We start from the raw sequence: 112,401 nt of genomic DNA, 5'->3' as shown, positions 1-112,401 counted from the left end.
GCCCACGGCACGCGCACGTCGCGGATCTCGACCGACCCGGACTCGGTGAGTCGCTGGCCGAGGTTGTCCCAGTCATCCGCGAAGACGATGCCCTCCTGTGCCGTCGGTACGATCGCGAAGATGTGGGTCTCGGTGCCCTCCAGCACGCCTTCCAAGACGGTCAGGTCGGAGATCCGGCCACCGGTCGAGAAGGACTTGCGTCCCGAGAACACGAGGTCGTCTCCCTCCTCACGGATGGTGAGGTCGGAATCCCGCGGATTGACGGCTCCGCCGAACACGAAGTTGTTCGTCGTGTACAGCTCTTCGACCGCCGAAATCTGCTCCTCCGTCGCCACCAGTCGCGCCGCCCACGCCCAGAGGTAGTGGTATCCGAGCACCTGCCCGATCGATCCGTCGCCGCGGGCGACGGTGCGGATGACCTTGTAGGCCGTCTCCCAGGTCTCGCCGGCGCCGCCGTGCTCGACGGGGCCGAGAAGGGTGATCAGCCCGGAATCCTTGAGCAGCTGCACCTCGGCATGCGGCGTCGCGTTCGCACGATCGCGTTCGACCGCATCCACTGCGAGGATGTCGGCCACCTCCTGTGCACGGTCGAGCCATCCGCGGCTGTCTCTTGGGAGTGGTACGTCGCTCCAGCGGTTGCCGAGTGCCGTCGTCACTGATTCCGTGATGCTCATGTTCTTCACCTTCCGGTCGGGGGTCGTGTGCGGCAACCATAGGAGCCTCCGCGCGATGCGCTCCGGCGGATTACCCGGGGTGAGCGACTGTTACCGGGAGTGTCCCGATGCGTCGCCGCGGTGCACCCCGGACGGCCGTCGGAGCGCCGGAGGCGGCCAACTAGAATCGAAGGGCTATGGCTACCCCTCACCCCCTCACCACGACTGCACGTGGTGCCGACGTCCGCGTCCGCTTCTGTCCCTCGCCGACCGGGCTGCCGCACGTCGGTCTCGTGCGCACGGCCCTCTTCAACTGGGCCTACGCCCGCCACAATGGCGGCAAGATGGTCTTCCGCATCGAAGACACGGATGCCGCGCGCGATAGCGAAGAGAGCTACCGACAGCTGCTGGATGCGCTCACCTGGCTCAAGATCGACTGGGACGAGGGCGTCGAGGTCGGCGGGCCCCACGCGCCATACCGGCAGTCGGAGCGCCACGACATCTACCGCGAGGTCATCGAGAAGCTCCTCGCTTCGGGTGCCCTGTACGAGAGCTTCTCGAACGCCGAGGAGATCGATGCGCGCAACGAGGCGAACGGCCGCGCCAAGCAGCTCGGCTACGACAACTTCGACCGCGACCTGACCGACGCGCAGAAGGAGGTGTTCCGCGCCGAGGGTCGCCAGCCCGCCCTGCGCCTTCGCGTTCCGGACGAGGACCTCACGTATGTCGACCTCATCCGCGGCGAGGTCACCTTCCCGGCGGGGTCCTTCCCGGACTTCGTGGTGGTGCGGCCCAACGGCATCCCGCTGTACACGTTCGTGAACCCGGTCGACGATGCGCTGATGGGGATCACCCACGTGCTGCGCGGCGAAGACCTGATGCCGTCGACGGCGCGTCAGCTCTCGCTCTACGCCGCGCTGATCGACGCGGGGGTCACGACCTTCGTGCCGCGGTTCGCGCACATGCCGCTCGTGCTGGGGGAGACCGGCAACAAGAAGCTCTCCAAGCGCGACCCGCAGGCGGATCTCTTCCTCCACCGCGACCGCGGGTTCATCCCGGAGGGTCTGCTCAACTACCTGGCGCTGCTCGGCTGGGGGATCGGACCCGATCGCGACGTCTTCTCGCTCGACGAGTTCACGGCCGCGTTCGACATCGAGAACGTGAACCCCAACCCGGCGCGTTTCGATCAGAAGAAGGCCGAGTCGATCAACGGCGACCACATCCGGATGCTGGCGGAGAAGGACTTCGCCGAGCGCACGGTGCCGTACCTCGCTGCCGCCGGTCTCTTCGACGAGCCGACCCGCGAGCAGCTCGTGACCGCCTTCCGTGTCGCGCCCCTTGTGCAGGAGCGGGTGCAGCTGCTGGGCGAGGTGCCGGGCATGGTCGGGTTCCTCTTCACGGACGAGGTCTCCTACGAGGCCGACGCGCTGAAGGGCCTGCCGGCGAACGCCGCCGAGGTGCTCGAGGCGTGCGTCACCGCCCTCGAGCCCGTCGACGAGTTCACACCGGAGAAGATCCAGGATGCCCTCGCCCATGCGCTCGTCGAGACGCTGGAGCTCAAGCCGCGCATCGCCTACGGACCGCCTCGTGTGGCCATCAGCGGTCGTCGCGTCTCTCCGCCGCTGTTCGAGTCGATGGAACTGCTCGGCAAGGAGGAGTCACTGCGTCGTCTGCGGGGCCTCGCGGAGTTCCTCGAGCGTTGAGTCGGCCGACACCGGCAGTCCGACGCGCCCGGCGGCGCGGGTGGGCCGGGCGTTTTGGCGTTCGGTGCCTGCTCGGGTAAGCTTGACTCTCGGTGCGAGGCTCCGGTTTCGCCCTTGGGGTATGGTGTAATTGGCAACACGGCGGTTTCTGGTTCCGTTGTTCTTGGTTCGAGTCCAGGTACCCCAGCAAGACGAAAACCCTCGCGTGAGCGGGGGTTTTGTCGTTGAATGGACAGATGACTGCGAAGCGGATCCTGTTCATCGGCGGCACCGGCATCATCAGCTCGGAGAGCGTCTCGCGGGCACTCGACGCGGGCCACGACGTCAGCGTCCTGAATCGCGGGACGACCGGCATCCGCTCTCTTCCCGACGGCGCGCGATCGATCGTGGCCGACATCACGGACCCCGATGCGACGCGCTCCGCGCTCGACGCCGCGGGCGGAGATTTCGACGTCGTGGCCGACTTTCTGTCGTTCACGCCTGAGCATGTCCAGGCGAACGTCGACCGGTTCGACGGCCGCGTCGGCCAGTACGTGTTCATCAGTTCGGCCTCGGCGTATCAGAAACCGCCCGCGCGCCTCCCTGTCATCGAGTCCACGCCGCTGCGCAATCCGCACTGGCAGTACTCGCGCGACAAGATCGCCTGCGAGGACCTGCTGGTGGCCGCCTACCGGGAGCGCGAGTTTCCCGCCACGATCGTGCGTCCCTCACACACCTACGACAGGACGCTGCTGCCCACGCTCGGTCAGTGGACCGACGTCGCCCGGATGCGAGCGGGCAAGCCGGTCGTGGTGCACGGCGACGGGACGACCCAGTGGACGCTCACGCACTCACGCGACTTCGCCGTCGCGTTCGTCGGCCTGCTCGGTCATCCCGCGGCTGTCGGGGACGTCTTCCACATCACCGGAGATCACGCGCCGACGTGGGACCAGATCTATCGCTGGATCGGCGCGGCCGCGGGCGTCGAGCCGGAGCTCGTGCACGTGGCATCCGACACGATCGCCGCCGTGGAGCCCTCGTGGGCCGGGGGACTCCTGGGCGACCGGACGCACTCGATGGTCTTCGACAACAGCAAGGTGAAGGCGCTGGTGCCGGAGTTCCGGACGACGGTGACGTTCGACCGCGGCGCGGAGGAGATCATCGACTGGTACGACGCGCACCCCGAGCGACAGATCGTCGACGAGGAGGCGGATGCCGTCTTCGAACGCCTCCTCGCGCTCCCGAGAAGCTGAGGGCGGCTACTCGCACTCTCCGAGGAAGCCGAGGTAGCAGACGGCCTCGTGCGTCACGGCATCCTGCTGATCGTTGTTGGAGACCTCGCGGGTGTCGATCTCCGCCGTGCGGGAGAGACTGCCGTAGTCGCCTAGTGTCGCCACGTACGATCCGGGCTCGTCGAGCGCTCTCATCTCGTCGATCGCGGAGAGGTAGTCCGCGCACAGCGACGTCGCGGATTCGGTCAGCTCCACGCCGGCGCAGTTGGCGTCGTACTGGGCCTGCATCGCGTTGATGCAGTCGGTCCAGTCCTGGTCGACGACGCACGGATTGACCGTGTCCATCGCGACGTCGAACCGGCCGGTCTCGAACTCCTCGCTGTGGAAGGTCTCGGGCTTCTCCGGCACATCGACCTTGGTCCAGTGGCGCGCCGTCGAGAACGCGAACACGACGACGATGGCGGCGATGAGGAGCAGCGCGCCCAGGATCGAGAGCGAGACCCACAGGCCGACGTTCTTCTTCTTCGGGGTCTCGGCGGCGGATGTCGGCGGCAGCGCGGAGGGATACGGCGATGCTGCGGCGTACGCGACGGGAGCTGCGGGCATGATCCGCGTCAGGTCGTGGTCGCCGGCGGGAGCCGTCGGCACGGGCGGCACCTGCGGGGCGGCCGGGACCGCCGCCGCAGCGGCCGGTGTCGAGAGCCAGTACGCGTACCAGCTCTGAGCTGATGCCGGATCGGCGTGCACCTGCTGGGCCTCGGCATCCGTCAGCTGGATGCCGAGGCGTCCACGTCCGTCCGCGCTGACGAGGGATGCACGGAACTCTTCGAATGACAGGGCCATGATCAGGATCATGGCAGAACCGGCGGGAACCCGATACATCGGAATACCGTCGCCCGCCCCACCGCCGTGTACCCGACGTCGGAGGCATCCGGAATACTGTTCGGGTGACCGGCATGAAGACCTTCTGGAACGCCCTCCCGACGGAAGGGCGGTGGCTGCTGTCGACGGTGGCCATCCAGACACTGGGGCGGGGGATGACCCTCCCGTTCACGATCATCTACCTGCACGAGGTGCGCGGATTCGACCTCGGCGTCTCGGGCGCCCTCATGAGCCTCATCGCCATCACCGGTCTCATCGTCACGGGGCCGGGCGGAACGCTCATCGATCGCTTCGGGGCGCACCGCGTGCTGATCGTCGGTCTGCTGTCGATGATCGCGGGCTGCGCGCTGCTCGCCTTCGCCACCGATGCCGCGGTCGCGGCGGTCGCCGTGATCCTGATCGGCATCAACTTCGGTGTCTCCTGGCCGGGGTTCAACGCGCTCATCGCGAGCGTGGTCGACGGCGAGGTGCGCCAGCAGTACTTCGGCGTCAATTTCGCCCTCGTGAACCTCGGCATCGGTGTCGGTGGAGTGATCGGTGGATTCTTCGTCGACGTGCACGATCCCTCGACCTTCACGACGATCTTCCTGATCGACGCGGCCACCAGCCTGATCCCACTCGCGCTCCTGCTCGGTCCTCTGCGCGGGGTGCGCATGCACTCGGAGACGGACGACGCCGAGGACCAGACGGCCGGCGGGTACCGCGAGATTCTCCGTCGCCCGGCGGTGCTGTGGCTGACGCTTCTCACGTTCATCTCGGTCTTCATCGGCTACGGCCAGCTGGAGGCGGGTTTCCCCGCGTTCGCACGCCAGGTCGCCGAGGTGTCGACGCAGGTCGTCGGCCTCTCCTTCGCCGTGAACACCGCGGTCATCGTCCTGCTGCAGTTCACGGTGCTCCGCCTCATCTCCGGCAAGAGGCGCACCCGGGTCATGCAGGTCATGGCGCTCATCTGGGCGCTCTCCTGGGTGCTGCTGGGGGCCACAGGTTTCCTGCCCGGAACTCTCACCGCCGCGGTCGGGGTCATCGCCTTCATGGGCGTCTTCGCGTTCGGCGAGACGATGCTGCAGCCGACCGTTCCCGGGATCTACAACGATCTGGCTTCCGACCGCTCCCGTGGCCGGTACAATGCGATCAACTCGGCAGCCTTCCAAGGCGGTGCGATTCTCGGGCCGCTCGTCGCGGGTGTGATGCTCGGCGAAGGGCTCGAGGTCTGGTTCATCGGCCTCATGATCGCCGGCGCCCTCGCCGTCGGCGGACTCGCGCTCGTGCTGGAGCGTGTCGTCGCCCCGGCCGCGAACGGCGTGCGAGATATCACGCCGGAGCGTCCCACGCCACTCCCTTCTCCTGGCGGGGAGACATCGGCATCTTTGTGACGGAGCCGCCGGTGCATCAGCCGCGGCTCGCGACATGAGGAGGCACCACGGATGGCGGCATTGACTCGGGTGGTTCCCGGCGAGGACCCCGGTTTCCGGCGCGTACGGTCAGGATCCGGGTTCCGCTACGTCGACCACGCGAACACGCCGGCGCCGGACGCCGACCGGGAGCGCATCCGCGACCTGGTGATCCCGCCCGCCTGGACGGACGTCTGGATCTCGGCCGACCCACTGGCCCACATCCAAGCCGTCGGCGTCGATGAGGCGGGGCGCAAGCAGTATCTTTACCACCCGCTATGGCGCGTCTCCCGTGATCGGCGCAAGTTCGTCCGTGCACTCGACCTCGCCGCAGCGCTGCCGGGAGCGCGCGCGCAGGTCACACGTGCACTTCGCGACGAGGGCCAGACCAAGGAGAAGGCGCTCGCTGTGGCGTTCCGCCTACTCGACGATGCCGCGCTGCGCATCGGATCCGAGCGGTACCTCGTGCGCCACGGCAGTCGCGGCCTGACGACGCTGCGCCGGCGAGACGTGCGAGTGGAGGGCAGCTCGGTCGCGCTGTCGTTCCCGGCCAAGAGCGGGCAGACCGCATCGATCGAGATCACCGACGACTCGCTGGCGGAAGCCCTCACCGAGTTCGCCGCCGGTTCACCCAGGGAGTTTCTGCTCGCCTACCGCAGAGGACGCAAGCGGGTGCGCATCACTCCGGCCGAGGTGAACAACTACGTCCGCGAGATCACCGGCGCGTCGTTCTCGGCGAAGGACTTCCGCACGCTGCACGGCACGATCACCGCGGCAGACGCATTGGCGCGGATCGGGCCGCTCGACACCCGCGGAGACCGAGGAAAGGCCGAGCGTCTCGCCGTGCAGGCGACGGCCGCCGCCCTCGGAAACACGACGGCCGTGGCGCGAGGAAGCTACATCGACCCGCGCGTCTTCCGTCTCTACGCCCGAGGGCAGACGCTCGATCTCACCGTCACGCCCGAGACGGCCATCCGGCGCCTGCTCGGCGGACCGAAGAAGCAGCGCAAGGCCAGCCGACGGGATGCTGCCGGTCGCCGGCGGTGAGGCCGGTCGACCCGTCTGGCGGCGAACCGCCCGAATGACAGGATGGATGCATGGACACCGCCAACCTCAGCCGTGAGGAGACCGCCGCGCGATCCGCGGCCATCACTCTGCGCAGCATCCGCGTCGAACTCGATCTGACCGGGGCGCCCGAGCGCGCCCGAGCGGGGTTCCCGACGACGACGACCTTGGAATTCGACGCGACGACCGACACGACGTGGCTCGATTTCATCGGTGAAGAGGTGCGCCGTGTCGAGGTGAACGGTGTCGAGCAGCAGGTCGTCCATGACGGGGCGCGGATCGCACTTTCCGGGCTCGCCGCCTCGAACGTGGTGCGGGTCGAGGCCATCGGCGCGTACAGCCGCTCCGGTGAAGGCCTGCACCGATTCCACGACCCGGTGGATGAGGCGACCTATCTGTACACCCAGTACGAGCCGGCCGACTCGCGCCGGGTCATGGCCTGCTTCGAACAGCCCGACATGAAGGCCGCGTACACGTTCGTCGTCGATGCGCCGTCGGGCTGGGAGGTGCTCTCCAACCAGGCGCCGGCCCGCACGGATCGCGGGGTCGGGGTGCAGCGAGTCGAGTTCGCTCCGACGCTGCCGATCTCGAGCTACATCACCGCGGTGGCAGCCGGACCCTACGCACGGGTCGACGGCGCCTGGGAGCGCGGGGAGCAGCACATCCCGCTCGGCGTCTTCATCCGCCGTTCGCTCGCCGAGCACCTGGAATCCGACGAGATCCTCGAGGTCACGCGCCAAGGACTCGACTTCTTCACCGATGCCTTCGCCTACCCGTATCCGTGGGGGAAATACGACCAGATCTTCGTTCCGGAATACAACCTCGGCGCGATGGAGAACCCCGGTCTCGTGACGTTCACCGAGGCGTACATCTCGCGAGGAGCGGCGACAGACGCGCAGCGCGCCGCCCGCGCGAACACGATCCTGCACGAGATGGCGCACATGTGGTTCGGCGATCTCGTCACGATGAAGTGGTGGGACGATCTCTGGCTCAAGGAGTCGTTCGCGGACTACATGGGCTCGCACGCCTCCGCGGTCGCGACCCGATTCCACGACGCCTGGGTGAGCTTCGCCGGCAAGCGCAAGGCATGGGCCTACCAGCAGGACCAGCTGCCGACGACGCATCCGATCGTCGCCGACATCACCGACCTCGAGGCAGCGAAGCTGAACTTCGACGGCATCACCTACGCCAAGGGCGCCTCGGTGCTCAAGCAGCTCGTCGCATTCGTCGGGGACGACGCCTTCTTCGAGGGCGCGCGCCGGTACTTCGCCGCGAACGCCTTCGGCAACACCACGCTGCACGATTTCCTCGTGGAGTTGAGTGCCGTCTCGGGCCGCGACATGACCGACTGGTCTCGCGCGTGGCTGCAGACCTCCGGCGTCTCCGCGCTGTGGATCGAGACGGATGCCGAGGGGCGTCGCGCCCTGCACCAGACAGACCCGCGACCTCATCGGCTGCGCATCGGCCTCTACGACCGGATCGACGATCGCATCGTGCGGCGCGATCAGGTGGAGCTCGACGTCGTGGACGAGCGCACCGAACTCGACCTCCCCGATGCCGACCTCGTCGTCCTCAACGACGACGACCTCACGTACGCGAAGGCGCGACTCGACGAACACTCTCTGCGCACGGTGGAGGAGTCGCTCTCCGCGATCGAGGACCCTCTGACGAGGGCTCTGATCTGGTCGTCGCTCTGGAACGCCACGCGCGACGGCGAGCTCGACGCGGCGCGCTACCTCGCGATCGTGCGCACGCACGCCCCGTCGGAGGCGAACATCGGACTGCTCTCGGGCGTCCTGCTCAACGCGGCATACACGCTGCGCCACTTCGTCGATGACGAGCGGCTTCCTGCTGAGCGGCGCGAGTGGACCGAAACCACCTGGCGTGCCCTGCAGGCGGCGGATGCCGGCACCGACGCACAGCTCTCCTGGGCGCGCGGACTCGCGGCGGCATCGGCATCCGATGATGCACGGCACGCCGAGGTGCGGGAGATGCTCGACGGCCGGGTGCCCGACGGCCTCGTCGTCGACCCCGACCTGCGGTGGCAGCTGCTCACCTCGCTGGTCGCGACCGGCCATGCCGGTGCGGACGACATCGCCGCCGAGCTGGCGCGCGACGACACCGGCAGCGGTCGTACGGCTGCCCGTCGTGCGCTCGCCTCGCGACCCGACGCCGCCGTCCGCCGCGCCGCGTGGGACGCGGCGTGGAACGACCTCTCGCTGAGCAACGATCACCTGGATGCCGAGATCGCGGGGTTCCGCGCCGGCGGTCGTCGTGACCTGATCGCGGAGTTCGACTCCGACTACTTCGGGCGGATCGGGCACGCGTGGAGCACGCGCAGCATCGAGTTGGCGCAGCGTCTCGTCGTCGGACTGTTCCCGCAGAGCGAGTCTTCGGACCTCGTCGACGCCTGGCTGGGGGAGAACGAGGCGGCACCGGCGGCACTCCGGCGTCTGGTGATCGAGCAGCGTGACCACCTCGAGCGATCTCTGCGGATTCGGGCGCTCAGTCGGAGCTAGCGGGGGAGACCTGCATTCCCATCACCGTGCGAACGATCCACGGATGCGCGTGATCGTCGTCGATGTGGGTCATGCCGACCTTCTCGGCGACCCCGCGCGAAGCCGCGTTCTCCGGGTGGATGATCGCGGTCAGCAGTGTCGGTGCGAACTCCTGAGCGACGAGCTCCACGCAGGCGCGCGCGGCTTCGGTCGCGAACCCGTGCCCCCTGCATCCCACCACGGACGTGGTAGCCGATTTCCAGGACGGTAACATCGTTGACCGACTGCCAGGTGATGCCGCAATCTCCTACGAACGCACCGTCATGGGTCTCGATGATCCAAAGGCCGTGCCCGTACGTTTCGTAGCGGCTGCGCATTCGCGCGATCCACTCGGCACTCTCGGCCCGTGTCTTCGGCGCCGGGTAGTAGGCCATGACCTCGGGATCGCCGAGCATCGCCGCCATGTCGTCGAGGTCGCTCGTCGTCATCTCGCGGAAGCGCAGCCGTGAGGTCGTCGCTGGCAAGAGCCGGCGAACGGGGTCGGTCACAGGTCGAGCGACTCGCCGGGCTCGAGTGCGAAGAACTCGCCGCCGCCCTGCTCGGTCGCCCACTGCAGGCGCTGGCGGTGCATGTTCTTGCCGATCACTGACAGCGTCATGTCGTGGGTGCCGAAGGACCGGCGGGGCTTCACTGCGAGCACGTGGTCCATCGCCTCGCCGATCTTGAGCCAGGGCGCACCCAGCGGAGCGGCGAGCGTCTCGACGTCGACGCCCTCGGGAACCACATACGAGTCACCGGGGTAGTAGAGCTTCTCGTTCACGAGGACCCCGACATTCTCGACGCTCGGAAGCGACGAGTGGATGACCTCATGTGTGCCGCCGAAGAAGCGCAGCGTGAAGCCGCCGATCTCGACCGTCTCCCCGGGGGCGACGACGGTGATCGCGTAGCCCTCGGCGGCACGCGCCACGCCGGACGGGGCGAAGATCGGGGTCGCCGGCGCGTCGCGCAGGATGCGATCGAGGTGATCGGAGGTCCAGTGGTCGGGGTGCTCGTGCGTGATCACCACGCCGACGAGTGTGCCGAGGTCGACCAGCGGAGTCGTGAAGGACCCCGGATCGATCAGCAGAGTCTCATTGTTCTGGTCGATGCGGAGAGTGGCATGTTCGAACTTCGTGACGCGCATGAGTCGAGTCAACTCCTTCGAACGCTCCGCGGCAAACGCATTCTCGGCCCGCCACGCCCGAGCGCACGGCGACGTCGGCTCGATTTTGCGGAGCGAGAATCGTCATGGCATACTTGAACGGTTGTCGCGGGACGGAAACGTCCGGCAAGACGGCCCCATCGTATAGCGGCCTAGTACGCTGCCCTCTCACGGCGGTAACGCGGGTTCGAATCCCGCTGGGGTCACACGACACAGAAAGCCCCCGGTTCTCCGGGGGCTTTCTTCGTTCTCGACAGGGCTCAGTCGCGAACCTCTGCGGCTGCCTCCTGCCGCAGCGACATCTCCCGGAATGTGCGGTTGCGCAGCGGCACGGTCATCACGGCCATCATCGCGGCGCCGAAGAGCACGAAGGGCACCCAGACGCCCGCGGCCGATGCCAGAGCGCCGAAACCGGCCATGGCCAGAGGCATCAGACAGTCGTCGCCGAGGCGCGTGATCGATCCCATGCGCCCGAGATACGCGGTGTCGACCGTCGCCGAGAAGGTGGCGCTCAGCAGCACCGACACGTAGCCGGCGGTGGCGCCGACGATGAACGCTGCGGCGGCCACGGTCCAGACCGGGCCGAATCCGAGCGCGACGATTGAGGCGCCCTGCACGACGAGCGCCCAGAATCCCGCCAGCGCTTCGCGCCTCGGCCGCCACTTCGCGACGGAGACGGCGCCGATCGCTGCTCCGAGCCCGAGCAGGGCCTCGAACAGTCCGACGGATGGAGCGCCCCAGCCCTGGTCGTGCGCCCGCAGCGCGAGTCCGATGCCGACCGCCGGTCCGACCGCCAGATTCAGACCGGAGAGCGCCAGGACGAGCGTGCGGGTTGTCGGATGGGCCGACAGGTGCCGGAAGCCCTGAGCGATCCCTCGCAGCGCGGACTCCTTCTCGGCGCGGGCGAGGAGGAAACGGGGGCGCAGCCAGACAGCGATGAATGCGACGACCACGGTGAAGGTGACCGCATTGGCGGCCGCGCTTCCGGCGAGGCCCGCGTACGCGACGATGACGCCGCCGATGGCCGCGCCGCCCATCGTTCCCAGACGCGAGGCCGTCTGAGACACCGCGCCGTAGGCGGGCAGATCCGACGTGCGGACGAGCTGGCGCGCGATCGTCCCCGCTGAGGGCTCGTAGAACGCATCGCAGACGCCGAACGCGATCGCGGCGAAGAGCAGAACGGCCACGGTCGGCGGGGTCGCGAGGACCCAGATCGTCGCCGCGACGAGAACGCCGACGCGCACGACGTTGCAGACGATCATGACGCGGCGCGCGTCAGAGCGGTCAGCGATCACACCACCGAAGAGCAGGACCGCGGCCCGCGGCACGGTGCCCGCGGCGACGATCAGGCCGGCGACGGCAGGAGTGGTGGTCTGCACCGCCGTCCACGCGAGGGCGATCGTCCACAGCGCGTCGCCGGCGTCGGACAGCGCCTTGACCCCGATCCACGCATGGACGAGACGGTCGCGGCGGAAGGGCGGCGGAGAGCTGAGCTGCACGGGCTCGGTGCCGGCGGTCGCGGCGACAGGACCGTTCACGGAACCGTGGGGAAGACGTGAGCGAAGAAGAAGACCGGAGTGCGCTTCGTGCCGTCCTCGAGGTCGATCGACTCCTGCCATTCGCGCATGGTCTCGACCAGGCGAGCGCCGAGATCCTGCAGCTCCTCCGGTGACGCCCACGCCGTGCTGTCGGTGCTGTAGCCGTCGTACTCCGCGTAGGCCGGATCGTTGCGGCTCCGATGCCAGCGCTGCAGCCGTTCGAACTGCAGGCGGATGCCCTGCCGCTGCGCCTCGCGGGCGAGGAGCGCGTCGGCGGGGGAGTAGGCGTAATCGTCGGTGGACCACGAAAGTCCGCGTCGCGCCACCGCCCACCAGCTCGTGCGCTTGTCTCCCGTCGGATCGGGTGCGCGCTCGACGACGCCGGCCCGCTCCAGCATCCGCAGATGATGACTGATACTGCCGACCTGGCTGTCGAGAGCGCGCGACAGCGCGGTCACCTGCGAGGTGCCGTACAGCAGCAGGTAGTCGTATATGCGACGGCGCAGGGGATGGTGCACGGCGGTGATCACGGAGATGTCTTCCACGGACAGAACGCTATGACCGCACCCTCGATCTCACAAGACTTCTTGTATACCCCGGGAAATCACCTGTCAGAAGGGACTTCGCGCCGTGCGCGACGCGCGCGGCGGATCAGCCAGACGATCAGCACGATTATTCCCGCGACGGCGAGCCAGGGGAGGAGGAAGCCGACGGCGATCACGAGCGCGTTGAGCGAGACGACGAGCCCGTTCCAGCCCGCGAGCAGTCCGTCGCCGAACCCGGCGGGATCTGCCGTGGTGGGCGCGGCCGTGCGCGTCAACTCCACCTGGAGCGTCGACATCGCGACCTGGTCCTCGATCGCCGCGAGCTGCTGCTCATACGACTCGAGCTGCGCCTGACGGTCGGTCAGAGCGACCTCGGCCTCGATGAGCTCCGACACGGTGCCCGACTGCGCCATGAGCTCTGTGAGACGCGTCACCGAGGCCTTCGTCGCATCGACGCGAGCGCGCAGGTCGATCGCCACCGACGTCACATCCTGCTTCGAGGTCGACGAGGAGAGCACCTCGCCGGAGTCGTGCAGCTTCGAGATCACGTCCGACAACTCGGCCGTGGGCACCCGGATGCTGATCCATCCGTATCCGGAGTCGGTCGGCTCGCGCTCCGTCATCTCGTCGACGACTGTCGCCCTGCCGATCTCGGTGCTCTCGACGAAGCCGCCGCGCTCCTCGGCCAGTGCCGTGATCCCGGCGGCGGCATCGGCGATGTCCTCCACCTGGAGCGTGGCGTGGGCGGTGGCGATGATCTCACGCTCGGCAACAGCGACATCAGCACCGACCAGCTCGGAGGAGTCGACCGCTCCCTCGTCGACAGCGCCGGGCGCGACCTCAGCGATGCGATCGGGCGACGACGGGCCGGATTCAGCCACGCTGCCGCCAGACGACTCCGCAGTCGTCATCGCGCCCCCGCCGACCGAACTGAGGATCGGAGGAGTCACGAGGACGCCGACGACGAAGGCGGCGGCGATGCCGGCACCGGTCAGCCAGCGTCGGCGTCGCGGCCGGGATCGGACGTCGTTCGCCTCCACCCGCGGGCGCTCGGCCGCTATCTCGGAGAACACCGAGTTCTCGATACGGGCGATGGTCTCGTCGGACAGCTCGGGAAGCTCCCCGGCGGCGGTCTGGTCGTTCATGCGTCTCTCGCTTCCTTCACGGCGCCGCGCAGCTGGGTGCGCACTCGGGAGAGACGGTTCCGGACGACGGCATGGCTCACGCCGAGTTCTTCGGCTGCCGCCTGGTAGGCGTAGCCCTCGGATGCGCACAGCCGGAAGATCTCGCGGTCCAGCTCGCTCAGGGTGCCGACAGCCGCGGCGATCCGTGCGGCCAGATCCGCCGTGATGACCTGCTCTTCGACGCTCACCGTGTCCGGCAGATCCTCGTCGAGGGCTGCCGCGGTATGCGCCTGATCGCGGCGGCGCTGACGGAGCCGATTCGCCGCCTGGAAGCGGCAGATCGTCGCCAGCCACGGCAGAATCGAATCGCCTTGCAGTTCGAGCCCTGGAAGCTTGCGCCACGCGACCACGAAGGTCTCCTGGGTCACATCCTCGGCGTCGACAGGCGACGCGAGGATGCCGTTCGCGATCCAGTAGACCGGCCGCACATGAGCTCGATACAGCTCGCGGAAGGCGCTCTCGTCGCCTGCCGCGGCCCGCGCGGCCCACTTCTGATCACTCGTCTGCACGGGCATCCGTTTCCGTTCGGTGTCTCTCACCAGGAAAGTGTCGGCGGATGCTCCATCGTCTCAGATCCAGTGTGAGAACGAGACGCTCCGGCTGACGTTCTCCAGGGCACTGTTGCTCCGGTAGCATTGCACCCGCGAGAGGGAGTATCCCGGATCCGCGCGTAACGTCATCACGAGCATCGACATCGCTGCTCCGGGCGCGCGACGCACGTCATGTGCGGGGGAGAGACTTTCGGCCTCTTCCTGACCCTCCCGAAAGGTGCCGTGCGCCCTTGGTAATTCCTCTCTGGTTCGAGATCACGTCGATGGTGGTCCTCACGATCATCCTGATCGGCGACCTCCTGCTCATCAAGCTGCGCCCGCACATCCCTTCCACGAAGGAGTCCACGCTCTGGGTGGTCTTCTACGTCGCACTCGCGCTGCTCTTCGCCGTGCTCCTCGGCAACGTGGGCGGGTGGAACAACGCCGGGGACTTCATCACCGGCTGGGCGCTGGAGTACAGCCTCTCGATCGACAACCTCTTCGTGTTCGTGCTGATCATGGCCCAGTTCGCGGTGCCGAGGCGCCTGCAGCAGCAGGTGCTGATGATCGGCATCATCATCGCCCTGGTCCTGCGCGGCGCGTTCATCCTGGTCGGCGTCGCGATCGTCGAGAACTTCTCGCCGATCTTCTACGTCTTCGGTGCGTTCCTCATCTGGACCGCGATCCGCCAGGCGATGCCCGACGGCGATCACGAAGGCGAGGTGCAGCGCGAGAACTTCGTGGTCCGCATGCTGCGTCGACGCATCGACATCAGCGACCACTACGACGGCTCGAAGCTGCGCACCACCGTCGACGGCAAGCGGATGTTCACTCCGATGGTCATCGTGCTCATCACGATCGGCGTCACCGACCTGATCTTCGCCGTCGACTCGATCCCCGCGATCTTCGAGATCACGACCAACGGCTTCCTGGTCTTCGCGGCGAACATCTTCGCCCTGATGGGGCTGCGTCAGCTCTACTTCCTGCTCGGCGACCTGCTCGACCGCCTGCGGTACCTGCACTACGGCATCGCGGTGATCCTCGGATTCATCGGCATCAAGCTGATCCTGCACGCGCTGCACGTGAACGAGCTCCCGTTCATCAACGGCGGCGAGAACGTCGAGTGGGTGCCGGACATCGACAACATGGTGTCCCTCGGCGTGATCATCGCCTCGATGACGATCGCCACGATCGCCAGCCTGATCGCCTCCGGACGCGACAAGCGTGCGGAGAGGAAGGCCTCGCTCACCGAGTGAAGTCAGTCCGCTGACCAGAGAAGCTCGGCCTCCAGCGTGAGATCGATGATCTGGCGGAGAAGCCCGCCGACCGTGGTCGACTGCAGCAGGGTGTACTTGTCGTACTCACCGAGCGGAGCGATCGCGGCCAGCTGCCACGCTGCGGCGAGCGGGTCATCGGCAAGTTCGGTGTCGGCATCCCACCGCGGATCGGGAGCGCGCGAAAGAGTGCGCCGCACGATGGCCTCGGCTTCGGTGCGCAGCGGGCTGAGCGCGTCGTTCCACGTGAGTTCGGGCAGCGACGTCACTTCGGCGAGCGGATAGGGCTCGTCGTCCAGCCATCGTCCGACCGTGAAGCGGTCGGTGCCGATCGCCATGGCGGTGAGCACGTCGGCGCCCGCCGACACGCTGACCAGGCGGGCCATCGTGCCGATGCTGCTGCGCCGGTCGCCGCCACCGACCTCATGGCCGCGCTCGATGAGCACGACCCCGAACCGCGGGTCATCCTCGTCGAGAAGCCGGCCGATCATCGTCAGGTATCGCGGCTCGAACACACGCAGCGGCAACGGGGTCGACGGGAACAGCACCGAACCGAGCGGAAACATTGGAATCGCGGTCATGACACCAGTCAACACTGCGCGACGTACAGTGAACAGATGCGCCGACCCGAACCCGTTCCCCCCGCTCCCGGTCAGGAATCCGTCTGGGACTACCCGAGGCCGCCGCGGGTCGAGCGCGTCGCCGAGCGGGTCACAATACGCCTCGGCGGCGAGCTGATCGCTGACACGAGTGACGCAGTGAGGGTGCTCGAGACGAGTCATCCTCCCGTCTACTACCTGCCGATCGCCGACTTCGTCTCCGGAGCGCTCGTGAGGGCCGCCGGCTCCTCGTTCTGCGAGTTCAAGGGTGCCGCGCGCTACTTCGATGTGCGCGGGGGAGCAATCGTGCGTGAGGGGGCGGCGTGGAACTACCCGGACCCGTCACCCGGATTCACCACGCTGACCGACCGGGTCGCCGTGTACGCGGCGCGGATGGACGAGTGCACCGTGGGCGGCGAGGTCGTCACCCCGCAGCCGGGTGGCTTCTACGGAGGGTGGGTCACGTCGTCGGTCGTCGGCCCGTTCAAGGGTGTCCCGGGGTCGATGGGCTGGTAGCGCGCCCGTCGCCCGGCAGGTCAGAAGGCGCGCAGATTCGCCTGCAGCCCGCCTTCGGCGTACTCGCGACGGAGGATGCCGCGTCTGCGGAGCACCGGCACCAGCTCGTCGAGCGTGCGGTGCAGCGTGACCGGATGGAAGTCCCCCCACAGCAGCACACCGTCATTGCCCCACTCGCCGAGCTCTTCGATCACGTCCGCGAACTCCTCGGCGGTGCCGACGAAGCCGGAGCGGTCGGAGAAGCGCCCGGCGCGCACCAGCCCGCTCAGGTGCGCGCGCAGCGGGGCATCCTCGCCGCGGTCGCCGATCAGTCGCTGGATGCTGCCGCGGGAGACGTGCGCCCCGAAGATCGAGAGGTCGAGCGGCTTGTCGAGGTCGAGAGAGGTGAGATCGGTCTCCAGATCGCTGGACTGCTTCCGCGCGATCTGCACGAGCACGGCCTCATCCGGATGCGCGGAAGCTGCGACGATCCGATCGGCCTCCTCGGCGGAGGAGGTGATCACCGGTTGGATGGCGAAAAGGATCTTGATGTCGTCGGCACGGCGACCCGCGGCGACGGCTGCCTCGTGGATCTTGGCACGGTAGGCCCGCACCGACGCCTCGTGCAGCGGGGCGAGTGCGAGCTGGACATCGGAGTTGGCGCCGGCGAAGCCGAGTCCGCGACCCGAACCGCCCGGTGAGACGATCGCCGGTTCCTCATCGGAGAAGGGCAGCGCGTTGAGCGGGCCGTCGAAGGAGTAGTGCGTACCGCGGTGCTCGACGCGTCGCATCTTCGAGCCGTCCGCGTACACATCCGTCGCGCGGTCGGCGACGAGCGCCCCCTCGTCCCAGCTGCGCCAGAGCGAACGGATGCCGTCGAGCCATTCCTCCGCGCGGTCGTAGGCCTCGTCGTGGCCCAACTGCGCGGCATCCGAGAAGTGACGTGCGCTGCCGGTGTCGGTCACGACGTTGAGTCCGAGGCGGTGCCCGCTCAGGTGCTGCAGGCTCGCGAACTGCCGCGCTGACGTGTAGGGGAGCGAGGCCGCGGGGTTGACCGTCGGAACCACGCCGAGGTGCTTGGTCGCCTGGAACAGGTACGGCGCGAGAAGAAGCGGATCGTGCTTCGGTCCGCCGAACGCGTGCCGGACGCGGATGTCGAGCGTCTCGGGTGAACCCATCGAGGGCGCGTCCTCGATGATCACGAGATCGAATCCCGCCTGCTCGAGGGTGCGCGCGGCCTCCTGGTAGATCTCGGGTCGTGTCCAGTCGTAGTCCCACTCGAGCGAAGGGTGACCCCAGCCCTGCGGTCCGAAGCCTCGTGCCAGGAACCAGCCGAAGTGCTGCGACCGACTCATGCCACCGCCTCCCGTGACGCATCGAGCACGCGCGTCAGGTCGGAGATGAGATCCTGCACGTCCTCGATGCCGATGGAGAGGCGGAGCGTGCCCGGGCGCACGCCGAGCAGCTCGCGCTCGGCTTCGGTGCGCTGCGCGTGACTCGTCGTGCCGGGGTGCAGGACGAGCGAGCGGACGTCGCCGATGTGCGTCATGTGGGTGAAGACGCGCACCTGCTCGACGAACTGGCGCGCAGCGTCGAGACCGCCACGGAGGGTGAAGGTGAAGATCGAGCCGAAGCCGCCGTCGAGGTATCGCAGCGCCGTCGTGTGGTCCCGGTGCGACGGGAGGCCGACGTAGTCGACGCTCTCGACGGCTTCCTGACTCTCCAGCCACTGTGCGATCTCCAGCGCATTGCGCGATTGACGCTCGACCCGCAGCCCGAGCGTCTCCGCTCCCTGAGCGATGAGGAAGGCGTTGAGGGGAGACGGGGATGCTCCGAACCGCGGCGCCACCGATTCCCGGGCGTAGGCGATGCGTGCGCGCCCGCCATGGCGGGCCGCGACGCTCGGCAGACCACCGCGTCCTGGCAGCACCAGGTGGGGCGCGTTGTGGCCGGAGCGCTCGGGGTCGAACCGTCCGTCGTCGACGATGACGCCGCCGAGGACCGAGCCGTGGCCGGCGAGGAACTTCGAGGCCGAGTGCACGACGATGGCGGCGCCGTGCTCGATCGGGCGCAGCAGGAACGGGGTGGCGAGGGTGTTGTCCACGATCAGCGGAATCGCCGCGTCATCGGCGACGGCACTGATCGCGGCGATGTCGAGCACGTCGTTGCGAGCGTTGGCGAGCGACTCGGCGAAAAGTGCGCGGGTGTTGGGGCGGATCGCCGCGCGCCAGGCATCGGGATTCGCGATGTCGTCGATGAAGGTGGTCTCGATGCCCAGGCGGGCGAGGTTGTCGAGGAGCAGGCCGCGCGTGCCTTCGTAGATGTGCGTCGACGTGACGATGTGATCTCCGGAGCCTGCCACCGTGAGCAGGGCCGTGACGACGGCTGCCTGTCCGCTCGCGACGAGGACGGCATCCGCGCCGGACTCGAGGGCGGCCAGCTGGCGCTCCGCCGCGCGCACCGTCGGGTTGCCGGTGCGCGTGTAGCCGAACCCGGTGCCGGTTCCGAAGTGGTCGGCGGCGTGGTCGAAGTCGTCGAACTCGAACCCGGCGGTGAGGTAGATCGGCGTGGCGCGCGGCGCCGCCGTCTCGCGGCCTCTCGCCGCGTGGACCGCGCGGGTGGCGAAGCGGGCGGTGTCGACGGTCATGCGTGGGCCTCTCGGTCGGGCGGGTGATGACAGAGTGTCATGGCGGGTCGGAGCACGCTCGGGCAGTGGTAATCTGACGTCATGCGGACCGTGCTCCTTCTTCTTAGCGGCCGCGACGAGACCTCGTTCTGAGCCCCTCCTCGTCGCGGAGTCCATCGTGGGCCGAACCGCCAGCCTCAGGAGAAACGCAATGAGCACCCCCGCACCCGGATCCGATTCCGCACGCCGCAGGACCCTGGCCGAGAAGGTCTGGGACGACCATCTCGTCGTCAAGGGCGAGAACGGCGAACCCGACCTCATCTACATCGACCTGCACCTCGTGCACGAGGTGACGAGCCCGCAGGCCTTCGACGGCCTGCGCAGTGAGGGGCGGCCGCTGCGTCGGCTCGACCTCACGATCGCGACAGAAGACCACAACACCCCGACGTGGGAGATCGACAAGCCGATCGCCGATCTCACGAGTCGCACTCAGATCGAGACGCTCCGGCGCAACGCCGCCGAGTTCGGTGTGCGCCTGCACTCGCTGGGGGATGCCGAGCAGGGCATCGTGCACGTCGTCGGGCCGCAGCTCGGCCTCACCATGCCCGGCATCACCGTCGTCTGCGGTGACTCCCACACATCGACGCACGGCGCGTTCGGTGCCATGGCGTTCGGCATCGGCACCAGCGAGGTCGAGCACGTCATGGCGACGCAGACTCTCCCGCTCAAGCCCTTCAAGACCATGGCGATCACCGTCGACGGCACACTGCGTCCTGGCGTCACGGCGAAGGACATCATCCTCGCCGTGATCGCGAAGATCGGTACCGGCGGCGGACAGGGATACGTGCTGGAGTTCCGCGGCAGCGCGATCCGCGCGCTCTCCATGGAGGGCCGCATGACGATCTGCAACATGTCGATCGAGGCAGGCGCCCGCGCCGGCATGGTCGCGCCGGACGAGACGACCTTCGCGTACCTGAAGGGTCGCCAGCACGCACCCAAGGGTCAGGACTGGGACGACGCCGTCGCCTACTGGCGGACGCTGCCCACCGACGAGGGCGCCGTCTTCGACGCCGAGGTGTTCATCGACGCCGACGAGCTTGAGCCGTTCGTGACCTGGGGAACCAACCCCGGCCAGGGCAGCTCGCTGTCGGCATCCGTTCCGAACCCGGCGGACATCGCCGATCCGAACGAGCGTGCCGCAGCGGAACGCGCACTCGAGTACATGGACCTCGTGCCGGGGACGCCCCTGAAGGAGGTCCCGGTCGACGCGGTGTTCATGGGCTCCTGCACGAACAGTCGTATCGAGGACCTGCGGGCCTTCGCCTCGATCATCGAGGGGAAGAAGAAGGCCGACGGGGTGCGCGTGATGGTCGTCCCCGGCTCCGCCCGCGTGCGACTGGAGGCGGAGGCTGAAGGCCTCGACAAGATCATCACCGATTTCGGGGCGGAGTGGCGCTTCGCGGGCTGCTCGATGTGCCTGGGCATGAACCCGGACCAGCTCGCTCCGGGTGAGCGCTGCGCGTCGACCTCGAACCGGAACTTCGAGGGCCGGCAGGGCAAGGGCGGGCGCACGCACCTGGTCTCGCCCCTCGTGGCCGCGGCGACCGCGATCCGCGGCACGCTGTCCAGCCCTGCCGATCTGCTCGTCACCGTCGGAGAAGAGGCCTGATCATGGAGAAGTTCTTCACCCACACCGGAATCGCCGCTCCGCTGAAGCGCTCGAACGTCGACACCGACCAGATCATCCCTGCGGTGTTCCTCAAGCGCGTCACCAAGACGGGCTTCGAGGACGCGCTGTTCCACGCCTGGCGACAGGATCCGGGGTTCGTCCTGAACCAGGCGCCGTTCCAGGGCGCATCCGTCCTGGTGGCCGGTTCCGACTTCGGCACGGGGTCCAGTCGCGAGCACGCTGTCTGGGCGCTCCGCGACTTCGGCTTCAAGGTCGTCCTCAGCCCGCGGTTCGCCGACATCTTCCGGGGGAACTCGGGCAAGCAGGGCCTGCTCGCCGCGACGATCTCAGAGGAAGACCTCGAGCGGATCTGGGCCGAGATCGACCGCGATCCCGGGGTGCAGATCACCGTCGACCTCGAGGCGCGCACCGCCTCGATCGGCGACGTCCAGGCCGACATCGGGATCGACGATTACACTAGATGGCGGCTCCTTGAAGGGCTCGATGACATCGGGCTCACGCTGCGCAACGAAGACAAGATCGCGCAGTTCGAGGCCCGTCGCGAATCGTGGCGGCCCCGAACGCTCCCCGTGCAGTGAACCGACGGGGGCGGGGGAGCCAGGGGCAACCCGCCCCCGAATTCCGTGTGATGAAGTGAGGCTCCGAATGACGACACCTGTGCGCGACGCTCTCCCGGACGGAGTCCCCGCTCTCACCGGAGACGTCCTCGCCATTCGAGGAGGCCGCCCCCTTCGCGGTCGCGTCGATGTCAAGGGTGCGAAGAACCTGGCGACCAAGGCGATGGTGGCCTCGCTGCTCGGCGAGACGGTCAGCGTGCTCCGCGACGTCCCCGCGATCAGCGATGTGGCCGTGGTCCGCTCCCTGCTCGAGGTGCACGGCGTGAACGTGTCCGACGGCGATGAGCCCGGCGCGCTGGTGTTCGATCCGAGCGACGTGGAATCCGCGCACTTCGAGGAGATCGACGCGCACGCCGGCGCGTCCCGCATCCCGATCCTGTTCTGCGGTCCGCTCCTGCACAGGCTCGGCCAGGCGTTCATCCCCGACCTCGGCGGATGCCGCATCGGCGACCGCCCCATCGACTTCCACCTGGATGCGCTCCGCAAGTTCGGTGCCGTCGTGGAGAAGCTGCCCAGCGGCATCCGTCTCTCCCGGCCGGGCGCGCGCCTGCACGGCGCGAACATCCACCTGCCCTACCCGAGCGTCGGTGCCACCGAGCAGGTGCTCCTGACGGCGGTGCGGGCGGAGGGCACGACAGAACTCCGGAACGCGGCCATCGAGCCCGAGATCATGGACCTGATCGCCGTGCTGCAGAAGATGGGCGCGATCATCTCGTACGAGCCCAACCGGGTCATCGTCATCGAGGGCGTCGAGAAGCTCCGCGGGTACGACCACCGCTCGATCTTCGACCGCAACGAGGCAGCATCCTGGGCGTCCGCCGCACTCGCGACCGACGGCGAGATCTTCGTCGGCGGCGCGAAGCAGCAGGAGATGCTCACCTTCCTCAACGTCTTCCGCAAGGCCGGCGGATGGTTCGACATCAAGGAGGACGGGATCCTCTTCCGTCGCGACGGCGACATCAAGCCCGTCGTGATCGAGACGGACGTGCACCCCGGATTCATGACGGACTGGCAGCAGCCGCTGGTGGTCGCGCTCACGCAGGCCCAGGGCCGATCCGTCGTGCACGAGACCGTGTACGAGAACCGTCTGGGATTCACCGACGCGCTGGTCAAGATGGGAGCCGACATCGTCGTGCACCCCCGTGGACTGCAGGACGGCCCTCGCCGGGTGCCGCGACGCGACCTGGAGCAGGCCGCCGTCATCACGGGTCCGACACCGCTGCACGGTGCCGACATCGTCGTTCCCGACCTTCGTGGCGGCTACAGCCACATCATCGCCGCACTCACCGCCTCGGGCGAGTCGCAGGTCTCAGGTGTGGACATCCTCAGCCGCGGCTACGAGAAGTTCCTGGCCAAGCTCGACGCCCTCGGCGCTGACTTCGACGTCATCCGGTGACGCCGATGGGTGCCAGGTCACCGGAGAGAACGCGCCCCAGCGTCTTCTGGCCGCTCGCCGCGCTGGTGGTGCCGCTGCTCGGACTCATTGCGAAGATCCGCATCACAGGCGCGGAGAAGCTGCCGCGGGAGGGTGCATTCGTCCTCGCGCCGAACCACTATTCGGAGTTCGATCCACTGATCGTCGCCGCCGCCGTGTGGCGCATCGGCCGGGCGCCGCGGTTCATGGCGAAGGAGAGCCTGTTCCGCGTGCCCGTGCTCGGATGGTTCCTGCACCGCACCGGGATGATCCCCGTTGCGCGCACCTCATCGGCGTCGTCGGCGAAGCAGACCATGAAGCAGTCGGCCGAGCTCGTCGAGCACGGCCGGGGCGTGATCGTCTATCCCGAGGGCACTCTCACCCGTGACCCGGAACTCTGGCCGATGCGCGGCAAGTCCGGCGCGGTTCGTCTTGCCCTGGCCGACGGCATCCCGCTCATCCCGATGGCGCAGTGGGGGACCCAGGAGATCATGGGTCGCTACCAGAAGGGCCTCAGCCTCTGGCCGCTCCGCAAGCCCGTCGAGGTCATCATCGGCGATCCCGTCGACGTGTCCGATCTGCGCGGGCGCGCGGGTGAGCCTGCGGCACTGAACGAGGCGACCTCTCGACTGATGAACGCCATCACGGCGCTCCTCGAGCAGTTGCGCGACGAGAAGGCCCCGACGGAACGCTGGAATCCCGCAACCCACGGACAGAACGAGACGGGCCGCCTTGACTCCTAAGAGACCTGCCGTCCCGGTCGGACCCAGAGCGACTGTCATCGGCGCGGGAAGCTGGGGCACCACGTTCGGCAAGATCCTCGCCGACGGCGGGGCCCAGGTGACGATGTGGGCGCGCCGTGCGGAACTCGCGCACGAGATCGACGAGGCCAAGCGCAACTCGCGCTACCTCCCCGGCATCAACCTGCCGCGCACGATGGCGGCGACCCACGAACTCGCCACTTCGCTCGAAGGCGCCGAGCAGGTCTACCTCTCGGTGCCCAGCCAGTCGCTCCGCGAGAACCTCAAGGCACTGCGCCCTCTGCTCGACGGCAGCGACGCGAAGATCGTCAGTCTGATGAAGGGCGTCGAACGCGGCACCGGCCTGCGCATGAGCCAGGTGATCCAGCAGGAGCTCCGGTGCGACCCCGATCGCATCGCGGTGGCGTCCGGGCCGAACCTGGCGCTGGAGATCGCACGTGAACAGCCCACGGCCGCCGTGATCTCCTCGCGCAGCCGGGAGACGGCCGAGATCGTCGCCAGGGCCGCGCGCAACAGCTATTTCCGCACCTTCGTGAACACCGACGTGATCGGCACCGAGTTCGGCGGCGTGCTCAAGAACCTGATCGCCGTCGCGATCGGCATCGTGGACGGCGTCGGGTACGGCGAGAACACCAAGGCATCGATCATCACCCGCGGTCTCGTCGAGATGACGGACTTCGCGGTGGCGAACGGCGCACACCCGGAGACGCTGCAGGGCCTCGCCGGACTCGGCGACCTGATCGCCACGTGCCAGTCCCCGCTGAGCCGCAACAACACCGCCGGGCGCCTGCTCGGACAGGGGTACAGCTTCCAGGATGTCGTGAAGCAGATGCAGCAGACCGCCGAGGGTCTCGCGTCCGTGGCGCCCATCCTGCAGCTCGCCCGTGAATCCGAAGTGGACATGCCCATCGTCGAGCAGGTGAAGATGGTGCTGGACGGGAAGATGGATCCCCGTGACATCGCACCCCACCTGACGACGGACGACGACACCCCCCAGGGTGAGAGGACCAACCATGGACAAGCAGACGGTGGTGGTGCTCTTCGGCGGGCGCTCCAGCGAGCATTCGATCAGTTCCGCAACGGCGGGGGGCGTGCTGGGAGCGATTGATCGCGACCGCTACGCCGTGATCCCGGTGGGGATCACCCGCGAGGGCGCCTTCGTGCTCGAGGAGGACGACCCGGCGAAGTTCCCGCTCGATGCGGCTCACCTCCCCGAGGTCGTCGACAACGGCACCCGCATCCTGTGGCCGGAGCCCGGGGGCGACCGCACTCTGCGCGTCGTGCGCCCGGACGGCGAGACTGAAGGTCTCGGCGAGATCGACGTCGTCCTGCCGCTGCTGCACGGCCTGCACGGTGAGGACGGCGCGATCCAGGGCTTCTTCGAGGTCATCGACATGCCGTACGCGGGCTGCGGCATCCTCGATTCCGCCGTGTCTCTCGACAAGCACTTCACGAAGCTCGCCCTCACGGCCGCCGGCATCGCCGTCTCACCGGGGATCACGGTCCGCCGTCGTGAATGGCGCGATGATCCGAATGCTGTGCGGAACAGGGTCGCGCCGCTCGGCTCGGTCGTCTTCGTCAAGCCGGCCAGCGCCGGGTCGAGCGTGGGCGTGTCGCGGGTCGACCACGGCGAGGGACTCGATGCCGCCTTCGAAGTCGCCTTCGCGGAGGACGACAAGGTGCTCGTCGAGAGCCGAGTCGAAGGTCGCGAGATCGAGGTCGGAGTGCTCGCCGGACGGAACGGTGATCGGGCGCGCGCCTCGCTGCCCGGTGAAATCGTGTTGACCTCCCGAGACTTCTACGACTTCGAGGGGAAGTACCTCGGCGGAGACGGTGTCGAGATCGTCTGCCCGGCGGATGTCGACGACGAACTGATCTCACGTCTGCGTGAGACGGCAGTCCGAGTGTTCGAGGCCGTCGACGGGAAAGGGCTCGCTCGGGTCGACTTCTTCGTCACGCCGTCGGGCGACCTGGTCGTCAACGAGCTGAACACCATGCCGGGGTTCACGCCGATCTCGATGTTCCCCAAGTGCTGGGTGGCCTCGGGCCTCAGCTACGGTGACTTGATCACCGAGCTGGTCGAGGCGGGTCTCCGCCGCTGAGCATCGCCTCGCTCAGCCCGCGGGGAACTCGACGCGTTCAGTGCACTCCGCGGTCGCGGGCGCGAGGCCTGGCTGGATGCTGGAGGAGATCGTGTCGACGACCGCCTGGAAGTCGATCTGCTCCCCACGACGGATGTTGACCTCGACGGCCGGCTCACGCCCGTAGGTGACGAGTCGCTGGCGCTCCTCCTCCTGATCGAGGACCAGCCAGTCGACCCCGCTGATCGTGGTGCACACGAGCTCGGACGGCGCGGGGGGTTCCACGCCGCATCGGAGCACGATCGTCGGGTCGCCCCAGGCCCCGGTCGCCTGGGCGTCGGTGAACACCCGCTCGAACCCGGCGACGCTCTCCGGCAGCAGTACCGAGACCGACGCGCAGCCGGGATTGTTCGCGTCGTCCGCGGGTTCGAGGTGCACAGTCGTGGAGCACCCGGAGAGGGCCGCGACCAGGATCACCGCACCTCCGAGGGCTGCGAGGCGACGGGAACGGGGCATGCTTCCAGGCTACCTTTGACAACATGTCCTCCCGACCCGAAGCCGACGATCCTGCCCTCGGTGACCTCTCGGAGGGCCGCATCCTCCAGGCGATCCTCGCGCGCACCGCGCCCGGGGCCTACACGCTTCTCGGACCGGGCGATGACGCTGCGGTGATCGCTGCGTCATCCGGCACGGTGGTGGCGACGACCGACACGCTGGTGCACGGCCCGGACTTCCGGCTCGCCTGGACGGGCGGCTACGACCTGGGCTGGAAGGCGGCCGCTGTGAACCTCGCCGATATCGCCGCGATGGGAGCCCGGCCGACAGCGCTGCTCGTGGCGCTGGCCGTGCCGCGCGACCTCCGGCTGTCGTTCGTGGAGCGGCTGGCTGACGGCTTCCGCGAGGCCTGTGCGGCTCTCGCACCCGGCTGCACGGTCGTCGGGGGAGATCTCACGGTCTCAGACGTGCTCACCGTCGCGGTGACCGCTCTGGGCGACCTCGAGGGGCGGGCCGCGGTGACGCGCAGCGGTGCACGGCCCGGCGACGTGGTCGCGGTGGCCGGAGAGCTCGGACACGCCGCCCGCGGTCTCGCCGTGCTGTTCGGCCGTTTCCGCGACGGCGACACGCCTGTGGCCGTCGACCCGTCCCTGCTCGCCTCAGGAGAGCGGGCCGCGGTCTCGGCGCAGCTGCGGCCGTCGCCGCCGATCGGACTCGGTCCGGTGGCCGCGACCGCGGGGGCGACGGCGATGATGGACATCTCGGACGGACTCGCTCTCGACGCGCGGCGGATGGCGGCCGCATCCGGTGTCACCATCGCGCTCGATGGACGGTCGCTCGGTGAGCACCCGGAGCGGGCGCTGGCCGGCGGCGAGGATCACGGTCTGCTGGCCACGTTCCCGGAGGGAGTGCTCCCGCCCGGGTTCCGGATCGTCGGCGAGGTGCGTCCCGCCGGGGACGAAGCGCTGCTGTGCGACGACCGGCCCGTGGAGACCTCCGGATGGGATCCCTACCGGGACTGGGATTCCGTCTCGGGCTGAGGTCCGGAGTCGGCTTCGTCGTTCGCCGGGGGCTGCCCCCACCAGATCGCGGTATCGCCGTAGGTCTTCTCGCGGACGAGCTCGAGGCCGGCACGCCCGAAGTCGGGGGGAGTGGATCGCCGAGCCCGCTCGACGACGACCAGCGCGTCCGCGGAGAGAAGAGGAGTGAGCGCGATGAGGTCCGCCGTCATCGCTTCGTCGTCGAGATCGTACGGGGGATCGGAGAACACCAGGTCGAAAGGCCCTGCCGACCGCTGCAGGTACGTGTGCACGGCCGCTTCGTGGACACGGGCCGCCCCGGAGACGCCCGCTTTGGCGATGGTCGCCGCATTGCGTCGGATGAGTTCTGCCGCCTGACGGCCCCGCTCGACGAGGTCCGCGGTCGCAGCCCCGCGGCTGAGCGCCTCCAGTCCCAGCGCGCCCGACCCCGCGTAGAGGTCGAGCACTCGTGCGCCGTCAATCCCATCCGCCGACTCCAGGGAACCGAAGAGCGACTCCCGCACACGGTCGCTGGTCGGACGCGTCCCCGCACCGGGGACCTCGAGTCGCGCTCCACGGGCCGTTCCGGCGATGATCCTCGTCACCCGTTCACGATACGACAGTCGCGGCATCCGACGTGTCCGCGGTGTTCCCTAGACTCTGAGCATGCCCCTCACGCTCGATTCGACGCTGGGAGACGCCCTCGGGGCGGTCCCGGCGAAGACGCTGGATCGCGCATTCGGCATGAAGACCGTGGGCGACCTGGTCTCGCACTACCCGCGGAGATATGCAGATCCGGGCGAGCTGACGCCGATCCGGGATCTGCCGATCGGCGAGACGGTCACGATCGTCGCCGAGGTGCTGTCCTCGAGCTTCCGCCGTATGCGCAACCGCCAAGGCGCGATGGTCGACGTCGTCATCGGCGACGGCATCGGCCGCATGTCGCTGACGTTCTTCGCCAAGAACATCGGAGCGGCCGAGTGGCGGTCGAAAGACCTCGCGGTCGGCCGCCGCGGCGTGTTCTCCGGCAAGGTCGGCATGTTCAACGATGTCACCCAGTTCGCACACCCGGAGTACGAGCTCTTCGATGACGAAGATTCCGCCAGGCGTCGAGCGGATGCCCGCGCAGCCGTGCTCATTCCCATCTATCCCGCGACATCGACCCTCCAGACGTGGCAGATCGCCAAGTTCGTCGGGCGCGTGCTCGACGACCTCCCGACCGTGCCCGATCCGCTGCCCGAGCCGGTGCGCACCGGCGACGAACTGCTCACCGCCCGCGAGGCGCTCGAACTGATCCACCGACCGCGCACCCGCAACGACATCGACCCCGCCGTGCGCACCCTGCGCATGCATGAGGCGCTGACGCTGCAGACGGCTCTGCTCCAGCAGCGCGACGCCGTGCGCGCCCTCTCGGCGATGGCTCGCCCCGCGCGGCCTGGGGGCCTGCTGGAGCGCTTCGATGCGTCGTTGCCGTACACCCTCACGCCCGATCAGCAGACGGTCGGCGACCAGGTCGCCCGCGATCTCGTGGGGGACTGGCCGATGAACCGGCTGGTGCAGGGAGAGGTCGGCTCGGGAAAGACGCTGGTCGCGCTGCGCGCGATGCTGCAGGTCGCCGAGAGCGGCGGCCAGGCGGCTCTCATCGCGCCGACCGAGGTGCTCGCCGGTCAGCACCTGCGCTCCATCGCGAAGATGCTGGGGCCGGATCTCGCTCCGCTCGTGATGCCGACGCTGCTCACCGGCCAGATGCCGGCTGCCGCTCGTCGTAAGGCCGCGCTCCGGGTCGCCTCGGGTCAGGCGCTCATCGTCGTCGGAACCCACGCGCTGCTCGGGGACAAGACGACATTCGCCGATCTCGGGCTCGTCGTGGTCGACGAGCAGCACCGCTTCGGTGTCGAGCAACGCGAGGCGCTCCGCGCGAAGGGCTCGAGCCCGCACGCGCTGGTGCTGACGGCCACCCCGATCCCGCGGACCGTGGCGATGACAGTGTTCGGCGACCTCGACACCTCGGTCATCCGTACGATGCCCGCAGGGCGTGCAGGCATCGAGACTTTCGTCGCTCCGCTCGCCGAGCATCCGGGCTGGTTCAACCGCGTGTGGGACCGCGCCGCCGAGGAGATCGCCCAGGGCCGCCAGGTGTTCGCCGTCTGCGCAGCGATCGACACGACGAAGAAGACCGCAGAGCCGGGTGAGCAGCCCGCGCTCGTTCCGGAGGGAGCGGCCGGCCCGCGGTGGGGGGTGGTGCAGCTCGACGAGGCGCTGAGCACGCATCCGAAGCTCGGCGGACTCCGACGGGCCGTGCTGCACGGCAAGATGCCCTCAGACGAGAAGGATGCCGTGATGCAGGCCTTCGCACGAGGCGAGATCGACCTGCTGCTGGCCACCACCGTGATCGAGGTCGGTGTCGACGTGCCGAATGCGTCGACCATGATCGTCCTCGATGCCGACCGCTTCGGCGTCTCTCAGTTGCATCAGCTGCGCGGCCGGGTCGGTCGAGGCGGGGTTCCCGGCCTCTGCCTGCTCGTCACCGAGGCGGAGACGGGATCGGTGGCGCGCGAGCGCGTCGAGGCGGTCGCCGCCACCCTCGATGGCTTCAAGCTGGCCGAGGTCGACCTCGAACTCCGCGGCGAGGGTGATGTGCTCGGTGCCGCGCAGGCCGGGGTCCGCTCGTCGCTGAAGCTCTTGCGCGTCGTGAAGGACGCCGGGCTGATCACGCGGGCACGCGAGGTCGCCGAGGAGATCCTGTCGGCAGACCCGGAACTGGCTCAGCATCCGGGGCTCCGCGACGTCATCGGCCGCCGCGTCAGCGACGAGGACAGGGCCGCGCTGGCGAAGAACTGACGCCTCGGCGGTGCCCTAGGCTGGAGCCGTGCGAGGCACGGAACGACGAATGGAGTCGCAGTGAGCAGTCGAATCGCCGTCGTCCCGGGGTCCTTCGATCCGCCGACCCTGGGTCACCTCGATGTGATCCGTCGTGCCGCAAGGCTGTACGACGAACTCCACGTGCTCGTGGTGCACAACCCGGGCAAGGAGGCGATGCTACCCATCGCTCAGCGCCTGTCTCTGCTCGAGCGCTCGATCGCCGAAGACGGCATGGACGGGACCATCGTGATCGGGTCCTGGAGCATGGGCCTGCTGGTCGACTACGCCCGCGACGTCGGCGCAGGGGTCCTGGTCAAGGGCATCCGCTCGCAGATCGACGTCGCCTATGAGTCGCCCATGGCGATCGTGAACCGCCACCTCGCCGACATCGAGACGGTGTTCCTGCTGCCCGACCCTTCGCACGCGATGGTCTCGAGCTCACTGGTTCGTCAGGTGGCATCGCTCGGCGGCGACGTCAGCCCCTTCGTCCCGCCGGCCGTCGCGGCCTACCTCGACACCGGTTCGCGAGGCCTTTGACGGCTGTCCGGTGTGCAGCCCGGCCTCTTCGCAGACAGACCCGGGTAACATGGCGTGGTGCGATCTCGACTGAGCGGCCCTTTCGTCCTTCCCGTCCGCGACATCGTCCGACGGCCGGGGGAGATGCGTGAACACGAGTTCACGGTGACTCTCGCCGAAGCCTGGGGTGAAGGAATCGTGTCCTTCGAAGCAGGCTCCGACATCGATCTCGATGTGCGGCTGGAGTCGGTCCACGAGGGCATTCTGGTGTCCGGAACGGCCGACGCGGCGTACGCCGGTGTGTGCGGGCGGTGCCTCATCGACATCACCCGGCCGGTCGAAGTCGAGTTCCAGGAGCTTTTCGCGTATCCTGGTGAGGAAGAAACTGACTTCGAGGTTCAAGACAACCACGTGGATCTTGAAACTCTCGTCAGGGATGCGGCCGTATTGTCGCTTCCATTTCAGCCGGTGTGTCAGCCGGATTGCCCGGGTCTCGACCCGAAAACGGGTGAACGACTGGCCGAGAGCACCGGAACGGAGCAGGCGGCTCCCATCGATCCTCGATGGAGTGCGCTCCAACAGATCACAGACCAGGACGGCGCGGAAGAATCTCGTGCCGCCGAGAAAGAAGAGAGCTAGTCATGGCTGGTAACCCCCCGAAGCGCAAGGTCTCCCGTTCGAACACCCGCTCGCGCCGCGCGCAGTGGAAGGCGGCGCCCATCGCGCTCGTCAAGACCATCGAGAACGGACAGGTCGTTTACAGCCGTCCCCACCAGGCGAAGGTCGTCACCGACTCGCAGGGCACCGAGCTCTACATGGAGTACAAGGGCCGCAAGGTCGCTGACGTCTGAGTCGCGAACGATCGTGACGGAGGTCCCCGGGGGGACGAGGCCTCTCCCAGAAAAGCTCCGCGTCGACATCGACGCGGAGCTTCTGGAGTTGGCGCTCACCCACCGCTCGTACGCATACGAGCACGGGGGCATCCCGCACAACGAACGCCTCGAGTTCCTCGGAGACTCGGTGCTCGGCCAGGCCGTGACGGTCATGCTGTTCACCACGCACCCTGAGCTGGACGAGGGCGAGCTGGCCAAGCGACGCGCGAGCGTCGTGTCGACGGTCGCCCTCGCCGAGGTCGCTCGCGGCATCGATCTGGGCAGTCACCTGCTGCTCGGTAGGGGCGAAGAGCAGACCGGTGGTCGGGACAAGGATTCGATCCTCGCCGACACGATGGAAGCCGTCATCGGCGCCACGTACCTGTCGGCCGGACCCGAAGCCGCGACCGAACTCGTGCTGCGGCTGACCGAACCGCTGCTCGCCGACCCCGAGCGCTATGGCGCGGCGATGGATCCGAAGACCAGTCTCCAGGAGCTGGCAGCGAGGACCGGAGCGACACCGCCGCAGTACTCGGTCGAGGCCAGCGGGCCGGATCATGACCGCCGCTTCACGGCGACGGTCGCTGTCGGCGATGTCCGGATGACGGGCACCGGAAGCAGCAAGAAGACCGCCGAGATGGCGGCAGCGCTGAGTGCGTGGCGCACGCTGAGCGAGCGTGCCTGAGCTTCCCGAGGTCGAGGTCGTCCGCGCGGGTCTCGCGCCCGCGGCCGTCGGGTCGCTGATCACCGCGGTGAGCGTGTTCGACGAACGGGCGCTGACCCGGCATCCGGCGGGCGTCGTCGACTTCGCCTCACGGCTCGAAGGCCGCCGTTTCACCGCGGCATCCCGTCGAGGCAAGTTCCTCTGGCTTCCGCTCGACGATGACGAGTCCGCCCTCATCGCGCATCTCGGCATGAGCGGTCAGATGCTGCTGCGGGCGCCGGATGCCGCAGCCGAGCGGCACGAGCGCGTACGGCTCCATCTCGAGCATCCCCAGCACGGCGAACTCGCGGTCGTCTTCTCGGATCAGCGCACGTTCGGCTCTCTCGCCGTCGACGCCCTGATCACCGACGGGCCGTCGCTGGTCCCCACGCAGGTCAGCCACATCGCCCGCGACCCGATCGACGACGCGTTCGACGACGAGCGCTTCGTGCGGGCGCTCTCGCGCAAGAACAGCGCGATCAAGCGCGTGCTCCTCGACCAGAGCGTCGTCAGCGGCATCGGCAACATCTATGCGGACGAAGCTCTCTGGGCCGCGCGGATCCATCCGGAGACTCCCGCGAGCAGGCTGTCGGGTCCCGCGGTGATCCGCCTTCTCGCCGAAGTGCGCACCGTCCTCGCGAAGGCTCTCGCCGAGGGTGGGACGAGCTTCGACGCGCAGTACGTCAACGTGAACGGGCAGGCGGGGTACTTCGTGCACTCGCTGAATGCCTACGGTCGCGGCGGACAGCCCTGCCCGCGATGCGGATCACCCATTCGTCGGGCCGCCTTCATGAACCGCTCGTCGCACTTCTGCCCGGTCTGTCAGCGCCGCCGCTGACGACACGACCTCACGCCGTCCGGAAGGACCCGGCGAGGAGCGGGCGGGTCGCCCACGTGCTCGCCCAGACCACCCCGATACCGACCGCGACGACCGTGGCGATCGTCAGCAGCGACAGGGGCGCGGTGATCAGCGCGATCCCGACGAGCGGGAACGCCAGGATGCCGGCGCACAGCGCGGATCCGAGTGCGGTGACGAGCAGGGGCGACATGATCGCACGTCGCCTCGCCAGGTTGACGGTTTCCAGAGGCACGCCCAGATGGTGGAGGCTGCGATGCAGCTCGCGCTGGTCGAGCACGTCGGATGCCTGATTCACACCGACGGATGCCGCCACCATGAGGAACGAGCCGATGAGGGTGATGAAGAGCCCGGTGCGGATGTCGTTCGCCAGGGCGATGTCGGCTGCGGCGGCATCCTCCGAGCTCATCACGTTCAGAAGCGCCACTCCGGTTCCGGCGAAGACCGCCATGAAGCTGGCCATCGCGATGCCGCCGACCTGGCGCCACGCGCCCTTGGGCGAATCGAGCACGAGGCGGGCAGCGAGCAGACGCTCGGGCTTCTCGGCCCGGCGCAGCTGACGCGATGCCGACACTTTGAGCACCCACGGGCCGATGACGTTGAGGATGGCAAGGACTGCGCCGAACAACCCGGCGAGCACCGCGATCGTCGTGACGAGGTCACCCACCGAGGGGAAGACCTTGATGAGCACGAACGCGATCGCGATGACGCCGACAGCGATGACGACGCGGATCCAGTGCACGCTCGCCACCGCCGTGCGGGTGCGAACCCCGAGGGGTGAGATCACGACGCGTCGGAGACCGACGATCGCGCTGGCCGCGGCGAGAAGGAGCACGCCTCCCACCACCGCGAGGATGTTCAGCGGCGACAGCACGACGGCGGCGAATCCGAGCGGATCGCCGCGGAACGGGATGAGGCCGATCAGCGGGCTGAGCGCCACGTGTCCGAGCACGCCGGCCAGCGCGCCTGCGCCGGCGACGAGCACCGATTCCGCGACTGTCGCTACGGTGACGCCCGCGGGGGAGACGCCCAGCAGTCGGAGAGTGGAGAGCCGTTCGTCCCGACGACGGGCGGAGAGGCGTGCGGCGGCGCCGCCGAGAGACATCAGCGGGACCACGAGCAGCACCAGGGCGATCGCCGCGAGCGCCTGGTAGATCGGAGCTTCCGGGTCGGTCCATCCCCAGAACGACTGCGCTCCGCCGATGACGGTGAGCACGAGGGTCGTGACGACGCCGAAGGCCACGATCGGCAGCGCGAGGACGCTGTTCTGGCCGGGAGCGGGGCTGAGAAGCAGCGCGAGGACGTTCGCGTTCATGCTGCGACCGCCGTGGTGACGATGCGTCCGTCGCGCACGGCGACCGTCCGAGTGCAGCGCGCGGCCACCTCCGGATCGTGCGTGACCACGACCAGCGTCCGGCCCTGGCCGGTCGTCGACCAGAGGAGCGCATCCATCACCTCGGCCGAGGTGTGGGAGTCGAGCGCGCCGGTCGGCTCATCCGCGAACACGAGTTCCGCGCCGGTCACCTGAGCACGCGCGATCGCGACGCGTTGCGCCTGACCGCCGGAGAGCTCGCCGATGCGTCGGTTCTCCATGCCGGCGAGGCCGAGCGACGCCAGCCATGCGGCGGCGTGCTGCACGGCATCCTGGCGTCGGATGCCGTTGATCATCGCGGCGAGCGCGACGTTCTCCACCGCGGTCAGCTCCGGGATCAGCAGGCCCTGCTGGAACACGAATCCGAAGCGTTCGCGGCGTAGGCGGGAGCGAGCCGATTCGCTCAGAGCGGTGATCTCGACCGGTGCCGCCTCCGCGGGACGGAAGGTGACGGCGCCGGCATCCGGTGAGATGATGCCGGCCAGCACGTGCAGCAGCGTCGTCTTGCCCGACCCCGAGGCTCCCATGATGGCGACGGACTCGCCACGATGGATGGCGAGGTCGACGCCGGCGAGGGCAGGGGTGGAGCCGAAGTTCTTGGTGAGAGCGCGAGCTTCGATCACGGGAATGTTCATGCTTCCAGCGTCGTCGTCCGCTGCGCCACCGTCGTCGCCCGGACGGATGAGGATGCGGGACCGACGTCATCCCGAAGAATGACATCGGACCTGCATCCGCGAGTCAGATCTTCTTCTGCCACGCACCGGCGTACGACACCGGCACGAATCCGATCGCCTCGTTGATGCTCAGCATCGGCCGGTTCTCCTCTGCGTTGAACGTGGAGACGACCGGCGACGAGGGCATCAGCTCCCGCCAGCGGAGCAGATTCGCGCACTTCACGATCATGCCCAGCCGGTGTCCGCGGTGCTCCTTCGAGACCAGGGTCCCGAACTGGTGGGTGACGCTGGAACGATCGGCCGAGATGAGCAGTTCGTTGTACGCGACCAGCTCACCGCTCGGCACGTGCTCGACCGCGACGACCGAGACCGCCTGACCCGCACCGGTGAGCTGCGCCTCGCGCCGGACGACGCGCTCGGCATCCCACTCCTCTGCGACGAAGTCCATCTCGCCGCTCGGGGCATCCGTCGACAGCCGGGCCAGCACCCGCGCGAAGCCGTTGCGAAGCTCGGGTGGCGTGGGCAGCATCCATTCGACGATCCGATAGTCCTCGCCGGCGACGGACTGCGCGTCCGTCAAGGCACGACGCAGCGGCCCGGCATCGGCCTGCAGATCGAACTCGCTGTTGCGCTCGACCTGCTCCAGAGTGAAACCGTGCGCCTCGAGAAGGTCGGTCAGGCCGATCGCCGGGATGCGTCCCCAGCCGGTGCGGGGAACGAGCATCCGATCGGTCTCCTCGGGGCGGTGCAATGACCAGACCTGCAGAACGCTGCGCCCGTGCGAGCGCGCTTCGTCTTCCGCTCGTGCGAGCAGCGCGTCCTCGACCCCGTGCCCCCAGTGCTCGGCGGGGACCAGCAGGTCGATCTCTGCGGCGTGCGCCTCGGCCTCCTGCGCGAACGACACGGTGACCATGCCGACGATCTCTCCCTCGGCGCGAGCGACGAATCCGGTCTGCAGCGTGTCGGTGTTGTCGTGCCACGCGGGCAGCATCTGCGCGGCATCCGGCGCGAGGTCGGGCAGTCCGACGGCCTCGTCGCAGATGCGCCGGTTGAGTTCGCCGTAGGCCAGGAACTCGGCGGCGTCGGCGTCGTCCAGCGAACGCGGGACGACGAGCGGGCTGATCGTCAGGGTGAGTGTGTTCATGACAGTTCTTTCTTCCATGCGCCTTCGTACGCGGTGGGGGTGAAGCCCATGGCCTCGTTGATGGAGAGCATCGGCCGGTTCTCCTCGGCGTTGTAGGTGATCACGCTCGGCGATCGGGGCGCGATCTCCGGCCACGCGAGTAGGGCAGCGCACTTCACCAGTTGGCCCAGTCGATGACCGCGATGCTCCCGCAGCACGAGGGTGTCCTCCTGATGCGTGACATCTTCCGGGTCCGCACCGATCGCCAGCTCCGAGAACGCGCACAGGTCTCCCGTGGCGATGTGCTCGGCAGCCGTCACGAGCATCGTCCGGCCCATCTCGGCCAGGCGCTGCTCGCTCTCGGTCAGGCGCGCGACGTCCCATTTCTCCTCGTCGGTCTCGAGCCCCGCAGCGGGTGCATCGGTGGACATGCGGGACTTCATCCAGGCGTAGCCCGGGGCACGCTCCACGGGGGTCGGCAGCATCCACTGCACGATGCGGTACTCGCCCGATGCGGTGCGCGCCTCCGCGAGCAGCTCTTCCGCGCGCGCCCGTGTGTGGGGCGTCAGCTCGAGATGACTCACGCGGTAGACCTGTTCGAGAGCGAACCCGTGCCGCAGCAGGAAGCGCGCGACGTGATCACGCGGAACGCTGCCGAATCCTGTCGGCGCCTCGATACGTGGCCCGTCGCTCTGCGGCTGCTCGAGCCACTCCTGAAGGACCGAGCGTCCGTGCTGCCGTGCGACGGCCTCGAGGTGGGGGAGCACGGCGCTCCCGATGCCGCGTCCCCACACCTCGCGGCGCAGCTCGATCGAGACGATGGCGACGCGCGAGCCCTCCTCCTGCGGGATGTTCACGATCGCGCGACCGATGATCTCGTCGCCGAGGCGCACAGCCCAGACGACCGTCGTGCGATCGGGACGCGACCGCAGCACCGGGAGCAGGGCCCCCGGCGTGAGGTCGTCTTCGTTGCGGCCGGTGATCTGTTGATAGACGAGATTGCGGACGCGGGCGAGCTCTCGGAACTCGCCCGCGTCCGCTGCATCCGCCCGCGCGGGGAGCACGAACGGATGCGGGTAGCGCCTGCGGTGAGCGGGATGGTCGTCATGATGAGATCTCCGTTCAGCGCATGCTGCGCTGCAGGTCGTACGTCAGCAGAGCGTACGATTCCGCCGGGGAGCGGTGGCGCTCCCCGAGCAGCAGCGGTTCAGCGGGAGCGATGTACAGGTTCCGGCGTTCGCGCCGAGGACGCTGCGCTCTCTGGAACAGCCAGAGGCCGATCCGGAGAGAGAGACGATCGGCGAGACGGAGCCTGCGCAGTTCGTCAGGGCGGGGGATGTGGAGGACCTGCTGGTCCTCGATATCGGGCGGGTGGGCGATGCCGCGATGCAGCGTGGTGTTCACGATGATTCCTTCGAGATGAATGGTGGAGATGGGTGCGGAAGCTCCGGCGCAGGACCGCGGATGCGGTCGGGGGAGGGAGCGGAAGCGGGCCACGAATGCGACCGCGGAGGACGCGGCGCCGAGGTGGCGGGAATCCGTGATCCGGGATCGGATCAGAGGGGGAGCGCGGGTGAACCGTCGAGACAGAAGACCCAGTACGGGCCCGGATTCTCGGAAGCGGTGCTAACCGATCACGCTGGAACGGTCGCCGAAGGCTACCGATGGCGCGAGGCGCGGCGCAGAGTGCGCGAGCGCGGCGAGGCCTGTGGCCTGAGCGTTGAGCTGAGTGAACATCATGGGTAACCTCCTTTCGTGTGGCGATCCGGACGTTACGGTAGCGAACGTTCACAGGAGACGTCAAGCATATTCACGGTCATCGGCGTGTCGCGTGAGGCACGGGTTCAGCCCTTGACCGCGCGGGATCATGGCCGTTCCGCGGGATTCCGGTAGCGTAGCCGCGTGATTCTCCCCGGACGAGTGGTGCCCGCATGCATCTGAAGAGCCTGACGCTCAAGGGGTTCAAGTCGTTCGCCCAGCCGACCAGTTTCGTGTTCGAACCCGGAGTCACATGCATCGTCGGCCCGAACGGGTCAGGGAAGTCCAACGTCGTCGACGCGCTCGCCTGGGTGATGGGTGAGCAGGGCGCCAAGACGCTGCGCGGCGGCAAGATGGAGGACGTCATCTTCGCCGGCACGTCAACGCGCGGTCCGCTCGGCCGTGCCGAGGTGCAGCTGACGATCGACAACGCCGACGGCGCGCTTCCGATCGAGTACGCCGAGGTGACGATCAGCCGCACGCTCTTCCGCAACGGCTCGAGCGAGTATGCGATCAACGGCGACAGCTGCCGGCTCCTCGATGTGCAGGAACTGCTGAGCGACTCCGGCCTCGGCCGGGAGATGCATGTCATCGTCGGTCAGGGCCGGCTCGACACGGTGCTGCAGGCATCGCCGGAGGACCGTCGCGGTTTCATCGAGGAGGCAGCCGGAATCCTCAAGCACCGCCGGCGCAAGGAGAAGACCCTCCGCAAACTCGACGCTATGGAGGCGAATCTCACGCGGCTCAGCGATCTCGCCGGCGAGATCCGACGTCAGCTCAAGCCGCTCGGCCGTCAGGCCGAGATCGCTCGCGAGGCGCAGACCATCGCGGCCGTGGTGCGCGACGCGAAGGCGCGGATCTTCGCCGACGACGTCGTCGCCCTCCGCACGGCTCTCGCCGATCACACGCGCACCGAGCACGAACGCCACACCGAGCGACTCGTGCTCTCCGACCAGGCCGAGACGGTACGCACGAGCATCGCCCGGCTCGAGCAGAACCAGAACTCCGTCGCCGTCGATCAAGCCAGAGGCGTCGCCTTCGGCCTCGAGCAGGTGCAGGAGCGGATGCGCGGTCTGTACACGCTGGCGAATCAGCGCCTCGCGCTCCTAGGGTCCGAGGAGGACGATGCCGCAGTCACCGCGGTGACGGTGACGCAGAGCACGATCGACGAGGCGAAAGAAGAGATCGATCTGATCTCCGCCGGACTCGGCGACGCGCAGGATGCTGTGGTGGCAGCGAGCCGCGAGGTGATGCAGGCGCGGGCCGAACTCGACACTCTCGATGTGGACATCGCCGAGCAGAGCGCTCTGGTCTCGGCGTACGACATGCGACTCTCGACGCTGCGCGGAACGGCGGATGCCGCGGCATCCGCTCTCGCCGCCGTTCGAGGAGCCGTCCTCCGGCAGGAGAACGCCCTGGAGGCGGCGAACGAGCGACGCCGCGAGGCGACGGAGGCACTCGAGGCGATCGACGACGCCGAGGCTCCGGAGGGGACCGCTGCCGAGCATGCGGCCGCGTACGACAGTGCGCAGCGGGCATCGACGACCGCAGAGGCCGAGCGTGAGGCTCTGCGCGAGCGCCTGCACGCCGCGGAGCGCGAGGTCGACTCGCTCACGGCGAAGGCTGCGGCGCTGAGCAGCGCGCTGGCGCTGTCGAGCGGTGCCGCGGAGATCGTGAAGGCCGGTGGTCCCGGCATCCGAGGTCTCGTCGGCGACGCCGTGCAGGTGCGCTCCGGGTTCGAAGCGGCGATCGCCGCCGTGCTCGGTCCGCTCGCGGAGGGCGTGCTCATCGATACGGCAGCGGATGCCTTCGCCCTGGCCGACGAGGCCGCGGCGCAGCGACGTGGTGTCGTCGACTTCGTGGTGGCGGATGCTCTTCGCCCGGCCATCGACCTGCCGTCCGTCGAGGGCGTCACCCCGGCGATCGAGACTGTCACCGCGCCGGACGGCATCCTCGGCGTTCTCTCGCACGTGCTCATCTCGGCCGACCTCGAGGCGGCGCGCGCCGCGCGAGCGGCCCTGGATGCCGTCGGCGACACGACCACCACCATCGTCACGATCGGCGGTGACGTGGTCACCGCGCAGACGCTGCGCACCGGCTCCGGCGGTGAGCGATCCCGTCTGGAACTGGCGGCGGAACGCGATGCGGCCCGAGAGCGGCTCGCTGAGATCCAGATCGTCGTCGATTCGTTGCGGGAAGCGCGCGAGGAGGCGAACGAGACGGTCGAGACGACGCGACGACACGCGAAGGATGCTCTGCGAGCTCTGCGCGAGCACGACGCAGCGCTCGCGAGTCATGCGGAGCAGGTGAACCGCATCACCGTGCGCCACGAGTCCGCTGTCGCCGAGTGCGAACGGCTGGAGTCGGGACTCGCCCAGGCGCAGGCCGCGGTCGCGGATGCCGAGGCCAAGGCGCAGGCCGCCAAGGAAGAGGTCGTGGCCGCGATCGCCGCGCCGCGACCCGTGCTCGATGCGACCGCACGCGACGGCCTGCTCGACGCGCTGGAGGCGGCGCGTGAGGACGAGGTCCGCGCCCGGCTCGAGATCGAGACGCTCCGGGAGCGTGTGCGCGCCGCCCAGGCGCGGGTCACGAGCCTCGAGCGTCAGCGTGAGCAGGAACGGGATGCCGCAGCCGAGGCGGCCCGCAGGTCCGTCATCCGCCGCGCGCAGCGGGAGGCCGCATCCGGTGTCGCGGCGGAGCTGCCGCGCATCCTGGATTCGCTCGACAGATCCGTCACAGAGGCGCGCATCGCGCTGGGCGAGGCGGAGGCCGCCCGGTCGGCGCAGAACGAGGAGCTCGTGGCGCTGCGCACCCAGGAGACGTCGCTGCGCGAGCGTCTGGCTGGTCTGACGGAAAGCGTGCACGGTCTCGAGCTCCAGATCCACGAGAAGAAGCTGCACCTCAACAGCCTGCTCGAGCGAGTGTCTTCGGAGCTCGCTCTCGACGAAGATATTCTCGTTGCGGAATATGGGCCTGACCAGCTCGTTCCGCGCGATCCGGGGGCTGAGGCGGTCGACGGCGAACTCGTCGACGACACCGCGATCCCCTACGACCGACGGATCCAACAGCGACGTCTCGCGGAGTCGGAGCGAAAGCTCGCCCAGCTGGGGCGAGTGAATCCGCTGGCCCTCGAGGAGTTCGCGGCCCTGGAACAACGCCACGCCTTCCTGACGGAACAGCTGGCCGATCTCACCCAGACTCGCCAGGACCTGCTGACGATCATCGGCGACTTGGACGAGCGGATGCAGACGATCTTCGCCAGCGCCTTCGAAGACACGAAGGAAGCCTTCGGGCAGGTGTTCCCACTGCTCTTCCCGGGTGGTGTCGGGAGCATCTCTCTGACCGACCCCGACAACATGCTGACAACCGGGATCGAAGTCTCGGTGCGGCCGGTCGGCAAGAAGATCGAGCGGTTGTCGCTGCTCTCGGGAGGCGAGCGGTCGCTCGCGGCCGTCGCGCTTCTGGTCGCGATCTTCAAGGCGCGCCCGAGTCCGTTCTACATCCTCGACGAGGTGGAGGCGGCGCTCGACGACGCCAACCTCGGACGCCTTCTGAGCGTGTTCGAACAGCTGCGGGAGAGTTCGCAGCTGCTGGTCATCACGCACCAGAAGCGCACGATGGAGATCGCCGACGCCCTGTACGGCGTTTCGATGCGTCAGGACGGCGTCTCTGCCGTCGTGGGCCAGCGGGTCGGCGACCGCGCCGCCGCCGCGAGCTGACTCTCAGCTGAGAGACCGTTCGAAGCGCTCCACGACGGCGGGGAACGACTCGAGGTCCTGCGGTCGGTGCTGGGCGCCCGGGAGAACGACGTGCCGAGCACCTGTGGCGACGAGGACCTGGGCGATCGCCTCGTACTCGGCGTTCCACCCGCCGGTGACCGCCAAGGTCGGGATCCCACGTAGCGTCCGTTCTCTCACACCGTGCCCCCAGGGGACGTTCGTGCTCGCCCACCGCTCGGCGAGGGCCCGCTCGTCGTCCCAGTGTGTCGGATCGAAGTGTCCGCCGAACATCAGCGGACGCAGGATGGCCCAGAACCCACGGAGCTCACCGCCGGATGCCAGGTCTCGCGCCTCGGTGACGATGGCGATGTGGCGCTCGATCGCCGCGTCGCCGCGCGCGAGATCGTAGAGCGCAGGCTCGACGAGGACGAGCCCGGCGATGTTGAGCCGGTCCGCTGCCAGCACCGCACTGACCGCGCCGATCGAGTGCGCGAAGATCAGTATGCTGCGGTCCCGGTCTCTGTCGACGAGAGCCTTCACCTGATCCCTGACCGCCGTGTCCGCGGGGAATGAGAGGAACTCCGCAGCGGAGTCGGTCGCATGCGGCCAGGCATCCGTGCCTCGGCGTCCGCCGCTGTGGATGTACAGACGATCGAAGTCCTGCGCGCGGATCATCCCCGGATGGTACCCGTAGGCTGGAGACATGGCGGATAAGTCCTGGTCTCTCGGTCGCGCGCTGCGCGGCATGTTCGTCAAGCCCACCATCGACGAGACGACCTGGGAGGACCTGGAGACCGCGCTCATCACGGCGGACTTCGGCCCCGACATCAGTGAGCGGGTCGTCGAGGAACTTCGCGAGAAGGTCGATCGCTTCCGTACGACCGATCCCAAAGATCTGCAGCGGATGCTGCGTGAGACGCTCGAGGAGCACTTCGCCAAGTTCGACACCACGCTGAAGCTCACCGAGCGCCCCGCCGTCGTGCTCGTCGTCGGCGTCAACGGCGTCGGGAAGACGACGACCATCGGCAAGTTCACGAAGTTCCTGCGCGGTTATCAACGCAGCGTCGTGGTCGGGGCCGCCGACACCTTCCGCGCCGCCGCAGTCGATCAGCTGGCCACGTGGGCGCAGCGCGGGGGAGCGGCGATCGTCCGCCCGCAGCAGGAGGGTCAGGATCCGGCATCCGTCGCCTTCCAGACGATCGATTACGCGAAGCGCGAGGGCATCGAGATCGCGATCATCGACACGGCCGGCCGTCTGCACACCAAGGGCGGACTGATGGACGAGCTCGGCAAGATCCGCCGCGTCATCGAGAAGCAGGCGCCGATCAGCGAGGTCCTGCTGGTCCTCGACGCCACCACCGGGCAGAACGGCGTGCTGCAGGCCGAGTCGTTCCTGGAGCACGCCGGGGTCACCGGCCTCGTGATCACGAAGCTCGACGGCTCCGCCAAGGGCGGCTTCGTGCTCGCCGTGCAGGAGCGCACCGGCATCCCGGTCAAGCTTCTCGGACAGGGCGAAGGCATCGACGATCTGACCGGTTTCACCCCCCATGTGTTCGTCCAGTCGCTCGTCGGTTGAGGACAGGGCTACCGCAGTGAGCACGAGGCTGGTTTCATAGCGTTATGGCGATCGAACACGACTACTTCGGACTCCTCTCGTCAGGACCCGACGGCTCGATCTTCTGGTCGGAGACCGTGGAGCTCGGCGACCAGAGCGTCACCGTGGATCTGACGGCTCCGGACCAGGACGACGTGTCCGCTGACGCGCTCGACATCGCCGCATCGCTCATCGCAGGACTCGAGAGCGTCGATGACACCGCGCGCCGCGGCATGCTCTCCGAGGTGGACGATCGCACGAGTGAGGTGACGGAGTACATCCTCCAGCAGCAGGAGACCTACGGGGACGATCTGCCCGATGTGCTCGTCGACGTCTCCGGAGATCCGGCAGTCGACATCATCCGCTCGCTCCGCCTCATGAGCATGACGATCCTCGCCGACGAGCACGGAGGCTCGGAGCCGTTCGCCGTTCTCGAGTATGCGCTGGACGACAGCTCGACCGATGATGTGCTGCTGGTGAACCTCGGGTCCGACGGCAGCGTGCAGTCGGTGATGAGCGCCGACTGACCCGGTCTCCGCGACGCGCTCAGACCGCCTGAGCGAACCCCAGGTCGGCGCTCTCAGCGATGTGCGAGAGGTGGGGAGGGATCTCCCGCCTCTTCGAGATCATCGACTGAGCCCACAGCCGGCCGGCGCGGTAGGACGAGCGCACGAGCGGTCCGGCGAGCACCCCGAGGAACCCGATGCGCTCGGCCTCCTCTTTGAACTCGACGAACTCCGCGGGCTTGACCCAGCGCGAGACCGGGAGATGGCGTGGCGTCGGCCGGAGGTACTGCGTGATCGTGATGATGTCGCAGCCCGCATCGTGCAGATCCTGCAGCGCCTGGACGACCTCTTCCGGCTCTTCGCCCATGCCGAGGATGAGGTTGGACTTGGTGATGAGACCGGCGTTGCGGCCCTGGGTGAGCACGTCGAGCGACCGCTCGTAGCGGAACGCCGGCCGGATTCGCTTGAAGATGCGCGGCACGGTCTCGACGTTGTGCGCGAACACCTCGGGACGCGCGTCGAAGATCTGGCCGAGGAAGGCGGGATCCGCGTTGTGCTCGTTCGCGAGCAGCTCCACGCCGGTGTTCGGGTTGAGCTCGTGGATCCTGCGAACGGTCTCGGCGTTGAGCCAGGCCCCCGTGTCGGGCAGGTCGTCCCGCGCGACGCTCGTCACCGTGGCGTACCGGAGTCCCATCTTCTGCACGCTCTCCGCGACGCGCCGCGGCTCGTCGGTGTCGTAGGCGTCGGGCTTGCCGGTGTCGATCTGGCAGAAGTCGCAGCGCCGGGTGCACTGCGAGCCGCCGATGAGGAAGGTCGCCTCGCGATCCTCCCAGCATTCGAAGATGTTCGGGCAGCCGGCTTCCTGGCACACCGTGTGCAGGTCTTCGCTCTTCACGAGGGAGTGCAGCGCGGTGTACTCCGGCCCCATCTTCGCCTTCGTCTTGATCCATTCCGGCTTGCGTTCGATCGGCGTCTCCGCATTGCGGATCTCGAGTCGCAGAAGCTTGCGGCCCTCGGGTGCGGCGGTCATGCGCGTACTCCTGCGAAGTCGGTTCCTGCGTAGTCGGTGGTGAAGGCGGAGATCACGGCCTCGACGATGTCCGCGGGGGTGATGGTCTTGCCGACCGCCTCGCTCACCGTCGTGACGCCCGCGTCGGTGATGCCGCACGGGATGATGCCGCGGAAGCCCGCCAGTGAGTTGTCGCAGTTGATCGCGAATCCGTGCATCGTGACGCCCTGCTGGACGCGGACGCCGATGGCCGCGAGTTTGTCCTCCGAGAGCGGACGACGCACCCACACTCCGCTTCGACCGTCGACCTGATATCCGTCCACCCCGAACGGCTTCAGCACGTCGATCAGCAGACGTTCGAGCCGGCGGACGTGCGCGACGACATCCATCGGCTCAGGAAGCCGGACGACTGGGTAGCCGACCAGCTGCCCCGGTCCGTGCCAGGTGATCTTGCCGCCGCGGTCGACGTCGATCACCGGCGTTCCGTCCTGCGGCCGCTCCTGAGGCTCGGTGCGCTTGCCGGCCGTGTACACTGCCTCGTGCTCCAAGAGGATGAGCGTGTCGGGACGGGTGCCGTCGACGACGTCGGCGTGGACGCGACGCTGCAGCTCCCAGCCTTCGGTGTATGGAACGGGATTCGGGGCGAATCCGGGGGTGAGGATGTCGAGCATGCTCGTGGCCACCTTCGTGAGGTAATTGGATGCGGTCTAAGAATACTCCCCATGAGCGATCGTGGGGGCACCGCGCCGTGTCGGGCGGTACCGTGAGAGTCATGAAGTCCACCGGTCGGGCAGGTCGCCCCAAGGCGTCGTCGCGGGAGACGCTGGCGGAAGCCGCCTGCGAGCTCTTCCTCGAGCGCGGGTACGACAGGACATCGGTCGCCGACATCACCCAGCGGGCCGGGGTCAGCCGCTCGAGCTTCTTCAACTACTTCACGTCGAAGAGCGACGTGCTGTGGTCGGGCGTCGATGAGCGGGTCGGCCACGCGACCGCAGCACTCGAGAACCTCGGCACGGCGGCGGACCGCGACGCCGTGCAGGACATTCTGCTCCTGGTCGTGCGGGACTTCGCACCCGATCCGCTGGCTCTCGCGCTCCGCAACTCGGCAGCGATGGGACTACAGGACGAGCTCGTACGGGACACGGGGCTGCGCCTCGCTCGACTCTCGGCTGCCGTCTCCCGCGCGGCCAGTGCATCCGGAGTGGACGTCATCCGGGCCGACATCCTGGGCGCGGCGTACGCGGCCGCCGTCCTGTCATCCCTGCGTGTCTGGGCGGAACACGGCGCCGGACGTGGGACACCCGAGGCCGTGCTCCTCGACGCCCTCGGGACCATTCACGATCTTCCCTGGGCGATCTGAGCGCGGAGCGGACGAAGCGGGCGTTGCCGGACATGTCATGAGTGAACCCACCCCCGAGGAGGAACTCATGAACAGGGATCAGCTCGACGAACTGCTGGATGCGTCGGCACCGGCCGCGCACTCGCTCGAGGCGAGAGAGGTGCGCGCCATGGTCGCCGAGGCGCGAGCGCAGTCGACCGTCCCGAAGCGCCGGCGGCGAGTCGCGCTCCTTTCGGGTGCGTTGGCGGTACTGCTCGCAGGCGGCGCTGGGGTGGCGACGGCCGCCGGGGACTGGCTCTGGAGTGACGGGCTGGAGAACCCTGATCGCAGCTACACCTACACCTCGCCGACCTGGGGTCAGTGCGAGATCCGGTTCAGCGGCCTCGACACCCACAACATCTTCACGCAGGCGAACGTGGATGCGATCGTCGACGAGTGGTTCGCGACGACCGATGTGGAAGCTGCCGCGGCGCCGTTCGTCGACAACCACTTGGCGGTGGTGGAGAAGTCGCAGGAAGCCGACCCGGAGGTGCAGAACGACCCGCGTGCTGCGGATCTGGCCGCGTGGACGGCTCACGAGCAGGCGCTGAGTGAGGCGCTCTACATCGAGCTGGGAGAGCACGGCTTCGACTCCGGCAACCTCGCGGGATCGGAGGCGCACAGTCAAGTGCACTGCGATGGAGAGGACTGGGGCGGCGAAGGCGGAACGCCGTGAGCCGTACCGAGGAGCCGCTCACCCGTGTATTGATGCACAGCAGCGGTGACATCCTGAACTATCTCGCTCGGCGCGTCGGACACGACGACGCGCCCGACCTGCTCGGCGAGACGATGGTCGTCGCCTGGCGTCGCGTCCGCGAGCTTCCCGACGACCCCGAGCGCGCGCGGATGTGGCTTTTCGGCATCGCTCGCGGGACACTGCAGAATCACGCGCGGGGCGAGCGCCGCCGGTGGGCGTTGGCCGATCGCATCCGCCTGCACGCGCGCACGGAAGCGTCATCCCCTGCTTCGGATGCCGGTTCCGAGGTGCGGGATGCCTTCGCGCGCCTTGATCCCGACCTCGCCGAACTGGTGCGTCTGGTGCACTGGGACGGGTTCTCGCTGACGGATGCGGCCGAGCTGCTCGGCATCCCCGCATCCACGGCGCGCGGTCGGTACCAACGGGCGAAGAGCGACCTCCGCGCCGCGCTGAGCATGGAGGCTCCGCTCGCGTAGAATCGACAGCACCATGGCTACCTTTGGCACGCTCTCCGATCGGCTCACCGAGACCTTCCGCAACCTTCGCACGAAGGGGAAGCTCACCGCGGCCGACGTCGACGGCACGGTGCGAGAGATCCGTCGCGCGCTGCTCGACGCCGACGTCGCTCTCGTCGTGGTGAAGGACTTCACCGCCAAGGTTCGAGAGCGCGCTCTCGGCGACGAGGTGAGCAAGGCACTCAACCCGGCGCAGCAGGTCGTGCAGATCGTCAACGAGGAACTCGTGCAGATCCTCGGTGGCGAGCAGCGTCGTCTGCAGTTCGCGAAGACCGCGCCGACGGTGATCATGCTCGCCGGCCTCCAGGGTTCCGGTAAGACGACCTTCGCGGGCAAGCTCGCCAAGCAGCTCGAAGGCGAGGGGCACACGCCGCTGCTCGTCGCCGCCGACCTGCAGCGCCCGAACGCCGTCAACCAGCTCCAGGTCGTGGCTCAGCAGGCGGGTGCTGCGGTCTACGCTCCCGAGCCCGGCAACGGCGTGGGCGACCCCGTCAAGGTGTCGCGCGACGGCGTCGAGCATGCCCGTCGTCAGCAGCACGACGTCGTCATCATCGACACGGCAGGTCGCCTGGGTGTCGACGCCGAGCTCATGAAGCAGGCCGCTGACATCCGCAAGGCCGTCAACCCCGACGAGGTCCTGTTCGTCATCGACGCGATGATCGGTCAGGACGCGGTGAACACGGCGAAGGCCTTCCAGGAGGGCGTCGACTTCACCGGTGTCGTGCTGTCGAAGCTCGACGGCGACGCGCGCGGTGGTGCTGCTCTCTCGGTGGCATCCGTCACGGGCCGTCCGATCATCTTCGCGTCGACCGGCGAGCGCCTCGAAGACCTCGAGCCGTTCCACCCCGACCGCATGGCGAGCCGCATCCTCGACCTCGGCGACATCCTCACCCTCATCGAGCAGGCCCAGCAGGCCTTCGACGAGGAAGAGGCCACGAAGATGGCCGAGAAGATCGCGAACGAGGCCTTCACCCTCGAGGATTTCCTCGACCAGCTTCAGCAGATGAAGAAGATGGGCTCGATGAAGAAGATGCTCGGGATGCTCCCGGGCATGGGGCAGATGAAGCAGCAGCTCGAGGACTTCGACGAGCGCGAGATCGATCGCACCGAGGCCATCATCCGGTCGATGACTCCGGGGGAGCGGCGCAACCCGAAGGTGCTCAACGGCTCGCGTCGTCTTCGCATCGCCCGCGGATCCGGCATGACCGTGACCGACGTCAACCAGCTCGTGCAGCGCTTCGAGCAGGCCGCCAAGATGATGAAGACCGTCGCACGCGGCGGGACCCCGAACATCCCGGGCATGGGGGCGGTTCCCGGAATGGGTCGCCCCGGCGCCTCGTCGAAGCGGGGCAAGAAGGGCAAGTCGTCGGGCGGCTCGCGGTCGGGCAACCCGGCCAAGCGCGCGGCCGAGAACGCCGGCATCGCCTCGACGACCGCACCGACCGGTTCCGGCTTCGGCCTCGGTGGCGGCGCCGCGGCTCAAGCCCCGAGCGAAGCGGATCTCGCCGAGATCCAGAAGCTGTTCGGCAAGGGCTGAGCGAACCGAGGGCCGACTCGGGCGTGAAGGCACCGCCCAGTGTCAACCGCGCCCCCTCACGATTCTCGGGAGCCACGAAGGTCCCCGACCCGACGCTCGCCGATATTCCGCGTCACTGCGGATCTCATCGAGTGCGCCGCGATACCGTGACGGCTGCGCGCTCGGGCCGAAGAGATACTCCGGCTGACGATCGCTGAGAGAGAGTGTCGCGTGGGACTTCTGAACTTCGGTAAGAAGAAGCGAGCGAGCGAGTTCGACCCCGATCTCGACGATCTGACGATCGAGGAGGCGGATCTCCTCCGCCGCACGTTCGCGCAGCGGTGGCCGGCATCCGAGGGAACGATCACGCTCCACGGTGAGTACGCCGAAAGCTCCTCCGGTGCCCAGTACGGCTTGTACAACCTGTCGCGTGCCGTGAAGCTGGAACCACAGGAGAACTGGCCGCAGGTCATCGAGCGCCACATCTCAGGCGTGCTGAGCCGTAGGGATGAGCCGAAGGACAACGATCTGTCCGATGACGAGGTCCTGTCGCTCGTGAAGGCCCGTCTCATCCCGAGCTCCTACCTCCCTGACACCCACAAACAGCACTTCACCTATCGGTACGTCGTCGCAGAGGGCCTGGAGGCCATCTTGATGCTCGACTACCCCGAGTCCGCGACCGCCCTCCCCGACGGTGTCGTCAGCCGCTTCGACGCGGAGGCCCTGTGGACGGCGGGTATCGCCGCCCTCGCCCAAGAGGCGACCGACGAGGCCTTCACGATGAACGCCGGTTCGGGGCAGTTCCTGATCGTCTCCACCGAGTCATTGTTCACGGCGAGCCATGCTCTCGACTTCCCCTCGTTCCTGCCGCGTTTCGGAGTGTCCGAAGCGCCTCGCGGAGTGTTGTTCGCCGTGCCCTCGCGCCACCACCTCGTGTTCCATGTCGTGGAGGGGCCGAATGCCCTCACTGTCGCGAGCGACATGCGGGGCTTCGCGCAGAAGGTCTTCGGCGACCACCCCGGTGAGATCTCTCGGGAGGTCTTCTACTGGGGCGCTTCCGGCTACGAGAAGATCACCTCCGTGGATGCGGACGACCAGCTGACAGTCGACGGCACCGGAGCCTTCTTCGATGCGATCAACCGCGTATAGCTGAACGTGAAAGGCGGGCCCGGAGCAGCGCTCCGAGCCCGCCTCCTGGCGAAACGTCGTTACTTCACGTCTTCGTCGACCCAGTCCATCGACTTCGTGACGGCCTTGCGCCACAGTCGCAGCTGGCGGTCGCGCTCACCGGCCTCCATCGACGGCTCCCAGCGCTTGTCTTCCTGCCAGTTGGCGGACAGGTCGTCGAGGCCGTTCCAGAAGCCCACCGCGAGGCCCGCGGCGTACGCCGCGCCCAGCGCCGTGGTTTCCGCGACGACCGGGCGAACCACCGGAACGCCCAGCACGTCGGCCTGGAACTGCATGAGCGCGTCGTTCGCGACCATGCCGCCGTCGACCTTCAGCTCGGTGAGGTCCACACCGGCGTCGGCGTTGACCGCGTCGAGAACATCGCGCGTCTGGAACGCGACGGCCTCGAGGGCGGCGCGAGCGATGTGGTTCTTGTTCGCGTAGCGGGTGAGTCCGACGATCGCGCCGCGGGCGTCCGGGCGCCAGTACGGCGCGAACAGACCGGAGAACGCGGGCACGATGTAGACGCCGCCGTTGTCCTCGACCTGCTCGGCCAGCTTCTCGACCTCGGGGGCCGAGGAGATGATGCCGAGCTGGTCGCGCAGCCACTGGATCAGCGATCCGGTGACGGCGATCGAACCTTCGAGCGCATAGTGCGTCGGGCCGTCGCCGAGCTTGTAGCCGACGGTGGTGAGCAGCCCGTTCTTCGAGTGGACGATCTCCTCGCCCGTGTTGAAGATCAGGAAGCAGCCCGTGCCGTAGGTGTTCTTGCTCTCACCGGTCTGGAATGCCGCCTGGCCGAACGTCGCCGCCTGCTGGTCGCCGAGGATGCCGGCGATCGGGGTCTCGCGCAGCAGCGACGAGTCCTCAGCATTGCCATAGACCTCGGACGAGGAACGGATCTCCGGCATCATCGAGCGCGGCACGCCGAACACCTCGAGGATGTCGTCGCGCCATTCGAGCGTCTCCAGATCCATGAACATCGTGCGCGAGGCGTTGGTGACGTCGGTCGCATGTACGCCGCCGTCGACGCCACCGGTGAGGTTCCAGAGAACCCAGCTGTCGGTGGTGCCGAAGGCCAGATCTCCGGCCTCCGCCTTCTCGCGGGCGCCTTCCACGTTCTCCAGGATCCAGGCGATCTTCGTGCCGGAGAAGTACGTCGCCAGCGGCAGGCCGACGATGTCCTTGAAGCGGTCGCCGCCGCCGTCCGCCGAGAGGCGGTCGACGATCTCCTGGGTGCGCGTGTCCTGCCAGACGATGGCGTTGTAGACGGGCTTGCCGGTCGTCCGGTCCCACACCACCGCGGTCTCGCGCTGGTTGGTGATGCCGATCGCAGCGATGTCGTGACGCGTGAGGTCGGCGCGGCTCAGTGCGAGCCCGATGACCTCCTGAACGTTGCGCCAGATCTCGGCAGCGTCGTGCTCGACCCAGCCGGCCTTCGGCAGGATCTGCTCGTGCTCCTTCTGCCCCGACTCGATGATGCTGCCCTTCTTGTCGAAGATGATGGCGCGGCTCGAGGTCGTTCCCTGGTCGATGGCGATGATGTAGTCAGCCACTGTGCTTCTCCTTTGAATAGCGTTGCGGATGCGTGATGCGTCGGTCAGCCGGCGAGGCCGAGAAGCGCAGGTGCGGCGAGGGCGGCGAGCACACCACCGATGAGCGGCCCGACGACCGGGACCCACGAGTAGGACCAGTCGCTCGAGCCCTTGCCCTTGATGGGCAGGATGGCGTGAGCGATGCGCGGGCCGAGGTCACGGGCCGGGTTGATGGCGTATCCGGTGGGTCCACCGAGCGAGGCGCCGATCGCGACCACGAGCAGGGCGACCGGGAGGGCCGTGAGCGGTCCGAGGCCTCCGGGCGTGCCGACCTCGATGTCCCCGTAGTCGGCGAACGCGAAGATGACGAACACCAGCACGAACGTACCGATGACCTCGGTGACGAGGTTCCAGCCGTAGGAGCGGATGGCAGGACCGGTCGAGAAGACGCCGAGCTTGTTGGCAGCTTCCGGCTCCTCGTCGAAGTGCTGCTTGTACGCGAGCCAGACGAGCACGGCACCGAGAATGGCGCCGAGCAGTTCCGCGCCGGTCGCCGTGAGGAACATCACGAACGAGATCTTCCCTGCGACGAGCAGGCCGATGCCGACCGCGGGGTTGAGGATCGCACCGGAATAGGCGGAGACGAGCACACCGGCGAAGACCGCGAGGCCCCATCCCCAGTTGACCATCAGGAAGCCGCCGCCGAAGCCCTTGTTCTTCGCGAGCGCGACGTTGGCGACCACACCGCAACCGAGCAGGACCAGCATCGCTGTTCCGACCAGCTCCGACAGGAAGTAGAGACCGAGATTCACATCAGCCATGTCTTCATTGACCTTTCTTGAGTGCCGGGGCCCCTCTGCCCTGACACGTGGGGGGATTCACCGCGAGGAGGGCGGCGGTCGGAGTCCTCGTCAGCCGCGGGTGCGGGACGAGATGTGAAGTCCATGTCGTTCGTTCAGGAGCACACGTGTCTGCTCGAGTTCAGCATCCTGCCTCGAACGATCCCAACCGAGCAGCGGCGCCAGCGCGTCGGCGATCTCGTGCAGCACGTCGGCATCCGCATTCCCGATGAAAGCGATGCTGGTGCGCCGCAGGATCACGTCTTCCAGGCGCGCCACCATCTCGTTGTCGACCATCCACTCGAGCTCGCGCGTCGAGAGGTCGCCACCGGCGAGCGGCGCGTCGACGCCCTGCTCGATGTACTCCCACACCTGCGCGGCACGGGTGCCGTAGCGAGCGAGGAGACGCTCGGAGCGGTCACCGGCCCCGGGGAGGTTCTCTTGGATCCAGATGCGCTTGGCCTTCTCGGTGCGCGGGAAGTCGCGACCGCCGCCGATGGCGCGTCCGACCGTCGAGACCGTGCGCGTGCGATCGATGAGTCCGAGCACGATGTCGCTGAGCGACTCGCCGAGCGCGCGGAACGTCGTCCACTTGCCGCCGACCAGGCTCACGAGCGGCACCGCGCCCTTGTCGTCGACCTCGACGCGGTAGTCGCGCGACACGAATCCGGGGGCGGTGTCCTCATGCCGGGGCAGGGGACGGATGCCGGAGAACTTGTACACGATCTGATCGCGCGAGACCGGGATCTTCGGGAACACGTGGTGGATCAGCTCGAAGAAGTAGTCGACCTCCTCCTCGGTGCACACCGCGACGTCGCTCGGGTCGGCGTCGATGTCGGTGGTTCCGACCAGGACGCGTCCCTTGAGCGGGTAGATGAGCACGATGCGGCCGTCGAAGTGCTCGAAGAAGATCTCGCGCCCCTGCGTGGCCTCGAGGAGATCGGGGTGGTCGAGCACGATGTGCGAGCCCTTGGTCCCGCCCATGAAGCGGCTGTCTACGCCCAGGGCGTCGTTGGTGAGGTCCGTCCACGGCCCGGAGGCGTTGACGACCACGTCGGCCTGGATCGAGAACTCCGTGCCGCTCTCACGATCGTGCAGCACGACCTTGTCGCCGTCGCGGGAGATGGCCTCGACGTAGTTGAGCGCGCGCGCACCCGGGTGAGCAGCCAGACCGTCCTGGAGGACGTCGAGGGCGAGGCGCTCGGGGTCGTGCATCGAGGCGTCGTAGTACGTCGCGGTGTACTTGATGTTCGGGTCGAGCGAAGGCAGCTCGGTCAGAGACTTCTTGCGACCGAGGAACCGGTGGCGCGGGACCATGCCGCCGTCGCGGGAGAAGGTGTCGTAGATCGTCAGGCCGACCTTGATGAGGAACGCCCCGCGTTCCTGCGGCTTTCCGCTCTTGTGCGTCAGGAACCGCAGGGGTGCCGAGAGGATGCCGGAGAAGGTCGAGTAGATCGGGATCGTCGTCTGCAGCGGCTTGACGTAGTGCGGAGCGATCTTGAGGAGGCCGTTGCGCTCCTGGACGGACTCGCGCACGAGGCGGAACTCGCCGTTCTCCAGATAGCGGATGCCGCCGTGGATCATATGGCTCGATGCGGCGGACGCACCCGAGGCGAAGTCTCCCCGTTCGACGAGGAGCACGTCCACACCCTGGAGAGCCAGGTCTCGGAACGCGGAGATCCCATTGATCCCACCGCCGATGACGAGGACGCTGGTGCGTGCGGATTCGCGGATCTCGCGGACCTCGGTCCGCTCCGCCGATGAGTGTGCCGAATCGTTCATTCTCGAACTCTCTTCCTTGCTTGCCCCCAGCATCGACCTCCACGCCCATCGCGCGCAACCCCACTGCACATATGTGCAAGGATCGGGAGGGAGGAGGGTGCCATGGCCGGTCCCGGCGCAGAATCCCGCGATGCCAAGCTGATCGCGGCGCTCACCGCGGCGCAGCTCTACTACATGCAGGACAAGACCATGGAGGTCATCGCGCGCGAACTGCGCACATCGCGTTCCTCCGTCTCCCGCCTCCTGAGCTTCGCGCGCGAGAGCGGACTCGTCGACATCCGCATCAACTCACCCCTCGAGCGGCTGGGGATGCTGGAGCAGCGCATCCGCGACAGGCACCACGTCGCAGCGCATGTGGTCCCGATGCCGGAGATCGTCAGCGAGGTCGAGCGCCTCGAACGGGTCGCGCTGACCGCGGGACGACTGCTGTCCCAGTTCGTCGACTCCAACATGATCATCGGCGTCGCGTGGGGATCGACGATCAGCGCTGTGAGCCGCGGGCTCACCCAGAAGGAGACGCACAACACGACGTTCGTGCAGCTCAACGGTGCGGGCAACACCCAGACGAGCGGTGTCGAGTACTCGAGCGACATCCTGCAGCGCTTCGGGAGTGCCTTCGGCGCCCAGGTGCAGCAGTTCCCGGTGCCCGCCTTCTTCGACGATCCCGCCACGCGTGAGGCGATGTGGCGGGAGCGGAGCACGCGTCGCGTGCTCGATCTCCAGGCGAAGATGGACATCGCGGTGTTCAGTCTCGGATCTCCCGCCGCCGAGGTTCCGAGTCGCGTCTACGTCGGCGGATACCTCGGCCGGGAGGACTATCGGAGCCTGCGCGAGGACCACGCGATCGGCGATGTTGCGACGGTGTTCTTCCGCGCAGACGGCACCTGGCGCGATATCCGAGTCAATGCGCGAGCGACGGGGCCGGGACTCGATCGGCTTCGACGCGTGCCTCGCCGAGTCTGCGTGGTCTCCGGCATCCCGAAGCTCGTCAGCCTGCGAGCAGCGATCGCAGCCGAGCTCATCACGGACGTCGTGCTGGACGAGGGCCTCGCCCGCCGACTCGTAGAGGACTGAGGCCTACGGCTGCTCCGTCGATGACTCCGGTCCGGATCGGAACTCCCGGATCAGGTGATGCACGACCGCGGCCAGGTCGCCGCCCGTGGCGTTCGCCATGACGAGCTGCCGCTCGTAGCTGGCCCCGTTCTCGAGTGTCGTGGCATTGCTGGATAATTCGCGAAGGCAGCCGAGTTCGAGGGCGACTGGCGCGAGCTCCTCGAGAACCTCGGCGAGGTGCTCGCGCACCGGGCGCTGCGTGCCGTCCGCGTCGACGATGACTCGCGCGTCGAGGCCGTAGCGCGCCGCGCGCCACTTGTTCTCCCGGTGGAACCACGCCGGCATCTCGGGGAGTGAGCGTCCTTCGTCGAGTTGGCGCGAGAAGTGCTCGACGAGCACCTGGGTGAGCGCGGTGACGGCGGCGAGCTCGGGAAGCGTCGACATCCCGTCGCAGGCCCGTACCTCGATCGTCCCCCAGCGGGGCGCCGGCCGAATGTCCCAGCGCACCTCGGTCGCGTCCGCCATGACGCCGGTGCGCACCATGTCGTCCAGGTACGACTCGTACTCGGACCACTCGCGCAGCGGCCACGGCAGCCCGGCTGTCGGGAGCTGCTGGAAAACGAGCGCGCGGTTCGAGGCGTACCCCGTGCGTTCGCCGGCCCAGTACGGACTCGATGCCGACAGCGACTGCAGGTGGGGGAGGAAGCCGGAAAGGGCATTGATGATCGGGAAGACCTTCCGCTGGTCCTCGACGCCGATGTGCACGTGGATGCCCCAGATCATCATGTTCCGGCCCCACCACTGCGTGCGCTCGATGAGCTTGTGGTACCGGGTCTTGTCGGTGACCTGCTGGTCGTACCACTGCGCGAACGGGTGGCTCCCGGCGGAGAGCAGCTCGATGCCCGCCGGATCGGTAGCCGTGCGGACCGCCGTGATCGCGTTGGCGATGTCATCGATCGCGTGGGCGACGGAGTCGCCGATCCCGCTCGTGACCTCGATCGTGTTGGTGAGCAGCTCACCAGTCACCGTGTGTCGTTCGCTCTCGCTCTCCGCTTCCAGGGCATCCAGCAGTTCCGGGGCACGACCGACGAGGTCGCCGCTCACGGGGTCGGCGAGCATGATCTCCCACTCGATACCGACGGTGGAGCGGGCTGAAGAGGCGAATTCGAGCTTCACGAGCACAGTCTGACATGCACGCGCCCCGACACGATCAGCGCTGTTTCCCCGCGTTTCGCGCCTGGGGCGGGCATCTGGCAGAATAGAAGGTCGGACGACCTGCTCGACCCTCTATCCAGCTGTCGTCCACCCATTGAGCTTCCGCCGGGTGTGCACCCCACGCTCCAGGCGATCAGTTCCTTCCTTCCACACAATTCAGGAGAATCGTGGCTGTAAAGATTCGTCTCAAGCGCCTGGGCAAGATCCGCGCGCCGTACTACCGCATCGTCGTCGCCGACTCGAAGACCAAGCGCGACGGTCGCGTGATCGAGGAGATCGGCAAGTACCACCCCACCGAGGAGCCCTCCTTCATCGAGGTCGACTCCGACCGCGCGCAGTACTGGCTCTCCGTCGGCGCGCAGCCGACCGAGCAGGTCGCCGCGATCCTCAAGATCACGGGCGACTGGGGCAAGTTCAAGGGTGACGCTGACGCGAAGTCCACGCTCAAGGTCAAGGAGCCCAAGGCTCCGTTCGAGATCGACGGGTCCAAGAAGTCGGTCGTCAAGCCCAAGGTCGAGAAGAAGGTGGAGACTCCCGCTGAGGCTCCCGCCGCTTCGACCGACGCGGAGGCCGCTGAGGCTCCCGCCGCCGACGCAGAGTAATTCGCCGTGCTCGCCGCCGCGCTCGAACACATCGTCAAGGGGATCGTCGATCACCCCGAGGATGTCCGCATCAACGAATCCACGTCGCCGCGAGGCGACCTCCTCGAGGTGCGCGTGCACCCCGATGACCGTGGACGCGTGATCGGGCGCGGCGGCCGCACCGCGAAGGCCCTTCGCACTCTCGTCAGCGCGCTGGCCGACGGGCGCCGCGTGCGCGTCGATGTCGCGGACGACTGACGTGGTGCCGAAAGACCGCAATCAGGGCAAGAATCAGCTGCGCGTCGGGCGTCTCGTCAAGGCCCATGGCCTGAAGGGCGCCCTCAAGCTCGAGCTGTACACCGACAACCCGGAGCGACGATTCGTCCCCGGAGCCGCCTTCACGTTGCAGGTGCCCGAGGCATCGCCGTGGCACGGCAAGAACGTCACCGTCCGCGAGTACCGCGTCATGAACGGCAACCCCGTCGTGTTCTTCGACGACGTCGACGACCGCGAGGGCGCCGAGACCCTGGTCAAGGCGATCCTCTGGATCGATCACGACGAGGACGAGGTCGAGGACGACGCGTGGTTCGACCACCAGCTCGTCGGACTGGACGTGGTCCGCGACGGAACGGTCATCGGCCGCGTCGCGCGCGTCGAGCACTTCCCGGCGCAGGATCTCCTCATCGTCAACCCTGCAGGCTCGGGGAGCGTGACCGAGATCATGGTGCCATTCGTGTCGGCGATTGTGCCGACCGTCGACATCGCGAACGGGAGGGTCATCGTGACACCGCCCCCCGGACTCTTCGAAGAGCTGCCGGATGCCGCGGCAGAAGAGGCTTCGGACGCCGACGCGTCCGAGTGACCGCGGATACGGTTACCCCGTGCGCATCGACGTCCTCTCGATCTTCCCGCCGTACTTCGACGGACTGACTCTCTCTCTGCTCGGCAAGGCACGCGACGCCGGAATCCTCGACATGCACGTGCATGATCTGCGGGACTGGACATCCGATCGTCACCGCACCGTTGACGACACGCCTTACGGCGGCGGTGCCGGCATGGTCATGAAGCCCGAGCCGTGGGGGTTGGCTCTCGACGAGCTGGCGACGGCGTCAGCGAGCGGCGAGTCGCCGACCATCATCTTCCCGTCGCCTGCCGGTGAGGTCTTCACCCAGGCGACGGCGCGACAGCTCTCCTCGCGTGATCATCTGATCTTCGGCTGCGGCCGCTACGAGGGCATCGACGAACGCGTCTTCGAGTACGCCGCCGACCTCGGCGGGGTCCGTCTCATCAGCCTCGGCGACTACGTCCTCAACGGGGGAGAGGTCGCCACGATGGCCATGATCGAGGCCATCGGCCGCCTGATCCCCGGCGTCGTCGGCAATCCCGAGAGCCTTGTCGAGGAGAGCCACGAGGACGGTCTGCTCGAATACCCCTCCTACACCAAGCCGGCGGTCTGGCGCGACCGCTCTGTGCCCGACGTGCTGCTGAGCGGTCATCACGCCGCGATCGCATCGTGGCGCCACGAGCAACAGCTCGAGAGGACCCGTCGACGTCGGCCGGACCTGCTTCCTGCCGACGAGCACACCGAGTCCTGAGGCCCCCCGACATCCACTCAGAGGATTCGCTCGACGCCGCCCGCGATCTCGAAGACGACGCCCAGCGGATGCCGGAGCGAGAGCGCGGCGGCGGCGTCGAGACCGCGGAGTTCAGCCCTCAGCATCCGACCGATCATCTCGTGGCTGACAAGAAGAGGGGCCCCGGTCGATGCCCAGCCGCAGCTGCTGAGCGCTTTGCGCGCACGGGCACGGGCCTGGGCATAGCTCTCGCCGCCGGGAAACACCCACCCGTAGCGGTTGGCGGCACGCTCCTCTCTGGCCCCGGGGAAGTTCTGGTCGATCTCGTCCCAGGTCATCCCGGCCAGATCCCCATGATCGATCTCGGCCAGATCCGGCACGACGATGAGGTCGGCACCGAGTCGATCGGCGATGATCTCGGCGGTCGTTCGAGCCCTGCCCAAGGGACTCGTGCAGATCGTGGTCACCCCGGAGGTGACCAGATGCTCCGCCATCGCTCTGGCCTGGGCGATGCCGTCGGCGGTGAGCCGCGAGTCGAGCTGACCCTGGAGCCGGTGTTCGAGATTCCAACTCGACTGGCCGTGACGGGCCAGGAAGAGCCGCTCCGGCACGTGGCGGTCCTGCGGAATCATGGACCCAGGATGGCACAGCGCCGACGAATCTGCGGGGGAGCCGCCCGGCTGCGCTGATAGCGTCGGAGCATGGTCGACGAAGTTCTTGCCCGGTCGTTCGAGAACATCGGCGACGAGTACGACCGCTACCGTCCCGGCTTCCCGCCGCAGGCTGCGAAGATCATCATTCCGTCTCCGGTCGACTCCGTGCTCGACCTCGGCGCCGGCACGGGCAAGTTCACTCGGCTTCTCCAGAAGCATGCTCAGCGGGTCATCGCCGTCGAGCCGTCCGTACCGATGATGTCGGTGCTGCAGCGGACGCTTCCGGGTGTCGATGCCAGGCGAGGCACGGCCGAGAGCATTCCCTCGGCGGATTCCTCGGTCGACGCGGTGACCGTCGCGCAGGCCTTCCACTGGTTCGATCGCGATTCTGCCTGCGCGGAGATCGCTCGTGTGCTGGTGCCGGGAGGAACGCTCGGCCTCGTCTGGAACCGCCCGGACCCGACGTGCGCCTGGGACCTGGCCTGCCATCGCATCGCGCATCCCGCGGTGAGCGAGACCGATGCCACGGCTGACACCGCCGCTGAGGAGTTGCCCGGATTCACTCTCGTGCGACAGGAGCAGGTGCGATGGGTGGAGCACATCACGCGAGACCACTACGTCCGACGCTGGTCGACGATCAGCAGCGTGATCGTTGCGGAACAGGATCGGCGCGACGAGATGCTCGCGGCCGTCGACGACGTCCTCGACGCCGCGCCCCAGACCAGCGGGCTGCCGGAGTTCGAACTGCCGCATCTCACCGACGTGTTCGTCTACCGCCGGTCATGAGGATCTGGTCGCTGCATCCGCAGTATCTGGATCGACAGGGGCTGGTCGCAGGCTGGCGTGAGGCACTGCTCGCGCAGGCGGTCTTGGCGGAGCGGACTCGAGGGTACCGGGCGCACCCGCAGCTCGAGCGTTTCCGCGCCGCGACGTCGCCGGTCGACCAGATCGGCGCCTATCTCGCGGTGCTCGCCGACGAGGCGGACGTGCGCGGCTATCGGTTCGATCGCTCGCGCATCGACCGGGTCGGCGCGGTGCCGATCGAACGGCTCTCGGTGACGACCGGGCAGCTCGCGCTGGAGTGGGAGCACCTGCGCGTCAAGCTCACCGAACGCAGCCCCGAGGTGTGGCGACGATGGAGCGGTGTGGCCGTCCCCGCTCCTCACCCGCTGTTCGCAGTGGTCGACGGGCCGATCGCCTCCTGGGAGCGCACACCGTCGCCCTCATGAGCGCGCCCGTCAGCCGACGCCGAGGAACGAACGATCGGTCAGGATTATCGGGCCGTTCTCGGTGATGGCGATCGTGTGCTCCGAGTGCGCGCCGCGCGAGCCGTCGACGCTCCGCAGCGTCCAGCCGTCGGGGTCGGTGACCAGCTCGTCCGTCGTCGCCAGCAGCCAGGGCTCAAGCGCGAGGACGAGTCCGGAACGCAGCGGGAATCCTCGTCCCGCGCGACCGTCGTTGGGAACATGAGGGTCGCCGTGCATCGTGCGGCCGACGCCGTGGCCGCCGAAGTCGGTGTTGATCGAGTAGCCCTCGCCGTGTGCGATCTCGGCGACGGCCGCCGAGATGTCGCCGATGCGGTTCCCCACGACCGACGCGGCGATCGCGGCGTCCAGCGCGCGCTCGGTGGTGTCGATGAGGCGGAGGTCTTCATCGCGCGGAGTCCCGACGACGAACGACACAGCGGAGTCGGCGACCCAGCCGTCGACGGCAACCGCGAAGTCGAGGGTCACGAGGTCGCCGTCGCGCAGGGTGTGGTCGAAGGGGAGACCGTGCAGGACGGCATCGTTGACCGAGGTGCAGATGACCTTCCCGAAGGGGCTCGCGCCGAAGGACGGGTGGTAGTCGATGTAGCAGGACTCGGCGCCGGCCTTGCGGATCAGGTCATGCGCCCGGCGGTCGATCGAGAGCAGGTTCGTCCCGACCTTCGTCTCATCTCGGAGTGTCGCCAGGGTCTCGGCGACGAAACGTCCGGCAGCGCGCATCTCGTCGATCTCGGCAGGGGTGCGCAGTTCGATCATCGGGTGTCCTCTCGTCTTCTCCATTCTCCCTGATGGGATGACCCCGGTCCTCGCGCGCTGACAGCGAACACCGGGGCGAGCGCCGCGCGGGCGACGTACGATCTGAGCATGTGGTTGCGTCAGGCCTTCTTCCGCTGGCTCTTGCCGGCCGCGTTCGTGCTGCCCCTGTGGCTGCTGGTCGGATGGGGCGTCTTCCAGGGCGGCTGGTCCATCCTCTGGGTGCTGTTCATCGCAATCCCCTCCGTCTTGATCGGGCAGCTGCTCCTCACGCTTCTGACGCGATCGCGTCCGTCGGTGCGGATCGAGCGAGCCGTTTCCTGGTGGGACGTGGCGGGCTTCACACTGTGGCACGGCCTCACCATCGCTGTCGGGTTCTTCATCGACGGCGCATTCGGATGGTTGTTGACGGCTGCGATCGTCGTCGGGATCGCACTCTTCTGGCTGCAGCTCTGGCAGCTGTGGAACGAGGCGAAGGGCAGCGGAACCCGTTTGCGCGAGACCATCTCGTGGTCGACCATCCCTGCGCCGGATGAGCAGGCTCCGCCGACTCGCGCGCACGAGGTCATCGTGCTCCGGGAGACCGAGAACCGCGACTGACGCGGCGTTTTGGCCGCGGGCGGCATCCGTGGCAGAATGATCCTTTGTGCCGTGACCGGCTCTGCCACAGGGGAGTCCGCGGACGCGTCAGCGCCGTACGGCACATCCCTTTCTTGTTCCTTCCGAAAACATGCATCCGACCTGTGGCGAGTGCAGAGAGAGACGATCATGCAGATCCTCGACGCTGTCGACGCGGCATCACTCCGCTCCGACATCCCCGACTTCAACCCCGGTGACAACGTGAAGGTTCACGTGAACATCACCGAGGGCAACCGCTCCCGTATCCAGGTCTTCCAGGGCGTCGTCATCGGCCGCCAGGGCGACGGCGTGCGTGAGACCTTCTGCGTCCGCAAGATCAGCTTCCAGGTGGGCGTCGAGCGCACCTTCCCGGTGCACTCGCCGGTGATCGACCACATCGAGGTCGTCACCCGCGGTGACGTGCGGCGCGCGAAGCTCTACTACCTCCGCCAGCTCCGTGGCAAGAAGGCGAAGATCAAGGAGAAGCGCGACCGCTGAGTCGCAGCAACTCTTCAAGGACCACCTTCCGACATGGAAGGTGGTCCTTTTCGTCACCTCGGTGGACGGGCTGCTAGGGGTTCTGTCGCCCGTGTCCCAGATCCGGGCGAAGTGGCCCCCCGCGCTTCTCGCTTCCCTGAAGAGAGTGGTCGGATCACGTGAATGACGATGCACAGCGCCCGCACAGTGGGTTCCGGATTCTCGGATCCCGAATCGGAGCATCCCTCGCCGTGACCGGCGCCATGGTGGCCACACTGCTCGTTGGAGCTTTCCCGGCGCCGCAGCCGAACCTGGCTCGCCCGCGGACCATCCGATCGTCGTGGTGGTCGGAATCGGAGATGAGCAGCCGGTCACCGCTACGCGTGATCAGCTGCAGGCTTAGGTGGAGAGTCAGATCGAAACCCTTCGCGCGTACTGGTTCGAGCAGAGCGAGGGCAAGATCGACATCCGTCTGGAATCGGTCGTCTTCCTCGACGTCGACGATGACGGCGCGACAGACATCGGACCGTGCGACTACGACGACGGCGGCAGCCGCCGGAGGGCGGCCCAGACCGAGTCCGGATGGTCCGGCGGGCCACGCCGCCACCTGTTCGTCTCAACGTCGGCGGGTGCAGCGGCGGGTCCGGCACGGGGTCGTGGAGTGGGAACAACACCGCGAACTCGGGCGGGTGGTTCCTGGTCAACCAGCCGTTCGACGGTCCGCGCAACGTAGCGATCGCCCACGAGTTCGGCCACAACATCGGAAACGGGCACGCAAAAGTCTTCGTCTGCGTCTGCAGGCGGTGAGCCGAGACCCCGTCGCATGGGATCTCGATGGTGATGGTGATTTCAGCGATGCTGCAGGAGCAGACGTGACCCTCTCATGGCAGCAGCTCGTAGCGCTCGGAGTCGACGACGGCCCGTTCGTCGGTAGCGTCACAGCGCGCTTCGACGCCGCTCCGGCATCCGATGTCTCGGCGATCTCTCGGTGACGAACGCTGCGCCACGCGTGGTGAGCGACCCGCCGTCGTCCGCCGTCGCCGGAGAGGTTGTCACCATCGGTCTGAGCGCAGCGGACCCCTCTCCGGCCGACGCGTCGGCCGGCTTCGAGTTCCGCGTGGACTGGGGTGATGGCTCCGAGATCGAGACCGTGCGCGGTTCGGCTGATGTTCGACTCACGCACACGTACGAGGTCGCTGGAGCCTATTCGCTCAGCTTCACGGCGATCGACGTGGACGGAGCAGCCTCGACCCCGCTGGTCGACACGCTCTCCGTCACCGCCGGTCCGGCATCCGGAAACGGCGTGAGCGTCGGTGACGCGCAGGACCGCGGCCGTGGAGGCAGGGGAGCGCTGGACGGGAGGCGCGGATCTCATCACCACTGCGGTGACGGGTGCAGCCGTGCAGTCGGTCGGGATGGCCTTGCTCGTTCGCCGCAGGTACAGGCGCAGCGTGCGCCCTTGACCGCGGACCCGGACGATCCGGGACCCGTCATCGCTGTTCCCGAACGCGCCGCCGCAGCGCGCACTTCCTCGTGTCGTGTTGTGCTCCGATGGGGCACGGATGTGCGAACCTTGAGGGGTCCGCGATCTCTGCGGTGCAAGATTGCGAAGGAACCTGATGACCGAATCCCCGTCCGCGCCCGCGCCCGCGTCCGCGTCCAGGCGCCGCAGAGGGTTCCTCGTCTTCCTCCGCGACGTCCTTGTCATCATTCTGATCGCCGCGCTGGTCTCGTTCGTCGTGAAGTCCTTCGTCGTGCGATCGTTCTACATCCCCTCCGCCTCGATGGAGCGCACGCTCCTCGTCAACGATCGGATCCTCGTGGACGAGCTCACGCCGCGGTGGACCGGTTACGAGCGTGGTGACGTCGTGGTCTTCAAGGATCCGGGCGGCTGGCTGGACGCGCAGTCGCAGACGCCCCCGCAGCCGCCTCTCATCGAGGCGGTCGACTGGGTGCTGAACTTCGTCGGGATCTCGGCGACGGATTCTCAGGACCACCTCGTCAAGCGGGTTATCGGCGTCGCTGGGGACCGGGTCGTCTGCTGCAACGCGCTCGGACAGATCACCATCAACGGTGCGCCGATCGATGAGCTCGGCTACCTCAACCTCCCCGACGGCGACACGGCGGCGTCGAACGAGCCGTTCGACGTCGTGGTTCCCGAGGCGTCGGTCTGGTTGCTCGGCGACAATCGCGATCGTTCGAGGGACTCGCGGGCGCACCAGGAGTTGCCCAGCGGAGGATTCGTCCCGCTCGCGAACATCGTCGGAAGAGCCTTCCTCACCACATGGCCGCTCGATCGAATGGGAGCCATCGACGGCCACCACGAGATCTTCAACGGGGTTCCGGATCCGGAATGACCGTCGCCACGCCGAAGCTCACCTTGGAGCGCAGGCTCCTGGGCGAGTGCGAGCTGATCATCTCCCTCGACGAGGTCGGTCGCGGAGCGCTGGCCGGTCCGGTCGCTGTCGGCGCCGCCGTGATGGATGCCGCAGGGGCGCGCCGGAGGGTCCCCGAGGGCCTTCGCGACTCCAAGCTCGTGACCGAGAAGCGCAGACCTGATGTCGCGGCGCGCGCGGCGGCGTGGGTTCAGGCCTCTGCGGTCGGGTGGGCGACCGCGGCGGAGATCGACGAGGGCGGGATCATGCGCGCTCTCGGGCTAGCCGCATCTCGCGCCGTCCAGGCCGTGGTCGACCAGGGCGTCGTCGTCGAGAACGCCCTCGTCCTGCTGGACGGCAATCATGACTACGTCTCGCGCGTGCATCCCGTTCCGCTGCGTGTGCGACCCGTCATCAAGGCCGATCGAGACTGCGCTTCGGTGTCGGCGGCATCCGTCATCGCCAAGGTGGCGCGCGACGGCCTGATGGCCGAACTCCACGAGAGCCATCGCGACTATCAGTGGGATCGCAACAAGGGGTACGCGAGTCTCGAGCATCGCGAGGCCATCCGCACGGTCGGGCTGTCGCCCTTCCACCGATCGTCGTGGGCCATCAGCGACGCTCCCACGCTGTTCTGATCGGCGGGCGGTTCTCGATCGCGGATGCCGCGTCGTGCGTCGAGCGACTCTAGGATGGACACATCATGGATGAGGAAGCCTTCGACGATTACGACCGCGAGCTCGAGCTGGCTCTGTTCCGTGAATACCGGGACGTCGTGTCCCAGTTCCAGTACGTGGTCGAGACCGAGCGCCGGTTCTATCTGGCGAACGAGGTCAATGTCGTCCGCCGCGACACCGAGCACGATTTCTACTTCGAGATCTCGATGACCGACGTGTGGGTGTGGGACATCTACCGCGCCGACCGCTTCGTCAAGGCCGTCCGTGTGCTGACGTTCAAGGATGTCAACGTCGAGGAGCTGCAGCGCCGCGAGTTCGAGCTGCCGCAGGAACTCTCGCTCGACGGGGAGTGACTGCGGGACCTTCCCTCCACAGGTAGGCACTTCTGAGCCGTTCTCCGAGCTTCCGCGGAACGAGCTGATCGCGATGCTCATCGGTCCGAACTCGGGCGCATGCTGTGGGGATGGCAGCGAAGGATGAACTCGGCAAGGCCGGTGAGGAGCGCGCGGCTCAGCACCTGACGGCACACGGCTACACCGTGCTGGACAGGAATTGGCGGTGTCCCCAGGGCGAGATCGACATCGTCGCCGCGCACGGCGTCCATCTCTCGGTGATCGAGGTGAAGACTCGGCGCTCGGCCGCATTCGGGCATCCGTTCGAAGCGATCGACGAGAGGAAGCGTCGTCGACTCTGGACGCTCGCCTTCGCATGGAGGGCAGGGCACCCGGATCTCGCGCGCGGCCTCGATGTGCGCATCGAGGCGATCGGCATCATCGGTGCGGATCCGGCAGTGGGGCTGCTCGAGCACCTGGTCGACATCTCATGAGCACCGCTCGCACCTGGGCGGTCGCACTCACCGGCGTCGACGGGCACATGGTCGAGGTCGAGGCCGATCTCTCGAATCAGACTCCGGAGTTCAAGATCATCGGCCTCCCGGACAAATCCCTCGGCGAAGCGGTCCAGCGCGTGCACAATGCCTGCAAGAACGCCGGGCTCGACCTTCCGCGCCGTCGTCTCACGGTGAATCTCTCGCCGGCGAGCCTTCCCAAGCAGGGGGCCGGATTCGATCTCGGCATCGCCGTCTCCACGCTCGCCGCCGGCGGGTCGATCCAGCGCCGCTCGATCGCGGACACTGTTCACATCGGCGAGCTGGGTCTCGACGGGCGTCTTCGTCCCGTTCCCGGCGTGCTTCCGGCGGTCTTCTCGGCCGCCAGGGCGGGCTTCAGTCGGGTGATCGTCCCGCGGGGGAACGAGGCAGAGGCGCGGCTGGTCCCCGGTGTCGAGGTGCGCGCGGCGGCATCGCTCGCCGAGGTCGCCGTCTGGCACGGAGCAGACGTCGAGGTGCCCGATGTCGAGGCGGTATGCACCGCAGTCGCAGCGGCGCGGGACGAGGAGTGCTCCGACCTCGCCGACGTGGTCGGTCAGGAGGACGCCGTCGAAGCGCTCATCGTCGCGGCGGCGGGAGGCCACCACCTCCTGCTGAGCGGTCCACCGGGCGCGGGAAAGACGATGCTGGCCCGCCGACTCCCGGGTATCCTTCCGCCACTGAGCGAGCAGGAATCGCTGGAAGTCGCGTCGATCCGTTCGCTGTGCGGCGAACCTGTGACCGCGCTCGAGTCGACGCCTCCCCTGGAAGCACCGCATCACAGCGCCTCGGTGGCAGCACTGGTGGGCGGGGGGTCGCGCGTCGCCCGGCCCGGCGCGATCGCACGCGCGCATTGCGGCGTGCTGTTTCTCGACGAAGCGGCGGAGTTCTCGCGAGTCGCTCTCGACGCGCTGCGCCAGCCGCTCGAGGCAGGCATGATCGAGGTGAGCCGAACGGGCTTCACCGCACGATTTCCCGCTCGGTTTCAACTTCTGCTGGCGATGAATCCCTGCCCGTGCGGCAACTACGGTCTGCGTGGCGCGGAGTGCGTGTGTCCACCGGCAGCGATCCGACGGTACGCCACCCGACTCTCCGGGCCGCTGCGAGATCGTGTCGACATCGATCTGCCGGTCTCGAGGGTGTCCGCGTCACGAGCGACGTCGGGCGGGCGCGCGGAGGTGACGACCGCTCACGCGCTGGCGCGGGTGACGGCAGCTCGCGACCACGCTGCAGAGCGATGGCGGAGCACTCCGTGGCGACGCAATTCCGACGTTCCGGGAACCTGGCTGCGACAGGGAGCCCTGCGTCTCGCGGCGCCGGTCCGCGCACCCCTCGATCGGGCGCTCGAACGAGGAGCGCTCACACTCCGCGGGTACGACCGTGTGCTTCGGCTCGCGTGGACCATGGCCGACCTCGCCGAGATCGAGAGGCCCGGAATCGACGAGGTCGGTCGAGCCCTGCACCTGAAGAGAGGAATGACACCATGATGGATGCGCTTCTCGCCGATGCTGAGACCGTTTCGGCGGCACGGCGGCTGAGGCACGAGGACGACATCGCGGATGCCGTCGCCAGGGCTGCCTGGACGGTCATCGCCGAACCAGGCGACGCGGTCGCAGGAACACTGCTCCGTGAGCTCGGAGCAGCCGACGCTCTGGACTTCGCGCTCGGCGACCTTCCAGCGAGGCCGTTGGCTTCAGCGATGAGCGGGGATGCCGGCGCTGCACGGCGAGCTCTCACGGAGGCGCGCAAGCGCTGGCGACCTCGAGCTGAGCTGCGAGCCGTTCGAGATGCCTTATGCCACGCGAACGACATCGACGCGCGGTTGGTCACTCCCGGTGATGCGCATTGGCCGGTGGCACTCGACGACCTCGCAGCGAACGCACCCAGTGCGCTCTGGGTGCGCGGCCGGACAGAGCTGCTCGTCGCCGAGCCGCGAGTGTCGCTGGTCGGGGCCAGAGCGTCCAGCGGCTATGGCGAGCACGTCGCGGCCGAGATTGCCGGAGACCTCGCCGCGACTGGCACTGTCATCGTCTCGGGCGGCGCGTACGGCATCGACGGCGCAGCTCATCGGGCCGCGCTCGGCGTGGACGGAGCCACCATCGCGTTCCTCGCCGGCGGCGTGGATCGCTCTTACCCTGCGGGGCATCAGCAGCTGATCCGGCAGATCGCCGAAGCGGGAGCCGTCGTGAGCGAGCCGCCGTGCGGTGCGGCGCCGACCAAATGGCGGTTTCTCGCGCGCAACCGCCTCATCGCGGCGCTCGGTCACGCCACCGTGGTGATCGAGGCCGGCTGGCGCAGCGGGTCGCTCAATACGGCAGGCCACGCGGCAGCCCTGGGCAGACCGCTCGGCGCGGTGCCTGGCCCGGTGACATCGGCGGCGTCCGCCGGCTGCCATCGGCTGCTGCGTGAGTACGACGCATTGTGCGTCACGTCGGCCGCAGAGGTGCGCGAGCTGTGGGGAATGAGCGTTCCGTCCTCGAGTCTCCGGACAACCGTCGACCCGGAGCGCGTGCGTCTCCTCGACGCGATGAGCTCGCGTTCCCACGCATCGGTCGAGGAACTCGCTCGCCGCACCGGCCTGGCACCCGACCAGGTCCGGGCGCGTCTGGGGCTCCTCGACCTCGAGGGGGAGGTTCGCCGAGACGACAGAGGCTGGCGGCGTCTACCCGCGCAACGCGACTGACACCGGGGAAGCGAAGGTGTACTCGCGCCCCGTCGGAGTGGCTGCGTGAGTCCCCCGGTGGTCACGGGCAAGCTGGAGCCATGGAGCTCGCGGTCGCTGTCGAGGAGTTCGCCGCGCATCTCGAACGGGTGCGTCGGCTCTCTCCCGCGACCGTCCGGGCCTACCGCTCCGACCTTCGTGACCTCGGAGCGTCCGCAGGGCCGACCTCCCTCGAGGCCGTCGACCTCGAGGTTCTGCGCGACTGGCTCTGGCACGCCACCCAGCGCGGTGACGCGCGGACCACGCTGGCGCGCCGTGCAGCAGCAGCACGCTCCTTCTTCAGCTGGGCGCATGAGCAGGCGCTCATCGCGCACGACCCCAGCCTCCGACTCATCGCGCCGAAGAAGGCCCGGACACTGCCGACCGTGGCCTCGCGCGACGCGATGTCGACGCTGCTCGACGCTCACCGAACCGCTGCCACCGTGGGGGACCCCATTGCCTTGCGCGACCATGCGATCCTCGAACTGCTCTACGGATCCGGCATCCGGGTCTCGGAGCTCTGCGGACTCGACGTCGACGAGCTCGACCTCGACCGCGGCACGGCGCGCGTTCTCGGGAAAGGTTCGAAAGAACGTGTCGTGCCGTTCGGTGCCCCCGCGCGCGATGCCCTCGGCGCCTATCTGACACGGGCTCGCCCGGCGCTGGTCGCGCGGGGCTCCGCGGTCACACCTGCCGTCTTCCTCGGCGCCCGCGGTGCACGCGTCGGGCCCCGCACGGTCTACACGCTCGTCGCGCGCGTCCTGGCGCCGATCGTCGGGGCGGAGACCGTCGGTCCGCATGCCCTACGCCACACCGCGGCCACCCATCTCCTCGACGGCGGCGCGGACCTCCGTGCCGTGCAGGAGATTCTCGGTCACGCCAGCCTCGGAACGACGCAGATCTACACGCACGTGTCCGCGGAGCGCCTGACCGCCACCTACCGACTGGCCCACCCGCGCGCCTGATACCTCGGCCGGACGGTGCGATGGCTCATATCGGGCCGCAGCACGGCAGGAGCACCGCGCGGGGGACATCTCCGAACAGCAGCATGGGGTTGATGTACTCGCCGTCGAGGCGCACCCCGAGGTGCACCGAACCGGGCGCGGCGTGTCCTCCGGTTCCGACCACCCCGATCTCGTCCCCGGCGTCCACGACGTCGCCCGGCGACAGCGTCGACAGCAGCGGCTCGAACGTGGACACCAGGCCACCCGCATGCTCGATCGTCATCAGTGGTCGGTCGACCACCACGCCGCGGAACGCCACCACCCCCTCGGCAGGAGCGCGGACCACCGCGCCGGAGGCTGCAGCGAGATCTACGCCACGATGCCCCGCCCCGTACTTGTGCGCGGGTGCCCGGAACGGTGCGACGACCTGCCGGGCACCATCGACGGGCCAAAGCCAGCGGGGCTGCTCCGTGGGGGTCGCCCCCTGTACAGCAGACGTCTCCGCAGAGGCCGTCACTACGAGGACGATCGCGAGGATGACCGCGCTGATGAGTCGCGTGGAAGTGCGCATGACCGTATCCTCCTCGTCGCCGAGGCAGCGCCGCGCGCCGCCGTATCCGCCGCTACGCCGACCGGGGAGAATCCGGCGGGATCACGCGGAGTGCAGCGCGAGTCGGGGCGTCGGCATCCTGTATGCTGGACGAGCACCTCGATATCGGGGTGACTACGCGTGCCCACAGCGACCGCCGTCTGCAGAGACAGAGGTCGCGGCATCCACTCCCACAGGTCCCACTCCACGAGCGGGCGGGTGTGCGCCGGGCGCCAGGAAGTCCGATCAGAAGATCGGCAGACAACCTCAACGGCGCAGAACCGCGCCAGAACCAGGAGACGACCATGGCTGTGGTCACCATCCGCCAGCTGCTCGACAGCGGCGTGCACTTCGGACACCAGACCCGTCGGTGGAACCCGAAGGTCAAGCGCTTCATCCTCACCGAGCGCAGCGGCATCCACATCATCGACCTTCAGCAGTCGCTGGGGTACATCGACAAGGCTTACGACTTCGTCAAGGAGACCGTCGCCCACGGTGGCACGATCCTCTTCGTCGGCACCAAGAAGCAGGCGCAGGAGATCCTCGCCGAGCAGGCCACGCGCGTCGGCCAGCCCTTCGTGAACCAGCGCTGGCTCGGCGGACTGCTCACCAACTTCCAGACGATCTCCAAGCGTCTCGCCCGTATGAAGGAGCTCGAGGAGCTCGACTACGAGGTTCCGGCGAACAGCGGCTTCACGAAGAAGGAGCTCCTGCTCAAGAAGCGCGAGCTCGACAAGCTGCACAAGTCGCTCGGCGGAATCCGCAACCTCACCAAGACGCCGTCGGCCATCTGGGTCGTCGACGCCAAGCGTGAGCACCTCGCGATCGATGAGGCCAAGAAGCTCGGCATTCCCGTGATCGGCATCCTCGACACGAACGCCGACCCGGATGACTTCCAGTACCCGATCCCCGGCAACGACGACGCGATCCGCTCCGTCTCGCTGCTGACGCGCATCATCGCCGACGCCGCCGCCGAGGGCCTGCAGCAGAAGCACAACCCCGAGTCGGGTGACGCCGAGCCGCTGGCCGAGTGGGAGAAGGAGCTTCTCGAGACCCCGGCCGACGCCGCCGAGGCTCCCGTCGTCGCGGAGTCCGCTGACGCCGCCGAGACCGAGACGGCTGCCGATGAGGCAGCTGTCGTCGAGAGCCCGGCTGCCGACGAGACTGCTGTCAACGAGGCTGCTGCCGACGAGACCGCTGCTGACGAGGCCGGCGCCGAGGCGAAGGACGAGACCGTTGCTGACGCTTCCGCTGAGGAGACCGCTGAGGTCGCCGACGCCGAGGCTGCAGACGCCAAGTAATCCCTCGTACACACATCACTGACGAAGCAAGGAGCCACCACACATGGCCAACTTCACCATCGCGGACCTCAAGGCGCTGCGCGAGCAGCTCGGCACCGGCATGGTCGACACCAAGAAGGCGCTCGAGGAGGCTGACGGAGACGTCGAGAAGGCCACCGAGATCCTTCGGCTCAAGGGTGCGAAGGGCAACGCGAAGCGTGCCGACCGTTCCACCAGCGAGGGCCTCATCGTCGCTCGTGAGCAGGAGGGCGCGGTGACGCTCATCGAGCTCGCCTGCGAGACCGACTTCGTCGCCAAGAACGAGCGCTTCATCACGCTGGCCGACAAGGTCGCAGATGCTGTCGCAGCGGTCAAGGCCGACTCCGTCGAGTCCGCTCTTGCCGCCACGGCCGGATCGCAGACCGTCGATCAGCTGATCTCGGAAGAGGCAGCGATCATCGGCGAGAAGGTCGAGCTGCGCCGCGTGCGCACGATCTCGGGCGACAAGGTCGAGGTCTACCTGCACCGCACCAGCAAGGACCTGCCGCCGCAGATCGGCGTCGTCGTCGCCTACTCGGGTGACGACGCGGAGACCGCGCGCAGCATCGCTCAGCACATCTCGTTCGCCAACCCGTCGTACCTCGCTCGCGAGGACGTTCCGACGGACGCGGTCGAGAAGGAGCGTGAGATCGTCACCGTGATCTCTCGCAACGAGGGCAAGCCCGAAGCGGCTCTGCCCAAGATCGTCGAGGGCCGCGTGTCCGCGTTCATCAAGCAGGTCGCCCTGCTCGAGCAGGACTACGCCAAGGACAACAAGCTCTCCGTCGCCCAGGTGGCGAAGGACGCGGGCATCACCGTGACGGACTTCGCGCGCTTCAAGGTCGGCGCGTAACACTGTCGAAGGGGTTCGGATCATCGAGATCCGAACCCCTTCTTCGTGCCCACGAGGCACTATCTTGAATCGGGACGAGAGGACACCCCCACATGACTGAACGCACCGGACGCCGACGCGTCCTTCTCAAGCTCTCCGGCGAGGCATTCGGAGCCGGTCAGCTGGGTGTGAGCCCCGATGTGGTGTCTCAGATCGCACGAGACATCGCTGCGGCCGTCGACCGGGTCGAGGTCGCGATCGTGGTGGGTGGAGGCAACTTCTTCCGGGGTGCCGAGCTCAGCCAGCGCGGGATGGACCGAGGCCGTGCCGACTACATGGGCATGCTGGGGACCGTCATGAACGCTCTGGCTCTGCAGGACTTCCTCGAGCAGGCCGGCGCCGCGACGCGGGTGCAGTCGGCCATCTCGATGACGCAGGTCGCCGAGCCGTACATCCCGCGACGCGCCGAGCGTCATCTCGAGAAGGGCCGCGTCGTGATCTTCGGCGCGGGAGCCGGCCTCCCGTACTTCTCCACCGACACGGTGGCCGCGCAGCGCGCACTCGAGATCGGCGCGCAGGAAGTGCTCGTCGCCAAGAACGGCGTCGACGCGATCTACACCGCCGATCCCAAAAAGCATGCAGACGCCGAGCGCATCGAACGGGTCACCTACCGTGACGCGCTGCAGCGGGGTCTCAAGGTCGTGGACTCGACCGCTTTCAGCCTCTGCATGGACAACAACATGGACATGCGAGTGTTCGGCATGGAGCCCGCCGGCAACGTCACGCGCGCGCTTCTGGGCGAGCCCATCGGAACACTCGTCACCGCGTGAGCGCAGCTGCGGGTGAACAGGCCTTCGCCCGATAGAATTTTCAGAACACCCCGACGATAGGAGTCACCGTGATCGCGGATGTCCTCGCAGAAACCACCTCTCGCATGTCACGGGCGGTCGAGGCCGCCAAGGAGGACTTCTCCACGGTGCGCACCGGCCGTGCGAACCCCCAGCTGTTCCAGAAGCTGCTCGTGGACTACTACGGCACACCGACCCCGTTGGCGCAGCTCGCCTCGCTGGCCAATCAGGAGGCTCGCACGCTCATCATCACGCCGTACGACAAGTCGGCTCTGAAAGCGATCGAGCAGGCAGTGCGCGACATGCCGAACCTCGGTGCGAACCCGACCAACGACGGCAATCTCGTGCGCGTGACCATGCCCGAGCTCACCGCCGATCGGCGCAAGGAGTACGTGAAGCTCGTCAAGTCGAAGGCCGAGGACGCCAAGGTCCACGTGCGCGGCATCCGACGCAAGGCGAAGGACGAGCTCGACGCGCTCAAGAGCGACATCGGCGAGGACGAGCTCGGGCGGGCCGAGAAGGAGCTCGACGCTCTGACCCGTCAGCACGTCGACCTCATCGATGACGCTCTCAAGCGCAAAGAGGCCGAACTCCTCGAGGTGTAGGGCGGATGTCAGACGACACGCGCGACGCTCAGGGAGAACGGCCACCGTCGCGCCGCGATGCGCGTGATGCCGTGACTTCCGGTGACGGCATCCCGCTCGCGGACGCGGCGTTCCCGTCGTTCGATGCGACGAGCGTTCCGCCTCGGCCTCCGCTGCCGCCCACCGAGACGGCACCGGCCGGCGCGGGGCCCCTGGACACCGCAGACCACAATGCGATCAGAGAGCAGTGGCGTGTGCGGCGGGATGAGCTGAACACCCACGTCTCGCATGCTCGCGACCAGATCGATCAGGCGAATGAGCGCATCAAGGAGCGCACCGGCCGCGATCTGATCCTGGCGACCGTCATCGGCCTCGCCTTCGGTGCCGCGCTCTTGGGCTCCCTGGTGTTCATCAAGGCGCTTTTCGTCCCCTTCGCTCTCGCGGCTGCCCTGCTCGGTGTGTACGAGCTCACGCGTGCACTGCGGGCGTCCGGTCGCCGAGTCGACGTCATCCCGCAGCTGATCGCCGCGACGTTCCTCGTGCTGGCCGCGTACTTCGCGGAACCGTGGCTCTGCTGGGTGATGCTCTTCGTCGCTGTGGCGTTCGTGATCGTCTGGCGCCTCATGGGCCAGATGATCGAGCGGAACGGACGCACCTACGGCGAGGTGCTGGCGGACGCGGTGATCGGCGGTTTCGTACAGATCTACGTGCCGTTCCTCGCGGGGATCGCGATGATCCTGCTCGTACAGGAGGGCGGCGAGTGGTGGGTTCTCAGCTTCATCGCGATCGCCGTCGCCGCCGACACTGGTGCGTATGCCGCGGGGCTGGCATTCGGGCGTCATCCGATGGCTCCGAAGATCAGCCCGAAGAAGACGTGGGAGGGTTTCGGGGGAGCGGTCCTGGCCTCTCTCGCCGCCGGCGTGCTCCTGGCGATGTTCCTGCTCGAGCTGCCGTGGTGGGCCGGCCTGATCATCGGGGCGTCGATCCTGCTCACGGCGACGCTCGGCGACCTCGGCGAATCGATGCTCAAGCGCGATCTCGGCATCAAGGACATGAGTTCGTGGCTCCCTGGGCACGGCGGGCTGCTCGATCGGCTGGACAGCATCCTGCCGTCGACGATTCCCGCACTGGGTCTGTACTTTCTCTTCTCTCCCTGGGTGGTTCTCTGATGAATGAAGACCGGATCGACGAGCAGACCGAACCGCAGTCACCTCCTTCGTTCGCGCTGACGACCGGCCGCACGAGGGGATATCACCGCACTGCCGTGGACACGTTCCTCGCGTCCGCCCGTAGCGCCTTCGAGACAGGGCATGACGAGCTGGGCGCTGCCGACGTGCGGACGGCTTCATTCCCGCTCGTGAAGAACGGATACGTCGTCGCCGACGTGGACGCGGCGCTCGGCCGCGTGGAGGATGCCTTCGCCGCGCGTGAGCGTGAGCGCGTCGTGCGTGCACAGGGCGCGGGTGCCTGGGTGGAGCAGGCCCGGGAGGACGCTCAGATCATCCTCGATCACCTCGCGCGTCCCCGCCGGCATCGCTTCGCCCGCACGGGTCTTCTCACCTTCGGGTATCGCGTCGATGAGGTCGATCACGTGGCCACCCGCATCGTGCGGTATCTCCGGGACGGGGAGAGCCTGACCGCGGAGCAACTGCGTTCTGCGGCCTTCCGGATGCAGCGCGGAGGGTATCGCGAGGAGCAGGTCGACGCTCTTCTCGACGCGACGATCGACGTCATCCTCGCCGTCCGTTGACGTTTCTGATGGCCGTCTCAGCCAGGTCTGCGTAGACTGTCATTCATCGTGAACTCCCGAAACGACATGTCACTGGAACGAACCGACTCCGCGCTGGCGCCCGCAGCGACGGCGTATTCGGCGCGCACGGGCACTCCTAGGTGGTCCCGGCGCCGAGGCGTCGTCGGTGTGTTCAGCGCTCTCGCCGTGGTGGGATTCGCCGGAGCGCTGGTCGCCCCGACCGGTGTGGCTCTGGCCGAGCCCGCCCAGGCGGAGGCGCCGGACTCGGCATACGCAGTTGCTCTCGAGGACACACAGAACCTCACCGTCACTGCCGAGGGCGCGGCGATCGCGCCGGTCGTGCGCGGGAATTTCGAGGTCTACGTCAAGCCGAAGCCGCCGCCACCACCGCCCGTCGTCGCCGCCACGCCCAAGGAGAGCTCCTCGGGCGGTGGAGGACCGCTGTTCTACACCGGTGGGGGTGCCCCCGCCGAATGGATGGCCGCCGCCGGCATCGCCGAGAGCGACTGGGGGTACGTCGACTACATCGTCGCCAAGGAGAGCGGCTGGAACCCCAACGCGACGAACAAGTCGTCCGGTGCGTGCGGCCTGGTTCAGGCGTTGCCGTGCAGCAAGGTGCCGGGCAACGGATACGACCCGGTCGACAACCTGCGCTGGGCCAACGGCTACGCCACCGGTCGCTACGGCAGCTGGGCCGGCGCTCACGCGTTCTGGACGAAGAACCGCTGGTGGTGAGCAGGCACCGTGCCACGCTCCCACCGACGCCGTCCGACGCCCCCTGAAACCGAGGACTCCCTCGATCGCCTGCTCGCCGGGTGGAAGCGCACTGAGACTCGTCGCGGTATCGAATGGACTGTTCAACCGGTGTCGGCGATTCAGGCGCAGAAGGCCTACCGGTGCCCGGGGTGCGGGCAGGATATCCAAGCCGGGACACCGCACCTGGTGGCGTGGCGTGCCGACGGCGTGCTGGGCGATGCCGCGGACCTCGCGGCGCGCCGTCATTGGCATACGCACTGCTGGAGGATCGCGTGAGCATGGAGATCCGGGGCCCGCTGGAGCTCCCCGCACGACGAGAAGAGATCGAGCTGCGGACCGTCGATGGCTTGACGCTCGTCGGCGAGCTGGCGCAGCCGGAAGAGAAGCCGGCGGTCGCGACGCTCGTGACGCTGCATCCGCTGCCCACTGCCGGCGGCTTCATGGACTCCCACATCATCCGCAAGGCGGCAGCCCGGCTCCCGGCTCTCGCCGACCTTGCGGTGCTGCGGTTCAACACGCGCGGCACGACCTCGCCGCGCGGCACGAGCGAGGGAGCATTCGACGGCGGCGCGGCGGAGCAGTTCGACGTCGCGGCGGCCATGGATCTGGTGCGTGATCGCGCCCTGCCGCGGCCCTGGCTGCTGGGCTGGTCGTTCGGGACCGAGCTCGCCCTGAAGTACGGAGGCGAGCACGACATCGCCGGGGTCGTGCTGCTGTCACCACCGCTGCATCGAGCGACGAACGCCGAGGTCGCAGCCTGGGGGAACACCGATCTCCCTGTGGTCGTGCTGGTTCCGGAACTGGACGATTACCTGCGCCCGGATGAAGCGCGACAGCGCTTCGCGACGATCCCGCACGCGCAGCTCATCGCGGTGGAGGGTGGCAGACATCTCTGGGTCGGCGAGACGCAGACCCGCCGTGTGCTGACCGAGATCGTCGCCGCCGTGAACCCGGCCGCGCTCCCGTTGCCGACGCGCTGGCCGCCCAACGATTGACCGGGTGGATCAGAGCTCGTTCATGCGGGGAATCAGCACCTGGCGGTAGATGATCAGGATGCTGGCTGCGACGGGGATCGCGATGAGCGCTCCGAGCAGGCCCAGGAGGCTGCCACCGGCGAGTGCGGCGACCACCACCACCGCGCCCGGCACCGAGACCGCGCGACTCATGATGCGCGGCGAGATGATGTACGCCTCGATCTGCATGTAGATCAGGTAGTAGATACCGGCGGCGATCGCCGTGGCGGGAGAGCCCAGCCCCGGGATCAGGCAGGCCAGGACGATGATCGTCGAACCGGTCAGCGTGCCGACGAGCGGGATCAGCGAGAAGAAGAAGGCGACCACGGCGAGGACGGCGGGGAACGGCGCCTTGATGATCGTGAGATATACGGCGCTCAGCACACCGTTGATGACGCCCTGCGTGACCTGACCCATGACGTAGTAGCCCACGGAATCCGTGATCTGGTCGGCGAGGTCGATGAACCGGTCGCGCTTGGATGCGGGAGCGAGCTGGTAGACGGCCCGCTTGAGCGACGGCGTCGAAGCGGTGAGGTAGATGGTGAGGATCAGCACGATGAAGGCGCCGAAGAGTCCGCTGAGCACGGCACCACTGGCGACGAGAACTCCTTGACCGATGGATCCGCCGATCTCCGTCAGATTCGTGTTCAGCCACTCCTCGAGATAGCTGAACACGTCATCGACCCGCAGGTTGGGGAAGGTGGCCTGCATCCAGTCCTTGAGATCATCGATCGCGGTCCCGCGCTGCACGATCGCGGAGATCTGGGCGATCAGCTGCGAGATCTGCTCCACGAGCACGGGGAGGATGATCAGCACGATCCCCGTGAACACGGCCAGCACCGCGACGATGGTCGTCAGTACCGCGAGCCAACGGGGGAGACGGCGCCGCTCGAGGTACGACACGAGAGGGTCGAGTCCGAGGCTGAGGAACAGTGCGGTGCCGAGGTAGAGGAGGACGGTGGACAGCGTCTGAACGCTGCCGATCAGCAGGATGCCCAATCCGACGCCGAGCGTCGCCACCAGGGCGGTGCGGAACGGGTTGTGGATCTTCATCTCTGCTCCTCGAAACGGCTGAGGACAGGCTATCGAGCGGGAGGATCGCGGACCGCGCGACGTGCCGGGCATCAGCGCAGCGGACCTGCTCGTGGGCAACACACAGGAGGTTTCGCTAGTCTGAAATGTCGAGTGTTGCGTCCCGGATGGATATCCGCGATGCGTGAGGAGACTATTCGTGCGTTTCGTATGGGCCGTGGTGGCCTTCGTGCTGGCCGCGGTGCTGATCGGGGCGGGGATCGCTCAGCGAACCATCTTCCTGGGGCCTGAGTCGCAGACGACCCACGTCGAGATCGAGGAGCCGGCGCCGTTCGTGCTGCTCGACGGCGACGTGCTCCGTGCCCATCGCGGTACGCAGAGCCTGCTCATCAAGGGCGAGGGAGAGATCTTCGCGAGCTACGGCCGCACTCCCGACATGGAGGCCTGGCTCGCGGAATCCGACTACAACCAGGTGACCGTCGGAAAGGACGGGTCGCTCGACGTGGAGCATGTCGCCTCGTCCGCCGACGCACCCGAGGCCACGCCCGCACCCGAAGCCACGCCAGCACCCGAGGCGACGCCCGCCCCTGAGGCGACCACCGAGCCCGCGGAGGGCGACGGTGAAGCGACGACCGAGACCGCGGGACGCAACCCCGCCGGGTCCGACCTGTGGCTCGATTCGTTCGGCGACGAGAACTCGCTGATCGCCGACAACATGCAGCTTCCCGAGGGCACCAGCGTGCTGATCGCTTACGACGGGACGAAGGACGCTCCCGACGACATCTCGGTCTCGTGGCCGCTGGACAGGACGACTCCGTGGGCGGGTCCACTCATGGTGGCCGGCGGTGCCGTGCTGCTTGTCGGACTCATCCTGTACGTGCTCGGCATCCGCCATCAGCGCCGAGGCAAGGGCCCGCGTCGCAAGGGTCCCGGTCCGCTCCCCGTCACCGAGCCGATCGACGTCCGGACGCTGCCGCCTGCGGATCGCGCGGCGATCGAATCGTCCGAAGCGGAGCCACCCGCGCGCTCGGCAGACCAGCCCGAGATCGAGGATGCGGAGATCGTGGACGAGGAACCGAGAGAGCCGGAATCGAAGAACTCGATGCGTGCCGCTCGGCCTGCTCGTCGGCGCCGGATGCTCGCGCTGCCGGCCCTCGGCATCGTCGCGGTGCTCGCCACCGGTTGCTCACCGGAGTCCTGGCCGGAGTTCGGCGCGGCCTCACCGACGCCCTCGCCCAGCCCGACGGTGATCGCCCCCGAGAACCAGAAGCCGCCCGCGGTCACCGAAGCGCAGGCGACGCGGATCCTCCAAACGGTGTCCAGCACGCTCCAGGAGGCTGACACCGCCATGGATGCCGACCTGGCATCGACGCGCTTGGAAGGGCCGGCTCTCGCCGCCCGCAAGACCGAGTACGCGCTGCGGACGCAGATCACCGACTCGCCCCTGCCGTCCGTCATTCCGACCGACGAGGTCGAGGTCGTCCTTCCGGAGGCGACGGACGACTGGCCGCGCACGGTCCTCATGCTGTCGAAGGGGACGAGCGACGACACCGTGCCGCCGGTCATCCTCACGATGACGCAGGCCGACCCCTGGTCGAATTACAAGGTGACCGACATGGCGGAGATGTCTGCTGATGCCGTGTTCCCGGAGGTGGCGGCCGCGTGGCTCGGCACCTCGCTCGTCCCGCAGGATTCCGCCTTCCTGCGCGTGCCCCCTGGTGAACTCTCCGCGGCCTTCGCCGACGTCGTCGACAACGGAGACAAGAGCCCGTCGTACGACGTTTTCGACGACCTTTCTCTGAACCTGGCCCAATCGATCATCGACAGCCGCCAGGCTGTCGTGCAGACCCTCGCCGACAACGGCGCCTCCGCCACGTCGCAAGCCACGTTCGATATGGCGCCGACGACGTCGGTGCCGGTCTCGATGACGACTCTCGACAGCGGCGCGATCGTCGCCGTATCGCTGACCGACAGCGAGAGCGTCACACCCACGACGTCGGATGCCGTCATCCGCTTCGGCGACAACGCCCAGGCCAAAGCGCTGACCGGCGTGACGGAGTCGGCCAAGGGCGTCACGACGACGTACGAGTTCCAGCTGTTCTTCTCGGTCCCTGCCCAGGGATCGACAGAGCAGATCAGGCTCCTGGCGGTCCGCCAGGACCTCCTGTCCGTAGAGGTGATCAAGTGAGCGAAATCTCTCCTGCCGCGTTGCGCGGCGCTGTCGACCTGTCCACCCTCCGCAACCGTCCCGCGCCCACCACGCCCGGGGCTCCGGCACCGACCGCGCCCGGCATCGTCGACGTCGTCGTGGATGCGACCGACGAGACGTTCGGCCAGATCCTCGAGCTGTCGCGCACGGTTCCGGTGGTCGTCGACCTCTGGGCCGAATGGTGCGGACCGTGCAAGCAGCTGAGCCCGATCATCGAGAAGGTGACCAGGGAACTCGGCGGACGCGTGCTGCTCGCCAAGGTCGATGTCGATGCCAACCCGCAGCTCGCCCAGAGCTTCCGCGCCCAGTCCATTCCGATGGTCGTGGCAGTGATCGCCGGGCAGCCGGTGCCGATGTTCACCGGCGCCGTGCCCGAGGCACAGGTGCGCGAGGTGTTCGCCCAGCTGCTCCAGGTCGCGGCTCAGAACGGTGTCACCGGATCCCTGTCCGTGGGTGGCGACGTCGAGGCGGAGGCCATGCCGGAAGAGCCGCCGATGCCGCCGCTGCACGCCGAGGCGTTCGCCGCGATCGAGACCGGCGACTACGCCGCTGCTATCCGCGCCTACGAGCAGGCGCTCGCGGAGAACCCGCGCGACGAGGATGCCATCGCCGGGCTCGGTCAGGTCCGTCTGCTGGACCGCGTGCAGGGTCTCGACCTCCAAGAGGCACGCGCCGCCGCCGCGAACGGGCCGCTCGACGTGGAAGCCCAGTTCGCCGTCGCGGATCTCGACATCGCGGGAGGCCACGTCGAGGATGCGTTCGGTCGTCTGCTGGATCTGTTCGCGCAGCTGCCATCGGACGAGCGTGCGCCCGTCCGTGAGCGTCTCGTCGAGCTGTTCGGACTCATCGGTGCCACCGACCCGCGCGTGATCGCCGCCCGGAATCGCCTGTCGTCATTGCTGTTCTGACCGCTGAGTCGTCGTCCGGTCGGCCACACGCCGACCGGACGACCTCTCAGCCGTGCGTGATCGTGGGCACGTGCGGCTCCGGCTGGTAGCGGAGCCAGAGCGTGGAGAGCGCAGGCAGGGTCACTGACGCTGTGGGTGCCCCGTCGCCTTCCGAGTGCGCGATGACCACGCCGAGGTTGCCGGACCCGCGGCCGCCGTAGTCCGCGGCATCCGTGTTCAGGATCTCCTGCCACACGCCTTCGCGGGGAAGCACGAGACGATGCCCGGTGCGCTCGACGCCTGCGAAGTTGCTGATCACGACGATCCGTCCGCCGTGGGCGTCGCGACGTTCGAAGGCGATCACGGTCGGCTCCCAGTGCGGGGCCCCGAGCCGGGAGAACGAGGATGCGTCGTTGTCACGCTCCCACAGCGGCGCTTGCGCTCGGTAGGTGTGGTTGAGCACGCCGACGAAGCTCTGCAGCTGCGCGTGCGACGGCTGATCGAGCAGCCACCAGTCGAGTTCGCGTCCCTCCGACCACTCTGCGAGCTGACCGAACTCCTGCCCCATGAACAGCAGCTTCTTGCCCGGATGACCCCACATGTAGGCGAGGTAGGACCGCAGGTTCGCGAGCTTGTGCCAGTGGTCGCCGGGCATCTTCGCCAGCAGGCTGCCCTTCCCGTGCACCACCTCGTCGTGACTGATCGGGAGGAGGTAGTTCTCGCCGAAGGCGTAGACGAACGAGAACGTCATCTCGCCCTCGTGGTGCGAGCGGTACATCGGGTCGCGCTCGATGTACTGCAGGGAGTCGTTCATCCATCCCATGTTCCACTTGAACCCGAAGCCGAGCCCTGCGTGATCGGTCGGCGCCGTGACGCCAGGGAAGCTCGTCGACTCCTCGGCGATCATCAGGATGCCGGGGTGCATGCGGTACGCGGTCGCGTTGACCTCCTGCAGGAACCGGATCGCCTCGAGGTTCTCGCGGCCGCCATGGATGTTCGGCTCCCACTCACCGGCGTTCCGGGAGTAGTCGAGGTACAGCATCGACGCGACGGCATCCACGCGCAGTCCGTCGACGTGGAACTCCTCGAACCAGTACAGCGCGTTCGCGACGAGGAAGTTGCGCACCTCGTTCCGCCCGTAGTCGAAAATCAGCGTGCCCCAATCCTGGTGCTCGCCCCGCCGCGGATCCGGGTGCTCGTACAGGGGCTGTCCGTCGAAGCGCGCGAGAGCGAAGGCGTCCTTCGGGAAGTGGCCGGGCACCCAGTCCATGATCACGCCGATGCCCGCGTGGTGCAGCCGATCGATCAGGTGGCGCAGGTCGTCGGGGCTGCCGAACCGGCTCGTCGGAGCGTAGTAGCCGCTGACCTGATAGCCCCAGGAACCTCCGAACGGATGCTCCGCGAGCGGCATGAACTCCACGTGCGTGAATCCGGCATCCGTCACGTGCTGGATCAGGGGATCGGCGATCTCGCGGTAACCGAGACCGCCACGCCACGAACCGAGATGCACCTCGTAGATGGAGAGCGGCTGCGCGACGGCATGCGTGGCCGCGCGTCGCGTCATCCAGGCTCCATCCGTCCACGTGTAGGACGACTCGGCGACGACGGATGCCGTGTTCGGCGGCACTTCCGCGGCGAGGGCCATCGGGTCGGCCTTGAGGATCCAGCCTCCATCGCGCGTGCGGATCTGGAACTTGTACTTGGTGCCGGGGGAGAGGTCGGGGACGAAGAGCTCCCATACACCGCTCACGCCCATCGAGCGCATCGCGTGCAGCTCGCCGTTCCAGCCGTTGTGGTCTCCCACCAGACGGACGGCGGAGGCGTTGGGTGCCCAGACGGCGAAAGACACGCCCTGCTCGCCGTCCAGAGTGCGCGGGTGCGCCCCGAGAGCCTCCCAGAGGCGCTCGTGCCGACCTTCCGCGATCAGATGGAGGTCGATGTCGCCCAGCACGGGGGAGTGCCGATACGGGTCGCCCTCGACGGACTCGTCGTCCTCGCCGTAGGCCGTCGCAACGCGGTACGGGACCGGGGGGCCGGCGTGCTGCGCCTCCCAGATGCCGTGGGCGACGTGGGAGAGCGACAGGCGGGTGCCGTCGCCGAAGACGGCCTCGACGGTGGCGGCGAGCGGACGGCGGGCCCGGATGACCGTGACCGTGCGGCCGGAGGCGTCCTTCGTCGGGTGCGCTCCGAGCACGGAGTGCGGGTCGTGGTGCTCAGCGGAGGCCACGGCCTCCCAGTCGGCTGACACGGTCGCGTCTTCCACATAGCTCATGATCGGCTCCTCACCTTCAGGATATGCACCGGCTCGGTGAAGGCATCGAGCCGCACGTAGTTGTGTTCGCCCCAGGTCCAGACAGCCCCGGTGAGCAGGTCTTCGACCTCGAAGGACTCGCCGAGAGGCACGCCCCAGCGCGTCGTGTCGAGATGAATCGTGGTCTCTCGCATGGAGTGCGGGTCGAGGTTCGCCACGACGATGATCGTGTCGTCCTGGCCGGTGCCGGTGAACGCGGAATCCAGGTGCTTGCTGTAGACGAGGACCGAGTCGTCGTCGCTCCAGTGCGCGGAGAAGTTCCGGAGCTGTCGCAGCGCCGGATGCTCGGACCGGATCTCGTTCAGCCTGCGCAGCAGCGGAGCGAGCGACTCGCCGCGCTGCTCTGCTCCCACCCAGTCGCGCAGCTTGAACTCGTATTTCTCGTTGTCGATGTTCTCTTCGGAACCCGGCCGCGCGACGTTCTCGAACAGCTCGTAGCCGGCGTAGACGCCGTAGATCGGACCCGCTGTCGCCGCGATGCAGGCACGGATACGATACGCGGCGCGCCCGCCGAACTGCAGGTACTCCGTCAGGATGTCGTGCGTGTTCACGAACAGGTTCGGCCGCATGTAGTCGCTGGTCTCGTGCGAGATCGAGGTGAGGAACTCCTCGAGCTCCGCCTTGGTGTTGCGCCAGGTGAAGTAGCTGTAGCTCTGCTGGAAACCGACGGCGGCGAGCGCGCGCATGACCGCCGGGCGCGTGAAGGCCTCCGCCAGGAAGATCACATCGGGGTCCGCGGCGTTCACGGTCCCGATGAGCCACTCCCAGAACTGCAGGGGCTTCGTGTGCGGGTTGTCGACGCGGAAGATCTTGACGCCCTGTGCGACCCAGTGCTGCACGATGCGCAGCATCTCGGCGTAGATGCCCGCCGGATCGTTGTCGAAGTTCAGCGGGTAGATGTCCTGATACTTCTTCGGCGGGTTCTCCGCGTAGGCGATCGAGCCGTCGGGCAGCGTGGTGAACCACTCGGGATGCTCTGTCACCCAGGGGTGATCAGGGGATGCCTGCAACGCGAGGTCGAGAGCGACCTCGAGTCCTTCCTTCTGCGCCGCGCGGACGAAGGCGCGGAAGTCCTGGGCCGTGCCGAGGTCGGGATGGATGGCGTCGTGTCCGCCATCGGCGGCACCGATCGCGTAGGGAGAACCGGGATCGCTCGGCTCGGCGACGAGGGTGTTGTTGCGGCCCTTGCGGTTCGTGGTTCCGATCGGATGGACCGGAACCAGATAGACGACGTCGAAGCCCATCTGCGCGACCTCCGGCAGGCGCTTCATCGCCGTGCGGAACGTGCCGCTCTTGATCGAACCGTCCTTCAGCTTCCGTGCGCCCTCCGACCGGGGGAAGAACTCGTACCAGGCTCCGACGCCCGCAGCGACACGCTCGACGAGCAGTGTCTGCTCGTCGGCGGTCGAACGAAGTGTGGAAAGCGGGCGCTCGGCGAAGATCCGGGCCAGCTCGGCATCCGTCGACAGGGCGATCGTCGTGGCGGGGTCTCCGCCGGCGAGCGAGGCGGCATCCTTCTGAAGGCGCTTGCGCTCGGGGGCGGGCCTGTCCTTCTCCGCCGCTGCGCGGGTGAGAAGTTCCGCGCCGAGGGCAGCCATGATGTCGACGTCGACGCCCGCGGCGACTTTCAGCTCGGCCGCATGCGCCCAGGTGGCGAAGTCGTCGGAGAACGCCTCGAAGCGGAAGCTCCACGGCCCTTGCACATCGAGGGCGATCTCCGCGGCCCAGGTGTCGGTCCCGTCCAGACGCGGCGTGAGGCGATGCAGGCTCTCCTCGCCGTCGGGCGACGTCAGCCGGAGGTGGACGCCGATGATGTCGTGGCCCTCGCGGAACGCGACGATGCTGAACGGGACCACCTCACCGACGACCGCCTTCGGGTGGAAGCCGCCGGGAACCGCGGGCGTGCCGTTGACGAGAGGGATGCGCGGGGTGCGCGTATCCGTCACGACCGTGACGGCGCCGACCGGGCGCGTCGGGATCTGAGCGGGGCTCCGGAGAGCGGGGGATCGGGTGTCGGTGCGTGCAGCCACCCCCCGAATCTACAGCGCGTGGGAAGTTGCGCCTACGGGTGCCGGCGAGCCCTCCCGGCCATGTATCATTCGACGCGGAACAGCCGCATGGACGTGCCCGCGAGGGGCAGGACGTCTCCCGGAGCGAACACCTCGGCCTGGTCTGACGGGCGCTCCTCCGCGCTCGACCACAGGGATACGAAACGTGTGGCGCCCTCGATCTCCTCGGGGAACGTCACGTCGATCGGCGACTCCGTGCCGTGCACGATCAGCAGGATGCGGTTGGCGGCCTCCTTGTCGGGAGTGGACGCCGCGACGTACTGGAGCGTGCGGTTTCGGGGGTCCGCCCACTGCGCGCTCTCCATGGTCTCGCCGTTCTGGTCGTACCAGTCCATGACCGAGGCGTTGGGGATGTGTTCTCCGAGCCGCGCATACTTGCTGGGACGGAGCGCGGGGTTCTCCTCGCGCAGCCGGATCAGGCGTGCCACATGTGAGCGGAGATCGGTCTGCCACGGCTCGAACTCCCAGGCGAGCCAGGTCATGGCCGAGTCCTGGGCGTAGGCGTTGTTGTTGCCCCGCTGCGTGCGACCGACCTCGTCGCCGGCGGTGAGCATCGGGATGCCGGCGGAGAGCAGGAGGGTACCGAGGAGGTTGCGCATCGCCTTGCGCCGCGCGGCGAGGATCGTCTGATCGTCGGTCGGCCCTTCGACGCCGTGGTTGAAGGCGCGGTTCATATCGGCGCCGTCGCGGTTCTGCTCGCCGTTAGCCTCGTTGTGCTTCACGTCGTACGAGACCAGGTCGTGCAGGGTGAAACCGTCGTGGGCCGTGACGAAGTTCACACTCGCCAGCGGACCTCGCGTCTCGCCGAAGGTGTTCGACGAGCCGGCGAGCCGGGTGGCGAAGCCGCCGATGCCCACGGGGGCGGAGGCGCGGCGCGCATAGTCGATGTCGCTGAGCCAGAAGTTGCGGACGCGGTCGCGGTAGCGGTCGTTCCACTCGTGCCAGCCGGCCGGGAAGTTGCCGGTCTGCCAGCCGCCGAGCCCGACATCCCACGGCTCCGCGATCAGTTTCGTGTCGGCCAGGACGGGGTCGTTCGCGATCGCCGTGAGGAGCGGATGCTCCGGGGTGTAGGTGTGCGCACCGTCACGGGCGAGCGCGGCGGCGAGATCGAAGCGGAATCCGTCGATCTGCATTTCCTGCGCCCAATATCGGAGCGAGTCGAGCACGAGCCGGGCGCCCGCGTCGGTCGAGGTGTTCAGGGTGTTGCCGCACCCCGTCGTATCGATGTACACGCCGGAATCGTCCTGCCGGTAGTAGCTCGCGTTGTCGATACCCCGCAGGCTGGAACGCGGTCCGCCGATGCCTTCCTCGGAGGTGTGGTTGTACACGACGTCGAGGATGACCTCGAGTCCTGCTTCGTGGAGGAGCCGCACCATGCCCTTGAACTCGGCCAGCACCGCTTCGGGACCCATTTTGCGCGCGTCCTCGGTGGCGTAGGCGGTGTGCGGCGTGAAGAAGTTGAGGGTGTTGTAGCCCCAGTAGTTCGTGAGGCCCCGTTCGAGCAGCCTCGGCTCCGGTACGAAGGCGTGGACGGGAAGCAGCTCGACAGACGTGATCCCGAGCGAGCGCAGGTAGTCGATCATCGCCGGGTGAGCGAGGCCGGCATAGGTGCCGTGCAGAGCCGGCGGAACGTCGGGATGACGCTTCGTCAGCCCCTTCAGGTGGCCCTCGTAGATCACTGTGCGGTCGAGGGGCACGCGGGGCTTCTGCGAGTCGCCCCAGTCGAAGCCGTCGACGATCACCACGGAGCGCCATTCCTCGTAGCCGTCGCCCTGGGCGAGCCCGCGCGCATACGGGTCGAGCAGCAGGCTCTCCTGGTTGAACGTGTTGCCGGGACCATGCGGTCCGCCGACCCGGACCGCGTAGCGGACACCGGCCTGCAGGAGAGGGGTCGTCACCTCCCAGATGCCTCCGGGGCGGCGTTCGAGCGGGGCGACGTCGGTCGCCCAGTCGAGGTCGGTGGCGTCGAAGACGACCAGGTCGACGGAGGAGGCGTTCTGCGACCAGACCCGGAGTGTCCCGACGCCGTCATGGAGACGGACGCCGAGGTTGTCGAGGGCTGGACCGCCGGGCGCGGTGAAGTCTCGGGACGCGGGCATGAGTACACCATAGGCGGGTGTGCTGCGGTCTCACGACACCGCACACTCAGTCCCATGTGGTCGTCGCCCGTCCGCTGCGTTTTCGGGAGAGAATCGGAGGATGCGGCACTACCTGGACCACGCGGCGACCACGCCCCTGCGGCCCGAGGCGCGAGACGCGTGGCTGGCGGCCTCTGAGACGATCGGCAATGCCTCGTCGACGCACGGCGCGGGCCAGGACGCGCGGAGACTGCTCGAGGAATCGCGCGAGCGCATCGCCGCGGTGTTGGATGCCGACCCGATCGAGATCGTGTTCACCTCGGGGGGCACGGAATCGATCAATCTCGCGCTGCAGGGCATGTGGCGCTCTCGTCCCACGAGCGCCGATGCGATCGTGCTGCCGGATGCCGAGCACCACGCGACGATGGACACCGTCGCGGCTTTGGCGGAGGAAGGCGCGGTGGTGAGATCCGTGGGGGTCACGGAGTCCGCGGCCATCGACATGCGAGCCTTCGTCGCTGCCCTTCCCGGCGCGGCGTTCGCGACGGCGCTCGTCGCGAACAATGAGGCCGGCACGCTCAACGACGCGGCCGCCCTCGCATCGGCGAGTGCGGCGTCGGAAGTGCCGCTCCACCTCGACGCGGTCGCGGCCCTCGGTCATGTTCCGCTTTCCTTCCGTCGTCTGCGATCCGACGCTGCGCCCGGTGTCGGTCTCGTCGCGATGAGCGTGGCGGGCCACAAGATCGGGGCGCCCGTCGGAGTCGGCGCGCTGGTCGCGGCGCGGTCAGCGCGTCTCACGGCGCTGCTGCGCGGCGGGGCGCAGCAGCGCGGCCTCCGCGCCGGGACGCAGGATGTGGCGGGTGCTGCTGCCTTCGCTACAGCTGTGGAGCTCGCGGAGACAGAGCGTGAGGATGAGGCGGGACGTCTGTCCGCGTTGCGGGACCGACTCGTCGACGGCATCCGCTCGGCCGTTCCTGCGGCCGAACTCCTGGGAGATCCCGTGCGGCGTCTTCCGGGCAATGCGCACGTGCTCTTCCCGGGAGCCGTGGGGGAGAGCCTCCTGTTCCTGCTCGATGTGGCGGGGGTCGCGGCCTCCACGGGCTCGGCATGCCAGGCGGGCGTGGCGGAGCCGTCGCACGTCGTGATGGCCATGGGGCGGACCGAGCGGGACGCGCGGAGCGTGCTGCGGTTCTCCCTCGGGCGGACGACGACGGATGCCGATGTCGACGCGGTGCTCGCCACCATCGCGGATGCCTACCTCCGGGCATCCGGGTCCAGCGCAGGCGCACGCTCGTAGACTGGTCTCATGCGGATACTTGCGGCGATGAGTGGTGGTGTCGATTCCGCCGTCGCGGCCGCACGTGCTGTGGAGGCGGGGCACGACGTCGTCGGCGTGCACCTCGCGCTCTCCCGGGCCGGTGGCACCCTGCGGACGGGCAGTCGGGGCTGCTGCACGATCGAAGACGCGCTCGACGCGCGTCGCGCCGCCGACGTGCTCGGCATCCCGTTCTACGTCTGGGACTTCTCGGAGCGCTTCCGCGACGACGTGATCGGCGACTTCATCGCCGAGTATCAGGCGGGACGCACCCCGAACCCCTGCATGCGCTGCAACGAGAAGATCAAGTTCGCCGCTCTGCTCGAGCGGGCGATCGAACTCGGTTTCGACGCCGTGTGCACGGGACATTACGCGACGCTCATCGAGGGCGTGCAGGGACTCGAGCTGCACCGCGCGTCGGACAACGCGAAGGACCAGTCCTACGTGCTCGGTGTGCTCACGGCCGAGCAGCTCGCGCACACCTATTTCCCGCTCGGCACGACGCCGTCGAAGGCGATCGTCCGCGCCGAGGCGGAGGCAAGGGGCCTGAGCGTGGCGCAGAAGCCCGACAGCCACGACATCTGCTTCATCCCCGACGGAGACACACGCGGCTGGCTCGCCGAGAAGGTCGGCACCGCGACCGGAGAGATCGTCGATCGTTCTGGCAGCGTCGTGGGCTCGCACGAGGGAGCGCACGCCTTCACCGTCGGGCAGCGTCGAGGGTTGAAGCTCGGCGTGCCGGCATCCGACGGCAAGCCCCGGTTCGTCCTCGAGGTGCGACCCGTCTCCAACACGGTCGTCGTGGGTCCGAAGGAGGCTCTGGCGATCGCGGAGATCGCGGGGGAGCGCTTCAGCTGGGCGGGAGCGGGGCCGCAGGAGGCGACGTTCGACTGTCACGTGCAGATCCGGGCGCATTCCGAGCCGGTCCCGGCGACTGCGCATCTGACCGACGAAGGGGTGCGGGTCGTGCCGGAGACACCGCTCGACGGTGTCGCTCCGGGCCAGACAGCGGTGCTCTATGTCGGGACGCGCGTGCTCGGCCAGTTCACGATCGACACCACGGTGTCGGCCGTTCCGGTCGGCGCGTAGACCTCGGCGGATGTCGGCACCCGCTCGTAGACTGACGGAGTGCCGGAGAACATCTCGCTGGAAGACGCCCGAACCGAAGCCGCAGAGCTGACCACTCGCATCCTCGAGGCGAAGGACGCCTACTACGGGCGCGACACCTCGGTGGTCGACGACTTCACCTACGACGGGTGGATGCATCGTCTGGAAGAGCTGGAGCGCCTGCACCCCGAGCTGCAGGGACAGGACTCGCCGACGCAGATGGTCGGCGCCGCCGAGGCGACGGGGCTCGCGACGATCGAGCACGCCGAGCGGATGCTGAGCCTCGACAACGTCTTCTCGCTCGAGGAGCTGCGGGAGTGGGCCGCGAAGACGCAGGCGTCCGCCGGACGCCGGGTGGCGTGGCTCACCGAGCTGAAGATCGACGGCCTCGCCATCAACCTGCGCTACGAGAACGGCGTGCTCACGTCGGCCGCGACCAGGGGCGACGGCCGTGTGGGCGAGATCGTCACCGAGAATGCGCTGCGTCTGCCGGAGATCCCCGAGCGCCTCAGCGGGGAGGGGCACCCTTCGATCGTCGAAGTCCGCGGTGAGGTGTTCATCCCCGTCGCCGCGTTCGAGCGGCTCAACGCGGCGCAGGCCGCGTTCCGCGACCGCGCCTACAACGACGCCCTCGCCCGATGGCAGGTCCGCGGCGGTGCCAAGAGGCCCTTCGACGATGAGAAGGCGCGCACGGCTGCGGCGCGGCGGTTCCCCGCTTTCGCGAACCCGCGGAACGCGGCGAGCGGCGGCCTCCGTCAGCAGATCGACAAGAAGGACGGGCTCGAGCTCGAGGCAGGGCTCCTGCGCATCGAATCTCTCGCGCTCTACGTGCACGGCATCGGCGCCTGGACGAACCCGCCCGTCGAGGCGCAGAGCGAGGTCTACGACCTGCTGGCCGAGTGGGGCCTGCCCACGAGCCCGCACAGCAAGGTGTGCAGCTCGATCGACGAGGTGGCAAACTTCGTGGAGTACTTCGGCGCGCACCGGCACGACATCGAGCACGAACTCGATGGCATCGTCGTCAAGGTCGACGAACTCGAGTTGCACGACGAACTCGGCGCAACGAGTCGTGCACCGAGGTGGGCCATCGCCTACAAGTACCCGCCGGAAGAGGTGCAGACGAAGCTGCTCGACATCGTCGTCTCGGTCGGCCGCACGGGGCGCGCCACGCCGTTCGCCGTCATGGCCCCGGCGCAGGTCGCCGGTTCCGTCGTGCGCCAGGCGACCCTGCACAACAAAGACGTGGTGAAGGCCAAAGGCGTGCTGATCGGCGACACGGTCGTGCTCCGCAAGGCCGGTGACGTCATTCCCGAGGTCCTCGGCCCGGTCGTGGAGAGGCGCGACGGCACCGAGCGGGAGTTCGTGATGCCGGTCGAGTGCCCGGAATGCGGCACGCCGTTGCGCCCGATGAAGGAAGGCGACATCGACCTCCGGTGCCCGAACGCACGGTCGTGCCCCGCGCAGGTGCGCGGACGGGTCGAGCACATCGGGTCTCGCGGCGCGCTCGACGTAGAGGCCCTCGGCGAGGTGACGGCGGCCGCTCTGACGCAGCCGACGTCGCCGGCAGTGCCGCCGCTGGAGACCGAAGCCGGACTGTTCGCTCTCACGATCGAGGAACTCGTGCCGATCGAGCTCTTCGTGCGCGACGCCGAGACGGGTCTTCCGAAAGAGGACGAGGACGGGCTCGTGAAGACGCGCGCGCCGTTCCGTCGCAACCCGTCCGCCGCCGAGAAGAAGGCGGGCGCGACGGGACCGCAGCCCTCGTCGCAAGCGGTCACCCTGCTCGCCGAGCTCGAGAAGGCGAAGACCAAGGACCTGTGGCGGCTACTCGTCTCGCTGAACATCCGTCACGTCGGCCCGGTCGCCGCTCGCGCTCTCGCGCAGTGGTTCGGCTCTTTGGACGCGATCCGCGCGGCGTCACGCGACGAGCTCGCGTCGGTGGAGGGCGTCGGCGGGATCATCGCCGACTCCCTGCTCGCCTGGTTCGAGGTCGACTGGCATCAGGAGATCGTGCGACGGTGGGCCGAGGCGGGTGTGCAGTGGTCGACGCCCGGGCACCCCGGCCCGGGAGCGGCTGTCGCTGCCGGCGGCGTTCTCGAGGGCCTGACCGTCGTCGCGACCGGATCGCTCGAGGGGTACACCCGCGACGGTGCGCAGGAGGCCATCATCAATGCGGGTGGCAAGGCGGCGTCGAGTGTGTCGAAGAAGACCGACTTCGTGGCCGCGGGCCCGGGCGCCGGCTCGAAGCTCGGCAAGGCAGAGGAGCTCGGCATCCGCATCCTCGACGCGGCGCAGTTCCACATCCTCGTGACGGAAGGACCCGGCGCGCTGGACCAGGCGGGCGACGAAGCGTGAAGCGCTACGGACCGCTGATCGCCGTTTCGGGAGCGTTGGCCGTCGGCGATCCCGGTCGGTATCACCTGCGGCTGACCCCCGAGGCGGTGATCCTCCGCGAAGGCGTCGAGAACCGCGGCATCCTCTCCTGGCCTGACGTGGAGAGCATCGCCCTCGATGTGCCGACCACGAAGTTCCGACTGCCGGGACTCGTGGGCACGATCGTGCTGGGCGCCCTCACGGCCGTGGTCCTCTCCGACCTCGGCGTGGATCCCGACGACGGCGCGGTGACGCTCACGGTCGACGGAGAGGTCACGACAGTGCCGCTGAGCCGACATCACGTGGGCGGATACTGGGCGCCGACGGTCGACGGCGCGCACCGCCTGCTCGCTCACCTCATCGAGAATCCGGAGCAGCGGGCGCTTCTCGCACATCCGGAGCCGCTGATCGACATCGCCGCGCAACTCGCCAGGGAGTCCGTGTAGAGAGTCGCGAACCGCAAGGAAAAACGAGAACTCCGCAGAGATCGGTGATTCCTGCGGAGTCCTGGTCGTGCGGAGTTCAGTGCCGCGTCAGGCCTTGTGGCGCGGCTTGCGGAACGGCTTCTCCTCGCGGTCGCCGCGCGCCGGACGGTCGTCGCGTCGCTCGTAGCGGTCGCCGGAGTCCTCGCGCGGTCCGCTGCGACGAGCACCGGGTCCGCGGTCCGGCTTGATCTCGATGAGACGACCCGAGATGCGCGTGTCGCGCAGCTTCTCGAGCACGGTCGGGCTGAGGTTCGACGGCAGCTCGACGGTCGAGAAGTCCGGCCGGATGTTGATCACGCCGAAGTCGTCACGACCGAGTCCGCCCTCGTTGGCGAGCGCACCGACGATCTGACGCGGCTCGACGCGGTGGCGTCGGCCGACCTCGATGCGGTAGGCCGTGTAGTCGCCGCGCCCACGGCGCTCAGTACGAGGTTCACGGGGTTCCCGGTTGTCCTTGGTTCCGCGCGCACCGCCTTCGCGGGGCGGTCGGTTGTCGGCCTCGACGGCCTTGGAGAGCCGGTCGTTCGCGGGGTCGAGCAGGAGCGGGGTGTCTCCCTGCGAGACGATCGCGAGCGCCGCGGCGACATCCGCCTCGGGCACATCGTGATTGCGCACGTAGTGAGAGATCACGTCGCGGAACTTCTCGATCGCAGCGGAATCGCCCAGTGCCGTGGTGATCGCGTCGTCGAACCGAGCGAGACGCGTGGTGTTGACGTCATCGGTCGTCGGCAGCTGCATCTGCGCGGGCTGCTGACGCGTCGCCTTCTCGATGTGCTTGAGCAGGTAGCGCTCGCGAGGCGTGATGAAGCTGATGGCGTCACCCTTGCGACCGGCGCGGCCGGTGCGACCGATGCGGTGCACGTAGGACTCGGTGTCGGTCGGGATGTCGAAGTTGATCACGTGGCTGATGCGCTCGACGTCGAGACCGCGCGCGGCGACGTCGGTCGCGACGAGGATGTCGAGCTTGCCGTCCTTCAGCTGGTTCACGCTGCGCTCGCGCTGCACCTGGGCGACATCGCCGTTGATCGCGGTCGCGGAGTATCCGCGGGCGCGGAGCTTCTCAGCGAGCGTCTCGGTCTCGTTCTTCGTGCGGACGAAGACGATCATGCCGTCGAAGTTCTCGACCTCGAGGATGCGTGTGAGGGCATCGACCTTCTGTGCGTACGACACCACGAGGTAGCGCTGCGTGATGTTCGTGCCCGTCGCGGTCTTCGACTTGATGCTGATCTCTTCCGGCTCGCGGAGGTACTTCTGCGCCAGGCGACGGATCTGCGGAGGCATGGTCGCCGAGAACAGGGCGACCTGCTTCTCGGCGGGGGTCTGCGCCAGGATCTGCTCCACGTCCTCCGCGAAGCCCATCTTCAGCATCTCGTCGGCCTCGTCGAGCACCAGGTACTTGAGCTCGGACAGGTCGAGGGTGCCCTTGGCGAGGTGGTCCATGATGCGACCGGGGGTGCCGACGATCACGTGCACGCCGCGTCGCAGGGCCGACAGCTGCACGCCATAGCCCTGTCCGCCGTAGACGGGGAGGACGTGGACGCCCTTCATCTTCGAGGCGTACGCCTCGAAGGCCTCGCACACCTGCAGCGCGAGTTCACGCGTAGGAGCGAGCACGAGAGCCTGGGGGATCTTCTGCGACACGTCGAGTCGCTCGAGCACGGGGAGGGCGAAGGCCGCGGTCTTGCCGGTTCCGGTCTGCGCCTGGCCGACGACGTCGCGGCCCGCGAGGAGGGTCGGGATGGTGGCCGCCTGGATCGGGGAGGGAGTCTCATACCCGAGATCCTTGATGGCCTTGAGCACAGGCCCGGTGATGCCGAGCTCCTCGAATCGAGGGGTGGCGGGAGAGTCTTCGGGGGCGTCGGTCAGCACTGCGTCTTCAGGGGTCACTTCCCAAGGGTAGCGCCCCGAGGGTGTTCTCCGCCTGTGAGGGCGTCCTCACGCGCCGGTGGTCAGGGAGACCAGCTTCTCCTTCACCTGCCGGCGGAGTACTTTCCCGATCAGGGACTTGGGCAGTTCGTCGACCACGAAGATGCGCCGCGGCACCTTGTAGGGGGTGAGGATGCTGCGCGCGAACTCGCGGATCGCCTCGACGTCGACGTCCGCGGCGCTGTCGACGACGATCGCTGCGACGACCTCTTCGCCGGAGTGATCGCTCGCGAGACCGACGACTGCGGCGTCCACCACCTGAGGATGCTGACGCAGGGCGTTCTCCACCTCGGTGGGGGCGACGTTGAAGCCGCCGGTGATGATGAGCTCCTTGATGCGGTCGACGATGCGGATGAAGCCGGCGTCATCGATCGTGACGATGTCGCCGGTGCGGAACCAGCCGTCGACGAACACCGCCTCCGTCTCTTCGGGCTTGCCGTAGTAGCCGGAGAAGACCTGCGGGCCACGGACGACGAGCTCGCCGGGCGTCCCTTCCGGGACGTCGGCGGTCGGGTTCTCCGGGTCGACGACACGGCACTCGGTGCCGGGAAGCGGCAGGCCGACGGTCCCGGGCACGCGATGGGCGGCGACCGGGTTCGCCATCAGCACCGGGGAGCACTCGCTCAAGCCGTATCCTTCGACGAGGAATCCGCCGGTGGCCTCTTCGAAGGGCACGACGAGCTCGTGCGGCAGGGCCATGGCTCCTGAGATCGCGACCTCTGTGCCCTCGAGCGACACACCCTTCGCCTTCGCCGCGGCGAGCAGCCGGTCGGCGACGGGTGGGACGAGCGGGAGGAACGTTGCCGGGTGCTTCTTGACGACGTCGAGCACCAGATCGGGATCGAACTTCGGGAACAGCACGAGGCGCGCACCCATCGACATCGCGAAGGTCAGGCAGAGCGTGAGCCCGTAGGCGTGGAACATCGGCAGCACCGCGTAGACGACGCATCCCTGGCCCCGCTGGATCGATGGGACCCACGCTTGCGCCTGTGCGGCGTTGGCCAGCAGATTGCGATGTGTGAGCGAGGCGCCCTTGGGGGTGCCGGTGGTGCCGGAGGTGTACTGGATGATCGCGAGGTCGCCGGTCGACGGCTTCGGGTGCGACGGGGGGAGCGGTGCAGAACGGACGAGCGCATCCCAGGTGACCGTGCCGCGCACCTTCTCGGTGAGCGCCACCCGCGACTCTCGAGCCTTCGCAACGGGGAGCCGCAGCGCCACGCGCGTGAGAAATGGCATCGCCTGCGTCACGTCGACCGAGACCAGGTTCGTGACCGCGAGGTCGGCCGGGAACTCCTGAACCGTGGTGACGACCTTGTTCCAGACGATCGCATGCTTCGCCCCGTGGTCCTCGAACTGCTTACGGAGCTCGCGCGGGGTGTAGAGGGGGTTGTGCTCCACGACGAACGCGCCGAGGCGCAGGACCGCGTAGAACGCCACGATGTGCTGCGGACAGTTCGGCAGCACGATCGCGACGGGATCGCCGCTGCGCACGCCGAGATCACGCAGGCCGGCGGCCGCACGGTCGATCGCGTCCTGAAGCTCGGCGTACGTCGTCTCCCTGCCGAAGAACTGCAGAGCGGGTGCATCCGGGTAGTCCCGCGCCGAGGCCGCGACGATGTCGATCAGCGATCCTTCGACGGGTGAGAGGTCTTCCGGGACACCGGCGGCATAGCTGGCGACCCATGGGCGCGGGGGCTGGAACTGGCTCACGTGCCCAGCTTAGGGCGCGGAAGCAGCCACGGCGGGGGAGGCCCGAGCACGCCAACTAGACTGGTGGCGTGTCTGAAATCACCCCTGATCTCGTGCGCCATCTCGGCGTGCTCGCGCGTATCCAGCTGAACGACGAGGAGGTGTCGCGGCTCACCGGCCAGCTCGACGCCATCGTCGACAACATCGCCAAGGTGTCGGAGGTCGCGACCGCCGACATCGTCGCGACCAGCCACCCGATCCCGCTGAGCAACGTCTTCCGCCCCGACGTGGTGGGACAGACCCTCACGCACGAGCAGGTGCTGCAGAACGCTCCGGATGCCGCCGACGGCCGCTTCCGTGTCACCGCGATCCTGGGGGAAGAGCAGTGAGCGACATCATCCGGCTGACCGCGGCAGAACTCGCCGACAAGCTGACCTCCCGAGAGATCTCGAGCGTCGAGGCCACCCAGGCCCACCTCGACCGCATCGCCGCCGTCGACGGCGACGTGCATGCGTTCCTCCACGTGAACGAGGGGGCGCTCGAGGCTGCAGCTGCCATCGACGCCCGACGCGCGGCGGGGGAGCAGCTCGGACCGATCGCGGGCGTCCCGCTGGCGATCAAGGACGTCCTGGTCACCGACGACCAGCCGACCACCAGCGGGTCGCGCATCCTCGAGGGCTATCGCTCGCCCTACGACGCCACCGTGGTGGCGCGTTCGCGCGCCGCCGGTCTCATCCCGCTGGGCAAGACCAACATGGACGAGTTCGCGATGGGCTCTTCCACGGAGCACTCGGCATACGGTCCGACACGCAACCCGTGGGACCTCGACCGCATCCCCGGTGGTTCCGGCGGCGGTTCTGCCGCCGCCGTCGCCGCCTTCGAGGCGCCCCTGGCACTCGGGTCGGACACCGGCGGTTCGATCCGCCAGCCCGCGCATGTCACCGGAACAGTCGGAGTGAAGCCGACCTACGGCGGCGTCAGCCGTTACGGTGCGATCGCGCTGGCCTCCAGCCTCGATCAGGTCGGACCGGTCACCCGCACGGTGCTCGATGCAGGCCTGTTGCACGACGTCATCGGCGGGCACGACCCGAAGGACTCCACGTCGCTGCGCGACTCCTGGCCGTCGTTCGCGGATGCCGCCCGCGAGGGCGCCCGCGGCGACGTGCTCAAGGGACTCAAGGTCGGCGTGATCCGCGAGCTGCCCGACAGCGGCTTCCAGCCCGGCGTCGCGGCATCCTTCCGCAGCGCTCTCGCGTTGATGGAGGCGCAGGGTGCGGAGATCGTCGAGATCGACGCGCCGCACTTCGAGTACGGCGTCGCCGCCTACTACCTGATCCTTCCCGCGGAGGCGTCCAGCAACCTCGCGAAGTTCGACTCCGTGCGCTTCGGCCTGCGGGTGACCCCCGGCGGCAACCCGACGGTCGAGGACGTGATGTCCGCAACCCGCGACGCCGGCTTCGGCGACGAGGTCAAGCGCCGCATCATCCTCGGCACCTACGCGCTGTCTGCTGGCTACTACGACGCCTACTACGGCAGCGCGCAGAAGGTCCGCACGCTCATCCAGCAGGACTTCGCGAACGCCTTCGCCCATGTCGACGTCATCGCCACGCCGTCCGCTCCCACGACGGCGTTCAAGATCGGCGAGAAGATCGACGACCCTCTGCAGATGTACCTGAACGACGTGACCACGATTCCGGCGAACCTCGCCGGCGTCCCTGGAATCTCGATCCCGAGCGGTCTCGCCGAGGAAGACGGGTTGCCGGTCGGCATCCAGTTCCTCGCTCCCGCCCGCGAGGACGCGCGCCTGTACAAGGTGGGCGCCGCCCTCGAGACCGTGCTGCTCGACTCGTGGGGTGCTCCGCTTCTTTCGAAGGCGCCTCGGTTGCTGAGCGAGCGAAGCGAGACGAAGTACAACGGAGGAACCCGCTGATGGCCACCGCCAAGCTCATGGACTTCGACAAGGCGCTCGAGCTGTACGAGCCGGTCCTCGGTTTCGAGGTGCACGTCGAGCTCAACACGAACACGAAGATGTTCTCGGACGCGCCGAACCCGGCCAACGAGAAGTACCACGCGGCTGAACCGAACACCCTGATCGCGCCGGTCGACCTCGGTCTGCCCGGGTCGCTGCCGGTCGTCAACGAGACGGCCATCCGCTCCTCGATCAGCCTGGGCCTCGCGCTCGGCTGCTCGATCGCCGAGTCCAGCCGGTTCGCCCGCAAGAACTACTTCTACCCGGACCTCGGCAAGAACTACCAGATCTCTCAGTACGACGAGCCGATCGCGTTCGAAGGATCGGTCGAGGTAGAGCTCGAGGACGGCACCGTGGTGACGATCCCGATCGAGCGCGCGCACATGGAGGAGGACGCCGGCAAGCTCACCCACATGGGTGGCGCGACCGGACGCATCCAGGGCGCCGAGTATTCGCTCGTCGACTACAACCGCGCTGGCGTCCCGCTGGTCGAGATCGTCACGAAGGTGATCACCGGCACCGAGCATCGCGCCCCGGAGGTCGCTAAGGCGTACGTCCAGACGATCCGCGACATCGTCCGCGGACTCGGCATCTCGGAGGCTCGTCTCGAGCGCGGCAACCTGCGCTGCGACGCGAACATCTCGCTGCGCCCGCGCGGCACCGAGAAGCTCGGCACGCGCACCGAGACGAAGAACGTGAACTCGATGCGCTCCGTGGAGCGTGCTGTCAGGTACGAGATCCAGCGTCAGGCGCAGATCCTGGCCGACGGCGGCACGATCACGCAGGAGACGCGGCACTGGCACGAGGACACCGGCACGACGTCGCCGGGACGCCCGAAGTCGGATGCCGATGACTACCGGTACTTCCCCGAGCCGGATCTGCTTCCCGTCGAGCCGGCCACCGAGCTGATCGAGGAGCTGCGCGCCGCCCTTCCCGAGCAGCCAGTCGCCCGTCGTCGTCGCCTGATGACGGAGTGGGGATTCACCGACCTCGAGTTCCAGGACGTGCGCAACAACGGTGTGCTCGAAGAGGTCGCGGCGACCATCGCCGCCGGTGCGACACCGGCCACCGCGCGCAAGTGGTGGACGGGTGAGATCTCCCGCCTCGCGAACGCGCAGGAGAAGGACGCCGCCGAGCTGATCAGCCCCGAGAACGTCGTCGCGCTGCAGAAGCTGATCGATGCCGGAACCTTGACCGACAAGCTCGCACGTCAGGTGCTCGAGGGCGTCATCGCAGGGGAGGGCACTCCCCAGGAGGTCATCGACGCGCGCGGACTCGCCGTCGTGTCCGACGACGGCGCTCTGATCGCCGCCATCGACGAGGCCTTCGCCGCGCAGCCCGACGTGCTCGCCAAGATCAAGGACGGCAAGGTCCAGGCGGCCGGGGCTGTCATCGGTGCGGTCATGAAGGCGATGAAGGGCCAGGCGGACGCCGCCCGGGTCCGCGAACTCATCCTCGAGCGCGCTGCGCAGTAACAGTCCGCTCCCTCGGGCCCTACGTCTGCGGCCCGAGGGAGAATGGTTCCATGGGACACGGTGACGGCAGAGGGCAGATCACGTCTGCCACCGACGCCGACGACACCGGGACGCGGATCCTCCATGTCGACATGGACGCGTTCTACGCGGCCGTCGAGGTGCTCGACGATCCGAGCCTGCGCGGACTCCCGCTGATCATCGGCGCGCCCGACGGCCGCTCCGTCGTGTCTAGCGCGTCGTACGAGGCGCGCCGTTACGGTGTCCACGCGGCGATGCCCGTCGCCCAGGCGGTCCGGCTGTGTCCCACCGCGCGCATCGTGCAGCCGCACTTCCACCGATACCAGGAGGTGTCACGACAGGTGATGGCGATCTTCGAATCGTTCACCCCGCTGGTGGAGCCTCTGTCGGTCGACGAAGCCTTCCTCGACGTGCAGGGCGTGCGGAGGCTGTGGGGGCGCCCCGCCCAGATCGCCGAGCAGATCCGAGCACGTGTACTCGCCGAGGTCGGGATCACCTGCAGTGTCGGGGTGGCCGCGACCAAGCACGTGGCGAAGATGGCGTCGACGATCGCCAAGCCGGACGGGATGCTGGTCGTCGCAGCGGCCGACACCCTCGACTTCCTCGCGCCGCGACCTGTCCGTGCGATGTGGGGCGTGGGGCCCAAGGCGGCCGAGTCGCTGGAGGCCCGCGGTATCCGCACGATCAAGGACATCCGCGAGGCGTCATCCGAGATGCTGGAGCGCGCAGTCGGTCCGGCGCTCAGCGCCAGGCTCGTGCAGCTCGCTCGCGGTGAGGACGCTCGCGCCGTCGACACGGAGCGCATCGAGAAGAGCATCGGTCATGAGGAGACGTTCGAACACGACATCCTCGACCGCGCGTTCCTCCGTGCGGAACTGCTGCGGCTGGCGGATCGCGTCGCTGCGCGACTTCGACGTGCGGAGTGGGAAGCGGCGACCGTGTCGATCAAGGTGCGCTTCGACGACTTCCGCACCCTGAACCGCTCGCAGACCCTCAGCGAGCCCTCCGCGGTCGGGCAGCGGATCGGAGAGGCGGCGCAGACGCTCTTCGAGCAGATCGAGCGGCGCGATCCCGTCAGGCTGCTCGGCGTACGGGCCGAGAACCTCCGACCGGCAGGCGGCGGGGGGCTGGGCCTCTGGGATGACGACGAGGACTGGCGCAAGGTCGAAGGTGCCGTGGACGAGGCCGTCGCTCGGTTCGGGACCGCCACGATCAGTCGAGCTCGGCACATCGGGCGCGCCTCGGGGCGGGACGCTGCGCAGCACCCGAAGGCGCACGGCTCCGATTGAGCCCTCACTCGGAGGCCCTTCGTGGGCTAGCGTGGAACCATGCCGAACATTGCACTGGAACTGGGAAAGCAGATCGCGTCTTTCGGCGTGAAGAGCTCGTACGGTGAGCCGCAGGACGTCGACGGGGTGAGCATCACCCCGGTCTCCTTCACCTACTCCGGCTTCGGCGGAGGAAGCGGTGAGGGCGCAGAGGGCGGTGGAGGCGGCGGGGTGTCGATTCCGGTCGGCGTGTACGTCCGTCGGGAAGAGGGCCTGCGGTTCGAGCCGAACCTCGTGACACTGCTCGTCGTCGCGGTGCCGTTCGTCTGGGTCACCGGGCGGGCACTCACGCGCATCATCCGTGCCCTCAAGAAGTGACGATCCCGTCGCGGACGCGCTCGATCGCGCCGCGACACTGATCGCTCAGGACATCCGCGCGCTGTCCGCCGCGAACCCCGTGGTGCTGATCGACGGCCGCAGCGGTGCGGGGAAGTCCTCTCTGGCTGCGCGGCTGGTCGCTCGATGGCCGCTCGTCGGGCGAGTCCAGCTGATCGCCCTGGATTCGCTGTACCCGGGCTGGGACGGACTCGATGACGGCGTAGAACGTGCGCTCGAGTGGGTCCTCCGTCCGCACGGTCGCGGATACCTCGGCACCTGGCGACGGTGGGACTGGGAACGGGAGACCGAGGCCGAGAGCCACGCGGTGGATCCCGCGCTGGGAGTCATCGTCGAAGGCAGCGGCATCCTGACTCCGGCGACTGCCGGTCTCGGAGACGTGCGGGTCTGGGTGGAGTCCGCAGAGGCTGCACGCAAGGCGCGGGCGCTCGCGCGGGACGGCGAGACCTACCGGCCTCATTGGGAGCGCTGGGCCGCTCAGGAGCAGCGGCACGTGGAGAGGGACGATCCTCGGATGCTCGCGACGAGAGTCGTCGAGATTCCGTGATCCGTCAGCGTCCTCGGCGTTCGTCGGCGTCGTCAGCCGCTTGTATGAGCACTTCGAGACGGTAGCCGAGCCAGTCGTAGAGGTCGCCTCGGCCGTCGTCGGCCTGCTGATCCTCGCTCGTGATCCCCAGACGCTCGGCGATGACCAGCCGGATCGCCGTCAGCGTGCGCAACCAGGCGTCGAGGTCATCCTCCGCGATGACGAGGTCGCGCGGCGCCATGGCGTCGTCTTCGGAGAGAGACTCCACGTCGGCGACGAACGGCGAGAGTTCCTTGCGAACCGTCGCGGCTTCGGTGATGCGCCGGTTCAGCAGATCGTCTCGGGTGCTGGCGGCGAAAGACTCAGCCGCGTCCCGGTCGTCCGGGTAGGCGCTGGGCGTCAGTCGCTGCACCGCGGAATCGTCTGGGTCGCGATCGGTCAGGAGCTCGACGAAGTCGTCGACGAGCCTGCCGAGATGGATGCCTTCCAGCAGAGCGAGCGGAACGACGATGTCGTGCGAACTCATCGGCCCGCCTTCCGTACCGTGGCCCAGAGACCGTAGTCGTGCATGGCCTGCGCGTGGACCTCCATGGTCTCTCGAGGACCGGTGGCGACGATCGCGTGACCGTCGTGGTGGACCGCGAGCATGAGGGCCGTCGCCCGTTCGAGCGAGTAGCCGAAGTAGGTGCGGAACACGCGGACGACGTAGCTCATGAGGTTCACCGGGTCATTCCAGACGACGACCTCCCACGGTTCGAGCGGAGCGGCCCGGAGATCGGTGGTCTCGTCGATTTCCGGGGCCGCGAGAGGCGCGCTCACGCCCACCCCATCTCATGGAGTTGCGCGTCATCCAGGCCGTAGAAGTGGGCGATCTCGTGGACCAGGGTGGTGTGGATCTCGTCGCGCAGCTCTGGCTCGGTGTCGCACTGCGCGAGGTGCGGTTCGCGGAACAGCACGATGCGGTCGGGAAGCTCGCCCATGCCGTACTGTCCTCGTTCGGTCAGTGCGGATCCGTCGTACAGGCCGAGCAGGTCGAGGGTTCCGTCTTCGGGGCGATCCTCGACGACGAACACCACGTTCTCGAGCCCGTCGACCATGTCGTCGGGCAGTTGATCGAGCTCGTCGATCACGAGCGCTTCGAAGGCTGCAGCATCCATCTCCATCCCGTCCAGCCTAGGGGCGGGAGCGCCGGGCAGCGCCCGTCAGTGCAGGAAGACGAGGAGGGCTGCGACGGCGATGAACAGCACCCCGAAGACGCTGTTGAGTATTCGCTGGCCCCGCGCGGATCGCGTGAGACGGCGGAACGGACGCGCGGCGGCGGCGAAGAAGCCCCACATGACGATGACGTCGACGATGATGACGGTGGCGACGAGGGTCAGGTACTGGGGGAGCGGAGGCTCGTCGAGCCGGATGAACTGAGGGATGAATGCGAGGAAGAAGACGATGGCCTTCGGGTTCAGCAGGTTGACCCAGAATCCGCGTCGGATCATCGACCAGTGGCCTTCGCGGGAATCGACAGGTGCCACGGTGTCGTCTGCGATCTCTGCGGGCTTGGTCAGGATGAGGCGGATGCCGAGAAAGACGAGGTAGGCGGCACCGGCGTAGCGGATCGTGTTGAAGAGGACGTCGGAGCGGGAGACGAGGAGCCCGACACCGGCCGCGACGATCGCCACGTGCACGATGAGGGCGATCTGCTGCCCGATGATGCCCCAGATGGAGCGGCGCCAGCCCTGGTTGAGTGCGTTCGACATCGTGTTGATCGCGCCGGCGCCCGGCGTGAAGCTGATGACGACGGAGGCGGTGAGGAGAGAGAACCAGACCGCGAGTGACACGCTGTCAGTCTAGAGGTCGGCCGTGCGGGGCTCGAACGCAGAAGAGGCCCGAATCAGACGATTCAGGCCTCTTCACTGGGGTGAGTAACGGGACTCGAACCCGCGACATCCGGCACCACAAGCCAGCGCTCTACCAGCTGAGCTATACCCACCATGTGCCCACCGGAGCGGGCAACCAGATGAGTCTATTACATGTTCGGGGTGAACTCCGACACGGTGCGGGTGGCGATCACGCGCGCGTCGTCACTCGACGGGCCGGGCTCATCGACGAACACGGCTTCCCGGTAGTACCGCAGTTCGCGGATGGACTCGAGGATGTCGGCGAGTGCGCGGTGACCGCCGTCTTTCGCCGGCGCCTGGAAGAACACTCGGGGATACCAGCGACGCGAGAGCTCTTTGATGCTGGACACATCGACGTTCCGATAGTGCAGCCACTGATCGACCTGGGGCATGTACTTCGCGAGGAACATCCGGTCCGTGCCGATCGTGTTGCCCGCGAGGGGAGCCTTCCGTTCCAACGGCACGAATCGACGGATGTACGCAAGCGTCTGCGCCTCGGCGTCTTCGAGTGAGACGCCGTGGGGGATCTCCTTGATGAGACCCGAGGTCTCATGCATCTTGGTCACGAAATCGTTCATGTTCGCGAGCGCCGCGTCGTTCGGACGTATAACGATCTGGAAGCCCGGGTCGATCGGCTCCAACTCGAAATCGGTGATGACGACCGCGATCTCGACGAGCTCATCGACCGCGAGATCGAGTCCCGTCATCTCGCAATCGATCCATACGAGACGATCGTTCTCCGACGCAGATACCATTCCGCCATCCTATCGACGGGCCCGACATCTGCTGTGGCCCCCCAGGCAGGGTTCGAACCTGCGACCGGCGACTTAGAAGATCGATGCTCTGTCCACTGAGCTACTGGGGGTAGGCGTCCAGACTAGCGAAAACTTCATGCGGACTCCTCGTCGGTCGTGCAAGCGCCGGCCGCGCCTGCATCGGACGCGCCCGCATCGGCCGCGTCGGGCCGACGCCGGGCGGCGGCTGCGGCACGAATCTCACGCGAGTAGGCATTCCGGCGCGCTCTGCAGGGTTCGCACGAGCATCCTCTGCGCCCTTTCACCCCGCCACCGTGGGGTATTTGAGCCCGGTGGGAGGGCAGGCGAGCCGGCGCAGGGAGTTCGAGACCGAGGGACATCAGGTGTTTACGGCTTCCGGCTCGTCGCGCGGTTCGCCTGCGATGGCAGTTCGCGCAAACCACCTCGCACTTCGCGATCTCCGCGAGAATCGTCGACACGCGCGAGTCGAGGCGTTGACGGCCCTGGCGATCTCGAAGCGCTTTTCACAGCCAGGAAGATGGTCGAAGTCGAGCACGAGGGGGTCCGGTTCGCCGCAATCGTGACACGGATGATCACGCAGGTACGCGATCATCCTCGTGAAGTTCTGATGCCGGTGCCACGCCTGCATCGTGTAGAGGCGTTCTTCCGAGCTGGGCATCCGCGCGCCTACGAGTAGCGCAGCGCCGCGACCGCGTCGTCGACCCGCCAGAACTCTCCGACGAGGCGGAAGGTGCCGGTGGCGAGATGCAGTCGCTCCGCGCGATAGCGCAGGCCGAGGGGATCGGCGACGATGCGCAGGTGGCCGAGGACGCGTTCGGCGCGGTCCTGGACTCGCCAGAGGTGGTCGGACGCGCGGACGAGGTGTTCGCGCGGGGAGGAGAGCCGAGGCGTCGCGTACGGAACCTCGGGCAGATAGGTGGTCAAGCTGTCGGACATCGGAACTCCCTTCTGATTCGAACATATGACCGACCACCGACATTCGGTGCGGCCCGTTCGAAGACGTCGGTGACATGCGTTCTGCACCGGCCCAAGCCCGAGCCTTTATATCCACTGATCTCGGGTTAGCGGCGTCCGCGACCCTGGAGAAAGACGCACGCTGGGTCGATCCGAGCAAGCGACTCGGGCATCGAGAGGACTGACATGAATGACACCGTGACGATCGTGGGACGAGTCGCCACCGATCCGACCCAAGGGCAGACGGGCGGAGGTGACCCGGTCACGAACTTCCGCCTCGCCAGCACCCATCGCCGGTTCGACAACTCGACGCAGACCTGGACCGACTCCGATACGAACTGGTTCTCGGTCGCGGCGTTCCGGCAACTCGGCGAGCACGCCAAGGCGTCACTGCGAACGGGTGACAGCGTCATCGTCACCGGCCGGCTGAAGATCCGTACGTGGGAGAGCAACGGGAAGCAGGGGACGAGCGTCGACATCATCGCCGACGCCATAGGTCACGATCTTCGGTGGGGCACCTCGGCCTTCCTTGCGCGAAGTCGAGCGACACCGTCCGATTCCGGAGCGCGCGGATCGTCTCCGGACCACCGCACGAGCGAGCCGGAAGTCGGCCGTGACGCCGAGGACGGTATCGACGGCGAGGAAGATGCCGGCGACGAGCTGTCCGACCTCGATATCTCCTGGGCCGAAGTACCTGCGGGCGGCGGTGCAGCGGCGTCGGCGACGGCGTACTGAGGCGACGTATCCAACAGAGCCGAGACCGGTCGGCGTCGCGGTTCACGGGGGCTCGGCACGTAGACTCAGCACGTGCTTCGTCGACCGGTCTCTGCGGCTCCGCGTGCAGCCGCAACCCTCGTGGCCGCGACCGCCGCGCTGCTCGTCCTGTCCGCCTGCGGCCCTACACCCGATCCGCCCGTCGGGCCGACGGCCGAGGCCACGCCTTCGGCGAGTTCGGCGACACCTGCTGCGCCCGCCCTCATGCCGGATGGCACGGCCGACGAGAACCTGCCGGTCTTCACGAGCACGGCTGAGGCCGTGTGGGCTACCGAGCAGCGCGGATCCGGGCGGGCGTACATCGACGCGCTCATCGCCGCGGGATTCGACCGGGCGAGCATGCAGGTGACCCAGGACCAGTCCACGGTCGGCAACCCCGCCGAGAGCCTGCAGTTCTCGGTTCGCTGGGGCGAGGACGAGTGCCTCGTCGGACAGGTCGGCCCGTCGACGGGCCAGGTCGTCACGGCAGTGATGCCCCAGCTCGCAGAAGGGCGCTGCCTGATCGGCACGACTCGGCCCATCGACTGGTGACCCAGCTGAGGGCCGGTAGGCTGGAGTGTCGATCTTCGACGCCAACAGAAGGAGCGGTTTTCGGTGGCTGAGTACATCTACTCGATGGTGCGTGCACGCAAGGCAGTGGGCGAGAAGCTCATCCTCGACGACGTCACCATGGCATTCCTTCCTGGCGCCAAGATCGGCATGGTCGGTCCGAACGGCGCTGGAAAGTCCACGATCCTCAAGATCATGGCCGGCCTCGATACGCCTTCCAACGGTGAGGCCAAGCTGTCTCCCGGATTCTCCGTGGGCATCCTCATGCAAGAGCCGGAGCTCGACGAGACGAAGACCGTCATCGAGAACATTCAGGACGGCATCGCCATCAAGGCCAAGGTCGACCGCTTCAACGAGATCTCGGCGCTGATGGCCGATCCTGATGCCGACTTCGACGCGCTCCTCGCCGAGATGGGCGGGCTCCAGGAGGAGATCGACGCCGCTGATGGCTGGGATCTCGACTCTCAGTTGGACCAGGCCATGGATGCACTGCGCACTCCGCCGGCGGATGCCGCGATCGCCCCGCTCTCCGGTGGTGAGAAGCGCCGCGTGGCACTGGCCAAGCTGCTCCTTCAGAAGCCCGACCTCCTGCTCCTCGACGAGCCCACCAACCACCTCGATGCCGAGAGCGTGCTGTGGCTCGAGCAGCATCTGCAGGCGTACAAGGGCGCGGTGATCGCGATCACCCACGACCGGTACTTCCTCGACCACGTCGCCGAGTGGATCGCCGAGGTCGACCGCGGCCGTCTCATCGGCTACGAGGGCAACTACTCCACCTACCTCGAGAAGAAGGGCGAGCGCCTCGAGGTCCAGGGCAAGAAGGACGCGAAGCTCGCCAAGCGCCTCAAGGAGGAGCTCGAGTGGGTGCGCTCCAGCGCCAAGGGTCGTCAGACCAAGTCGAAGGCGCGTCTTGCGCGCTACGAGGAGATGGCGACCGAGGCCGAGCGGACCCGGAAGCTGGACTTCGATGAGATCCAGATCCCCGCGGGCCCGCGCCTCGGAGGCATCGTCATCGACGCCAAGAAGCTGCAGAAGGGCTTCGACGGCCGCGTGCTGATCGACGGCCTCAGCTTCAACCTGCCGCCGAACGGCATCGTCGGCGTGATCGGACCGAACGGTGTGGGTAAGACCACGCTCTTCAAGACGATCGTCGGACTCGAGCCCCTGGACGGCGGTGACCTGAAGATCGGCGAGACGGTCAAGATCAGCTACGTCGACCAGTCGCGCTCGAACATCGACCCGAACAAGACACTGTGGGAGGTCGTGTCCGACGGACTCGACTACATCCAGGTCGGCAAGACCGAGATCCCCTCGCGTGCGTACGTCTCGAAGTTCGGTTTCAAGGGCCCCGACCAGCAGAAGAAGGCCGGTGTCCTCTCCGGCGGTGAGCGCAACCGCCTGAACCTGGCGCTCACGCTCAAAGAGGGTGGCAACCTGCTGCTGCTCGATGAGCCCACCAACGACCTGGATGTCGAGACGCTGAGCTCGCTCGAGAACGCTCTTCTCGAGTTCCCCGGCTGCGCCGTGGTCATCACACACGACCGGTGGTTCCTCGACCGCATCGCGACCCACATCCTCTCCTACGAGGGCACCGACGAGAACCCCGGCCAGTGGTACTGGTTCGAGGGCAACTTCGAGGCGTACGAGGAGAACAAGATCGAACGCCTCGGTCCGGACGCCGCGAAGCCGCACCGTTCCACGCACCGCAAGCTCACGCGCGACTGATGTCGTCGCCCCGGCTCCACATCCCGATCCACCTTCGCTGGGGAGATCTGGATGCGTTCAACCACGTCAACAACACCTCGATGCTCAAGTTGCTCGAGGAGGCGCGCGTCCGCGCGTTCTGGCGTGCGGGGCCGGGGGAGGAGGCGCCCTCGACTGCCGTCCTGGATTCCGGCTTCGACGAGGGCATCCTGACTCTCATCGCCCGCCAGGAGATCGAGTACCTCGCGCCAGTGCCGTACCAGCGCCGTCCGCTCGAGGTGCAGATGTGGTTCGGCAAGCTCGGCGGGTCGAGCGTCGAGGTCTGCTACGAGGTGCACAACGATCCCGAAGCCCGGCCGCGGACGATCTACGCCCGGTCGACCGCTGTCATCGTGCTGGTGGATGCCGCGAGCGGACGTCCGACTCGGCTGACGCCGGAGATGCGCGACGCCTGGGAGCCGTTCGTGGGCGATTCGATCGAGTACGCGCACCGTTAGACCGTTTCGGGGACTGATCGCGCTACCGTCGTCCTGTGTCTTCACGCCGCAGGTTCCCCGCCACCACCTCCGCGGCCGCGCGCGCACGGTATGCGAAACGCCGGCAGCGCCGACTGGACCGGGTCGACAACGACCTCACCACCTCGCAGTGGACCGAGATCGTGGCAGCCTGGGGCGGGTGCGCCTATTGCCGGTCGCAGGATCGGCCGCTCCAGCGCGATTGCGTCACCCCGATCTCGCGCGGCGGGCGGTACACGCTCGACAACGTCGTGCCCGCGTGCGCGTCCTGCAATGCGAGCAAGAGCAACAGCGAGGTCACCGGGTGGCTGCGCCGTAAGAAGCTCGACGAACGTACCTTCCTCGCCCGCTACGCCGCGATCCTGCCCGCGCTCACCGCGGACTAGTCCGAAGGCACCCGGATCATGATCTCCTGCGTGACGCTGGCGACGAGGCCGCCCTCGCGCGAGTAGATCCTGCCCGTCGCGAGTCCTCGGCCTCCCCGCGCGTTGGGAGACTCCTGCACATAGAGCAGCCACTCGTCGACGCGCGCAGGACGATGCCACCACATCGCGTGGTCCAGGCTCGCGACCTTCAGTCCCGGCATCGACCAGTACAGGCCGTGCGCTCGGAGGATCGACTCCTGGATCGTCATGTCGCTCAGGTACGCCAACGCGGCGCGGTGCAGTCGCTGATCGTCGGGAAGAGGCGCGCGCATCCGCATCCACACCGCCTGCCTGGCGACATGTTGGTCGTCGCTCGGAAGATACAGCGGCGAGTCCACATGGCGGACGTCGGCGGCCCGGTCGCTCAGCATCCGTGCCGCACCACCCGGCAGCCCCTTGACCCTGTCCTCGTCCGACGCGAGGTCCTCCGGGTCCGGAACACCCGCGGGCATCGGCTCCGCGTGTTCGACGCCCGGATCCTGATCCTGCGCCGAGGCGATCATGGAGAAGATCGGCACCCCGTTCTGGTACGCCTGCGAGCGCCGCGTCGAGAACGAGCGCCCGTCGTGGATGCGGTCCACCGCGATCGTGATCCCCTGGCCGGAATCGCCGGGCCGCAGGAAATAGCCGTGCATGGAATGGACGGGGCGGTCCTCGGGGAGCGTGCGCTCTGCCGCGATGAGACTCTGCGCGAGCACCTGGCCGCCGTAGATGCGGCCTGTGGGCATGGCGTGCGACGACCCGGTGAAGATGTCCTCGGTGGTCCGTGCCTGCGTGAAGTCGAGGTCGAGCACGTCGAGCAGTCGTTCGACGGTCTGGATGGCGTGCTCTTCGGGGCTCATTCGTTCCTCTCCGCGACCGAGGGCGCCGGTCCGTTGGTAGTTTAGAACGCGTGCCGCATCACCTTCTCCTCACCGATCCCGACACCGCGAAAGACGTTCTCACGTTCGTCGGTCGGGCGACCCGGATCACCGATGACGGCGTCCGTCTCCAAGCGGCGAACGGGGTGCTCGCGCTGACGACGGCCGCTCTCGCCCCGCACGGACTCTTCGACAACACCCCGACGGTCCTCGCGATGCGCATCGTGCATGCCGATCCCGAGCTCGAGTGCGACATCGTCGTCGACCAGCTCACCGCGTCGGACGACCCGCTGCGCCTGAATCTTCCCGATACGGGTCTGTCGCCGGCGTGGGCCGGTGTGGCGCCGCCGAGATCCGAGTGGGCACCAGACTCCACGCTCTCGGCCTCGATGATCGCCCAGCGCGCGCAATGGGGGATCTCCGCCGTCGCCCGCGGTGCGACGCCCGGCTCTGGCGAAGAGGCCGTCCGCGCACTGCGCGCAGCCATCTGGGGCGAGCCTGATGATGAGCTCGGCGGACTGCCGCGGGGGATCGCATTCGCCGCCGATGCCCTGGGTTTCATCTCCGGGGAAGAGGATGTTCCCGTGATGCGCTCCGGACGCTGGACGCGCCTGGCTTTCCGCCGCGGACATGTCCTCGCCAGGGGGCCGGTCGCCTCGGGACTGACCGCTGTTCGCGACACGCGCGCCGCGAGCTAGCTGTTCTTCCCCGTGAGGTTGTGAACGCGGTCTGAGGGTGTTTGGCCGCTGATGCCGGTGTGGGGTCTGTGGTGATTGTAGTGATGGAGCCAGGTGTCGTAGGTTGCTGCTCGGGCTTCGTCGCTGGCGTAGGTCTCGGCGTAAGCCCATTCCTGGGCGAGGGTGCGGTTGAAGCGCTCGACCTTCCCGTTCGTTTGGGGGCGGTAAGGCTTCG

General features: G+C 67.9%; 113 protein-coding genes, 4 tRNA genes and 2 pseudogenes (1 of these 119 only partly in view). 74 read left to right on the top strand and 45 right to left on the bottom strand.

Annotated elements, in window-relative coordinates:
- Positions 1-674 carry the 5' portion of an acyl-CoA dehydrogenase family protein gene (locus RS85_RS15345; protein ID WP_046014517.1) on the bottom strand. It extends 571 nt beyond the left edge of the window, so the window shows 674 of its 1,245 coding nt (coding positions 1-674); the start codon lies at positions 672-674; the stop codon falls past the left edge of the window.
- A gap of 176 nt (positions 675-850) precedes the next feature.
- Between RS85_RS15345 and gltX the strand changes: the two genes are divergently transcribed.
- The 3 genes from gltX to RS85_RS15330 all read left to right on the top strand — a co-directional run bounded on the left by gltX (position 851) and on the right by RS85_RS15330 (position 3,588).
- Positions 851-2,356, top strand: a complete 1,506-nt coding sequence (gene gltX, locus RS85_RS15340) for a glutamate--tRNA ligase (RefSeq protein ID WP_046014340.1) — start codon at positions 851-853, stop codon at positions 2,354-2,356.
- Between the two features lie 115 nt (positions 2,357-2,471).
- Positions 2,472-2,543: transfer RNA gene (locus RS85_RS15335), tRNA-Gln, on the top strand.
- Positions 2,544-2,592: 49 nt separating this feature from the next.
- Positions 2,593-3,588 (top strand): SDR family oxidoreductase, encoded by a 996-nt coding sequence (locus tag RS85_RS15330; RefSeq protein ID WP_046014339.1) that lies wholly within the window; start codon positions 2,593-2,595, stop codon positions 3,586-3,588.
- A 6-nt stretch (positions 3,589-3,594) separates the two neighbouring features.
- Here RS85_RS15330 and RS85_RS15325 read toward each other — a convergent pair whose 3' ends face one another.
- Complete coding sequence (locus RS85_RS15325; protein ID WP_152642441.1) at positions 3,595-4,410, bottom strand: hypothetical protein; 816 nt, start codon at positions 4,408-4,410, stop codon at positions 3,595-3,597.
- 113 nt (positions 4,411-4,523) lie between these two features.
- Here RS85_RS15325 and RS85_RS15320 point away from each other — a divergent pair, with 113 nt between their 5' ends.
- From RS85_RS15320 to pepN, 3 genes are read left to right on the top strand one after another with little or no spacing between them, the layout of a single operon-like run.
- The gene (locus RS85_RS15320) at positions 4,524-5,822 is read left to right on the top strand and encodes an MFS transporter (protein ID WP_046014516.1); all 1,299 of its coding nucleotides are present in this window, start codon (positions 4,524-4,526) and stop codon (positions 5,820-5,822) included.
- A 51-nt stretch (positions 5,823-5,873) separates the two neighbouring features.
- On the top strand, positions 5,874-6,887 hold the full coding sequence (locus RS85_RS15315; RefSeq protein ID WP_046014337.1) for a DNA topoisomerase IB: 1,014 nt from the start codon (positions 5,874-5,876) through the stop codon (positions 6,885-6,887).
- Between the two features lie 50 nt (positions 6,888-6,937).
- A complete protein-coding gene (gene pepN, locus RS85_RS15310) occupies positions 6,938-9,424 on the top strand; it encodes an aminopeptidase N (RefSeq protein WP_046014336.1) in 2,487 nt (828 codons plus the stop codon).
- Here the strand turns inward: pepN and RS85_RS20165 are convergent.
- The 3 genes and pseudogenes from RS85_RS20165 to RS85_RS15300 all read right to left on the bottom strand — a co-directional run bounded on the left by RS85_RS20165 (position 9,411) and on the right by RS85_RS15300 (position 10,586).
- Positions 9,411-9,644: a GNAT family N-acetyltransferase gene (locus tag RS85_RS20165; RefSeq protein ID WP_268748011.1), complete on the bottom strand. Its 234-nt coding sequence runs from the start codon at positions 9,642-9,644 to the stop codon at positions 9,411-9,413. The genes pepN and RS85_RS20165 overlap by 14 nt on opposite strands.
- A 52-nt stretch (positions 9,645-9,696) precedes the next feature.
- Positions 9,697-9,858, bottom strand: a pseudogene (locus tag RS85_RS20160) (GNAT family N-acetyltransferase); the annotation flags it as partial.
- 89 nt (positions 9,859-9,947) lie between these two features.
- Complete coding sequence (locus RS85_RS15300; protein WP_046014335.1) at positions 9,948-10,586, bottom strand: MBL fold metallo-hydrolase; 639 nt, start codon at positions 10,584-10,586, stop codon at positions 9,948-9,950.
- 151 nt (positions 10,587-10,737) lie between these two features.
- On the opposite strand from RS85_RS15300, the gene RS85_RS15295 reads away from it, so the two are divergent.
- A tRNA-Glu gene (locus RS85_RS15295) sits at positions 10,738-10,810 on the top strand.
- Between the two features lie 54 nt (positions 10,811-10,864).
- Here RS85_RS15295 and RS85_RS15290 read toward each other — a convergent pair.
- The 4 genes from RS85_RS15290 to RS85_RS15275 are packed head-to-tail and all read right to left on the bottom strand — an operon-like array spanning position 10,865 to position 14,386.
- Positions 10,865-12,142, bottom strand: a complete 1,278-nt coding sequence (locus RS85_RS15290) for an MFS transporter (RefSeq protein WP_046014334.1) — start codon at positions 12,140-12,142, stop codon at positions 10,865-10,867.
- Positions 12,139-12,687: a helix-turn-helix domain-containing protein gene (locus tag RS85_RS15285; protein WP_046014333.1), complete on the bottom strand. Its 549-nt coding sequence runs from the start codon at positions 12,685-12,687 to the stop codon at positions 12,139-12,141. Before RS85_RS15285 ends, RS85_RS15290 begins: the two co-directional genes overlap by 4 nt.
- A 59-nt stretch (positions 12,688-12,746) precedes the next feature.
- Positions 12,747-13,832, bottom strand: coding sequence for a DUF4349 domain-containing protein (locus RS85_RS15280; protein WP_046014332.1), 1,086 nt, complete (start codon positions 13,830-13,832; stop codon positions 12,747-12,749).
- Entirely contained in the window at positions 13,829-14,386 is a 558-nt protein-coding gene (locus tag RS85_RS15275; RefSeq protein WP_046014331.1) for an RNA polymerase sigma factor, read from the bottom strand. Before RS85_RS15275 ends, RS85_RS15280 begins: the two co-directional genes overlap by 4 nt.
- A gap of 266 nt (positions 14,387-14,652) precedes the next feature.
- Between RS85_RS15275 and RS85_RS15270 the strand changes: the two genes are divergently transcribed.
- Positions 14,653-15,657 carry a TerC/Alx family metal homeostasis membrane protein gene (locus tag RS85_RS15270; protein WP_046014330.1) on the top strand — a complete coding sequence of 335 codons (1,005 nt, stop codon included), beginning with the start codon at positions 14,653-14,655 and terminating at the stop codon, positions 15,655-15,657.
- 2 nt (positions 15,658-15,659) lie between these two features.
- On the opposite strand, the gene RS85_RS15265 is transcribed toward RS85_RS15270, so the two are convergent.
- Positions 15,660-16,256 carry an LON peptidase substrate-binding domain-containing protein gene (locus tag RS85_RS15265; protein WP_046014329.1) on the bottom strand — a complete coding sequence of 199 codons (597 nt, stop codon included), beginning with the start codon at positions 16,254-16,256 and terminating at the stop codon, positions 15,660-15,662.
- Between the two features lie 36 nt (positions 16,257-16,292).
- Here RS85_RS15265 and RS85_RS15260 point away from each other — a divergent pair, with 36 nt between their 5' ends.
- Positions 16,293-16,790: a DUF427 domain-containing protein gene (locus tag RS85_RS15260; RefSeq protein ID WP_046014328.1), complete on the top strand. Its 498-nt coding sequence runs from the start codon at positions 16,293-16,295 to the stop codon at positions 16,788-16,790.
- A gap of 20 nt (positions 16,791-16,810) precedes the next feature.
- Here RS85_RS15260 and RS85_RS15255 read toward each other — a convergent pair whose 3' ends face one another.
- The gene (locus RS85_RS15255; protein ID WP_046014327.1) at positions 16,811-18,124 is read right to left on the bottom strand and encodes an LLM class flavin-dependent oxidoreductase; all 1,314 of its coding nucleotides are present in this window, start codon (positions 18,122-18,124) and stop codon (positions 16,811-16,813) included.
- A complete protein-coding gene (locus RS85_RS15250) occupies positions 18,121-19,416 on the bottom strand; it encodes an O-acetylhomoserine aminocarboxypropyltransferase/cysteine synthase family protein (protein ID WP_046014326.1) in 1,296 nt (431 codons plus the stop codon). Before RS85_RS15250 ends, RS85_RS15255 begins: the two co-directional genes overlap by 4 nt.
- Positions 19,417-19,606: 190 nt before the next feature.
- Here RS85_RS15250 and leuC point away from each other — a divergent pair, with 190 nt between their 5' ends.
- The 6 genes from leuC to RS85_RS15220 all read left to right on the top strand — a co-directional run bounded on the left by leuC (position 19,607) and on the right by RS85_RS15220 (position 25,979).
- On the top strand, positions 19,607-21,064 hold the full coding sequence (gene leuC / locus RS85_RS15245; RefSeq protein ID WP_046014325.1) for a 3-isopropylmalate dehydratase large subunit: 1,458 nt from the start codon (positions 19,607-19,609) through the stop codon (positions 21,062-21,064).
- A gap of 2 nt (positions 21,065-21,066) precedes the next feature.
- Complete coding sequence (leuD, locus tag RS85_RS15240; RefSeq protein ID WP_046014324.1) at positions 21,067-21,663, top strand: 3-isopropylmalate dehydratase small subunit; 597 nt, start codon at positions 21,067-21,069, stop codon at positions 21,661-21,663.
- 67 nt (positions 21,664-21,730) lie between these two features.
- A complete protein-coding gene (gene murA / locus RS85_RS15235; protein WP_046014323.1) occupies positions 21,731-23,098 on the top strand; it encodes a UDP-N-acetylglucosamine 1-carboxyvinyltransferase in 1,368 nt (455 codons plus the stop codon).
- Positions 23,099-23,103: 5 nt separating this feature from the next.
- Positions 23,104-23,859 carry a lysophospholipid acyltransferase family protein gene (locus RS85_RS15230; protein WP_046014515.1) on the top strand — a complete coding sequence of 252 codons (756 nt, stop codon included), beginning with the start codon at positions 23,104-23,106 and terminating at the stop codon, positions 23,857-23,859.
- Positions 23,849-24,985, top strand: coding sequence for an NAD(P)H-dependent glycerol-3-phosphate dehydrogenase (locus RS85_RS15225; RefSeq protein WP_046014322.1), 1,137 nt, complete (start codon positions 23,849-23,851; stop codon positions 24,983-24,985). The genes RS85_RS15230 and RS85_RS15225 overlap by 11 nt, the downstream gene beginning before the upstream one ends.
- The gene (locus RS85_RS15220) at positions 24,891-25,979 is read left to right on the top strand and encodes a D-alanine--D-alanine ligase family protein (protein ID WP_046014321.1); all 1,089 of its coding nucleotides are present in this window, start codon (positions 24,891-24,893) and stop codon (positions 25,977-25,979) included. The genes RS85_RS15225 and RS85_RS15220 overlap by 95 nt, the downstream gene beginning before the upstream one ends.
- 12 nt (positions 25,980-25,991) lie before the next feature.
- On the opposite strand, the gene RS85_RS15215 is transcribed toward RS85_RS15220, so the two are convergent.
- On the bottom strand, positions 25,992-26,474 hold the full coding sequence (locus tag RS85_RS15215) for a DUF3515 family protein (protein ID WP_046014320.1): 483 nt from the start codon (positions 26,472-26,474) through the stop codon (positions 25,992-25,994).
- A 23-nt stretch (positions 26,475-26,497) separates the two neighbouring features.
- Here RS85_RS15215 and thiL point away from each other — a divergent pair, with 23 nt between their 5' ends.
- Complete coding sequence (thiL, locus tag RS85_RS15210; RefSeq protein ID WP_046014319.1) at positions 26,498-27,493, top strand: thiamine-phosphate kinase; 996 nt, start codon at positions 26,498-26,500, stop codon at positions 27,491-27,493.
- Here the strand turns inward: thiL and rsmD are convergent.
- Positions 27,463-28,077: a 16S rRNA (guanine(966)-N(2))-methyltransferase RsmD gene (gene rsmD, locus RS85_RS15205; protein ID WP_046014514.1), complete on the bottom strand. Its 615-nt coding sequence runs from the start codon at positions 28,075-28,077 to the stop codon at positions 27,463-27,465. The two genes, thiL and rsmD, sit on opposite strands and share 31 nt — an antisense overlap.
- Before the next feature lie 61 nt (positions 28,078-28,138).
- Between rsmD and RS85_RS15200 the strand changes: the two genes are divergently transcribed.
- From RS85_RS15200 to mutM, 6 genes are all read left to right on the top strand, one after another.
- Positions 28,139-30,313: an ATP-dependent DNA helicase RecG gene (locus tag RS85_RS15200; RefSeq protein ID WP_046014318.1), complete on the top strand. Its 2,175-nt coding sequence runs from the start codon at positions 28,139-28,141 to the stop codon at positions 30,311-30,313.
- Positions 30,314-30,373: 60 nt separating this feature from the next.
- On the top strand, positions 30,374-30,871 hold the full coding sequence (gene coaD, locus RS85_RS15195) for a pantetheine-phosphate adenylyltransferase (protein ID WP_046014317.1): 498 nt from the start codon (positions 30,374-30,376) through the stop codon (positions 30,869-30,871).
- A 123-nt stretch (positions 30,872-30,994) separates the two neighbouring features.
- Entirely contained in the window at positions 30,995-31,489 is a 495-nt protein-coding gene (locus RS85_RS15190; protein WP_235282456.1) for a YceD family protein, read from the top strand.
- A 2-nt stretch (positions 31,490-31,491) separates the two neighbouring features.
- The gene (gene rpmF / locus RS85_RS15185; protein WP_046014316.1) at positions 31,492-31,701 is read left to right on the top strand and encodes a 50S ribosomal protein L32; all 210 of its coding nucleotides are present in this window, start codon (positions 31,492-31,494) and stop codon (positions 31,699-31,701) included.
- 13 nt (positions 31,702-31,714) lie between these two features.
- Positions 31,715-32,407: a ribonuclease III gene (gene rnc / locus RS85_RS15180; RefSeq protein ID WP_046014315.1), complete on the top strand. Its 693-nt coding sequence runs from the start codon at positions 31,715-31,717 to the stop codon at positions 32,405-32,407.
- Positions 32,400-33,263: a bifunctional DNA-formamidopyrimidine glycosylase/DNA-(apurinic or apyrimidinic site) lyase gene (gene mutM / locus RS85_RS15175; RefSeq protein ID WP_046014314.1), complete on the top strand. Its 864-nt coding sequence runs from the start codon at positions 32,400-32,402 to the stop codon at positions 33,261-33,263. The genes rnc and mutM overlap by 8 nt, the downstream gene beginning before the upstream one ends.
- A gap of 10 nt (positions 33,264-33,273) precedes the next feature.
- On the opposite strand, the gene RS85_RS15170 is transcribed toward mutM, so the two are convergent.
- The 5 genes from RS85_RS15170 to RS85_RS15150 form a co-directional block, all read right to left on the bottom strand.
- The gene (locus tag RS85_RS15170; RefSeq protein ID WP_046014313.1) at positions 33,274-34,596 is read right to left on the bottom strand and encodes an FtsX-like permease family protein; all 1,323 of its coding nucleotides are present in this window, start codon (positions 34,594-34,596) and stop codon (positions 33,274-33,276) included.
- Positions 34,593-35,288: an ABC transporter ATP-binding protein gene (locus tag RS85_RS15165; protein ID WP_046014312.1), complete on the bottom strand. Its 696-nt coding sequence runs from the start codon at positions 35,286-35,288 to the stop codon at positions 34,593-34,595. The genes RS85_RS15170 and RS85_RS15165 overlap by 4 nt, the downstream gene beginning before the upstream one ends.
- A 103-nt stretch (positions 35,289-35,391) precedes the next feature.
- On the bottom strand, positions 35,392-36,471 hold the full coding sequence (locus tag RS85_RS15160) for a GNAT family N-acetyltransferase (RefSeq protein WP_046014311.1): 1,080 nt from the start codon (positions 36,469-36,471) through the stop codon (positions 35,392-35,394).
- Complete coding sequence (locus RS85_RS15155) at positions 36,468-37,514, bottom strand: GNAT family N-acetyltransferase (RefSeq protein ID WP_046014310.1); 1,047 nt, start codon at positions 37,512-37,514, stop codon at positions 36,468-36,470. Before RS85_RS15155 ends, RS85_RS15160 begins: the two co-directional genes overlap by 4 nt.
- Positions 37,515-37,572: 58 nt before the next feature.
- A complete protein-coding gene (locus RS85_RS15150; protein WP_046014309.1) occupies positions 37,573-37,854 on the bottom strand; it encodes a hypothetical protein in 282 nt (93 codons plus the stop codon).
- Positions 37,855-38,381: 527 nt separating this feature from the next.
- Here RS85_RS15150 and smc point away from each other — a divergent pair.
- A complete protein-coding gene (gene smc, locus RS85_RS15145; protein WP_046014308.1) occupies positions 38,382-41,927 on the top strand; it encodes a chromosome segregation protein SMC in 3,546 nt (1,181 codons plus the stop codon).
- A gap of 3 nt (positions 41,928-41,930) precedes the next feature.
- On the opposite strand, the gene RS85_RS15140 is transcribed toward smc, so the two are convergent.
- Complete coding sequence (locus RS85_RS15140) at positions 41,931-42,602, bottom strand: alpha/beta fold hydrolase (RefSeq protein ID WP_160298637.1); 672 nt, start codon at positions 42,600-42,602, stop codon at positions 41,931-41,933.
- Between the two features lie 28 nt (positions 42,603-42,630).
- On the opposite strand from RS85_RS15140, the gene ftsY reads away from it, so the two are divergent.
- A complete protein-coding gene (gene ftsY, locus RS85_RS15135; protein ID WP_046014306.1) occupies positions 42,631-43,503 on the top strand; it encodes a signal recognition particle-docking protein FtsY in 873 nt (290 codons plus the stop codon).
- Between the two features lie 44 nt (positions 43,504-43,547).
- Positions 43,548-44,048 carry a DUF2004 domain-containing protein gene (locus RS85_RS15130; protein WP_046014305.1) on the top strand — a complete coding sequence of 167 codons (501 nt, stop codon included), beginning with the start codon at positions 43,548-43,550 and terminating at the stop codon, positions 44,046-44,048.
- A gap of 19 nt (positions 44,049-44,067) precedes the next feature.
- Here RS85_RS15130 and lipA read toward each other — a convergent pair whose 3' ends face one another.
- Both lipA and lipB read right to left on the bottom strand, forming a co-directional pair.
- Positions 44,068-45,057, bottom strand: a complete 990-nt coding sequence (lipA, locus tag RS85_RS15125; RefSeq protein WP_046014304.1) for a lipoyl synthase — start codon at positions 45,055-45,057, stop codon at positions 44,068-44,070.
- Positions 45,054-45,719 (bottom strand): lipoyl(octanoyl) transferase LipB, encoded by a 666-nt coding sequence (lipB, locus tag RS85_RS15120; protein ID WP_268748010.1) that lies wholly within the window; start codon positions 45,717-45,719, stop codon positions 45,054-45,056. Before lipB ends, lipA begins: the two co-directional genes overlap by 4 nt.
- A gap of 89 nt (positions 45,720-45,808) precedes the next feature.
- On the opposite strand from lipB, the gene RS85_RS15115 reads away from it, so the two are divergent.
- The 5 genes from RS85_RS15115 (at position 45,809) to RS85_RS15095 (ending at position 50,291) form a co-directional block, all read left to right on the top strand.
- Positions 45,809-46,396: a TetR/AcrR family transcriptional regulator gene (locus RS85_RS15115; protein WP_046014302.1), complete on the top strand. Its 588-nt coding sequence runs from the start codon at positions 45,809-45,811 to the stop codon at positions 46,394-46,396.
- Between the two features lie 37 nt (positions 46,397-46,433).
- Positions 46,434-47,090, top strand: a complete 657-nt coding sequence (locus RS85_RS15110; protein ID WP_046014301.1) for a hypothetical protein — start codon at positions 46,434-46,436, stop codon at positions 47,088-47,090.
- Complete coding sequence (locus RS85_RS15105; protein WP_082087653.1) at positions 47,087-47,587, top strand: RNA polymerase sigma factor; 501 nt, start codon at positions 47,087-47,089, stop codon at positions 47,585-47,587. Before RS85_RS15110 ends, RS85_RS15105 begins: the two co-directional genes overlap by 4 nt.
- A 13-nt stretch (positions 47,588-47,600) precedes the next feature.
- Positions 47,601-49,163: a signal recognition particle protein gene (gene ffh, locus RS85_RS15100; RefSeq protein ID WP_046014299.1), complete on the top strand. Its 1,563-nt coding sequence runs from the start codon at positions 47,601-47,603 to the stop codon at positions 49,161-49,163.
- Between the two features lie 210 nt (positions 49,164-49,373).
- Positions 49,374-50,291, top strand: coding sequence for a hypothetical protein (locus tag RS85_RS15095; RefSeq protein WP_046014298.1), 918 nt, complete (start codon positions 49,374-49,376; stop codon positions 50,289-50,291).
- A 59-nt stretch (positions 50,292-50,350) separates the two neighbouring features.
- Here RS85_RS15095 and glpK read toward each other — a convergent pair whose 3' ends face one another.
- From glpK to RS85_RS15080, 3 genes are all read right to left on the bottom strand, one after another.
- Complete coding sequence (glpK, locus tag RS85_RS15090; protein ID WP_046014297.1) at positions 50,351-51,865, bottom strand: glycerol kinase GlpK; 1,515 nt, start codon at positions 51,863-51,865, stop codon at positions 50,351-50,353.
- 44 nt (positions 51,866-51,909) lie between these two features.
- Positions 51,910-52,665, bottom strand: a complete 756-nt coding sequence (locus RS85_RS15085) for an MIP/aquaporin family protein (protein ID WP_046014296.1) — start codon at positions 52,663-52,665, stop codon at positions 51,910-51,912.
- A gap of 90 nt (positions 52,666-52,755) precedes the next feature.
- Positions 52,756-54,465: a glycerol-3-phosphate dehydrogenase/oxidase gene (locus RS85_RS15080; RefSeq protein WP_046014295.1), complete on the bottom strand. Its 1,710-nt coding sequence runs from the start codon at positions 54,463-54,465 to the stop codon at positions 52,756-52,758.
- 102 nt (positions 54,466-54,567) lie between these two features.
- Here RS85_RS15080 and RS85_RS15075 point away from each other — a divergent pair, with 102 nt between their 5' ends.
- On the top strand, positions 54,568-55,539 hold the full coding sequence (locus RS85_RS15075) for a sugar-binding transcriptional regulator (protein WP_046014294.1): 972 nt from the start codon (positions 54,568-54,570) through the stop codon (positions 55,537-55,539).
- 3 nt (positions 55,540-55,542) lie between these two features.
- On the opposite strand, the gene RS85_RS15070 is transcribed toward RS85_RS15075, so the two are convergent.
- Entirely contained in the window at positions 55,543-56,694 is a 1,152-nt protein-coding gene (locus tag RS85_RS15070; RefSeq protein WP_046014512.1) for a glutamate--cysteine ligase, read from the bottom strand.
- Positions 56,695-56,900: 206 nt separating this feature from the next.
- Between RS85_RS15070 and rpsP the strand changes: the two genes are divergently transcribed.
- Genes rpsP through trmD form a run of 4 tightly spaced genes read left to right on the top strand, consistent with a single transcriptional unit; the run spans position 56,901 to position 58,909 of the window.
- Positions 56,901-57,335, top strand: coding sequence for a 30S ribosomal protein S16 (rpsP, locus tag RS85_RS15065; RefSeq protein ID WP_046014293.1), 435 nt, complete (start codon positions 56,901-56,903; stop codon positions 57,333-57,335).
- A 6-nt stretch (positions 57,336-57,341) separates the two neighbouring features.
- The gene (locus RS85_RS15060; RefSeq protein WP_017830729.1) at positions 57,342-57,572 is read left to right on the top strand and encodes an RNA-binding protein; all 231 of its coding nucleotides are present in this window, start codon (positions 57,342-57,344) and stop codon (positions 57,570-57,572) included.
- Positions 57,556-58,176, top strand: a complete 621-nt coding sequence (gene rimM / locus RS85_RS15055; RefSeq protein WP_046014292.1) for a ribosome maturation factor RimM — start codon at positions 57,556-57,558, stop codon at positions 58,174-58,176. The genes RS85_RS15060 and rimM overlap by 17 nt, the downstream gene beginning before the upstream one ends.
- 19 nt (positions 58,177-58,195) lie before the next feature.
- Positions 58,196-58,909: a tRNA (guanosine(37)-N1)-methyltransferase TrmD gene (gene trmD, locus RS85_RS15050; RefSeq protein ID WP_046014291.1), complete on the top strand. Its 714-nt coding sequence runs from the start codon at positions 58,196-58,198 to the stop codon at positions 58,907-58,909.
- A gap of 17 nt (positions 58,910-58,926) precedes the next feature.
- Here the strand turns inward: trmD and RS85_RS15045 are convergent, their stop codons facing one another.
- The gene (locus RS85_RS15045) at positions 58,927-59,520 is read right to left on the bottom strand and encodes a histidine phosphatase family protein (RefSeq protein ID WP_235282455.1); all 594 of its coding nucleotides are present in this window, start codon (positions 59,518-59,520) and stop codon (positions 58,927-58,929) included.
- A gap of 69 nt (positions 59,521-59,589) precedes the next feature.
- Between RS85_RS15045 and RS85_RS19100 the strand changes: the two genes are divergently transcribed.
- Entirely contained in the window at positions 59,590-60,327 is a 738-nt protein-coding gene (locus tag RS85_RS19100; protein ID WP_052703596.1) for a class I SAM-dependent methyltransferase, read from the top strand.
- The gene (locus RS85_RS15035) at positions 60,324-60,770 is read left to right on the top strand and encodes a pyrimidine dimer DNA glycosylase/endonuclease V (RefSeq protein WP_046014289.1); all 447 of its coding nucleotides are present in this window, start codon (positions 60,324-60,326) and stop codon (positions 60,768-60,770) included. Before RS85_RS19100 ends, RS85_RS15035 begins: the two co-directional genes overlap by 4 nt.
- 9 nt (positions 60,771-60,779) lie before the next feature.
- On the opposite strand, the gene map is transcribed toward RS85_RS15035, so the two are convergent.
- Positions 60,780-61,562, bottom strand: a complete 783-nt coding sequence (gene map / locus RS85_RS15030; RefSeq protein WP_046014288.1) for a type I methionyl aminopeptidase — start codon at positions 61,560-61,562, stop codon at positions 60,780-60,782.
- Positions 61,563-61,670: 108 nt separating this feature from the next.
- Here map and RS85_RS15025 point away from each other — a divergent pair, with 108 nt between their 5' ends.
- The 10 genes and pseudogenes from RS85_RS15025 (at position 61,671) to RS85_RS14985 (ending at position 70,237) form a co-directional block, all read left to right on the top strand.
- Positions 61,671-62,159 (top strand): hypothetical protein, encoded by a 489-nt coding sequence (locus RS85_RS15025; RefSeq protein WP_046014287.1) that lies wholly within the window; start codon positions 61,671-61,673, stop codon positions 62,157-62,159.
- Positions 62,160-62,327: 168 nt separating this feature from the next.
- The gene (gene rplS, locus RS85_RS15020) at positions 62,328-62,675 is read left to right on the top strand and encodes a 50S ribosomal protein L19 (protein WP_046014510.1); all 348 of its coding nucleotides are present in this window, start codon (positions 62,328-62,330) and stop codon (positions 62,673-62,675) included.
- 967 nt (positions 62,676-63,642) lie between these two features.
- Positions 63,643-63,903, top strand: a pseudogene (locus RS85_RS20250) (PKD domain-containing protein); the annotation flags it as partial.
- Between the two features lie 370 nt (positions 63,904-64,273).
- Complete coding sequence (lepB, locus tag RS85_RS15015) at positions 64,274-65,011, top strand: signal peptidase I (protein WP_046014286.1); 738 nt, start codon at positions 64,274-64,276, stop codon at positions 65,009-65,011.
- Positions 65,008-65,667, top strand: a complete 660-nt coding sequence (locus tag RS85_RS15010; protein ID WP_046014285.1) for a ribonuclease HII — start codon at positions 65,008-65,010, stop codon at positions 65,665-65,667. The genes lepB and RS85_RS15010 overlap by 4 nt, the downstream gene beginning before the upstream one ends.
- A gap of 65 nt (positions 65,668-65,732) precedes the next feature.
- The gene (locus tag RS85_RS15005) at positions 65,733-66,059 is read left to right on the top strand and encodes a DUF2469 family protein (RefSeq protein WP_017830719.1); all 327 of its coding nucleotides are present in this window, start codon (positions 65,733-65,735) and stop codon (positions 66,057-66,059) included.
- Between the two features lie 110 nt (positions 66,060-66,169).
- Positions 66,170-66,532 carry a YraN family protein gene (locus tag RS85_RS15000; protein ID WP_046014284.1) on the top strand — a complete coding sequence of 121 codons (363 nt, stop codon included), beginning with the start codon at positions 66,170-66,172 and terminating at the stop codon, positions 66,530-66,532.
- Positions 66,529-68,058 (top strand): YifB family Mg chelatase-like AAA ATPase, encoded by a 1,530-nt coding sequence (locus tag RS85_RS14995; RefSeq protein ID WP_046014283.1) that lies wholly within the window; start codon positions 66,529-66,531, stop codon positions 68,056-68,058. Before RS85_RS15000 ends, RS85_RS14995 begins: the two co-directional genes overlap by 4 nt.
- On the top strand, positions 68,055-69,254 hold the full coding sequence (gene dprA / locus RS85_RS14990; protein ID WP_082087652.1) for a DNA-processing protein DprA: 1,200 nt from the start codon (positions 68,055-68,057) through the stop codon (positions 69,252-69,254). Before RS85_RS14995 ends, dprA begins: the two co-directional genes overlap by 4 nt.
- Positions 69,255-69,334: 80 nt before the next feature.
- Complete coding sequence (locus tag RS85_RS14985) at positions 69,335-70,237, top strand: tyrosine-type recombinase/integrase (RefSeq protein WP_046014281.1); 903 nt, start codon at positions 69,335-69,337, stop codon at positions 70,235-70,237.
- Positions 70,238-70,262: 25 nt separating this feature from the next.
- On the opposite strand, the gene RS85_RS14980 is transcribed toward RS85_RS14985, so the two are convergent.
- Complete coding sequence (locus RS85_RS14980) at positions 70,263-70,787, bottom strand: murein hydrolase activator EnvC family protein (protein ID WP_052703595.1); 525 nt, start codon at positions 70,785-70,787, stop codon at positions 70,263-70,265.
- 323 nt (positions 70,788-71,110) lie between these two features.
- On the opposite strand from RS85_RS14980, the gene rpsB reads away from it, so the two are divergent.
- The 9 genes from rpsB to RS85_RS14930 all read left to right on the top strand — a co-directional run bounded on the left by rpsB (position 71,111) and on the right by RS85_RS14930 (position 77,889).
- Positions 71,111-72,106 carry a 30S ribosomal protein S2 gene (rpsB, locus tag RS85_RS14975; protein WP_046014280.1) on the top strand — a complete coding sequence of 332 codons (996 nt, stop codon included), beginning with the start codon at positions 71,111-71,113 and terminating at the stop codon, positions 72,104-72,106.
- 43 nt (positions 72,107-72,149) lie between these two features.
- Positions 72,150-72,977, top strand: coding sequence for a translation elongation factor Ts (gene tsf / locus RS85_RS14970; RefSeq protein WP_046014279.1), 828 nt, complete (start codon positions 72,150-72,152; stop codon positions 72,975-72,977).
- 92 nt (positions 72,978-73,069) lie between these two features.
- Positions 73,070-73,786, top strand: a complete 717-nt coding sequence (gene pyrH, locus RS85_RS14965) for a UMP kinase (protein ID WP_046014278.1) — start codon at positions 73,070-73,072, stop codon at positions 73,784-73,786.
- A 68-nt stretch (positions 73,787-73,854) separates the two neighbouring features.
- Positions 73,855-74,409 (top strand): ribosome recycling factor, encoded by a 555-nt coding sequence (gene frr, locus RS85_RS14960; RefSeq protein WP_046014277.1) that lies wholly within the window; start codon positions 73,855-73,857, stop codon positions 74,407-74,409.
- 5 nt (positions 74,410-74,414) lie between these two features.
- Complete coding sequence (locus RS85_RS14950; RefSeq protein ID WP_052703594.1) at positions 74,415-75,557, top strand: phosphatidate cytidylyltransferase; 1,143 nt, start codon at positions 74,415-74,417, stop codon at positions 75,555-75,557.
- Entirely contained in the window at positions 75,557-76,138 is a 582-nt protein-coding gene (locus RS85_RS14945) for a DivIVA domain-containing protein (protein ID WP_046014275.1), read from the top strand. The genes RS85_RS14950 and RS85_RS14945 overlap by 1 nt, the downstream gene beginning before the upstream one ends.
- A 66-nt stretch (positions 76,139-76,204) precedes the next feature.
- Positions 76,205-76,873, top strand: a complete 669-nt coding sequence (locus RS85_RS14940) for a transglycosylase SLT domain-containing protein (RefSeq protein WP_082087651.1) — start codon at positions 76,205-76,207, stop codon at positions 76,871-76,873.
- A gap of 9 nt (positions 76,874-76,882) precedes the next feature.
- On the top strand, positions 76,883-77,170 hold the full coding sequence (locus RS85_RS20100) for a hypothetical protein (RefSeq protein WP_046014273.1): 288 nt from the start codon (positions 76,883-76,885) through the stop codon (positions 77,168-77,170).
- Positions 77,171-77,172: 2 nt separating this feature from the next.
- Entirely contained in the window at positions 77,173-77,889 is a 717-nt protein-coding gene (locus RS85_RS14930) for an alpha/beta hydrolase (protein WP_046014272.1), read from the top strand.
- Between the two features lie 9 nt (positions 77,890-77,898).
- Here RS85_RS14930 and RS85_RS14925 read toward each other — a convergent pair whose 3' ends face one another.
- A complete protein-coding gene (locus tag RS85_RS14925) occupies positions 77,899-78,960 on the bottom strand; it encodes an AI-2E family transporter (protein ID WP_046014271.1) in 1,062 nt (353 codons plus the stop codon).
- A gap of 178 nt (positions 78,961-79,138) precedes the next feature.
- Between RS85_RS14925 and RS85_RS14920 the strand changes: the two genes are divergently transcribed.
- Together RS85_RS14920 and RS85_RS14915 are read left to right on the top strand one after the other, a co-directional pair.
- Positions 79,139-81,127: a hypothetical protein gene (locus RS85_RS14920; protein WP_052703593.1), complete on the top strand. Its 1,989-nt coding sequence runs from the start codon at positions 79,139-79,141 to the stop codon at positions 81,125-81,127.
- Complete coding sequence (locus tag RS85_RS14915) at positions 81,124-82,056, top strand: tetratricopeptide repeat protein (protein WP_046014269.1); 933 nt, start codon at positions 81,124-81,126, stop codon at positions 82,054-82,056. The genes RS85_RS14920 and RS85_RS14915 overlap by 4 nt, the downstream gene beginning before the upstream one ends.
- A 46-nt stretch (positions 82,057-82,102) precedes the next feature.
- Here the strand turns inward: RS85_RS14915 and glgB are convergent, their stop codons facing one another.
- The 3 genes from glgB to glgX form a co-directional block, all read right to left on the bottom strand.
- Positions 82,103-84,307, bottom strand: coding sequence for a 1,4-alpha-glucan branching protein GlgB (gene glgB, locus RS85_RS14910; RefSeq protein ID WP_046014268.1), 2,205 nt, complete (start codon positions 84,305-84,307; stop codon positions 82,103-82,105).
- Positions 84,304-86,376 (bottom strand): alpha-1,4-glucan--maltose-1-phosphate maltosyltransferase, encoded by a 2,073-nt coding sequence (locus RS85_RS14905; RefSeq protein WP_052703592.1) that lies wholly within the window; start codon positions 86,374-86,376, stop codon positions 84,304-84,306. Before RS85_RS14905 ends, glgB begins: the two co-directional genes overlap by 4 nt.
- 65 nt (positions 86,377-86,441) lie before the next feature.
- On the bottom strand, positions 86,442-88,514 hold the full coding sequence (glgX, locus tag RS85_RS14900; RefSeq protein WP_046014267.1) for a glycogen debranching protein GlgX: 2,073 nt from the start codon (positions 88,512-88,514) through the stop codon (positions 86,442-86,444).
- Between the two features lie 100 nt (positions 88,515-88,614).
- On the opposite strand from glgX, the gene RS85_RS14895 reads away from it, so the two are divergent.
- Genes RS85_RS14895 through RS85_RS14880 form a run of 4 tightly spaced genes read left to right on the top strand, consistent with a single transcriptional unit; the run spans position 88,615 to position 93,734 of the window.
- Entirely contained in the window at positions 88,615-89,790 is a 1,176-nt protein-coding gene (locus RS85_RS14895; RefSeq protein ID WP_046014266.1) for a cysteine desulfurase family protein, read from the top strand.
- 9 nt (positions 89,791-89,799) lie between these two features.
- Entirely contained in the window at positions 89,800-90,897 is a 1,098-nt protein-coding gene (gene mnmA, locus RS85_RS14890) for a tRNA 2-thiouridine(34) synthase MnmA (protein ID WP_082087650.1), read from the top strand.
- A gap of 39 nt (positions 90,898-90,936) precedes the next feature.
- Positions 90,937-93,270 carry an NAD-dependent DNA ligase LigA gene (gene ligA / locus RS85_RS14885; protein WP_046014264.1) on the top strand — a complete coding sequence of 778 codons (2,334 nt, stop codon included), beginning with the start codon at positions 90,937-90,939 and terminating at the stop codon, positions 93,268-93,270.
- A complete protein-coding gene (locus tag RS85_RS14880) occupies positions 93,267-93,734 on the top strand; it encodes a hypothetical protein (RefSeq protein ID WP_046014263.1) in 468 nt (155 codons plus the stop codon). Before ligA ends, RS85_RS14880 begins: the two co-directional genes overlap by 4 nt.
- An 87-nt stretch (positions 93,735-93,821) precedes the next feature.
- Here the strand turns inward: RS85_RS14880 and RS85_RS14875 are convergent, their stop codons facing one another.
- Both RS85_RS14875 and RS85_RS14870 read right to left on the bottom strand, forming a co-directional pair.
- Entirely contained in the window at positions 93,822-95,642 is a 1,821-nt protein-coding gene (locus tag RS85_RS14875) for a DEAD/DEAH box helicase (protein WP_046014262.1), read from the bottom strand.
- Positions 95,643-95,708: 66 nt separating this feature from the next.
- A complete protein-coding gene (locus RS85_RS14870; protein ID WP_046014261.1) occupies positions 95,709-97,409 on the bottom strand; it encodes a long-chain-fatty-acid--CoA ligase in 1,701 nt (566 codons plus the stop codon).
- Between the two features lie 68 nt (positions 97,410-97,477).
- Between RS85_RS14870 and gatC the strand changes: the two genes are divergently transcribed.
- Genes gatC through RS85_RS14840 form a run of 6 tightly spaced genes read left to right on the top strand, consistent with a single transcriptional unit; the run spans position 97,478 to position 103,061 of the window.
- On the top strand, positions 97,478-97,777 hold the full coding sequence (gene gatC / locus RS85_RS14865; protein WP_046014260.1) for an Asp-tRNA(Asn)/Glu-tRNA(Gln) amidotransferase subunit GatC: 300 nt from the start codon (positions 97,478-97,480) through the stop codon (positions 97,775-97,777).
- Positions 97,774-99,318: an Asp-tRNA(Asn)/Glu-tRNA(Gln) amidotransferase subunit GatA gene (gene gatA, locus RS85_RS14860; RefSeq protein WP_046014259.1), complete on the top strand. Its 1,545-nt coding sequence runs from the start codon at positions 97,774-97,776 to the stop codon at positions 99,316-99,318. Before gatC ends, gatA begins: the two co-directional genes overlap by 4 nt.
- Positions 99,318-100,832 carry an Asp-tRNA(Asn)/Glu-tRNA(Gln) amidotransferase subunit GatB gene (gatB, locus tag RS85_RS14855; protein ID WP_046014258.1) on the top strand — a complete coding sequence of 505 codons (1,515 nt, stop codon included), beginning with the start codon at positions 99,318-99,320 and terminating at the stop codon, positions 100,830-100,832. The genes gatA and gatB overlap by 1 nt, the downstream gene beginning before the upstream one ends.
- 50 nt (positions 100,833-100,882) lie before the next feature.
- The gene (gene dinB / locus RS85_RS14850; protein ID WP_046014257.1) at positions 100,883-102,139 is read left to right on the top strand and encodes a DNA polymerase IV; all 1,257 of its coding nucleotides are present in this window, start codon (positions 100,883-100,885) and stop codon (positions 102,137-102,139) included.
- A 39-nt stretch (positions 102,140-102,178) separates the two neighbouring features.
- On the top strand, positions 102,179-102,496 hold the full coding sequence (locus tag RS85_RS14845; RefSeq protein ID WP_046014256.1) for a hypothetical protein: 318 nt from the start codon (positions 102,179-102,181) through the stop codon (positions 102,494-102,496).
- Positions 102,480-103,061, top strand: coding sequence for a hypothetical protein (locus RS85_RS14840; RefSeq protein ID WP_082087649.1), 582 nt, complete (start codon positions 102,480-102,482; stop codon positions 103,059-103,061). The genes RS85_RS14845 and RS85_RS14840 overlap by 17 nt, the downstream gene beginning before the upstream one ends.
- A gap of 4 nt (positions 103,062-103,065) precedes the next feature.
- Here the strand turns inward: RS85_RS14840 and RS85_RS14835 are convergent, their stop codons facing one another.
- The 8 genes from RS85_RS14835 to RS85_RS14795 all read right to left on the bottom strand — a co-directional run bounded on the left by RS85_RS14835 (position 103,066) and on the right by RS85_RS14795 (position 106,644).
- Positions 103,066-103,566, bottom strand: a complete 501-nt coding sequence (locus tag RS85_RS14835; RefSeq protein WP_046014255.1) for a DUF2017 family protein — start codon at positions 103,564-103,566, stop codon at positions 103,066-103,068.
- The gene (clpS, locus tag RS85_RS14830; protein WP_046014254.1) at positions 103,563-103,865 is read right to left on the bottom strand and encodes an ATP-dependent Clp protease adapter ClpS; all 303 of its coding nucleotides are present in this window, start codon (positions 103,863-103,865) and stop codon (positions 103,563-103,565) included. The genes RS85_RS14835 and clpS overlap by 4 nt, the downstream gene beginning before the upstream one ends.
- The gene (locus tag RS85_RS14825; protein ID WP_046014253.1) at positions 103,856-104,203 is read right to left on the bottom strand and encodes a metallopeptidase family protein; all 348 of its coding nucleotides are present in this window, start codon (positions 104,201-104,203) and stop codon (positions 103,856-103,858) included. Before RS85_RS14825 ends, clpS begins: the two co-directional genes overlap by 10 nt.
- 39 nt (positions 104,204-104,242) lie before the next feature.
- On the bottom strand, positions 104,243-104,872 hold the full coding sequence (locus RS85_RS14820; protein WP_046014252.1) for a LysE family transporter: 630 nt from the start codon (positions 104,870-104,872) through the stop codon (positions 104,243-104,245).
- 76 nt (positions 104,873-104,948) lie between these two features.
- Positions 104,949-105,024 (bottom strand) — tRNA-His (locus RS85_RS14815).
- 36 nt (positions 105,025-105,060) lie between these two features.
- A complete protein-coding gene (gene orn, locus RS85_RS14810; RefSeq protein ID WP_046014251.1) occupies positions 105,061-105,687 on the bottom strand; it encodes an oligoribonuclease in 627 nt (208 codons plus the stop codon).
- A gap of 34 nt (positions 105,688-105,721) precedes the next feature.
- Positions 105,722-105,797, bottom strand: a tRNA-Arg gene (locus RS85_RS14805).
- Positions 105,798-106,374: 577 nt separating this feature from the next.
- Positions 106,375-106,644, bottom strand: a complete 270-nt coding sequence (locus RS85_RS14795; protein ID WP_046014250.1) for a hypothetical protein — start codon at positions 106,642-106,644, stop codon at positions 106,375-106,377.
- A gap of 204 nt (positions 106,645-106,848) precedes the next feature.
- Here RS85_RS14795 and RS85_RS14790 point away from each other — a divergent pair, with 204 nt between their 5' ends.
- The 5 genes from RS85_RS14790 to RS85_RS14770 all read left to right on the top strand — a co-directional run bounded on the left by RS85_RS14790 (position 106,849) and on the right by RS85_RS14770 (position 110,590).
- Complete coding sequence (locus RS85_RS14790; RefSeq protein WP_046014249.1) at positions 106,849-107,397, top strand: single-stranded DNA-binding protein; 549 nt, start codon at positions 106,849-106,851, stop codon at positions 107,395-107,397.
- A 72-nt stretch (positions 107,398-107,469) separates the two neighbouring features.
- Complete coding sequence (locus RS85_RS19850) at positions 107,470-107,967, top strand: DUF6993 domain-containing protein (RefSeq protein ID WP_046014248.1); 498 nt, start codon at positions 107,470-107,472, stop codon at positions 107,965-107,967.
- A gap of 63 nt (positions 107,968-108,030) precedes the next feature.
- A complete protein-coding gene (ettA, locus tag RS85_RS14780) occupies positions 108,031-109,710 on the top strand; it encodes an energy-dependent translational throttle protein EttA (RefSeq protein ID WP_046014247.1) in 1,680 nt (559 codons plus the stop codon).
- A complete protein-coding gene (locus RS85_RS14775; RefSeq protein WP_046014246.1) occupies positions 109,710-110,186 on the top strand; it encodes an acyl-CoA thioesterase in 477 nt (158 codons plus the stop codon). Before ettA ends, RS85_RS14775 begins: the two co-directional genes overlap by 1 nt.
- 35 nt (positions 110,187-110,221) lie before the next feature.
- Complete coding sequence (locus RS85_RS14770; RefSeq protein WP_046014245.1) at positions 110,222-110,590, top strand: HNH endonuclease; 369 nt, start codon at positions 110,222-110,224, stop codon at positions 110,588-110,590.
- Here RS85_RS14770 and RS85_RS14765 read toward each other — a convergent pair.
- The gene (locus tag RS85_RS14765) at positions 110,587-111,471 is read right to left on the bottom strand and encodes an acyl-CoA thioesterase (protein ID WP_046014244.1); all 885 of its coding nucleotides are present in this window, start codon (positions 111,469-111,471) and stop codon (positions 110,587-110,589) included. The genes RS85_RS14770 and RS85_RS14765 overlap by 4 nt on opposite strands.
- 50 nt (positions 111,472-111,521) lie before the next feature.
- Here RS85_RS14765 and RS85_RS14760 point away from each other — a divergent pair, with 50 nt between their 5' ends.
- Positions 111,522-112,187: a hypothetical protein gene (locus RS85_RS14760; protein ID WP_046014243.1), complete on the top strand. Its 666-nt coding sequence runs from the start codon at positions 111,522-111,524 to the stop codon at positions 112,185-112,187.
- Here RS85_RS14760 and RS85_RS14755 read toward each other — a convergent pair.
- Positions 112,184-112,401 (bottom strand): integrase core domain-containing protein (locus tag RS85_RS14755; RefSeq protein ID WP_046014242.1); only part of this gene is annotated, 218 nt, incomplete at its 5' end. The two genes, RS85_RS14760 and RS85_RS14755, sit on opposite strands and share 4 nt — an antisense overlap.

Source organism: Microbacterium sp. SA39, from assembly GCF_000967865.1.
In the GTDB taxonomy this organism is placed as follows: Bacteria; Actinomycetota; Actinomycetes; order Actinomycetales; family Microbacteriaceae; genus Microbacterium.
Note: the sequence above shows the minus strand (reverse complement) of the source record. Positions and strands in the feature narration are given on the sequence as shown.

What these genes read in the sequence shown, in the direction of transcription:
- gltX (WP_046014340.1), top strand. Translation starts at nt 851, where the DNA reads ATGGCTACCCCTCACCCCCTCACCACGACTGCACGTGGTGCCGACGTC.
- RS85_RS15330 (WP_046014339.1), top strand. Translation starts at nt 2,593, where the DNA reads ATGACTGCGAAGCGGATCCTGTTCATCGGCGGCACCGGCATCATCAGC.
- RS85_RS15325 (WP_152642441.1), bottom strand. Translation starts at nt 4,410, where the DNA reads ATGGCCCTGTCATTCGAAGAGTTCCGTGCATCCCTCGTCAGCGCGGAC.
- RS85_RS15320 (WP_046014516.1), top strand. Translation starts at nt 4,524, where the DNA reads ATGAAGACCTTCTGGAACGCCCTCCCGACGGAAGGGCGGTGGCTGCTG.
- RS85_RS15315 (WP_046014337.1), top strand. Translation starts at nt 5,874, where the DNA reads ATGGCGGCATTGACTCGGGTGGTTCCCGGCGAGGACCCCGGTTTCCGG.
- pepN (WP_046014336.1), top strand. Translation starts at nt 6,938, where the DNA reads ATGGACACCGCCAACCTCAGCCGTGAGGAGACCGCCGCGCGATCCGCG.
- RS85_RS15300 (WP_046014335.1), bottom strand. Translation starts at nt 10,586, where the DNA reads ATGCGCGTCACGAAGTTCGAACATGCCACTCTCCGCATCGACCAGAAC.
- RS85_RS15280 (WP_046014332.1), bottom strand. Translation starts at nt 13,832, where the DNA reads ATGAACGACCAGACCGCCGCCGGGGAGCTTCCCGAGCTGTCCGACGAG.
- RS85_RS15275 (WP_046014331.1), bottom strand. Translation starts at nt 14,386, where the DNA reads ATGCCCGTGCAGACGAGTGATCAGAAGTGGGCCGCGCGGGCCGCGGCA.
- RS85_RS15265 (WP_046014329.1), bottom strand. Translation starts at nt 16,256, where the DNA reads ATGACCGCGATTCCAATGTTTCCGCTCGGTTCGGTGCTGTTCCCGTCG.
- RS85_RS15260 (WP_046014328.1), top strand. Translation starts at nt 16,293, where the DNA reads ATGCGCCGACCCGAACCCGTTCCCCCCGCTCCCGGTCAGGAATCCGTC.
- RS85_RS15255 (WP_046014327.1), bottom strand. Translation starts at nt 18,124, where the DNA reads ATGAGTCGGTCGCAGCACTTCGGCTGGTTCCTGGCACGAGGCTTCGGA.
- RS85_RS15250 (WP_046014326.1), bottom strand. Translation starts at nt 19,416, where the DNA reads ATGACCGTCGACACCGCCCGCTTCGCCACCCGCGCGGTCCACGCGGCG.
- leuC (WP_046014325.1), top strand. Translation starts at nt 19,607, where the DNA reads ATGAGCACCCCCGCACCCGGATCCGATTCCGCACGCCGCAGGACCCTG.
- leuD (WP_046014324.1), top strand. Translation starts at nt 21,067, where the DNA reads ATGGAGAAGTTCTTCACCCACACCGGAATCGCCGCTCCGCTGAAGCGC.
- murA (WP_046014323.1), top strand. Translation starts at nt 21,731, where the DNA reads ATGACGACACCTGTGCGCGACGCTCTCCCGGACGGAGTCCCCGCTCTC.
- RS85_RS15230 (WP_046014515.1), top strand. Translation starts at nt 23,104, where the DNA reads ATGGGTGCCAGGTCACCGGAGAGAACGCGCCCCAGCGTCTTCTGGCCG.
- RS85_RS15220 (WP_046014321.1), top strand. Translation starts at nt 24,891, where the DNA reads ATGGACAAGCAGACGGTGGTGGTGCTCTTCGGCGGGCGCTCCAGCGAG.
- RS85_RS15215 (WP_046014320.1), bottom strand. Translation starts at nt 26,474, where the DNA reads ATGCCCCGTTCCCGTCGCCTCGCAGCCCTCGGAGGTGCGGTGATCCTG.
- thiL (WP_046014319.1), top strand. Translation starts at nt 26,498, where the DNA reads ATGTCCTCCCGACCCGAAGCCGACGATCCTGCCCTCGGTGACCTCTCG.
- RS85_RS15200 (WP_046014318.1), top strand. Translation starts at nt 28,139, where the DNA reads ATGCCCCTCACGCTCGATTCGACGCTGGGAGACGCCCTCGGGGCGGTC.
- RS85_RS15190 (WP_235282456.1), top strand. Translation starts at nt 30,995, where the DNA reads ATGCGTGAACACGAGTTCACGGTGACTCTCGCCGAAGCCTGGGGTGAA.
- rpmF (WP_046014316.1), top strand. Translation starts at nt 31,492, where the DNA reads ATGGCTGGTAACCCCCCGAAGCGCAAGGTCTCCCGTTCGAACACCCGC.
- RS85_RS15170 (WP_046014313.1), bottom strand. Translation starts at nt 34,596, where the DNA reads ATGAACGCGAACGTCCTCGCGCTGCTTCTCAGCCCCGCTCCCGGCCAG.
- RS85_RS15165 (WP_046014312.1), bottom strand. Translation starts at nt 35,288, where the DNA reads ATGAACATTCCCGTGATCGAAGCTCGCGCTCTCACCAAGAACTTCGGC.
- RS85_RS15160 (WP_046014311.1), bottom strand. Translation starts at nt 36,471, where the DNA reads ATGAACACACTCACCCTGACGATCAGCCCGCTCGTCGTCCCGCGTTCG.
- smc (WP_046014308.1), top strand. Translation starts at nt 38,382, where the DNA reads ATGCATCTGAAGAGCCTGACGCTCAAGGGGTTCAAGTCGTTCGCCCAG.
- RS85_RS15140 (WP_160298637.1), bottom strand. Translation starts at nt 42,602, where the DNA reads ATGATCCGCGCGCAGGACTTCGATCGTCTGTACATCCACAGCGGCGGA.
- ftsY (WP_046014306.1), top strand. Translation starts at nt 42,631, where the DNA reads ATGGCGGATAAGTCCTGGTCTCTCGGTCGCGCGCTGCGCGGCATGTTC.
- RS85_RS15130 (WP_046014305.1), top strand. Translation starts at nt 43,548, where the DNA reads ATGGCGATCGAACACGACTACTTCGGACTCCTCTCGTCAGGACCCGAC.
- lipA (WP_046014304.1), bottom strand. Translation starts at nt 45,057, where the DNA reads ATGACCGCCGCACCCGAGGGCCGCAAGCTTCTGCGACTCGAGATCCGC.
- RS85_RS15115 (WP_046014302.1), top strand. Translation starts at nt 45,809, where the DNA reads ATGAAGTCCACCGGTCGGGCAGGTCGCCCCAAGGCGTCGTCGCGGGAG.
- RS85_RS15110 (WP_046014301.1), top strand. Translation starts at nt 46,434, where the DNA reads ATGAGTGAACCCACCCCCGAGGAGGAACTCATGAACAGGGATCAGCTC.
- ffh (WP_046014299.1), top strand. Translation starts at nt 47,601, where the DNA reads ATGGCTACCTTTGGCACGCTCTCCGATCGGCTCACCGAGACCTTCCGC.
- RS85_RS15085 (WP_046014296.1), bottom strand. Translation starts at nt 52,665, where the DNA reads ATGGCTGATGTGAATCTCGGTCTCTACTTCCTGTCGGAGCTGGTCGGA.
- RS85_RS15080 (WP_046014295.1), bottom strand. Translation starts at nt 54,465, where the DNA reads ATGAACGATTCGGCACACTCATCGGCGGAGCGGACCGAGGTCCGCGAG.
- RS85_RS15075 (WP_046014294.1), top strand. Translation starts at nt 54,568, where the DNA reads ATGGCCGGTCCCGGCGCAGAATCCCGCGATGCCAAGCTGATCGCGGCG.
- rimM (WP_046014292.1), top strand. Translation starts at nt 57,556, where the DNA reads ATGTCGCGGACGACTGACGTGGTGCCGAAAGACCGCAATCAGGGCAAG.
- RS85_RS15045 (WP_235282455.1), bottom strand. Translation starts at nt 59,520, where the DNA reads ATGATTCCGCAGGACCGCCACGTGCCGGAGCGGCTCTTCCTGGCCCGT.
- RS85_RS19100 (WP_052703596.1), top strand. Translation starts at nt 59,590, where the DNA reads ATGGTCGACGAAGTTCTTGCCCGGTCGTTCGAGAACATCGGCGACGAG.
- RS85_RS15035 (WP_046014289.1), top strand. Translation starts at nt 60,324, where the DNA reads ATGAGGATCTGGTCGCTGCATCCGCAGTATCTGGATCGACAGGGGCTG.
- map (WP_046014288.1), bottom strand. Translation starts at nt 61,562, where the DNA reads ATGATCGAACTGCGCACCCCTGCCGAGATCGACGAGATGCGCGCTGCC.
- RS85_RS15025 (WP_046014287.1), top strand. Translation starts at nt 61,671, where the DNA reads ATGTGGTTGCGTCAGGCCTTCTTCCGCTGGCTCTTGCCGGCCGCGTTC.
- rplS (WP_046014510.1), top strand. Translation starts at nt 62,328, where the DNA reads ATGCAGATCCTCGACGCTGTCGACGCGGCATCACTCCGCTCCGACATC.
- lepB (WP_046014286.1), top strand. Translation starts at nt 64,274, where the DNA reads ATGACCGAATCCCCGTCCGCGCCCGCGCCCGCGTCCGCGTCCAGGCGC.
- RS85_RS15010 (WP_046014285.1), top strand. Translation starts at nt 65,008, where the DNA reads ATGACCGTCGCCACGCCGAAGCTCACCTTGGAGCGCAGGCTCCTGGGC.
- RS85_RS15005 (WP_017830719.1), top strand. Translation starts at nt 65,733, where the DNA reads ATGGATGAGGAAGCCTTCGACGATTACGACCGCGAGCTCGAGCTGGCT.
- RS85_RS15000 (WP_046014284.1), top strand. Translation starts at nt 66,170, where the DNA reads ATGGCAGCGAAGGATGAACTCGGCAAGGCCGGTGAGGAGCGCGCGGCT.
- RS85_RS14995 (WP_046014283.1), top strand. Translation starts at nt 66,529, where the DNA reads ATGAGCACCGCTCGCACCTGGGCGGTCGCACTCACCGGCGTCGACGGG.
- dprA (WP_082087652.1), top strand. Translation starts at nt 68,055, where the DNA reads ATGATGGATGCGCTTCTCGCCGATGCTGAGACCGTTTCGGCGGCACGG.
- RS85_RS14985 (WP_046014281.1), top strand. Translation starts at nt 69,335, where the DNA reads ATGGAGCTCGCGGTCGCTGTCGAGGAGTTCGCCGCGCATCTCGAACGG.
- RS85_RS14980 (WP_052703595.1), bottom strand. Translation starts at nt 70,787, where the DNA reads ATGCGCACTTCCACGCGACTCATCAGCGCGGTCATCCTCGCGATCGTC.
- rpsB (WP_046014280.1), top strand. Translation starts at nt 71,111, where the DNA reads ATGGCTGTGGTCACCATCCGCCAGCTGCTCGACAGCGGCGTGCACTTC.
- tsf (WP_046014279.1), top strand. Translation starts at nt 72,150, where the DNA reads ATGGCCAACTTCACCATCGCGGACCTCAAGGCGCTGCGCGAGCAGCTC.
- pyrH (WP_046014278.1), top strand. Translation starts at nt 73,070, where the DNA reads ATGACTGAACGCACCGGACGCCGACGCGTCCTTCTCAAGCTCTCCGGC.
- RS85_RS14950 (WP_052703594.1), top strand. Translation starts at nt 74,415, where the DNA reads ATGTCAGACGACACGCGCGACGCTCAGGGAGAACGGCCACCGTCGCGC.
- RS85_RS14945 (WP_046014275.1), top strand. Translation starts at nt 75,557, where the DNA reads ATGAATGAAGACCGGATCGACGAGCAGACCGAACCGCAGTCACCTCCT.
- RS85_RS14940 (WP_082087651.1), top strand. Translation starts at nt 76,205, where the DNA reads ATGTCACTGGAACGAACCGACTCCGCGCTGGCGCCCGCAGCGACGGCG.
- RS85_RS14930 (WP_046014272.1), top strand. Translation starts at nt 77,173, where the DNA reads ATGGAGATCCGGGGCCCGCTGGAGCTCCCCGCACGACGAGAAGAGATC.
- RS85_RS14925 (WP_046014271.1), bottom strand. Translation starts at nt 78,960, where the DNA reads ATGAAGATCCACAACCCGTTCCGCACCGCCCTGGTGGCGACGCTCGGC.
- glgB (WP_046014268.1), bottom strand. Translation starts at nt 84,307, where the DNA reads ATGAGCTATGTGGAAGACGCGACCGTGTCAGCCGACTGGGAGGCCGTG.
- glgX (WP_046014267.1), bottom strand. Translation starts at nt 88,514, where the DNA reads ATGCCCGCGTCCCGAGACTTCACCGCGCCCGGCGGTCCAGCCCTCGAC.
- RS85_RS14895 (WP_046014266.1), top strand. Translation starts at nt 88,615, where the DNA reads ATGCGGCACTACCTGGACCACGCGGCGACCACGCCCCTGCGGCCCGAG.
- mnmA (WP_082087650.1), top strand. Translation starts at nt 89,800, where the DNA reads ATGCGGATACTTGCGGCGATGAGTGGTGGTGTCGATTCCGCCGTCGCG.
- gatB (WP_046014258.1), top strand. Translation starts at nt 99,318, where the DNA reads ATGGCCACCGCCAAGCTCATGGACTTCGACAAGGCGCTCGAGCTGTAC.
- dinB (WP_046014257.1), top strand. Translation starts at nt 100,883, where the DNA reads ATGGGACACGGTGACGGCAGAGGGCAGATCACGTCTGCCACCGACGCC.
- RS85_RS14845 (WP_046014256.1), top strand. Translation starts at nt 102,179, where the DNA reads ATGCCGAACATTGCACTGGAACTGGGAAAGCAGATCGCGTCTTTCGGC.
- RS85_RS14835 (WP_046014255.1), bottom strand. Translation starts at nt 103,566, where the DNA reads ATGAGTTCGCACGACATCGTCGTTCCGCTCGCTCTGCTGGAAGGCATC.
- RS85_RS14825 (WP_046014253.1), bottom strand. Translation starts at nt 104,203, where the DNA reads ATGGAGATGGATGCTGCAGCCTTCGAAGCGCTCGTGATCGACGAGCTC.
- orn (WP_046014251.1), bottom strand. Translation starts at nt 105,687, where the DNA reads ATGGTATCTGCGTCGGAGAACGATCGTCTCGTATGGATCGATTGCGAG.
- RS85_RS14795 (WP_046014250.1), bottom strand. Translation starts at nt 106,644, where the DNA reads ATGTCCGACAGCTTGACCACCTATCTGCCCGAGGTTCCGTACGCGACG.
- RS85_RS14790 (WP_046014249.1), top strand. Translation starts at nt 106,849, where the DNA reads ATGAATGACACCGTGACGATCGTGGGACGAGTCGCCACCGATCCGACC.
- RS85_RS14775 (WP_046014246.1), top strand. Translation starts at nt 109,710, where the DNA reads ATGTCGTCGCCCCGGCTCCACATCCCGATCCACCTTCGCTGGGGAGAT.
- RS85_RS14765 (WP_046014244.1), bottom strand. Translation starts at nt 111,471, where the DNA reads ATGAGCCCCGAAGAGCACGCCATCCAGACCGTCGAACGACTGCTCGAC.